A 115,343-nucleotide genomic window follows, 5' to 3' on the forward strand; every position below is an offset into this window, starting at 1 on the left:
GTCTCGGGGCTGGTGTGTGTGGGTGTTGGGGGGGTCGTCGCGGCGGTGCGGGGCGTCGCGCTGGTGCGGCTGGTCCGGGCCGCCGCCCCCGCCCCCCCCCCCCCCCTCCTGTGATGTCGACGGGTTAGCGCGTCGCCGTCTGCTGATTGGCCTGCTGCCCGGCGAGGCGCCGGGCTTGGCGGGCGAGGAAGAGGCGCTTGCGTCGCTGGTAGTGGACGATGATCGCGGCGATGCCGGAGCAGAACGCGATCCCGAAGGCCCACTGGCTGGCGGTACCGCCTTCCCCTGCGCCGGGGAAGTGCCCGATGAACAGGTAGCCGGGCAGGGTGATGGCGCCGAGGATGGCGCCGCGGCGGTAGCGGTGGGCGAGTTTCGGCTTGATGCGGTTGCGGCTGAGGTAGGCGATGACGCACCCGAGGAGCGCACCGAACACCACGGCGCCGGGGAGGGCGAGCAGGCCGGCGGGGTCGGTGAAGGGTGTGACGAGGAGTCCGATGTAGCCGAAGGGCTGGATGCCGAGGTAGAAGCCGGTGCCTCCGGCGAGGACGAGCCCGGGGATCGTGACGCCGTAAGGATTGCTCATGTTCCGAGCGTAAGGCGATTCTCCTACCCCAAAGGGTGATTTTTGGGCCAGGGCGCGCAGTGTCCGCTCGCGCGCGACCCGGCGTTTCGCCGGCGTGTCGGATCGGGTGGCGGGCGTGGTGGTGTCGGTGGTGGGCATGGTGGCCTCCGGGGTGCGGTGTTGTGGCATGGGAAAGGCCGGGGCCAGCCGTCAGGCTGGCCCCGGCCTTGAGGGTGGTGCCCGGCCGGAGGGGAAGGTCCGGCCGGACACCGGGTCTCATCAGAACGGCGGCTCGTCGCTGAAGCCGCCGGCGGTCGCGCCGACCAAGTCGCGCCCGGCGTCCGCGGTCCACGGGTCCTCGGCCGGTGCGGCCGCGGTGCTGGTGGCCAGGTCCGGGTTCACCTTCGATGCCGCGTTCTTCGCGTTCTTGGTGACCTTCGCGGTGGCGTAGCGCAGCGAGGGGCCGATCTCGTCGACGGTCAGCTCGATCACGGTGCGCTTCTCGCCTTCCTTGGTCTGGAACGAGCGCTGCTGGAGGCGCCCCTGGACGACGACGCGCGCGCCGCGAGTCAGGGACTCGGCGACGTTCTCCGCCGCCTGGCGCCAGATGGTGCAGCGCATGAACAGTGCCTCGCCGTCTTCCCAATCGCCGGTGGCGCGGTTGAAGGTGCGCGGGGTGGAGGCGACGGTGAAGTTCGCGACCGGCGCTCCGGTGGCGGTGAAGCGGAGTTCGGGGTCGGCGGTGAGGTTGCCGATGGTGGTGATGGTGGTGTCGCCGGCCATGGTGGTCTCCCTGGTGCTCGTTGGGGTGTGGAACGCGGCGCAGCCTGAGCACGCGGCGGCCGGGGGGCGCCGTGAGGCGACGTCCCCGGCCTGGCTCATCCGCCCGGCGTGAACCAGCCGGCGGCTCGACCGGCATCGGAGCTCGGCAGGGTGAGGGGGCTGGTTCACCCGGGCGGATGGGGCCGGGCTTCGGGGACGCACTGCCCCCGGCCGGGGTGTGCTTACCTTCGGGCGATCCACGACCCGGCGAGCCGGGTGAGGCCACCGCCGGTGACACGGCCTCACCCGTCACGCCAGCGCCCACGACGACTCCGCACCGTGTGGTGGGCCGGTGGCTGCCGGGCGATGCCCTTGCGCTGACCGCACGGCCGCTCGGAGCAAACAGTGAGCAGGGGTGGGTCTCACGCCTGGTCGGTCGGGGGCTCGCTCAGTAGCGTGCGGCGGGCATCGGCGCTGGCGTTCTGGATCACGCTGTGGATCTTCGATGGCGGGACAGCGTGGGTGAGCATGGTCGAGAGCAGTCCCGCCAGGGGCTGTTCGGGGTCGGCGTGCTCGAGCGCGATCCGCGCGACGGTTCCGTCGCCGCGGAGGTAGGCGTACACCGCGATGACGGTGGCGAGCGGGCCGGCGATGGGGTCGCAGCTGTGGCGCCACAGGTGCAGGACCAGGTTCTCGGCGGCGAGGCGCGCCGTGTTGTCGGGTAGGGCGAGCAGGGCGTCGCGGAACGCGGACACGGCGAAGGTCGCAGCGAGATCGATGACGTCGGCCTCGTCGGTGGGCAGCTCACCGTGGCCGGCGGCGCGGATCGCGGCGTCGGCGCGATCCAGCCGGACGTGCGCGGCCAGATGCCAGGATTCGTCGATGGCAGCGGATTCGACGGCGTGGTCGATAAGGGGCTGCAGTCGGGCGCGGACGGGCTCGCGGAGCGGGGTGAACCGCGCCGCGAGGTCGTCGCGGCGGGCGGCAATGGTGTATCCGGCGGCCACGGCGGCGGCCGCGGCCGCGGTGGCCGCGGGGTCGGGCAGGACGCCAGTGCGGTCGGTGTCGCGGTAGGAGCGCCAGCGCGCGCCTTCGGCGATAGCCGGCACGTGCACGAGGTCGACGTCGGTGAATCCGTGGTCGACCAGTGCCGTGATGACGGTGTCGACGTCGGCGCGCAGCGGCAGCACGCCGTCGCCGGTGGTGTCCTCGTCGTCGGTGCGGACGACGATGCCGGTCACGCAGGACACAGGCAGGTCGCTGCATTGCCGGTTGAAGTGCCGCACACAGTAGCCGACGTGGCCGGTGAGGCGGGTGAGGTCGATCCGGGCAAGCGGGCCGGTGGTGACCGAGCCGTCGTCATTGGCGAGTGCGGTGATCAGCACCAGGGAGTCGTCGGGGATGAAGCCGAGCAGCGCCGGGAGGCTGGCGACGAGGGTCGTGGTGCTGGTGAGAGTGAGAGACATGAACGTCCTTCCCGAGTAGAAGGGAGCGAGGGCCGTCGGCGGGACCGGGTCGTGGTTCAGCGGCCGAGTTCGGTGCGCAGCGTCTGTGCGGCGGGGTGGGCGATCCATGGCGGCGACGGTCGCCGGACGTCCCGGCCGGAGGCCGGGATGAATCCGTTGACCGCGACGCTCCAGAAGTCCGGCCAGGGTGCGGCGTCGGTGCGTTCGCTGTGGTAGATGACGATCACTGGCTGGCCGTCGCGGCGGCGGGCGCGGCCGGTGACGCGGATCGCTATCCGCGTCCAGTCGCGGAGTTGCACGGCTGTCGTAGAGCAGCGAGACCGGTGTCGCGGGCAGCGCCCGGCATCGGTCAGACCTCCACCGTCGTGTCGGCGACGACAAGGTGCGGCTGGCGCGCGCGTACCTCGGAGCGACCATCGGGTTCTGCGGGGTCGGAGACGAGCCGGCGACCGCCGAGTTCGGTTTCGATCAGCCAGCAGGCCAGCTCGTAGGCGAAATCGCGGGGGTCACTGGCGTTGTGGACGGTGGATGCGGTCACGAGGGACCTCCGTGTTGGGTGCGGATGACCGCGCCCGACCGGCACACCCGGGGTCCCCCGGCGCTCGGCAGGTCGGCGCGGCCGGGCTGCACGAGGTCGGCGCCGGGGGCCCGGGTGTGCTTTCCTGGCCGCGAGCGTCCGCGCCGAATACCATGTGCTTGGACGGTCTCGCTGCGGTTGGCGGCCGGCTGGGGCGTGAGGGCCTACTGCGGTCGGGATGTCGCGGCCGGATGGCGTGTGGTGTGATCGTGGATGACATGGATGTTGTGGTCGTGCAGGACCTCGGCGTGGTGGCCGTTGTCGGGCACGTACACGAACGCGGCGGGGCGTCGAGGTTCTCGGTGGTGTAGCACAGCATGTAGTGCGGGCCGGCGGTGCGGGGGTCGCTGCAGATCTTCTTGGCATCAGCGACGCTGACGCGCCACAGAACTCGTCGGCGGGTCGGGGTGGTGTGTTTGCTGGCGATGAACACTTGCGCTTCGGCAGTCGACACGGAGCGTCCTTTCACGACTGCGAGATGATCACGAATTGTGGTGCGGCGCGGTGTTGATGGGTCGGATGCGCAGTGGCGGGGAGAGCAGGTAGCAGGCCGCGGGGTGTCCGTGGAGGGTGACGACGTCGTAGCGGGTGAGCCAGACGGCGTGCCAGGCTTCGGCCGGGGCGCCGAGCCGGTGATCGATGTCCGCGCCGTGGACGGCGTCGGCGTCGATCTTGTGGGCGCTGGTGCGGTAGTGGCTCAGCCGCCCGGCGACCATGGGACAGGCCGCGGTGGTGTAGGCGGCGCAGTGCGGATCTATCTCGACGCCTTGATCGCACGATGTCGCACGTCAGCGACGAACGGATCGGCCGGCAAGCGCTGCGGTCGCTCGACCGCCGATGGCCGCGCTGCTGGCTCGCAACCCAGTCCGTTTACTCTAACATCTTGACTACGTACGGTAACGAATGGTGGGGTTGGAGTCGATAAAGTTGCGACCGCAATGTAGTGGGCCTAGGAGCATGGATGGCAGAGCTGATCGATCCACTCGAATTCGGTGTGCTTCAGGGGCATCCGAACTTGATCTCATATGATGCTCCCGTCGTACGTGCACTTGAGGGCGTTGGATTGGACGGACTCGACGAGAAGTTCCGCCGGGCGTTGTGGGTGGCGTTGGTTGATCCGACCTATCTCTACGAAAACCAAAGCGTCCTGCCCGACCTGACCAAGTGGCACCTCGAAGCCCTGAGCCGTCTTGGGGCAACCTACCTCCGCCGCATCGCGATGATCGAGGCGTACCAGGATCCCGCAGCGACCGCCGCATCGATGAGCATTCACGTCAGTCGTTGCGCTGATGGCTTCGCAGCGTGGGCCGCGAAACGCACCTGGTTAGCCAGTTCCGCCACGGTCGGGCGCACGTTCGCCACGGCAGCGACGCTGCCGCGGAAGGTGATTGCCGACCTCGGCAAACGGCTAATTGGTTTTCTGTGTCTCGCAGGGAAGGAAGGTGTCGCCGCCCGGCTGGTCGCTGACCTGACTTCGCTTACAAATGCTGCTACAACAGTGGTCGATCCCAAGACTACCCTCGCCCGCGAGCTGGCGCCCGACGTACCGTCGTACGAAATCATTCGCGAGGGGCCTGATCACGAGCCCGTCTTCCACACAACAGTGGTCGATGCTCGCGGACGATGCGGAGAGGGAACTGGGACGAACAAAAAGGTATCGTCGAACGCCGCAGCACAAGACTTCCTCCAGAGGCATTGCCCTCCTCCGAAATTATCTAGTCCAGCAAGAACCGCACCTACCTCGCCGCCCGTACCCATCCCACGGCCTTTGTCGCACGTGCGAGCGGTGGGACAGCTTCGGGAACTGTTCTCACTACCGCAGAAGGCCGAAGCTGTGCTCTCCCAGGCGCTCATTCACTCGTCATGGGCATACGAGAACAAGCCACTCGTGGCGTCGTGCGGACAGCAAGATAATTCGGCGTTGGGGTTCGTGGGATCCGAGACTTTAGGGTACGAGCATGCGCTCGCGGTCACCCGCAAGATCGTTAATACGCGGCCGGACGAGTTCATGTTCCTCAGTGTCCAGAATGAGGTCTACGAGCGCGCTTTCAGGCAGAGTGATTTAGTCTCGGGGCTATTGCTAGGAAAGGGGCAAGAGCAGCTGGGAACGACGACAGAGATCGGTGCCACCGCGTTCCAAGCGCTGATCGGTGCTGTCGCCGTCGCCAAAGGATTCCCGTCTTCACTGGAGAAGGTCTGGCCTCCCCAGTGGCATTCGATCTGGTCCGCCATCGCATCGGACCGCACCCGAGCGGCTGATCCAACGACACAGCTGAGCATGGTGGCAGCGATCGTCCCCTTTGAGGTTGGATACGAGGTCGAGAGATCAGGCCCCGATCACGCCTCGGACTTCGAAGCCGTCGCCTCGATCCAGTCACCCGCGCTCAACATCAGCACAACAGTGCGCGAAGGAACAGGCTCCAACAAGGCCAGGGCGAAACACCGCGTCTCAGTGAAGATACTCGCTGTTTTGGACAAACTGTCTGACGGGCACGGAATGCGCTCCTTATTGGAGCCGAACGCAGAAGACGTCCGGGCACTGGCACGTTTCCTGCTTGCCGCGCTCGTGGCGGCAGTACCAACTGCAAGCAACCATCTCAAAAAGTGGTCTATTGCAGATCTTTGTGGTCTGCATCTCGCCGGCGATCCTCTCCGACTAGCCGAGTGGGCGCGTGAAGCAGACCGCCTACTCGGCGATCGACTCGGTCGCCGGGTGGTTCCTTTGGACAGGCTAGCCAATGCGTTCCGCGCCATGAGCGGGATCGACGATTTCGACGCGGTCGACCGGGAACTGTCGACGATGCTCGGCGCGATCGAACGGATAGACGACCCACAGAAGCTGACCCAGGATTACGTCGATCACGTGGTTCAACTGTGTGATGTCTACCGATGCATAGGCTCCGATGAGCCAGAGGGCGATATTTCGACACTCGAGGAAGAGTGGCGAATACGATACCGAAATCGGCTCGTGATCAAAGGCGACCTACCGTCAATTACGCTGAGTGGACACGAACGTGCGGCCTTGGCCGCCGTCGCGGCCGCCCTGCTCGCGTCGCAACCCGCTGGTACGGTCGAAGTGCTGCCAGGGGCCGCCGTGCAATTGGCATTCCGCACTGAAGGAGTATCTGATCGTTCTCGCTTTGAGCTGGTGAGCCTACTGTGGAACACAACGGTGCACACACTCAGAATGACCGGGCGAGACAAGGGGATAGACGTCAGCTTTACGAGGTCTGGGAGCGTCGCAGCATCGGGAGCCATCTCCCGAGCTGCGAAGGAAGCCATGACGCCGAAGGCTGATCAGTATCGGTCATCGTTGGCGGACCTGCTGCACGATCTCAAGAACCAACTGGTTGCCGCACGTGTAGCGACTGCAGGCGCTTCCGAGGGGGAGACGCTGACCGTGGAGCTCCGACGGAAATTGACCGCGAGTACACATCTCGATGAGGCCCGAGCAATCGCACTCCGGCTGAAGGCGACTACCTCGGTTCTTGGCTCCACGACTTCCGGAAACATTGACCTTGGGATGTTTCTGCGGGACTATGCAAGTCGTGTGCTGTCCCGATTACCTCATTCGATTTCGCTTTCAATCCCCGCCGCCGAGCGCTCCGTGCAAGTCGAGATCGGCGCACCTGCGCTGTTAGCTGTGCTGGATAATCTGGTCACGAACGCCGTCGAGGCTATGAGTGAAGGTGGCTCAATTAGCATCGAGTGGACAGCAGACATTTACGAGGCAGCCGTGGAGATCGCGGACAACGGACCAGGGCTACCCGATGAGGTTGCACTCGCATGGGCTCACCGGAAGCGGATCCACAGTACGAAAGTCGGCGGAAACGGTCTTGGTCTGTGGGGTGCCCAAGCTCTGGTGTCACGTGCTGGTGGCGGACTGGCACTGCAGCCGACCGACCGTGGAACCTCGTGGTTACTCACGCTGCCGCTCGCAACTGATGCCGGGGTTGAATAACAATGATGAAGCAACTGGCCGGTATGTCCATACTCGTCGCCGATGATCAGATGGATGTAGTGCGTACGCTGTGCGAATCCTTACGTAAGGCCGGCGCGGATCTGCATTTCGTGCCAGATGGCCATGCGGCGTTGGATCATGTCTCAAGGTGGCCCATCGACCTATTGATCGTTGATCTCAAGATGGCACCGGGCGAATGGGGTGGCCTGTGGTTGTTGGAACAATTGCAGAGTCGAGAACAGCATGTCCCAGTTTTTGTACTTTCCGGCGAGGGGTGGGGAGTACGTGAAGCTTTCCGCCTCGGCGCGGTAGATTATATCGAGAAAACTGAGGCTGCGCAGGACCTACTCACCCGCTGCGTCGAGACACTAGAGAAACTTCAGGACGAAGCGCTCGACAAGGCGGGAAAGGAACTTCCCACGCCGCTGGCTTACCGATTTGCAAGGTACGAGTCGACGGTAGATTCTGACAAGAAAACCCTGGAAGGACTTCTTGTAGTCGAAGAAATCTTGCGGTTCTGTGCAATACTTGGATTAAGTGCGATGGAACCGACCCCGCTTCGCGGGATCAGTCGTCAGCAAATTGCCTCACTCAGCATGGGAACCTGGCTCGATCTGTGCATCGCGTTGGCGAACATCCCAGCCGCGGACATCAATTTCACGGAGGTTTGGTCATGGCTAGTGTTCAAGAAGTCGGACCAGGAATCGGTTAGGAGTCTTGTCCGATTGCGCAACGACATAGCACATGGTCGCCCGTCGGACCACACCAAGAGCACGTTGCTGGAGCACTTTCTGCGGCGGTTCGCCCATCGAGCACTTGGCCTCTGGCGAGCAGAACTTGCCGTCCCTCAATCGATGTCCTACGACGGTGAGTCTTTCGAGACGACCTACATCAGCATCACGGGCCTGGGACCACCTAAATACGGGACGATCCGCACCGCGGCTCCCCTCACTACCGGGAACCCCGTTCTCCTCGGCGCCGCCAGGCAACCACTCTCGCTGACGCCATGGTTAGTCGCTCACGGAGACGACGCCACGGGGTCGGTCCGATGCCTGCAGTTCGACGGCACAGTGCGTAGGCCTGGTTCCGATAGCACGGTGCCGTTGCGCTATGCCCCAACTGACGGGTTCCGCGGCGAGATTCCAACGGGCCTCCCGGGCGGTGGTTGTTGGGGTGACCTGCAGGCTTGGGCTGCCGATGGCGGTTAGACGCCGTCGTTTGGCGGCGAGCGGACGGTCATGCGTCGGATTCTCGACCAAGGTCTTCCAACAGTTGACTCAGACGATTGGCGGTGACGCCGTGTCGCTCGGCTTCGCGGGGCCATCCGCGTTGGAGCGCGTCCTCGGCGAGCGCGCAAGAAGGGCTCCCATACTCGAAGACCGACCATGATCGCCTGGACGAGCCGGTGACCCTCACGGGCTCCGAGATTGTCGAGATAACGGGATGCAAGGGGCGTGAAGCCCGGCGGGCTCGTCCGGCCGGTGTGAACCGGCGGTTGTGCGGGTGAGCGGGCATGCGATACGGCGGCGCCGGTTCACCCGCGCCGGATGTGGCCGGTCGCCGGGTTCAGGCGCCCCGCGCGTGTGGGTGCTGTGCTCCCGACACCCGCGCGCCACAAGCCCCGGGGGCCGGTCCCTCGTGTTCCGCCGGTGTGTCAGCTGTCGGCGGAGTCGGTCAGTGTTGCTCGCAATTGCGTTGCGACGTCCGCGATGTCGGTGTGCAGAGCGGCGAAGTCGACACTTTCGCGCATCCATCGGTGTACCAGCCGGGTGAGCTTCGTGGGGCGCGGACCGCGTTCGATGATGAGCCCGGCGACGGCGCCGTCCTTGCGCAGGAATGCGGTGACGGCGGTCAGCGCGGTCATGGTGGGCGCGTAGCGGTCGGAGGCGTGTCGCCACAGGTGCAGCCACAGCGACTGGGCCGCCCCGCACCGCTGCTCGGTGTCCTGGATGAGATGGATGTCGCGCAGGAGAAAGCTGGACAGCGCGGCGATCAGTTCCGCGATCTCGTGCTGGTCGGTGGGGAGCCGGCCATGGGTGGCGGCGGTGACCGCATCGTCGATCAGCTGCAGGCGCCGTCGCAGCCGCGGGAAGTCACCGGCGAGTTCTTCGGTCTGGACGTCCTCGGCGATCGGGTCGGCCAGGGTGGCGATGCTGTCGCGGATGTCGGTGGGCGCGGGAACGAATTGGGCGAGGAAGGCGTCGCGGTTGCCGTAGACGCGGTCGCCGTGGAGTACGCGTTCGGTGGTGGCCGGGGAGATGGCGGGGTCGGGCAGGGTGCCGGTGTGGTCGGCGTCGCCGTAGCACGACCAGACAGCGCCGGCGGTGAACGCCGGCACGTGCAGGAGCTCGACGTTGGTGAAGCCAGCCTCGTGCAGCCGGTGGGTGAGTTCGTGCAGCTGAGCCCGGTAGGGCAGATCGTTGGTGGCACTGCTGTTGTCGTGGACGACCGCGCCGGTGAGGCGCCGGACCGGCTGGCCGCCCAGCGCGCGGCTGAGAGTGGTGACAACCATACCGGGGAGCCGCATCGCCAGGTCGAGGTCGAATCGACTGATTCGGCCCGCGCGGACAGTGCCGTCGGCATGCACGACTGCGGCGACGATCACGAGGGAGTCGGTGGGGACGAACCCGATCAGGGCGGGGATGGCGGCCAGGAGACCCTCGTCGGTCAAGGAAATCGGTTCGGGCATCAGGGAACCTCGCTGACTACAGTGGACGAATGGTGCCGTTGGGAGGGGAGGAGGCGGGCGCGGACGACTGGAGACCGGAGGTCACCGGCCGAGCTCGGTCCGCAGCGTGTGCGCGGCGGTGTGGGCGATCCACGGCGGTGACGGCCGCCGTACGTCCCGGCCGGAGGCGGGGATCAATCCGTTGACCGCGACGCTCCAGAACTCCGGCCAGGGTTCGGCGTCAGTACGTTCGCTGCGGTAGATCACGCGCACGTCCTGCCCGTCGGCACGCCGGGCGTGCGCGGTGATCCGGATCGCGTTACGCATCCAGTCATGGCGCAGCACGGGCTCGTCGTAGAGCAACGAGACCGGTGTCGCGGGCAGCGCGCGGCACAGCTCGACGAGGACACCGCGTGCGACGTTCCACGCGCCGTAGCCGTCGAGGCTGCCGCGGTGGGGGATGTTGCAGGCGACCGACTCCGGCAGCACGTAGGAGCGGCTCCAGTCGTAGGGCGTGAACCACAACCGGTCTTCAGGCATGGTCGGCCACCGCCGTGTTCGCCTCGACGAGCGCGCGGGTCACGCGGTCGTCGGTGAGGCGGCGGCGCTCGTTCTGCACCTTCTTGGGCCAGGTGTGCGCGTCGGGTTCAAGGATGTTCCAGGCGGCGGTGAGTGCGGCGTCGGTGCTGAACCCGTGGGGATCGAGGTAGGGGTACATCGCTTTGACGACCCGGTGGGCTTCCAAACGACTGGAGAGGCAGCAGTGGAACTCGATCGCGTTGAAGAGCGCGATCTTGTGCCGCCGGGTGCGAGTGAGGTCGTCAAGCCCGGTTCGGGGCTCCGGCGCGAGTCGGCGGCCGCCGAGTTCGGTTTCGATCAACCGGCACGCCCGGGCGTAGGCGGCTTCGGTGGAGTCGGGCGGTGTGCTTTGGGCGGTGGTCGCGGTCATGGCGTGCCTCCGGGTCGGGTGCGGGTGAACCCGTCCTCGTTGAGCACACCCGTGGTCCTCGGGCGCCCGTCAGCTCACGTGACGTGGCGGAGGAGTCGGCGCCCGAGGGCTCGGGTGTGCTGTGCTGGCGGCGGTCGCCCGCACCGGCCAGAGTGCCTGATCGCGGCTACGGTCAGTCGGCGGGCGGCGGGGAGGTGAGGTCCCCCTCTTCTTCCAGAGCCTGCTGGGTCCGGCGCACGAAGTCGAGCAGTTCGGCCGGGGTGCCCTCGACGGTGACCACCGTGACGTTGCGGTCATCGGTCAGGACGAGGGCGAAGTCGCCGTCGTCGAGCAGTTGGGCGCCGGCCTCGTCGCCCGGGCACGCCAGCGTGACGTCGCATCCTGCGGGGATACCGGCGTAGTCGCTACTCACCGTGGGTCTCCTCGAACTCGGTGGCGGCGGCTGGTGCTGTGGGCGAACCCGTGAGCGTCCGGTGCCGGGCGCGGATGTCCCGTAGCGTGTGCGGATCCGCTGCGGGATAGGTGTTCTCGGCTACGTAACGGGTCACGGTGTCGATGTGGAGCGGCTCGTCGGTCGCCAGGACGGCCAGCGCGGCGCGCGCAGTGTCGTCGAGGCGTTCGGTGGCGGCGTCGCGCACGTGCCACAGCCAGGTCGGGAAGACGTACCGGCCGTCAGCGTCGGGCCGGAGGCGTTCGACGGCGAGACCGCTTGTCGGATCGGTGTCGTCATGGACTGCGTCGTCGTCGTTGACGATCAGGTCGTCGCCGTCCCAGCGGAAGCGCAGATGGTCGGAGGTGGCTTCGACGGTGATGGCGACCCACTCGGTGACGACACGACGAAACCGCGGTGTCACCGTGTAGTAGCGGCGGCCGGCTTCCTCGTGGGCCGCGAACGTCGGCTCGCCCAGTTGCGCGGGGAAGTAGGGCTGGTCGTCACCGCGCACCAGTCCTTCGTCGACGCGGAGAACGTCGGCGGGGAGGCCGTGCGGCTGTATGTTGTCGGGCATCGGGTCACCTGCCTGTGTCTGAAGTGGACGTGACGGTGTCGGTTTCGCGGGTGTCAGGTGCAGTCCAGGCCGCATCGGCGGCACAGCAGCACGACACCCTCAGGCGCGGTGCGGTCTGCCGGGTTCGGTTGCGGGGTGCCGGTGGCGTCGAACCAGAGCCCGGTGGAGGTCTGGTCGTCGCAGTCCTCCGGGCGCCCGATCGGCCAGGGCCGGTTCGGTACCTCGATCACGGTGCGGCCCGGGTGGACGTACTCGCGTGCCGTTTCGTCGCGTCCGTGCCAGCGGACCGGTTTGTCGCGGCGGCGCAGGACACCAAGCCCGCCGCCAGCTGTAGGGTCCGCGGGCCAGCGAGAGGAAGCGGCCCCGGCGCGGCCGACAACTTCGGGTAGAAATTGTGCGGACATCGGGATTTCCTTTCAGTGGGCGCAAATTGCGTGGTGGACGGCGCGGACAAGCGCGAACCGAGAACGGCACCATCGGCAGGAGACCATGGCGGGGTAGCGCAGTTCCGGCGGTGCCGGGGCCGGACCGGGCGAGTGGGCGAGGAAGGATGTGCTGTCGCAGCGGGGATCCCACGGCGAGCGGTGCGTTCCGCGTTCGCCGGTGACGCAGCGGGCGGTGATCGACCAGGTCGGGTCGGTCAGGTCACCGTCGCGGAAGCGGATCTCGATGGACTCGACGAGGTACCAGCGACGCCAGTAGCCGCACCAGTAGGTGCCGCCGACCTGGCGCGGGCCGATCGCGTCGAAGACCTCACGCATCCGCTCCCGGTGACGCCGCAGGCGTGCGTGCGCGGCGTCGAGTGCGCGCAAGACTTCCGGCGGCGGTGACCACAGGCAATCGCAGGGCTGCGGGTACCACGGTTCGGGCTCGTCGCAATCCCACGTCGGGTCGGTGTCGTCGCGGTCGCTGACCAGGTACTCACCGTTGCCGCCGCATACGCGGCAGCCGATGAGGGCCCACAGCCTGCGCAGGTGAGTTTTGCGGTATCCCGCGGGAACGTGAATTGCCGGCTCCGTCATGTGTCCTCCGTGAACGGCGGGTCACCGGCGGACGGGGCCGCCGGAGGTGATCGGAGCCCTGCCGAGCACGGCGCGGCCCGGGCCGACCACCGCCGGACGGTGGGTCGGCAGGGTGGCGGGTCCGGGCCGCGCCGTGCTTTTCTGGTGACCGGTTCCGCCGGGCGGCGTCCGGTCCCAGTCGACTGCCTGCTACTTGTCCTGCGCGGCGGCCAGGATCGGGACGAAGTGGGCGCAGACCACCGGTTGGCGTTGCCCGGCGGCGGAGATCACGACGGCGATGGCGGCGCGCAGGCAGGTGCGCACGGCGTGGTGGCTGGGGCGGCGCGTGGGGTGGGGTGGACGACGGTCAGGTCGAGTCGACGCTGACGCTCGCGGTTGTCGCCGCGCTGGTTGGGTTATTGGATGCTGGAAGTGTGGAGTCGAAACCTGAGGAATCGGTGGCCAGGGCGGAGAGACCTGCGTTTGGAACGAGCGGTCGACGAAGTCTGGCGGAAAATTTCTCCCTTGGCCGTGCCTCAATGGGAACGCATGGCGAAATGTCCGAAATGTTGCCAATGGTTGTTATGGTGTTATGGAGAGTTACTCATGCGACTAGTGGCTGTGCGGTAAATACCCCTCTTGGCCTATTTCCTTGAAGGGGCCGGATCGGCAAGGGTGATCATGGGTTCGTCGGGGGCCCGGCTGTGTGCTGGTTGCTCTTGGCGAGGGGGATCTCGTGCGTTGTCGTGGTGCGCGTTGGCGCGCTTTTTTGCTGTCAGTCGTGATCGGTGCCGGCACCGTGGTCACGGCTACACCGGCTCAGGCCGACACGCCGCCGGCGGTCGTTCCGGACTCGGCGCCGGACGAAGTCACCGCTGCCGCTTATGCCCGTGAGGGGAACAAGTCGGTCGAGGTGACGTCGGAAACCACCGAGACGTCGCAGATCAAAGCCAACCCGGACGGCTCGTGGACGATGACGCAGTACGTCCACCCGGTCCGGGTGAAGCAAGCCGGGGCGTGGACACCGGTCGACACCACACTGGTGCGTCAGACGGACGGGTCGATCGCGCCGAAAGCTGTCGCAGTCGACGTCAAGCTGAACCCCGGTGGGACCAGTTCCGCAGCCAAGCCCATCGTGCAGGCCGGGCAGGACGGCAAGGAAGTCGGCCTGAGGTGGACCAGTGACCTGCCGACCCCAACACTGAACGGTGACACGGCGACGTACGCGGACGTCCTTCCCGACGTCGACCTGACGGTAAAGGCCGTGCCCGAGGGGTTCACGGAGAACCTGGTCATCAAGACACCGGAAGCGGCGAAGAACCCGAAGCTGCGCGACATCCCCTTCGGACTCCACACCCGCAACACCACAGTCACGGTCGCGGAAGGAGAGGGCCGCGGCACGCCGGCACAAGCCACTCCCACCGACGGGCTGGAGGTGAAGGACACTTCCGGCGGGATTGTGTTCTCCGGTGACGCGTCGCGGATGTGGGATTCCTCCGGTGCTGGTTCGCCTGCTGAGCAGCAAGTCGGCGAAGGCGGCGGGCGTCGGGAGGCGGTGATGGACGTCGCTCTCGCGCAGGACACGGTGACCATCACGCCGGACCAGGCGTTCCTCGCCGACCCGGCCACGCGCTACCCGGTCTCGCTGGACCCGGGCTACTGGTGCGACTCGTGCGGGATCCAGGCGCACGTCGTGGTCCAGTCCGGTTACCCGGAGGCGCGGAACTGGAACGCCACGATCGGCGACCTGTCGAACCTGAAAGCCGGCTACGAGAACTACGACAGCGCCGGCACGTCGCGGTCCTACATCCAGATGAACTCCGCACGACTCGGTGGCACGGTGGTGCACAGCGCGACGCTCAACACCACGATTCAGCACAGCGCGAGCTGCACCCCGGCGCCGACCGGGTTGTGGCTGTCGAACCCGGCCAACTCCGACACCCGGTGGAACGCACAACCGGGATGGGTCTACCAGGTATCGACGATGAACACCGCGAACTGCAATGACGCGCCGGGCGTCTCGGGGGTGTTCGACGCGACTCGGGCGGCGAAGGACGCCGCAGCGAATCGCTGGGCGAACACGTGGTTCGCGCTTGCCGCGGCCAATGAGGGCGATGGCGTGGCGGCGTGGCGGCGGTTCGACCTGAACCCGTACTTCGCCGTGAACTACGACTCCTACCCGAACCCGCCGGCGAGCTTGACGATGCAGAACGGCCAGCTTCCCTGCACCTCGGGCGTGAACCGGCCATGGGTCTACACGAAAACGCCGCAAATCGCCGGCCGGGTGTCCGATCCGGACGGTGGCACCGTGTACGGCAAGTTCGCGGTCGCCTACGGCGCACTGGGCCACAACGTCTACACCCACGACAACGGCGCCAACCTGGTACCAGTCGGGACAGCCGGGCCGAACCAGCAGGGGACCGCGCAGCTGGCCGCGCTCCCGACGGGGTGGATCAACGAAGACGGGGTTTACAACTGGTCGATGCAGGCTTACGACGGTGAGCTGTGGTCGAACTGGGTCGGCAACTGCGAGTTCACCGTGGACACCAAGGTGCCGTTGCCACCGGATCTCGCCATGGCGTCGTGGACCGATCCCAAGGTGCAGGGCGACGCAGCCGATTTCAGTGTGTGGACCTACATGGCGACCGACGGCCTGTACGACATCGACCACTTCATCTACACCACCGACGGGTCGGAGCCGCAGCCGCAGGGATCGCCCACCGCGCCGGCGGTCCAGGGTACGGACGCCAACGGCAAGATGGTCGCCACGGCAAGCCTGAAGACCATCGCGGTCAACGGCAACCAGAACCTGATCAAGGTCAAGTCGGTCAACAAGGCCGGGATGCCCAGCCCCAACGCGACCTGCCTGGTCATCCCGGACTCGAACCCGGCGCTGGACGGGCCGTCCTGCTCGTATCACGTCCAGCCGCTCACCCCGGAAAAGGGGCTGGCCGGTGCGTGGGGGACGGACGAACCGTCGGGCACGTCGCTGACGGACACCGCCGCGGCGACTCCGGGCAACGGCGGGCTTGCCGCGCACCCGGCGACGGCGTCCGGTGGCGTGACGCGCGGGCCCGGTTATGACCACGGCAACAGCTGGACCCATCCCGACACGGCTGGCTACAGCGACGGAATAAAAGGCGCGATCGTCTTGGACGGAACCAGCGGCTTCGCGCAGACCGCGGACCGCGTTGTCGACCCGACGAAGTCCTTCACCGTCGCGGCGTGGGCGAAGCTCACCGACACCACCCACAGCCAGACCATCGTCGCGCAGGACGGCACGCAGACTAGCCCGTACGCGTTGCAGTACAACAAGGAAAGCAACACCTGGGCGTTTCGCGTGACCGCGGCTGACCAGGCGTCGCCTGGTGAGATCAAGGTGCTGTCGACCGGTCCGCCCAAGACCGGCGTCTGGACACACCTCGCCGCAACCTACGACGCATCTACCAACGTGGCCTCGCTGTATGTCGACGGCGCCAGGCAGAAGACCGCTGTGGTTCACCCGTGGGCCGCTACCGGCTCGCTCCTGCTCGGCGCAGGCAAAACAGCCGGCGCCCGCGGCGACTACTTCCACGGCTCGGTCGACGATGTCCAAGCCTGGCAGCGGACGCTGTCGGCGGCCGACGTGCACGACCTGGCCGACACCGTGGTCCCGCTGGCCGCGTACGGGCTGGCCGAAGGTTGCGGTCCGGAGCTCACCTCCGCGGCCTCGCGTGTCCCATCCCTGCGAGCTGGCTGGTCCCTGGGCGAAAGCAACGGCAACGTGGCCAAGGACGCCACTCAGCACGGCGGCGACTTCACTTTGACCGGCGGCTACGCGTGGGTTCCCGGCCGCAGCGGTGGGGGGCTCCAGATGGACGGCACCACGGCTTACGGCGCCACCGCGGGACCCGTGATCGACACCGCCTCATCGTTCACGGTGTCCGCGTGGGCCAACCTCGCTGATCTGAACACGAGCCACACTGTCCTTTCTCAGGCGGGGGTCCAGGCGTCGGCATTCGTCCTGCGCTACGACAAGGGCCCCAACCGGTGGGTTTTCGGCATGAACCCGTCCGACAGCACCTCAGCCACGACGAGCTGGGCAGTCGGCACGACAACACCTCAAGCTGGTACCTGGACCTTGCTGACCGGTGTGTTCGATCAGGCGACGATGCGGCTGAGCCTGTACGTCGACGGGCGCCACCAGAGCGACTCGAGCCTCGCGCAGAGCTGGACGGCGGGCAGGCCCCTGTACCTCGGTGCGGAGCAAGGATCGCAGAACTTGTTCAAGGGCATTCTCGACCAAGGCCGTGTCTGGGACCGGGTCCTCACTGATGACCAGATCGCCGCTATGAAGCCGTTCTCCTACTACGACTCGGTCAGCCAGACCGAGGGTGCCGCCTCGGGTGGGGTCTCCCTTGGCATGGAGACCGACGCCGCGGGCAACCCGGCGGCGTGTGCGGCTCAATTCACCATCAACGGTGGCGAGGTCGCGACACCCAGACCCGCCAACCTGCGAACCGACAAGTCGTTCACGGTCGAGGCATGGGTCAGGCACGCCTGGACCGCGGCGGACGCGGCCGCGAACGGGCCCGTTGACTCCTCCCCCCGCGCGGTCGTCGCGGCTGGTGACAGCCAGTACTCGCCCTTCCTGTTGGGCTACCGGCCGTGGGCCGACGCCTCCGGAACGCTGCACGGCAGGTGGAGCTTCCTGATCGCGCCGTACGCCACTTCGGGCGCCGACGGCCGGTTCGCGCTCAGCGACGCCGACGCGGCGGACAACACCTGGACGCACCTGGTCGCGACCTACGACGCTGCCACCGGCTACATGGCTCTCTACGTCAACGGAAAGAAGCAGAACCTCTACGTCAACACCCCGGACGGCGGTGGCGTTGTGGCTCGAGACTCCGGCTCTCCGCTCCTCCTGGGCCACGGTGTGTGGACTGGTGTGCGCAGCGACGTCTGGTACGGCAGCTTGACTGGGGTGCGTGTCTACTCAGGACTGAGGGACGCGCCCGGCGTCCAGCAGGACCGACGCCTCGATGACCCCGGCAACCTCTTCGATGTCGCCCACTAACTCGTTTCAAATCCGGCGCGCCGCGCCGCCTTCAGCAGGGGATAGGTCAGCAATGACTGGCAGACGTGGACTCTTCCGTACCGAGCGCAGCAGACGGTTCGTCGCGCTTGGCGTCGCGGTTGTACTGTTCGGCTCGGGCCAATCCGCCGCGGAGGCTGCGAGCAACGGCTGGCACGGGCTGGGCTGGGACCTTCCACCACTGCAGCAATCGCAGTCGGTCAACGGCGTCGACGGCGGCCTCCGCACACCGCCGGCACCCGCGCAGAGCCGGTTCAGCCCGTCTCCGGTCACGTGGCCGAGCGCAGCGACGGCAGAAGTCGACCTGTCGGCCGAAGGCCCGGCGAAGGCACCGGCTGGGCAGCCTGTAGCGCTATCGCGATCTCACAGCAAAGCAGCCGACGCTGCGCGGCGCTCGGTGGGCAAGGTCCGCCTCACTACCCTGGACCAGGCCGCGACGGCGAAAACGGGCATCAAAGGCGTGCTCGTCAAAGCCGAGCCAGTGCGCGGCGACACCGGAGGACCGGTGTCGATCGACGTCGACTACCACTCGTTCGGCGATGCCTACGGCGGCGACTTCGGCAGCCGCCTGCATTTGGTGGAGTATCCGTCGTGCCTGCTGACCATGCCGGACAAGCCCGCATGTCACATCGGCACACCGCTGAACTCGAGCAACGACACCAAGGCCCGGCACGTCACCGCCGACGTCACGCTTCCCCTCGCCCAAACCGGCACCCAGAACGGTGCGGCGACCGCGATGGTCGTCGCGGCCGAAGCCGACACGAAGGGCGGCGACGGTGACTTCACGGCCACCGACCTCAAACCGGCCGGCGCCTGGACCGCCGGCGGTTCGTCGGCGGACTTCAACTACTCGTACCCGATCAGCACTCCTTCCGCTGTCGGCGGGACCGGCCCGGCGATCAGCCTGAACTACTCCTCGAGCGCGGTCGACGGCCTCACCTCGGCCACCAACAACCAGGCCTCGGGCATCGGCGACGGCTGGAACCTGTCCGGCAGTGGGTACATCGAACGCCGCTACAAAGGCTGCGGCCAGGACCTGGGCGGGAACAACAACCAGACCAAGACCGGCGACCTGTGCTGGTTCAACGACAACGCCACGATCTCCTTCTCCGGCGCCAACGGCGATCTCATATTCGACAAGAACACGAGCACCTGGCATCCGAAGGACGACGACGGCACCCGGGTCGAGCGACTGACCGGCGGCGCGAACGGTGACAAGTTCGGCGAGTACTGGAAGGTCACCACCCCCGACGGCGTCCAGTACTTCTTCGGCCTCAACCACCTGCCGGGCTGGGCATCGGGCAAGGCCGAAACCCAGTCGACGTGGACCGTGCCGGTGTTCGGCAACAACACCGACGAACCCTGCAACGCCGCGACCTACGCCGCGTCCTGGTGCAACCGCGCGTGGCGCTGGAACCTCGACTACGTCGTCGACCCCCGCGGCAACGCGATCGCCTACTACTACCAGCCCGAGACCAACTACTACGGCCTGAACCGCAACGCCTCCACCGCCAATAACCCCGGTACCTCCTACAACCGCGGCGGTTACCTGCAGAAGATCGAATACGGGTTCAACACCAAGTTCGGTGATACCTTCGGCCACGCGCCTGCCCAGGTCGTGTTCGACAACGCCGAGCGGTGCTTCCCCAGCGGAACGGTCACCTGCGATCCGAGCCAGCTGAACTCCGGCACCGCCACCTCGTGGCCGGATGTGCCGTCGGAGACGATCTGCAACCAGGGCGCGGTGTGCACCTACGGTTCGCCGAGCTTCTTTTCCCGCAAGCGGTACACCAAGATCACCACTCAGGTGTCCGATGGCGGGACCGGCTGGAAACCCGTGCGGGAGTGGGCGCTCGGGCAGTCCTTCCCGTCGACCAAGGATGGGAACAAGACCGCGCTGTGGCTGGACTCGATCACCGAAACCGGGAAGATCGCGAGCCCGAACACGGTCGGGACGTCGGTGACGATGCCCCCCACGACGTTCCACCCGCTGGCAATGGCCAACCGCGTCAACGCGAGCCAGTACACGGCACTGACCCGCAACCGGATCGACGCGATCACCAATCCCCAGGGTGGCTTGACCACCATCGCCTACTACGACCCCGAGTGCGTTCCCGGCGTCACCATGCCCGACCCGGCCAACCTCAAGGACAACAAGCTCTCGTGCTACCCGGTGTACTGGACACCGCCGGGTGCGAACGACCCCGTCCTGGACTACTTCAACAAGTTCCGGGTCAAGCTGGTCGAAGAAGACGCACATACCACTCGCCTGGAACAGCACACGGTCACTCAGTACGACTATCTCGCCGGCGGGGCCTGGCACTACGACGACGACCCGTTCACCGACCCGAAGTACCGCACGTGGTCGCAATGGCGCGGCTACGGCGACGTCAAGACCACCACCGGTCTCGGGGGGCTCGCCGGTGACCCGGCCGGTCCACCTGTCGTCACCGAGACGATCTACCTCCGCGGCATGGAGGGCGCGACGGTGACCAGCGACAACTGGCACGAGTCGTTCACCGACCGCAAGGAAGTCGCCGGATTCGTCCGCGAAACCGTCACCTACCGAGACGGCGCCGTGATCGGTGGCACGTTGAGCGAGCCGTGGGTGTCGACACCCACCGGAACCGACGCCTACGGCCGAACCTCGGCTTACCTTGACACCGACACCAGCCGCACCCGCACCTGGCTGAACACCACCCAAACCTGGCGGATCTCGCGGACTCACACCACCTACGGCAAGTACGGCCTCGCTGCCACCGTGCAGACCGAAGGGGACACCGCCGACCCGAAGCAGACCACCTGCGCCACCACTAGCTATTTGGAGAACACCGCGGGGTGGCTGGTCAGCTTCCCCAGCCGCGTACAGAAGATCGCCGGCGTCTGCGACACCATGGCGAACCCGGCCGGACCCGCCAACATCATCAGCGACGTCCGCAACTATTACGACACTCAGGCCTTCGGTGCCGCGCCGACAAAGGGCAGCGTCACCCGGACCGACACGCTCGACGACTGGCCTGCCGCCGGAACCGAAAAGTGGACGAGCCCGGCCACGACCACCGTCTACGACGACTACGGCCGGCCGACCAGCTCGACCGACGCACTCGGCCTGACCACCACCACTACCTACACCCCGGCGAGCGGGGGACCGCTCACCCAGGTCGACACCACGTCACCGCCGATCAGCGCCACCAACACGACACGGCTGACCTCCACCAAGTACATCGACCCGGTCTCGGGCATCTCGATCGCCGGCAAGGACGGCAGCGGCCTGCGCACCGACGCCACGCAAGACGCGCTCGGCCGCATCATCTCCGTGTGGAAACCCGGCCACAGCAAGGCCGCGAACGCCCCGGCAGACGTCATCTTCACCTACAGCGTGAAGAACAGCGGTGGCGTCAGCAACGTCGCCGCCCAGACTCTGCTCGCCAGTGGCCAGTACGCGACCTCATACACGCTCTACGACGGCCTTGGCCGCACGATCCAGACCCAAGCCCCGCGCACTGACGACGGGCCAGGCCGGGTCATCACCGACACCTACTTCGACTCTCAAGGCCGGCCCTACAAGACCCACAACGCCTACTGGAACAGCTCTACCCCGTCGGCGACGCTCTACGTCACCGACGACGCCTCAGTCCCGAACACCACACTGACCACCTACGACAGCGCCGGCGCCGCGACGGCCAGCGCTTACCTGCTCAACTCCGTCGAGCAATGGCGCACGACGACGATCCCCGACGGGGACCGCAGCACCACCATCCCGCCCAACGGCGGCACCGCCACCACCGCGATCACCAACGGGCTCGGCCAGACCGTCCAGCTCCTGCAGTACAAGGACGCCACGAAGTACTCCGCCGGGTCGCCGGCCGACACGACGTCCTACACCTACACCCGCAGCGGCAAGCAGGAGTCGGTCACCGACACCACCGGCAAGAACGTCTGGACCTTCGGTTACGACCTGCACGATCGGAAGATCTCCTCGACTGACCCGGACACCGGCAAGACGACCTTCACCTACGACGCCGGCGACCGTCTCCTCGCCACGACCGACGCCCGCAACCGCCTCATCAGCTACACCTACGACAACCTGGACCGCAAGACCGCGGAGTACGACGGGCCCGCGGCTACCGGCGTCAAACTGGCCGGCTGGGCCTATGACACCTTGCTCCTCGGGCAACCCACCAGTTCCACGCGCTACGTCGGCACCAAGGCCTACACCAAGGAAACCACCGGCTACGACACCGCGGGCCGGCCTACGGGCAGCAAGGTCACCATCCCGGCAGGGGAACAGGGACTCTCCGGCAGCTACAGCTTCGGCACCACCTACGACCCGTACTCCGGTGCCGTCAACCAAGTCAGCAGCCCACGAGCCGGTGGTCTACCCGCTGAGCAGCTGTCGTTCGGGTACTACTCCCAGGGCGCACCGAGGACGCTGATCTCCAGCACGGGCACTCAACTCGTGGCCAAGACCGGCTACAACGAGTTCGGCCAGGTCCTCCGCACTGAGTTCAACAACCCGACGAGCCCGTACCAGGTCGCGGTCACCAACACCTATGAAAACGGCACCAAGAGGCTCGCCACAGTCCAGGCCCAACGGTCGACGACCTCCGACTATTGGATCGCCAACCGCGTGTACAGCTACAACGCGGTCGGCAACATCACCAAGATCGCCGACACCCCGCCCGGCGTCGCCGCGGACACCCAGTGCTTCCGGCAGGACTACCTGCAGAGGCTGACCGAAGCCTGGACCCCCGCCTCCGGCGACTGTGCGGCCCAACCCACCACCTCCGGGATCGGTGGCGCGGCGCCGTACTGGACGTCGTGGACGCTCGATGGCACTGGCAACCGCAAGACCCAGGTCCAGCACACCGCCACCGGCGACATCACCAGTACCTCGACCTACCCCAATCCCGGTGAGAGGCGGCCGCACGCGGTCCAAGCGGTCGCCACTGCCGGCCCGAACGGGACAACGCAGACCAGCTACAGCTACACCGACGCGGGCAGCACCGAAACGCGCGGTCCCACAGGGGCAGCGCAGACGTTCACCTACGACGCCGAAGGCCACGTCGCCACTGCTACGGAAGCCAACGGCGCCGCGAGCAGCTATCTGTACGACGCCGACGGCAACCTGCTGATCACCAAGGACCCGGCAGGTACGACTCTGTCGATCGGTGACACGGAACTGTTCGTGCCGACCGGTGGCCTGTTCGCCTCCGGCACGCGGTTCTACAGCTACAACGGCCAGGTCATCGCGACCCGCACCAGTTCCGGCGGCCTCAGCTGGAAGCTGGCCGATCACCACGGCACCACCTACGCCACGGTAGACGCGGCGAACTTGACGGTCAGCAAGCGGTGGCAGGATCCGTACGGAACCAACCGGGGGACTCCGTCGCCGACCTGGCCGGACAAGCACGGGTTCCTCGGCGGCTACCAGAACACCACCGGCGTGACCCACATCGGCGCCCGCGACTACGACCCGCTGACCGGGCGGTTCATGACCGCCGACCCGGTGCTCGACACGAGCGACCCGCAAGCACTGAACGCCTACAGCTACGGCAACAACAGCCCGGTGTCGTATAGCGACCCGACAGGCATGGTCCTGCAGATTGACGGCCGCCCCGCCTACATCGGCTCGGCCGCGATCGGTTCCATGAGCCCGGCGGCGCGGGACCGCGCGTACCAGTACAACTACGGAGTCGCCAGAAACTGGGCGTACGCAGTCAGCCACCGGACTCGACCGACGTATCCAGCGTTCGTGGGCAAAGAGAACCACTTGATGTCGCCGAAGGAGCGGCGGGCACATTGGGAGACACAGTTCGCCAATTGGTCGTTGCAGCCCCCAGACCATCGTCCGCCGGACTATGACCAGTTCGCGGCTGCGTTTTGCTCCGAGTTCCCCGACGTCCGTTCCTGCGATCCGTCGCCACCCACCCTGGAAGAGACCCTCGAGGTGGCTGCGCTGCTCGCCTCCGGGGGAGCGGTCGGCCTGCTGGCTCGGCTCGGTGGCGAGTTCGTAATCGGTTCGATAGGGGCTATCGAGGGTTCGGTAGGTGCCGGCGGCGCCGTCGCGGTCGGCGCCGGCGCCAGCGCCGGCGCCGGCGCGCTGGGGGACTACGGCGCATCGCTGGTGGCGGCGAAGATCGCCGCTGAGGCCCTCGGCGGTGAAGGTGCGGTGGCCGCGTGTGTTAGGAAGAACAGCTTCACCGGCGACACTCCGGTGCTCATGGCTGACGGCACCAGCAAGCCGATTGCCGATGTGAAGGTCGGCGATGTAGTCAGGAATGCCCTGCCCGACGACAGTTTCACTGAGCGGCATGTCGTGACTGCGCTTCACGTTACCGATGACGACCATGACTTCGTGGACGTCGCGATCGTCGCCTCAGGCGCAGTGGAGACCATCGCCGCCACCGCGCACCACCTGTTCTGGAACTCGACGACCGGTGGCTGGAAAGAGGCCGCCGACCTGCAAGTCGGCGACCAGCTCGCTACACCTCGTGGCGGTCGGATCGTCGTTGGCTCGGTACGCCGTTACGCTGCCTCCCGTCGGACTTACAACCTCACAGTTGACAGCGTTCACACCTACTATGTGCTGGCCGGCGACGTCCCAGTGATGGTCCACAATGGCGGCGGCGACAGTTCGAACCCGTGGAGCAACTCGCAGGAATGGACTCAAGGCCGCGTACCGACAAGCGGCGGTCCGGAGAACGGTGTCCTCTATCGACGAGGAGCCGGCGGCGGTATTGTTGACTGGGGCGTGTACGATGAGGGCGGAAACCTTCGGTATCGAGTAGATCTTTTCGGTGCCGCGCACGGAGGGGTCGAGACGCCTCATTGGCAGCCTTATCGCGTAAATACAAATCCGAACACTGGAAAGGTTTATGTGCAGCAAACTGGTGAAGCTTTTTCGGGTGACGGTCCGGTGGGAGGGCCGCCTTGCGGGTTCTGATGAGTAACCCGTATAGTTTAATTCTCCTGAGTGCGGGAACCCGGCACGGGTCGGAGGTGTGGTGAAAATGGCCGACGTGGATCACCTCTTCCTGCTGGCTGGGTCGCAGTCCTGGCAGGACCGTAGCCGGGCCGGGCAGGGACTTGTTGCTCGCATTGGCGAGTCGACGGTGGATGCAGTTGTTCTCCAATTGCTGTTGGATCCGAAGGATACCGCCGTCACCACTGCTGTTGCCGACGCGCTTTTGGCACGAGGAGATCTCGCGTCTTGGAGAATATTCGCGCACGCATGGGCTATAGCTGCGAAGATGCCGACTGAGACGAATCATATAGATCACCTGGTTAGCTGCTTGAATGGTGCTTTATATATGGCGAGCTTGAATCTCGAGATAGCAGAAAATATAAAGGCGATCGTCGACCAGCTTTCCGTTGATGGAGATGACGCGGTGAGGTCTGCCGCAAAAGAGCTGCGCAATTTGGTATTCGAAGGCCTGTGATGGGAGTGCAGCACGGCGCGGTACCAAACTCGCCGACTGGACCTATGACACCCTGCTCCCCGGCCAGCCCGCCGGCTCCACCTGCTATGTCGGCGCCAAGGCCCACACCAAGGAAACCGTCGGCTGCGATACCGCGGGCCAGCCTACGGGCGCAATGTAAACCATTCCGGCCGGGGAGCAGTGACTCTCGGGAACGCCACCGGTGTCGTCCGCATCGGCGCTAAGGGCTAGGACCCGCTGACCGGGCGGTTCATGACCGCCGACCCGGTGTTCGACACGAGTAACCCGCGGGCGCCGAACGCCTACGGCAACAACAGTCCGGTGTCGTTCAGCGACCCGGCGGCCATGGTCCTGCAGATCGACGGCCGACCTGCCTACATCGGCTCGGCCGTCTACGGGTGAGGGGATGCCTCGCTCCCTTCATTGAGGTTTGGCCAAAATGCCAGGTTATGAAAGGGCTCCGTTAAAGCGACGGAGATCTTCGGTGTGTGATCGGGACATGTGGATGACGTACCACTGCAAAGGGGTTGAAAGGCGTGTCATGGCTCAGTTTCGAAGCGGAGGCGATTGGTGGAGGGCGCATTCTGCGTACGCTTCGTCGACATGATTTGACGCCCGAGATGGATGTGGTGGTGAGGCGAGGGTGGCGCATCATCGATGGCGCCGTTTTATTGTCGAGCTGGTACGACGGATACCGCGGTGACAGGTCAACGTTTGCTCAAGTAATGGACTATGAGGCGGCTGTCAATGGCCGCGGAATACCTGATCTTGATCTGAGTAAGATTCGGAACGAGCGAGTGCCTAAGATGTTGCGGCGGGGAATGGCTTTCGCTTGGCGCGCTCTTCACGTGCAACACCATCAATTCTCTGATGTCGAAATGACTGCACACGTATCGATTTCTCCTACGCTTTGTGATGCTGACTGTTTTACGGGAAATGTTACGTTCTGCACAGTGCGACCTGGTGAAAGAGCGTATGTCGATCGAGAGCTCGTTAAGGACGAGATCGTGGCAGCGTTGTTCACGAGAGACTGCGTGATCGACCTCGATTAGTGTCTCATCAAGAAAACGTAGGCATCGCCCTTTTGTCGTGTGGACATCCAGTTCGGTAATCGCGAGGGCTCGCCGTGGAGGCAGACTGGTTGAAATCCAGAGGGGCGGCCAAGGACAAAGTTTGGCGCTGGCGATTCGGGATCGTGCTGGTCGCCGCCCGTAAGTTCGGGCGGGCTCCTGCCCTGACCAAATCTGGCCGTGTCTCCGCCTGCAAAACCCACCGAGCTGAGGTTGCCGTTCACACCCGGAGTCTGCCCCAAGTGGTCGACTACCTTGCCTAACACACCTGGATAATAGCGAGCACTGAGACTGATCAGGGGTGCCGGGCCCGTGATCGGCAATCTGTCACAGCGCGGGGTGTTCGCGGCCGGCGGCTATGCCGCCGCAAGTGAGGCGGTGGGCGATGGCGGCCCCTGTTCTGCGCAGGCAGTGAGCACCGACGGCCCGGCCGGGGCAACGCAGATCAGCTACAGCTACGCGGACACAAAGGCGCGGCCCACGGGGTCTCGCAAATTGTTCACCTACGACGCCGAAAGCCACGTCGCCACCGCGACGGAAGCCGACGGCGCCGCGGGCAGCTACCGCTACTACGCCGACGGCAACCTGCTCGTCACCGCGGTGATGGCGCAACGGCAGCCAGCCGGCCGGGATCAGGTGGGCGAGGACGAGGGCCTTTCCAGGTCGATGCTGTCCGGTTGGCGCTGCCAGCGCCAGGTGAGGCTCGATGCGGGGTTGGGATCGGGCGATGTGGTGCCGGGCATCAGGGCGTCCCTTCGGTCAGTGGGCACCCAGCTGCGGCCGGTGTCGGGATACAGGGCGGTCGGTGAGGATGCGGGGGTGTTCGCGGCCGGCGGCTACGCCGTCGCGGATAGTGGTGGTCAGTTCGTGCCAGTCGAAATCGGCGACGCCGAGGTGGTGGCGGGCAGCATCGGTGAGGTAGTGGGTGATCGCGGCGGCACTGATCCAGCCGTTGCCGTGCAATTCGCCAAGTGCTGCTGCAGCGGCGTAGACGGTGATGCGGCGGTGGCCTTCTTCGGCGGTGGCGACGTTGCGGCACTCGGCGGCGACGGCGGCCTGGACATAGGCGGTAATGCGTCGGCCGGTTGGCGGGTACGGCGGGACCGCCGCGGGTCGAGGCGGCGGGGGCGGTGGGGTGAGTGCGGTGACCAGCCATCCGGGCAGGACAGCGATCGGCAGATCCCAGGTGATGGCATAGGGCACGGGTACGCCGCGGACGACGGCGAGGGAACCGGGTGCGGTGATGAGCGCGCCGGGGCCGCGGGTGTCGATCTGCCAGCCGAGCCCGCGTCCGCGGGCGCCGACGGTGCTGCGCAGCCGCGACCCGGGCGGCCGGGCGAAGTAGCGGTGCTCGCCGCCGCGTGGGGTCGCGACGGTGAACGTATCCACGGGGTCGGGCTCGCCGGCCTGCTGGGCCAGCACCTTGAGGACGTCCCGGCCGTGGGTGTTGCCTTGGCGGGCCAAGGGGATGGGGATGGGTCCGTGGGCGGCGTCGAGGTCGAGCACGAGCAAGCCCGCAGGGCCGCAGGCGATGCCGACGTTGTGCCTCGGGTGGCGGCGCCACCAGCGGCGGATGCGGTCGGGATCGCAGGTGGCTCGCTGCTGCCAGTCGGGGATGGCGGGCCGTTTGCTGCGCGGGGCGAGCGGGAACACCGGCCATCCGCGCTCGGCGGCGCCTAACGCGGCTGCCAGCAGTCCGTTGGTGGCGGTGATGAGCGTCGGGGCAGTCGTGGTGGTCATGGCACCAGCTCGGCCGCGACCGGGGCCGGGACGGGGTCGATGACCAGGGCGGCAGCGTTGTCGGTGCCGCCGTAGTACCGCGCGGCGAGTGTCAGCCGGTTCGCGCACGCGGGCGGGTCGCTGAAGGTGCGGCACGCGCGGGTCAGGGAGGTGTGCGGGACGGGTTTGTGGACGCCGTCGCTGGTGAGGAGAAGCCGGCGGCGGGGCCCGGTTGTGGTGATGTGGCCGAGGGAGTCGTGGTCGGCGGTGGCCACGGAGCTGGTGACGACGTTGTCCCGCCAGCCGGCCAGCTCCTCGAGGTCCTGCGGCCGGTCCCGGTAATGCTCCGCGAGGCTCTCGCGCAGCCGCTGCCCTTCGGTGTGGTCGACGGTGAGCTGGGTGAGGACGTCGGTGTCCGGGTCGTATTCGTAGGCACGGCAGTCCCCGATCCACGCGATGTCCCACCCGGCGCCGTATTCGGGCGGGCGTGGGGCGGCGACGACCATGACGGTGTCGCCGCCGTTGACGGCGGCGAGGGTGCCGGCCGCGGCGAGCAGCCCGGCGACGGCACCGCGGTCGGCGGCGACGTAGGCGGCGGTCGCGGCCGCGCTGCCCGCGGCGTGCGCGGCGAGCGGGTAGTCGCCGATGCCGTCGGCCAAGGCCCAGCCGTGGCGGGTGCCGGTGGTGGAGACGTGCGTGCCGGTGGCGTCGGCCTGATGGGTGCGGCCACCGATACGCAGGGACGTCCCGGGGAGGTAGGTGGGGTGTTCGGCGGCGTAGCGGCGGTGCTGGCGGGCCAGGACGCGGGCGTCGCTGTGGGATTCGGCGATCTCGGCCCAGCCGCAGCGGCAGGTGACGTGAGTCCACTCCGGACCGGGCGGCAGCGGGGCGTAGGGCCAGACGGGATGGTGCCCGCAGGCGTAGGCGCTGGTGCGGTGGATGGTGTCGAAGACCGGCGGAAGGTGCGGATGCATCGAAGGAACTCCGTTCACGCGCGGGGCCGCCGGCGAGCCGGCGGGAGGCGAGGACGACAGGGCGGACAGGAACGGGGCGGGCCCGGCAGTAGTGCGGGCCCGCCCCTGGTGAGGAACCGGGTGCGGTGACGGTCCGGGCTAGCTCGCGGCGGCGATCAGCTCCGCCTCGGCCTCGATTTCCTGCTCGGCCGGCTCCTGACCGGTGCCGTCGGCGTCGTCATCGGTGTGGTCGGTCACCGTGTCGCTCTGGTCGTCCGCGCCCGCGCCCGCGTCATCGACCTCGTCGACCCCGGCGGTGGGGTCGTCGGCGGGGTCCTCCACCGCGGCGTGGTCGGCGTCGTTCTGGGCCTCGGCACCGTCGGCCTCGTCACCGTCGGCGGTCGGGCCGGCGTCGCTGGTGGGATCGGCGACGAGGTCGCCCAGTGCCGCGGCGATGACCTCCTGCTCGGATTCGGGGGCGACGACCTTCCGCTCGACGTCGGAGGCGGGGTAGCCCCAGCCGATGATCGCGGCCATGTACGCCTGCGCGGAGCCCCACGGGTTGCGCCAGGTGTTGCGGGAGAGGTCCGCCTCGATCGCGCAGAGGGTGATAAACAGGTCGTAGAGGGTGGCCTTCCCCGCGGTGGGGGACTTGGCGACCTTGGCGGTCAGGTCGGCGAGCGTGGCCCCCACCGGCAGGCCGATCAGCTTCATGGCCAGCGGGTGGTTGCGCTCGAACGCACGCCGCAGCTCGTAGCCGCCATGGGCCTTCTGCAGCGCGAGGAACAGCTGCGCGCCCTGCGGCGCGGTCTTGCGCTGCACCAGCCCGGCCAGCCACTCGCGGCGCGGGGTCTGCGAGGCGTCCCAGTCCTTGTTGTTTTGGATCACCCACTTGCGGATGATGCGCGCCTTCTGGCGCTCGAGTTCGGCGGCGGCGTGGGCGGCGCGCGCGGCCGCGACCTCATCGGACTGGCCGGCCGTGTCCTCGTCGTCGGACGATTCGCCGTCGACGGAGGTGCCGGTGCTGGTGGACGTGGTGGTGAAGTCCGCGCGGCCGGCCGGGGCGTGGCTGAGGGCGTGACCGCGTGTGAGGAAGTCGGCGCAGCCGTAGACGGCCACCGGGATCTGGTTGCCCTGCTCGTCGTGGTGGTCGGTCTCGATCCAGGCGCCGTGTCCCGGGCAGGACGCGTGGTCCTCGGCGGTCAGCTCGGTGTGGGGCTCGTGTTCGGGGGTGGGGCGCAGCCGGTCCAGCGAGCGTGCGTCCCCGTAGCTGTCGGGCAGGTTCTGGTCGAAGATCGTGACGCCCGCGGTGGTCAGTTCTTCGGTGAGGTCCTCGGTCAGGGCTGCGAGCCGCTGCTTGTCCAGGCGTTCGGTGCGCTTGCGCTCGGCGAGCTGGGCGAAGTTGTTCGGCGCCGTACGCGCGGTGAGGATGAGTTTCTTGGCCGTGTCGGTGTCGCCGGCTTCGTCGAATTCGGCGATGACCGCGGCCTGCAGCAGGTCGAGGTCGTAGCGTTCGGTGGCCTTGAGGGCCAGTTCGCTCTTCCCGGCCTGCAGGACGTTCTCGACGTAGGTCTTGCCCTGCTTGCCCAGCGCGAGCTTGCGGGCGATCCCGGCGGGCTTGAGGTTGAACGCGGCGAGCTGTTTGAGGGCGCGGGCGGTGTCGGCCAGGGTCAGGGACCTGCGCAGGGCGGGGTCGTTCTCGATGAACTGGTTGACGATCCGCTCGATGGTGGCCTTGCGCTCGTCGGCCGGCGGCGGGGTCTTCATCCACACCGGCACCGTGCAGCCGGCTTCGCGGGAGTTGAGGACGCGGCGCTGGCCTTCGGTGACCACGATGGCGCCGGTGTCGTAGTCCCGGTAGCCGTTGACCGCGGTCTTGACGCCGTGGGTCTTGAAGTTCGCCGTGGTGTCCTCGTCGGCTTCGGCGTTGTCGGTGCGCACGTTCTCGGCGAGCAGCACGGTGTGCGGGTCGGCCCGGACGACGGTGTCGATCTCGGCGTCCCACTGCGCGTGCAGCGCGGCGCGGTCCTCATCGGACAGTTCGTCGAGCGGAGTCTCCTCAACGTCGGTCGCGGTCGTGTCGCTGTCGGAGGCGGTGTCCTCGGCGGCGGCACCGCCCAGGTCGTCGGTGGGGAGGCTGGTCGTGGGGAGGTCGGTGTCCGGTGTGGCCGTCGGGTTGTCGGTGTCGCGCTGGGTCGGCAGATCCATCGTGCTGGTCACGAAGGTGCTCCTTCACACGGGCCGGCCGGTCACCGGAAACGATTCCGATGACCGGCCACGAACCCCGCACCACCTGCTTTCTCCATCACCGCGTCGCGGTGGAGAAGGAGCGGAAGGCGGGTGTCCCGGTCGGGACGCACTCGCCCAAGCGGGGCCGCCCGCGTCGGCGGCAAGCCCGCCCCATCTCTGCCCATCCGCCGCCGACGTCGTGATCGGGCGGGCTTCCGCTGACGCCAGGGTCCGCTAGAGTGCGTCGGCCCGACCGGAACACCCGCATTCGCTATCTTTGTGCGGCAACGATTTCCTCATCTTTCCTCCGAGTTCCGCTGCGGCGGGCTTATTCCGCCATCGGGCTCGTGGCCACACGCACCTCTTGTTGCAGCTCACCGCGGAGCCGGATTCCGTAGCAGGCCCAGCATTCCGCTGCGGTGCGAGAGCGTCAGCCAGATGTCGGCGATGTCCGGGTACAGTCGGCCGTCCAGGTCGGCTCGTGTCCAGGCCAGCCGCAGGCACCGCGCAGCGGTCCGGGGAGTGATCCGGCCCTGCCGGATCGCGTCATCCACCTGTTCCACAGCGTTGGAGGGAAGGCCGGTGACGGCTTGTGTGTAGTCGGTCTCGGCGCCGGGTTCCGGTGCGGCACCCCACCGGTGGCGCGCGCGTTCCCGAGCTCGGACGACACCCTCCCGCACCGACTCCAGGGACGGCAGCGACGGATCGGGCTTGGCGACGGTAACCGCTCGGACAAACAGGTCGACGCGGTCGAGCAGCCACAGCGGGATCCAGGCGAAGTAGCGCGCCCGCTGCGCCGGGGTGCAGCGGCAGTCCTCGGCCCGTGCGCTACCGCAGAGGCAGTCCCGGGCGGTGAACACCATGCGCGCCCCGGCCGGGCGCGACCCCGCGCCAGCTGCGTCCGCGATGGACAGCGTGCCGTTCTCCATCGCCGGACGCAGGACCTCGAGAGTCGCGGCGGAGAAGTCGGGGAGGTCTTCGACGGTCAGCACGCCGCGGTGGGCGAGGGTGAGAAGTCCGGGCCGGGTGAACGAGCCGACGATCGAGGCGATCGTGTCAGTGGGGTGCAGAGACGCGGCGGGCGGGCGGGTGTGGCCCCCGTTGTCGGGCAGTGGCTCGCCGGCCAGGGAGTGCAGCCTGTTGACCTCGAGGGTCTCGGTGTCGGAGAGGTCGGCCATCAGCGTCCGGATCAGCCGCGGCAGCAGGAGTACCGGGTCGCCAGGACCCGCGACGTGGAGGGTGTGGTGTCCGCCCGCGGCCGCGACGGCGGCGGCTCGGACCGCCGTGGGCGACAGCTGGGCCCAGGCTTCGGGAGCCCACGACGGGGCTGACTGTCCCCGTACGGCTGATCCGGGAGGTAGGGCCGGGGTGGGATTGCTGCGTAGCCAGCTGATGAGGTCGTCCAGGCCAGCGACGGGGACGATGGTGAGGCCGGGGACGGCGCGTGCGTCGGCGGCATTGGCCGCAGGCACGACCAAGTACGTGAAACCGGCGTCGGCGGCGGCGACGGCGCGGAGCAGGATGTCGGGGACCGGCCGGACGGTGCCGTCGAGGCCGAGTTCGCCGATAAGCGCGGTCGCGGTCAACCGCCGGACCGGCACCGCTCCGGTGACCAGCAGCGCTGCGGCCGCGGCGGCGAGATCGACGTCGGAGCGCGGGTGTGCGGTGGAGGCGGTGAGGTGCACGACCCCGTGGGGCCAGGACAGGCCGCTGTTGCGGATCGCTGCGCGTACCCGGTCGCGGGTCTCGCGCGAGACCGTCGGGTTGAGGCCGTGTACGCGCAGCGCGGCGTCGCCGACGCCGAGGTCGGCGCGGACGTCGATGATCCGGGCCTGGGAATCGTCGAGCGTGACCACACGGGTTAGGGCTTCCATGACATTGTCCTTTCAGGGGAGGAGAAAGGAGCTCCGGCGGCCGCCGGAGTCGGGGGTGTTCGACGGCTGCGTGACAGGGGCGCCGAGCGTCAGTGGCTGGTGTCGGGGTCGGCGTGCGCGGTGTGGTCGGCGGTGATGCGTTCACCGACGAGCGCGGCCAGGGCGAGAGCGTTCTCGACGGTGGCGTCGATGCTGAACCGCACCCGCCGTTGGCGGTCGCGCCAGATCGGCTGCAGCACCTGCGCGGTCGCGAACAGCGGCTGACCGTAGGCCCCGACCGACACGGTGTTCGCCCCGGCTGCCGGGGTGGTGCCGAAGCCCGCGCCGATCGCGGCCAGGACGTTGGAGAGGTCGGCGGCGTCGCAGGCGCGCCGGTGGGCGAGATCCCGGGCGGCGTCGATCAGCTCGACCACGGCGGGGATCAGTCGCCGGGCGAGGTCTTTGCCGACCGCGGCTGCGGGGCGGGCACGGGCCACGGTCACCGATGGCCGGGCCATTCCGGTGGGCTGATGGGGGCTGAGTGCGGAGTCCAGCCAGGCTTCCAGTACCAGGCGGTCGCCCGTGCCGGAGGAGACGGTCACGCTGATCCATCCGCCGTCGGGGCCGATGAGCGCGGCGTCCTCACCGACGCAGCGGGGGGTGGCAGCGCGCCACGGGGCGCCGAGCACGTCGGCGACCGCGTGCAGGTACGGCATCAACTCGTTCGACATCTGCTGTCTCCCTTTTGATCGTGAGGTGTGTCGATCCGGTTCCCGATGCCGCGGTTGCGGCGGGTCGGCGTCCGGGGTGGCACGTCGTGGAGCTGGTGACAGCGCGGACCGGGGCCGCGGCGGCTCCTGCACCTAGGCGGCATTGGCCAGTAGCGGGTGGCCGCCGTGGTCCCGGGCGGCGCTACCGTGGGACTCCGGACGTGCCCGGCCGGTCGTCGCCGGCCGCTGTGGTCGGCGGGGTGCCGGTGCGGCGAGCGGCACGCGCGGCGTCGACGCCAGCCTGCCAGCGGCTCCACCGGCGCCCGGCTTGGCGGGCCTTGAAGTGCGCGATGTTGTTCGCCGGGATCCCGACCGGTGCCGGTCCGAGTACGGCCACCAGGTCGGATTCTTCCTGGGAGTGCCAGCCGGCAGCGGTGATGGACTCTTCGTCGGGGAAGACACCGGCGACCCGATCCGTGTTCGGGTCCAATGTGGAGTCTTGCGTGCCGCCGTAGGAGTAGACCCACCAGAAGTTCCGCGGCGGGTTCGGCTCGACCAGGTCCCGGAACGCGGCGACTTCCTTGGTGTAGGCATAGAATCGAGTTCGTAGACGGGCGCGCATGATCTCCAGCCACGCCGTGAGGTAGGCGCGGGAGTAGAAATCACCGCTGTCGTGGATCCGCACCCACGCGTCGATGAACCGCTTGTGCGACAACTCCTCCAGCATGGCGTGCTGCCAGCCGGACAGGTCGTCCATGGTCCAGCGCAGGTTGTCCTGGTGGCGTGCTTTCACCTGAGGAAACAGGTAGGTGCCGTTGCGGGCGTAGCAGGCCTGCGCGCACACCCCGGCTGAAGGGCAGGCGTTGTAAGAACGGTGCGGTGTACCAATAGCCCGAGGGTGGCAGCTCCTCGGCGGGCGGCAGATGCTCGATCATGCTGTCGGTGGCCGACAGCAGCCGCAGTGCCTCGGCGCGCTCGTCGAGGCGGGCGAGGATTTCAGCGCGTTGAAAGGCCGCCGTGCCCTCCTCAGCGGTGACGCGGGCGAGGCAGCAACGCGAACGCGCTTTCCGCGATCGAGGTCAGGCGGGCAGGACTGTGGCCGTATGCGCCTACGACGTCGGTTCCGCGGATGATGGTCAGCAGGAGGTAGGCGAGGTCCTCGGCATCCGCGTCGGGGTCGATGTCGCCGTTGCGCTGTGCCGCTCGTACACACTCGGCCACCGCCGTCACGAGCACGGAGAAGCAGTCTTTGGCCAGGCGTTTCACCTCGGGGTCGGAGGCACCGATCTCCAGGGCCATTTTGGCGGCGAAGCAGGTTGCTGCCGCGCGGTCGGGGGCGGGGGGTACGTCGTCGGCGAGTGGCACCCCGTGGACGGCGCGGAGCAGGTAGCTGTGCAGTCGTTCCAGGGCGTCCTCGTCCGGTCCGGCGAGCGCCTGCGGCGCAAACTGCGCCATCCGGGCGAAGTATCCGGTCATCGCCTGCAGCAGCACGCCGTGCTTGCCGTCGAATGCGGCATAGAGGCTGCCGCGGCCCATGCCGGTGGCGGCGCTGATGTCGTCGACGCTCGAGCCGTTGTAGCCCGAGGTGCGGAACTGCCGCTCGGCGGCGTGGAGGACGTGGTCGCGGTCGAAGGTTCGTGGTCTTGCCATACCTAGAAGGTAGCGCCGACCTGTCGTAGTTGACAACTCAGTACAGAACCGCCTACGTTTATGACAGTTCGGTACATAACCGCTCTGAGCTTGCCTGATCCGCTTGATCCGAGCTTGCACGACCGTGGCGTCGCGAAGGCGGCTGGGACGTTGAACCCATGACGTTCAGGGCGTAGCACGCAGCTCGGCGCAAGAACGAGCAGTCGATGAAGGCTGCTTCAGAACCAATACTTCGGAGGACCTCATGGCCGCGGTCAGTACGGATAACACCGCACCGGAAGGCTCGATACCCCGTGATTGCTGCTGACGAGACGTTCGACGGCACGTGGCCGTATCCCGCCCGTTTCAGCGAGGCTGCCGGCTTCCGTCAGCATTATGTCGACGAGGGCCCCGAGCGGCCCAGTCAGACGATCGTCATGCTGCACGGCGAGCCCACGTGGGGCTACGAGTGGCGCCACCTGATCGGGCCGCTGTCACGTCACCACCGGGTGGTCGTTCCCTACCACATGGGCTTCGGCAAGAGCGAGACGCCCCAGGTCCGCACGTACGACGCGAGCGAACACATCCTGAACCTCGAATCGTTGCTCGTCGACACGCTCGACCTCACGGCCATCACCCTGGTGGTCCGTGACTGGGGCGGCCCCATCGGCACCGGGTTCGCATTGCGCAATCCCAGCCGGATCTCCCGGATCTTCGCGGTGAACACCGTGCTGCCTCTCGCTGAGAGCATCGACGATCTGATGAAGGCCAACGGCGCGGAGAGCCGGTGGTTCCAATGGGCACAGTCGGCGCTCGCGGACGGTTCGTTCGAGCAGATCCTCGGACAGGCGGGTCACACCATCGCCCAGCTGATGATCGACCTGCAACATGTCGCCCGACCGGAGATCGCCACGCCGACCTGGATCCGCGCGTACTCCAGCCCCTTCCCGACCCCGGCGCAGTGCCGCGGTGTCATCGCGTTCCCCAGGCAGGTCCTGGAGGGCCCGCAGGGCCCGCCGCCCGGCCCGCCGCCCATGGAAGCTGTCGCCGCGGTGCGAGGCCTGCCGGCGATGCTGGCGGTCGGGATGCGCGACACCGCACTGCTGCCCAAGTACGTGATCCCGGCGTTCAAGCTCAGCTACCCCGACGCACCTGTGGTCGAGATCCCGGGCGCCGGCCACTTCCCGACCGAGGACGCTCCCGAGACGCTGCTGGCACTGCTCGAACTGTTCCTGCAGACGTCCACACACACCTGAAGGCCGAACGGTCGTGGCCTTCTCCGGCATGTCAGTACAGAACCGCCTCGATTTCTGACTGTTCAGGCCACAACCATCCTTGGCGACCCCCGCACTGGGCACGACGGCGTCATGCCCACAACCGAAGGAATCACCATGCAGACAGTTCCCCGAGTGGCCCTTGTGACGGGTGCGTCCTCCGGGATCGGGCGGGCGGCAGCGCTTGCCCTCGTGAACGCCGGTTTCGCGGTGGTCGGCACGAGCCGCAACGCGGCGAACGCCGAGCCGCTCGCCGGGGTGACGTTCCTCAATCTCGACGTGGCCAGCGACGAGTCGGTCCGCTCCCTGGTCGAGGAGGTGATCGAGCGGTTCAGCCGGATCGACGTCCTGGTCAACAACGCAGGCGTGGGCGCGGTCGGCGCCGGCGAGGAGAGCTCGATCGACCAGGCCAAGGAGGTCTTCGACGTCAACTTCTTCGGCGTGATTCGGATGTCAAACGCTGTGTTGCCTCACATGCGCGCCCAGGGCAGTGGCCGCGTGGTCAACGTCTCATCGATGATGGGCCGGGTCCCAGCGCCCTTCATGGCCGTCTATGCCGCCACCAAGCATGCGGTCGAGGGCTACTCCGAGTCCGTCGACCATGAGCTTCGCGAGCACGGTGTCCGGATGCTGCTGGTCGAGCCGGCCTACACAAGCACGAGTTTCGAGGCGAGCAGCATGGGACCCGACTCGCCCATGCCGGTCTACGCCGAGCAGCGGGAGGCCTCCCGAGACGTGCTGGCCACGGCCCTGCGCACCGCCGATGACCCGGCCACTGTCGCAAAGGTGATCGTCACGGCCGCCACCGACTCCAAGCCCAAGCTCCGCTACCCCGCCGGATCGATGGCCAAACGCGTCAGCCTCCTGCGCCGAATCGTGCCCTCGCGCACCTTCGACACACAGATCCGCAAGCTCAACCGACTGGCCAGCTGACCCGCAGTACACCCGGCGCCCGAGGAGACGCACATGTCCACCACCAGAGACACCGAAGCCAGCATCAGCATCCCTAGTCCGACCGCTCTCGGAGAAGAGCTGACAAACATGAAGTTCGAACACGTCACCTTCGACCTGCCACACGGCACCTTTCACGCGCTGCAGGGTGGTGATCCCGATGGTCGCCCGACGCTCGTCCTGCACGGCTTCCCGGACCATCCGCCGACCGCGATGCCCTTCCTCGCCGAGCTCGGCCGCCGCGGACGTCGCGTCGTCGCGCCCTGGCTTCGCGGTTACGCGCCGTCCCCGACCGCGGGGCCGTTCGACTTCGCATCCCTCACCAGCGACGTGCTCGCGCTGATCGACCGCTGGTCTCCCGGGCGAGCCGTGGAGTTGATCGGCCACGACTGGGGCGCCCTGATCACCTACGATGCCTGCGTCACCGCGCCGGAGCGGATCGAACGCGCGGTCACGCTCGCCATCCCCCATCCCATCACGTTCCTGACCCGGCCGCGCCCCGCTCAGCTGCGCCGCAGCTGGTACATGGGGCTCTTTCAACTGCCGGGAAGCGGCTGGATGGCCACCGCCCGCGATCTCGCCCTCATCGACCGCCTCTGGCGTCAGTGGTCACCCGGCCTCTCGCTCGATCCAGCTCTCCAGGCGGAGCTGCACGAGCACCTGCGGGCCAGCATGCCCGCGCCCATCAAGTACTACCGGGAGATGCTGCGACCCGGCATGCTCGGGGCGATACGCCGCCTGTCTCAGCCGATCACCGTACCCATGCTGCAACTGCACGGTGCTGACGACGGTTGCTTCCTCCCCCCGCAGGCCGACGACCGGCATCGGTTCGCCGCCCCGCACGCGCGGGAGGTCATCCCCGACGTCGGTCATTTTCTGCACATCGAAGCCCCCGAGACGATCGCGGAGCGGATCGCGGCCTGGGCCAGTAGCGCTCCGGTTACCTCCGCCGGACCCGGGGCGAGCTGACCCGGCATCGCAGCTGTTCCACCACGGCGCGAATCAGAACGACCTTCTAGGCGTGGACTGCGGAGATGACCACGGATCCCTCGCCGACGCCCGACGCCACGCGCGGTCGTCGTCTCCGGCCAGTACCAGACCACCCTCGCCAGTCCTGCTCAGGAATCGCCGCCGGGCATCCAAAGCGGACAGCAGGACATCGCTCAGCTCCCCGAATTTCCACCAGCCGGCGCAGTTCCTCCCCTCCGAACCACAGGATCGTGGTGCCTTCCATGGCCGCGCCCTGGAAGACGGCGCATTGCCCCATCAACATGCCCAGCTCGCCGACGAAGTCACCGGGCTCGATCACAAAGACGACCTGCTCCTCGCGGCGGTCCACGAGGAGCACGCCACCTGCCAGCACGAGGTGCAAGTCGGTGGGTTCACCGGCCTCCCACCGAAACTCGCCGAGCGCGGCGTGCAGTTCCTCGCCGGTTGGCCGCGACAGGTCCAGGGCGTGTTGGCTCAGCACCGGCCATGCCGCCTCTTCGATCTCGTCCAGCCGACGGGACGAGTGGGCCAGCTCCTCCGGCACGGGGAGGGTGCTCTTTCTTCCTTGTCTGGCAGGCGAATCGCTCCGGTCTGCGAGCGTCCTTCTTGGACCCGACCAGCCTGATCGTTGATTTGCGGGAACGACCAGTGGCCCGATGTGCCGATGGCATGGCCGATCGATCGTACTTGACAAATCAGTACAGAACCGCATAGATTTCTGACAGTTCAGTACACAACTGTCCTGGGCTCGTCGGACCGGCTTGGTCCGGGCTTGCGGGACCGTGATGCCGCGAAGCGGCTTGGAGAGTGAACTCATGACACAGGTGACCCAGCGACTGCCCTTCGGCGAGGGCTTCGCGAGCGACGCGCCGGACGAGGGGACCGTCGACGCGGTGGTGATCGGCGGGGGCGCCGCCGGGCTGAACGGTGCGCTGATCCTCGCCCGCTCCCGCCGCTCGGTCGTCGTGATCGACAGCGGCTCCCCGCGCAACGCACCCGCGGAAGCCGTGCACGGCTTCATCGTCTTCGACGGCACCCCGCCGGCCGAGATCCTTCGACGGGGCCGGGAGCAGGTGCGCCAGTACGGCGGACGCGTCGTGCAGGGCGAGGTCGTCTCGGCCGAGCCCGCCGTACCGGCGGCGGACGGGGACCTGCGGTTCACCGTCACCCTGGCCGACGGCCGCAGCATCACCGCTCGCCGCATTCTCGTGGCCACCGGCCTCACGGATGTGCTGCCGGACGTGCCCGGGCTCGCCCAGCACTGGGGGCACAGCGTGGTGCACTGCCCGTACTGCCACGGCTGGGAAGTGCGCGATGAACCCATCGGTGTCCTCGCCACCGGCCCGGCCTCCGTCGGCCACGCATTGCTGTTCCGTCAGCTGACCGAGGACCTGACCTACTTCACCCACGGCACCGATCTGGACGAAGACAGCCGTGCCCGCTTCGCCGCCCGCGGGATCCGCGTCGTCGACACCCCGGTCGCCGAGGTCGTCGACGACGAGGACGGTGCCCTCGCCGGGGTGCGCCTGGCCGACGGCCAGGTCGTGCCCCGCCGCGTGCTCGCGGTCGGCCCGCAGATGCAGGCCCGGACCCGGGGTCTGGAGGGTCTGGGCCTGCCGGTACGGGACCTGCCGAATCCCAACGTGGGCCGTGGTTTCGTCTCCGGCCTGGCCGGGATCACAGAGGTACCGGGGGTGTGGGTGGCCGGTAACGCCACCGATCCGGCCGCCCAGGTCGGAGCCTCAGCGGCGGCCGGTGCGCTGGCCGGCGCCGACATCAACAAGATGCTGGCCATCGCCGACGCCGACGCGGCCCTCCAGGGGACCGCCGAGGTAAGCGTCGGCTAGGGAGGAAGCCGATCTGTTTCCAGCCGGTTTCCGGCCATGCCCGGCAAGCAGGCGGCAGGAGCGTCGCGCCGAGGTCAACGCCGCACTCCTCGGCTTCCTGAACTGCCGACCCACCCCAACCTGATGAAGGACATGACAATGACGGAGCGCAATCCCATTCTGATCACCGGCGCCGGCGGCCAAGTCGGTGGCGTGAGCAGGGTGATGGTCGACATGCTGCTCGAACAGGGCCACCCGGTGCGCGCGTTCGTGCGGCGGGACGACGAACGCGCGCAGTCGCTGCGCGAGGCCGGGGCCGAGGTCTTCGTCGGCGACCTGCTCAAACTCGCGGACGTGACCGCCGCACTGAAGGGTGTCAAGCGTATCTACTTCAGCATGACCCCGCAGCCGTACTACGCCGATGCCCTCACCTTGATGGCCGCGGCGGCGCGAGCCCAGGGCGACATCGAGGCATTCGTGCACCTGTCCAACTACGAGCAGTCGTACATGACGCTCGAGAAGATGACCGCACCGGAGGAGGAGCTGCGTTCCTGGCTCGGTGGACTGGTCACGGACTGGTCACCGCAGCAGCGGGCGCACTGGGTCTGCGAGCGGGTGCTGGACTGGTCCGGCATCCCGACCGTCAACGTGCGTGCGACCCTGTTCGCCGAGAACCCCCATCTGACCTGGATGCTTCTGGGTCCGCTGAGCAACGGTGAACTGCGCCTGCCCTTCGGCAACCAGCGGCTCGCGCCCATCGCCGTTCACGACGTGGCAGAGGTGTGCGTGAAGATTCTGGCCGACCCCGCACCGCACATCTCGAAGTCCTACGAGCTCACCGGCCCGGAGCTGAAGGACATGCACGGGTTCGCTGAGGACTACGCAGCCGTGCTGGGACGCCAGGTCACCTACATCCCCGAGGACGTGGAGGCCTGGAACGAGGCTGTCATCGACGAGACCGTCCTGCAGGAAACGCTGGGCGACCCGGCTGCGGCCCGGCACGTGGCGGCGCACCTGAAGACCCAGACCAGGCTGATCGCCAGCGGGCGGTACGACGTCCTCTCCGACCAACTGGCAACCCTGCTCGGACGCCCGCCGCGGACCATGCGATGGGCGCTGCAGAACAACACGCGCCTGCGCGAACTGGTAGGGGAAAAATGAGTTCCAGCGTCGACCACGGGGCGCCCGCCTCCGGACAGGCTCGGACCTTCGTGGCTCACATGCCGTGCGCTGGTCGTGCTGGTCATGGTCATGCTCGATGCGACCGTCGTGAACATCGCGCGGCCCGAGGCGCAGCGGGACCTCGGTTTCAGCGCCGGCAGCTGGCAGTGGGTCATCATGGGCTACGCGCTGGCGTTCGGCAGCCTGCTGCTGCTCGGCAGCCGGCTCGGTGACCTGCTGGCCCGACGTTCCCTCTTCGTGATCGGCTTGGCCGGTTTCGAGGCCGTCGCGGCCAGCCTCGGCTACTCGCCGATCAAGACCGGTCTGGCGTTCCTGCCGATGGTCGCGGCCGGCGTCGTTTCGTCGGCCACGATATTTTTGCTGGTCCTGCCCAAGCTCGGCCCAAGATCGTCGTCAGCGTCGGCTTCCTGGTCGCGGCAACCGGGATGGCCCTGCTGACCCGGCTCGAGCTGGACAGCACCTACGACACGCACATCATGCCCGGCCTGATCCTGCTGGGCCCCGGCATCGGCGCGGTGATGACCACTGCGATCCAGGGGCGACCTCAGCATCCATCACGAGGACTCGGGCGTCGCCTCGGCGCTGATCAACACCGGACAGTAAATCTGCGACTCCACCAGCACAGCGCTCCTAATCCACCATTGCCTCCTCGGCCACGGCCGACACGTGACTTCGCACAAGCCTGGCGCGCCGGCCGCGGCGCAGGCCGGGGTCGAGGGCTACACGGCCACCCTGCCGTGGGCTCCGGGTTCTTCATGGCCGGTGCGCTGATCGCGGCGTTCCTGAATCCGAATCGGGCCCTGGAGCCGTCCGAGGGCGAGCCCGTGATGGCCCACTGAACCTGGATCCACCGGCTACCTGCTCGGAGAAACCGATCGATTTACCTCGGCTTCCGGCCGTGCTCACCCTGGAGGACAACGATGCGACGCAGCGACTCTCCCGACACGACTTACGCGAACACTTGGACCAACGGCCGCGGCGAGGTGCGGTTCTTCACCCGCTCCGACGGCTCGCGGTTGCGCTACTACACGGTCGGCACCGGGCCGGCCCTCGTCCTGATGCACTCCGTCCGCGGCGAACTGGACTACTTCCAGCGAGTTGTCCCGCAGCTGTGGGACCACTACACGATCTACGCACTGGATCTGCCCGGGATGGGCTGGTCCGACATCGTCCCCGGCGCCCAGTACGAGGATCCGCAGCGGCGCGCCGCGGTGGTCGAATTCGTCCGCGGACTGGACCTGCACGACGTCACCCTGTCCGGCGAATCACTCGGCGGCGCCCTGTCCCTGTCAGCCTCCATCGACCTGAAAGACCGGGTCACCCGGGTCGTGGTGTTGGACAGCTACGACTACCCCAGGGCGGGGAGCGGGGAAACTGGATCTCCCGCGTCATCAGCTCCGGCGTGCGGATGCCCCGTGCAAGGCCCCGTCTTCGCCCCCTAGAGCTGCTGCTCATCTTTCGGGCGATTCTGCGGGGCGGCTACGTCGACAAGACCAAGCTGCCCGATGACTTCATCACCGAGCTACGGGGGAGTGCCCGCAGCACGGGCTACGCCAAGGTGTCCCGCGGGATCTTCCGCAGCCTCAAGGGATTCGACCGGGCCCGCGAGCGTTACCCGCGAGTGTCGGCGCCGGTCACCCTCGTCTACAGCAAGAACGACTGGTCCCGGCCCGCCGAACGCGACCGGGTCGCACTGGCACTGGCCGACGTTCACCGCATCACCGCGCCCCGCACCGGCCACTTCTCCGCGCTGGAGCGCCCCGACACCATGGCTCGGATCCTGCTCGACGCGGCCTCCAACTGACCCGCGACGATCGCCGACAACCACCACCGAAACCCTGCAGGGGGAGTGACATGACCCAGACCGTCGCGCACGTCGTCAACCGCCTCGTCATCGACACCGGGAACACCTTCGACGACGTCCGTCAACGCTACGAATCGCTGGTCCCCAGCATCGATTTCGCCGAACTCGTCGCAGTGATCCAAACCGGTGACCTCAAGCGACTACAGGCCTACACCGCCGAACACACGCCGCATTCGTTTGCCATCTACGCGACGCTGGACCCGATGCCAGTGATGGGTCTGTCGGGACATCAGCGGCGCGCCATCACCTACCTGATGGGCAACAACGTCATCGCGGAAACCATGTTCCGACACGACCCCGGCATCATCCTGTACGCCCCGCTGCGCACCGCGATCTACGAAGCCACCCCCAGCCACGCGCAGTTCAGCATCGACCAGCCGTCGACCAGGTTCACCAGCTTCGACGAGCCCCGCATCGCCGAGGTCGGAGCACAACTCGACGCCAAGCTCGCGGAACTGCTCCGTCTCATGTCGCTACCGGTACCGCCGGAGCTGATCACGGTTTAGACCGGCGACGCCGGCGCCTACTTTGCCACGCCGGCACCCCAGGACACCACGAGGAACGGACGGCTTCCGCGCTGGTTCTCGAGCGAGAACAGTGCCGGCTCGGTCATCGCGGCCCTCGCCTGTGGCGGACGCCGTTACGAGCAAGTGCGGTCGCCGCCCGGCCCGGTTGCCCGGGTTCGCACCTTGCGCGGCCCGGCGGCGACACCAGCCGCGGTATCGCCTGCGTCGTCGGCAAATGCGGTAGCGGGCACCGGAGGATGGCGGTGTTGTAGGCGATGGCGACGGCGTGCGCGCGGTTGCGGGCCTTCAGCTTGGCGAGGATGTTCTTCACGTGGGTACGGATGGTCTCGTGTGACCGGAACTGCTTGAGCGCGATCTGGATGTTGCTCAGGCCGCGTGCGACGTCGTCGAGGACTTCCCGTTCGGTAGCGGTCAGTGTGGCTGGCTGGGGCATGCTCGGACATCCGATGGCAGGTGGTTTGGCGAGGCGAGGGGGCTGGCCGGGCAGCGCGGCGCGTGCGCTGACCCGGCCAGCCCCGAACCGGGAGCCGGCTCGCCCGGGGGAAGGCGTGCCGCTCGGGGATTCCCGGTTCATTCAGGTGGCCTCGCGTGGGGTGGTGTGCGGACGACGCCGGTCACCCAGGTCCCGCCGTGGCGCCGGTCAAGGCCCCGCGCCTGCGGCCGGGTCGTCGATTCGTCGAGGTGTGGCCTTGACCGGTGTCGCGGGACCTGGTCGCGTGATCGAGGCCGCACGACACCGCGAGGTCACGCGTGGCCGGGAGCCACGGCATCGGGCGCGGGCTCGCGATCGCGATCGGCCGTCCATGCGATGAGGGCGGCGGCGTGGACGGAGTCGTAGCGGGGCTGCTCGTCGTCGGGCAGGTCGGGACGGAGCACAGATCCGCTGAGGGTGTGGGGTTCGTGGTAGTCGAGGACGCCGGCGGTGACGCGGCGGACGGTCTCGACGGCGTGGCCGTCGACACGCACCGTCCAGGTGTGATCGAACCGGTACGCCGCGCGGGCCAGCGCGGTGCGCGGGTGGTGCTCGGGGTAGCGGTAGGCGGCCCACCAGTTGGTAACGGAGCAGTCGATGACGTGGTCGCCGGCGTTGACGATCGCGGTGACCGTGTCACGGGCCAGCGCCGGGCCGACGAGGTCGGCCAGCATCGTGAACGCATCCCGCGCCTGCCTGATCGCGGCCAACACCGGTGCGGCCTGCTCCCGCAGCGCCGTCGCGTTCATGTGCCCGAGTTCGGTGTTGCTGTCGGCGTAGGCACGCTCGTCGGTGAACCCGCGGATCCAGCGAGGGGCGAGCGCGTCCAGGAAGGCGATGCAGTCGTGGCAGCGGTAGATGCTCGGGCGCGACACGGCGATCGAGATTCCGTGACCGGTGTTCGTGCAGCCGTCGGTGCCGCACGCTATCGGCGGGATGGTGCTGGTGCTCATGGCACAAGTCCGTTCGTGAGCCGGAACAGCGAGCGAGGGCGGGGACCGGGGGGCGCTCAGACGGCGGCGAGGACCTTGTGCAGGGTCGCGGCGGCGGTGCGGTCGTGCTTGCCCAGTTCGCCGGTCATCACCCGGATCATGTTCCGTTCGGCGCGGGTGGCGCCGCGGATGACGGCCTCGTGGTGCAGGTGTGTGTTGACGGCCTGCACGACACCCCACCCGGTGTTCTTCCACGGGCTGACCCGGCTGTCGCTGGTCCACAACCGGGTCAGCGCCGAGCGCTTCTTGGTGGCGTTGGTGCGCCCCCGGCCCGGTTGCTCGGGGATCGGGGTGTGGGCGTCGAGGAAGGCTTTCCAGGCCCGGTCGGTGACGGTGGTCTGGCACAGTTTCTTGACTTCGGCGGCGAAGTCGTCGGCGACGGTGTGTACGATCTGCAGGGCTTCGCGGGCGGAGAGCAGCTGTAGGGCGCTGTTGCGCTTGTGGACGATGGCGACTTCTTGGCCGTCTTCGCGCAGCCCGATGTTCATGGTGTTGTCGCACACGACGTTGGTGACGACGCGCTTGTATCGGGTCTTGAGGCTGGCGTCGTGGCTGGAGCAGGCGAGCAGGTTGGGCCGGAACTCCACTCCTTCGGGGGTGGTGATGTTGTCGGGGACTTCGACGCTGACCCAGGCTTGCCTGCGGTCGCGCAGCAGGCCAGCGGAGCCGATGGTGAGGCCGTCGTCGAGCAGGGCGGCGACGTTGTCCAGCAGCCAGGTGCAGTACTGGTGGATGCCGTACTCGTCGGTGTGGATGGCGAGGATGTCGCCGGTGTCGGAAGTGGTAACGCCGAGGTGGTGCGGGGCGAGGCGGAGCCCGAACCGGTCCTCGACCAGGACCCGAGCCGGTTCGGCGGTCCAGCCGAACAGGCGACGTTTGACCTCGGTGATGGGGATCGGTCCGGGGTAGTGGTTCGGCTCGGTGCCTTGGTCTTCGGCGCGGTAGTGCCAGGCGTGGCCGCGTTGGTCGGTGAATCCGATGAGGACGTTGGTGTTGAGCCAGGTGCTGGTTTCCCTCGACACGGTCAGGGTCCTTTCTTCGTGGCCGCTGCTTGGCCCGCAGTTCGGGGCGGCGGGCTCGCGGGTGGACGGCCACGGCTCACCAGGCCGAGCGCCGGCGGTGCACAAGGCCCCGAGCCGCGGAGCGAGCCGGTGTTGTGGACTGGTGGCTGTGCACCGCCGGCGCGAGCCTGGTTCCCTCGGTCCGGCCACACCGCGATGGCCGAGCGCCCGGCACCCCGGAACCACTGATCTATAGGGATGGTGAAGAGCGTGCCGGGACGTCACCTGGCCCGATCTGCTGCCGTTGCCGGGCGGCCTACCTGGAGACGGCGTCGACGGTCTTCGGGTCGTTCGCCGAGTGCGAGCAGGCGCAGGACGTGTTCGATGCCCGGCTCGGTGAGGGCCGATGCGACCGCGCAGCCGGTGTGCAGGTCGCGCAGCGGCAGCGGGTGGGGCTGGCCGTCTCGACGGTGTTTGAGGATCGCCACGTCGCCGTGGGTGGCGCGGCATATTGACTGGACTATGAGGCGACACGCCCACCTGATGGTTCCAGTTGTCGAGGTGTGGTCGGTAGACGTCGCACACAGAGCCCCTCGCGCGCCTCGTGGACGTCGATGGCGGCCGGGACGATGCCGAGAACTCCTACTGCGAGGCTTTCGCTGACCCGGACTTCGTTCGAGTCGAGACCCCACAGCGCCGGTTTCGCGGCCAGTATCTCCGACGGCTGCGACGCCTGGCAGCGCGGCATGACCACCGACACGGGGCGTTTCGGGCAAAGGGCGAAAAGTGTATTAGAAGCCGGAAAACGTAGAGTTGGTGAATTGCCGGACATCACTCGAACGGGTGATGTCCGAACCTTTTTCCCGGGTTAAATTCCTCTCGCCCGATCCCCGATTCCGGGGCGGCTGCGGATTGTCACGGCGTCGCGAGAGCCGTGCTCAGGGGGAGGTTCGTGCCGTGCCGGGTGCGAGATGGCGTGTGCGCTCTGACGTCTTCGGTCCGAAATGGGAAATGCGCCGCTTTGCGCGCTTCCTTATCATTCTGCTGACGGTGATAGGTGTCGCCTCAGGCTCGGTGACCGACGCGTCCGCTGTTCCTCTCGCTCCTGCCCAGGTACCGGCGAGGCTCGCGAAATCGCCGAAACCCGGTGATTTCGGTCCGGCCGCGGCGAAGTCTGCCGACGTCGCACTTGATGGCTGGGGTGACGCTCAGGGCTATCACCTTCAACTGGGCCGCGAGAACGCCGGTTTCGCCTGGCACGAGGTCGCGCTGATCCACCCAGCCGGGCTGGACGACTCCTCGTGGACCGGCTATCAGTGTCTCTCCGGCGATGGGCGCTACGCCGCCGTGGCCATCCTGCCCATCTCCGTGGTGACGAAGCAACCCGCACGCGATCACGGCGCCTTCGCCTACGCCGTCGACCTGGCCTCCGGCGCGGTCCGCCCGCTGGCCACCGGTGTCGGCCTGAAGTACTTCTCGCCCGGCTGCGGCACCGGCGACGAGGCCGTCTTCACCCTCTACGTCGGCAGCAACGACCAGAACACGCAGCTGCTGAGCGCGAACCTGGCCACCGGCAAGATCGACAGTTCGGTCACCGCGCCGGGTCAGATCACCTCCGGCGTGCCGACCGCGTCGGGCATTATCGGCGCGGCCGGTTCACAGCTGGTTTCCGTGCCCGCCAAGGGAAAGCCGGTCACTGTCGCGACGGTCGCCGGGGACGCCTACGACCTGCGGCCGGCGGCCGACGGCGGCGTCAGCTTCCTGCGGCACAAGGCCGGCGAGAAGACCGCGACCGCCGCACACGAGCACGACGGCAAGGTGACCACGCTCGGCTCCGGTGAGCTGACGCGCGTCCAGTTGTTCCAGGGCCGCGCGGGGCACGCCGTGCTCTCCGGCGTCAGCCAGGCCGACCCGGCCGCCCTGACCGCGGCCGCGGTGACCGGCGTCAAGGACACCCCGTTCGCGCACGGCGCGACAGCGTCCTCATTGGACGGCGACGCTCTCTTCGGCGCCAACGACGACACCGGTAAGACCGCGCCGAAGGTGTTGTCCACCAAGACCGGCAACGTCCTCGCCCGCGACGTCGCGGCAAGCAACGCCAAGCCGGTCACGGCGATCCCGTCGTACCGGGCGGCCACCGTCACGGCCGCCCCGAAGGTCAGCGCCGGCAAGCTCGCGCCGAGCGCCGACGCGGCTCCGGCCACCACGTCGGCGCCCCAGAGCACCACCACGACCCAGACCCCGACCTGCGCGGTCGCCCCGCTGGACACCGCAAAGCAGGTCATGCAGCCGAGCCCGGCGCAGGTCGATTGGGCCGTGCAGTTGGCCGAGCAGGGTCTGCTCACCGGCAGCGCGTACACGCGACCGGCCGGCTTCGACAACCTCGGCCTGGCCGCGTACGCGCCGAACAGCGACTTCCCGCTGATCCCGCTCTCGCACCCGTCCGGAGCGTCGAACACCGTGCCGCGGTCGATCTTCGAGGGCATCATGGCCCAGGAGTCGAACTGGTCGCAGGCCTCCTGGCACGCGCCGGCCGGCACGGCGGGCGACCCGCTGATCGCGTCCTACTACGGCGCCGGCGGCGACATCCGGTCGATTAACTACGCCGCTTCCGACTGCGGCTACGGGATCAGCCAGGTCACCGACGGCATGCACGTGGGGGACCACTCGCTGTCGGCACACGGCCAGATCAAGGTCGCCGTCGACTACCAGGAAAACATCGCCGCCGGCCTGCAGATCCTGGAGACCACCTGGAACTCCCTCTACAGCGACGGGATCATCGCCAACAACGGCGACCCGGCCGACCTGGAGAACTGGTACTTCGCCGCGTGGGCGTACAACTCCGGCATCCAGCCGAACGCCGCCAACGGCAACACCACCGGCTGCACACCCGGCCCGTCGTGTACCGGCCCGGACGGCACCTGGGGCCTGGGCTGGACCAACAACCCCGCGAACCTGGACTACCCGCCCAACCGCGACCCGTATCTGCAGGACACCTACGCCGACGCGGCGCACCCGGCGAGCTGGCCCTACCAGGAGCGTGTGCTCGGCTGGACCGCGAGCCCGCTGCTGCGCTACGGCAGCAAGGCCTACGCCAAACCGACGTACCACGGCGGCAACACCTGGGTGCAGCCTGCGCCGTTCACCGCGATGTGCGACCTCGCGGACAACCACTGCGACCCGAACAACACCAACCAGAGCAACCCCGGTGCCAGCCACTGCATGCTCAACGACTTCGAGTGCTGGTGGCACCAATCGGTCACGTGGCTCCCGAACTGCGCCACGACCTGCGCAACCAGCCCCTACCTCGTCTCCGGCGGCGGCGAACCGGCCAACCCGAGCAAGAACCCACCGACGTGCACGCAGGACACTTCGAAGGTCCCGGCGGGCTCGATCGTCGTCGACGACGAGCCGTCGCCGCCGCTGAACCTGCAGGGCTGCGGCGCCGCGAACTGGTCGTCCAACGGCACGTTCGCCTATAGCTACGGCAAGAACGCCAACGGTGACCCGATCGGCGCGATCGACACCCACCAGCTCGGCACCGGCCTGGGCGGGCACATCCTGTTCACTCACACCGAGGACGGCTCCGAGCCCGACCTCATCAACACCGGAACCTGGACACCGAACCTGCCGTCGCTGCAGTACTACAAGATCAAGCTGCACATCCCCGGTCTGGGTGCCGAAGCGACCAACGTCGTCTACACGATCAACCCCGGCGGCGGGGTGTCGCCCTGGAAGATCCGGGTCAACCAGGCGTGGAACTCCGAGCAGTGGGTCACCATCGGCACGTTCGCCATGCAGAACGGCGGCAATGTCGTGCTGACCAACAACGGCAGCTCGCTCAACATGGGCGGCGAGGGTTACTCGGACTTCGACGTCGCCTTCGACGCGATCGCGTTCGTGCCGATGGGCGGCACGCCCGGCCAGCCGATCGGCGGGCCACCGGGGATCCAGGACGCACCGAAGGGCTCGAACCCTGCGTTCATTGCCTGCGGTTGCGCGCGCCGGACCGCCGGCGACCCGGTCGACACCAGCACCGGCTACTTCGGTCAGTCTTTCACCGACCTGGCGACGCCGGGGCGCGGTCTGCCGCTGAACTTCACCCGCAGCTACGCCGAAGGTATCGCCGATCCCAGCGGTCCTCACGGCTCCCTGGCGGCGGACGGCCCGTTCGGCTGGGGCTGGACGTTCTCCTACAACCTGAGTGCGACCACCGATGCGAACACCGGGAACGTCACCGTCCACCAGGAGGACGGTTCGCAGGTCACGTTCATCGACTCCTCGGGCAGCTACGCGCCTTCGGCCCCGCGCTACGACGCGGCCCTGGTCAAGTCCGGCTCGAACTACGTCTTCACCCGCCGCGGCCGTGACGTCTTCACCTTCGATGCGGCGAGTGGGCGACTGAACGCCGAAACCGATCTGGCCGGGACGAAGGCGTCGCCGCCCTACCAGACCAGCCTGGCCTACGACGGCAGCGGCCATTTGAGCACGGTCACCGACCCGGCGGGCCGCGCGTACACCCTGACCTGGACCGGCAACCACATCACGGGACTCGCCGACCAGTCCGGGCGCACGGTGTCCTACGCCTATGACGCCTCCGACGACCTCAGCGAAGTGATCGACGTCGGCGGCGGCCACACGCTGTACGGCTACAACGCGGCGCACCTGATGACGTCGATGCGCTCGCCGAAGAACTACGGCGGCGCGAGCGCGGCCGTGACGGCGATGGCCTACGACACCGCCGAGCGCGTGACGTCGCAAACCGACCCGGACGGCCACTCCACGACCTTCACCTACGCTCCCGACGGTGGGCTGAGCGCCGGCCAGGTGCTGGTCACCGACCCGGCCGGGCACAAGACGCTCGACACGTACCAGAACGGCCTGCTGACCTCGGAAACCAAGGGATACGGCACGCCCGACGCCGGGACATCGTCCTACACCTACGACCCGGTCACGCTCGGCGTTTCCACGCAGACCGACCCGGACGGCAACCTCGAGACGTTCACCTACGACGACCACGGCAACAAGACGTCCGAGTCGAACGCTCTGGGATCCACCAAGAATTATTCGTACGACGCTTCCGGAAACCTCCTCGAGACGATCGACCCCGACGGCGTCGCGACGGTCGGCCAGTACGACCAGGCCGGTCAGATCCCCTCGGGCGCCGCGGGCGTACTGGACCTGACGTCCACGACCGTGACGCGCGCGAACAACGTCGTCGAATCGACCACGGGCAACTTCGGCCCGGCACCGACGCGCACGACCAACTACTTCTACGACGACGCCGCGCACCCGGCGGACCGGACGCGGAGCACCGACCCGAACGGCAAAACCACGACGACGGTCTACGACGCCTTCGGCGACAAGAGCTCGGTCACCGATCCGCTCGGGCACAAAACGACGTACGGCTACAACACCGCCACCGGACTGCTGACGTCCACAGTGGATGCCAACGGCAAGACCACCAGCGATACGCACGACGTCTACGGCAACGTCACGGCCACCACGGACCCGCTGGGGCACAAGACTTCTGCGACGTTCGACGCCGACGGCGAGAAGACATCTGTCACCGACGCCAACAACCGCACGACCACCTCCACGTTCGACGCGGCCGGGCTGCTGACGAAGATCACGCGGGCGGACAACTCGGCGCAGACCACTGACTACAACGCCGACGGCACGGTCGCGGACACCGTCGACGCCCTCAATGCCAAGACGTCCTACGGCTATGACGGCCAAGGTCGGCAGAACTCGCGCACCGACGCGGACAACCGCACCACGGCGGCCCATCTCGACGCCGCGGGCCGCATGCTGACCACCACCGACCCCGCGGGCCGCACCACCACGTTCGGCTACGACGCGGCGGGCCGGACCACATCGGTGACCTACTCGGACGGCGTCACGCCTGCAGCCTCCTACGGCTACGACGCGGCAGGCCACCGGGTGACCATGACCGACGGCACGGGCACCTCCACCTGGACGTTCGACGTCTTCGGCGAAGTCACCGCGCAGACCCAGGGGTCAGGCGCGTCGGTGAGCTACGGCTACGACGCCGACGGCCACCAGACAACCATCGCCTACCCGGGCCAGACAACCCCGGTCAACCGCACCTTCGACGACGCCGGCCGCCTCACGACGGTGACCGACTTCTCCGGCAACGCCACGACATTCGGCTACGACCCCGACGGGCACCTGACGACGACCAGCTACCCGAACGGCACCACCGTCACCGACGCCTTTGACGACGCGGGCGGCCGCACGGCGACTACCGCGGTCACCGGTGGCACCACGGTGCTGGCCGCGACCTACGCCCGTGACGCGGCCGGTCAGCTGGCCTCGCAGACGGTCGGCGGGGTTTCGGAAAACATCGGCTACACCCCGCGTGAGCAGGTCGCGAGCGCCGGCACCGAGTCGTTCGCCTACGACACTGCGGGCCACCCGACAACGGTCGGCGCCACGACACAGACGTTCGACGCCGCCGGCCAGGTGACGAACGCAGGCTTCGGGTTCGACACCCTGGGCGAACGGACCTCCGGCGCCGGCAACACCTACGGCTACGACCAGGCCGGGCACCTGACCAGCGCGACGACGGCCGCCGGGACGTCGAGCTACGCCTACGACGGAGCCGGCCGGCGGACGGCCAAGACAGTGGCCGGAACGACGTCGACGTTCGTCTGGGGCACCGGCGCCGAGCTGCTCTCCGACGGCGCGACGAACTACCTGTACGGACCCGCCGGCCTGCCGATCGAGCAGATCGGAGCCGGTGGCGCAGCCTGGTTCGTGCACGACCAGATTGGGTCGACGATCGGGCTGCTGAGCAACACCGGCACGCTGGTCGGCAGCTACCGCTACACCGCCTACGGCGCATCGACCTTCACTGGCACAGTCACCACCCTGCTGCGGTTCACCGGCCAGTACACCGATGCCGAGACCGGCCTGACGTTCCTGCGCTCGCGCTACTACGACCCGCTGACGGCCCAGTTCCTGACCGTCGACCCGAAGGTCAACTCCACCCAGGACGCCTACGGCTACGCGGCGCAGAACCCGTTCAACCTGGCCGATCCGGACGGCGAAGACTGGATCGACTGGGTGGTGGACACGGTGACGGTCGTGGTCGATGTGGCCGCCGAGGTGGCCACGGACGGCGCGGACACCCCATTCCTGCCCGAGGAGGACGCGCTCCTGCAGGCGGCGCTGCGCGGCATGCTCAACGGTGCCCGCGACATCCTGACCAACAAGGCCGTCGGCGACGCGGCGAGTATCTACCTGCAGCAGCAGACCAACAGTGACCAGCGGGAATACGATCCGAACGGCGACGGCAAGCGTCGCTACGACGTCTATAACAGCAACACCGGCACCGGATACGAGTCCAAGGTCGGCCGCACCGGCTCGACCCGGCGGACACGAGCGGAAATCGCCCAGGACACCCGCAATCTGCGCGAAGCGGGCAACGGTATCGACAGCGTCGAATGGCACTTCTTCCGCAGTCCGACCACCGGGTCGATCGGCTGCACGGAGGGCCTGGCGAAGCGCCTGATGGCCGCCGGCATCACGGCGATCACACACCTGTGAGCGAGACGTAGGATCAGACCATGATGGAACTCGGTCACTGGTTTCCGTACATCCCAGTACACCCCGGGCCGCTTCGGGACATGGAACGGCCGAAGGCGCGCGAATGCTACGACGACATGCTGCGGATGAAGGACGACCGCATCAAGGAGCTGTTCGGGCTCCTCGAATTCAACGGTATCGAGTTGACGTTCGACGAGGACGGCGTCCGGACGGTCATGGAGTGGATCAAGGCGGAAGTCGAACCGGATCCGGAGAACCCGAAAAAGCCGCGGCCGTATTGGACCGCGATCACGTTCGATCTGTTCTGGTTTACCGGCGAGGTCCTCCGGAAGATCAATCCGGACTTGAAGTGGGGTTTCTACACCGGTCGAAAGACGAGCCTGGTCTACCAGTGTCCGACACTCATCAACCTCGTCCGCACCGAACAGGCCGGCCCGCTCGCGTTGTTCGTATTCCTGCAGGGGTTCACCGGAGCCCACGCGCAAGGCATCGGCTACAACGAGAACAACATCTGGTACGCGTTCGAGCGCGCCCGCGAACTGAAGACGCCGAGCTGATCCGGCGCGCCGGCTCGAGGTCGCGTTCTGAGCAGAAGGCAACGACGCCGTCGGAGGCATGGTCCAGCGACAAAATCATCGCGGCAGGGCACGCCGAAGCGGCTAGATCACGAGCGAGTCTGCCTAGGCACCGGCACGGGCACCGAACCCGGTCAGCAGATCCATCCAGATCCGCTGACCGACACACTCACAGATCACGTGATGCACGATGTTGCGTTCCGTGAATGTGGGCAGCAGAGGCCCGGAGCGCGCAACAACACCCGGGACACTGCGGCCGACCGGCTGCTGGGGTCGGGGGCTACCAGCGCTTCGGGCTGCTCCAGGGCATGGCGCCGACCCTGCCGGCGAGCACGTCGAGTTCGTTCTCGACGACCTCAGGACCGGCGTGCTGCTGGAACAGCACGCCGATCGCAGCGGCGCCCGGTGCGCCGTGCGCGTGGACCAGAGCGCAGGCGGTGAGGGGCCGGTCGCCTCGGCGCAGCGCGCTGGCCGCGATGAGGGTGGCCAGCCGGGCACGGGCCGCAGGGTCGCGGCTGCCGCGGTAGAGGGCCATCCACAGCTGCTCGACCCGCTGTGGGTCGACCTCGTTCGGCGGCAGGAGCATCGGCCCGTAGACGGCGTTGTCGGCCAGCGCGGTCGTGACGGCAAAGGCGGCGATGTCGTCGACGAGTTCGCCGCGGCCGGCCTGGATGGTGGCGTGGGCGACGATCCGGTTGACTTGGTCCCCGCGGCGCACCAGCAGCGGCACGATCCGGCGGGCGAACCGGCCGAGGTGGGCCGGCAGAGTTTCGCCGGCGTCGGTGAAGGGCAGGCCCCACGTCGGTGTCGGGGCGTCACCGCCAAGCTGGATGGGTGCGGCGAAGTCGAGGTCGGCGCGTGGGGCAATGACGGTGCCGAGGTGGGTGGGGCGGCGGTAGTCGCGCCAGGGGGCGCCGGGGCGGGTGTGCGGGGCCCAGTAGCGGCCGAGGATCGTGTGTCCAGCGGGGCGCAGGTCGGCCTCGAGCGCGGCGATCGCGGTCCGCAACGGCGGCATGTTCCAGGGACGTTCGTCGCTGATCACGACGACGACGAGATCGCAGCTACGGTCGGTCGGCAGGGCGTTGCGGACGTGGTCGGCCAGCTCTCGGGAGGTCATGCCGCGAACCCGGGTGGCGGGGAAACGCGCGCCGACCGGCGAGGTCAGCCGCCCCGCCGATGTGCTGTCCGAGGTTCGGGGCAGCGCGATGACGTGCAGGGTGTCGGCCTGGGTGTCGGGCAGGGATCCGATGAGTTCACCGGGGGTCAGGTACTGAGTCACGTGTCGGCGCTCCTCGGCTCGGCCTCCCCAGTCAATGAGCCTGGGGAGGCGGTGGCGGCCCACGAAGGTGTGAGCCGCCACCGCCTGAGCGCGCGTCCGACGGCGGCCCTGGCGCTGCCCGAGGTCACCAGGTCAGCGCGAGGTGCGGGCCGCCGTCGGGGCGTGCGCTAGCGTCGATCGGCCTCGTCCGCCGGGCCGTGCAGCTCCGGTTCGGTGGCCGCCTCCTTCGACTCGTCGATCACCGCGATGACGTCATCGGCCGAGGTGACCAGATGGGCCGTACCGTCCTGGATCAGCCGGTGGCAGCCAGCGGACGCGGCGGAGGAAACCGGACCCGGGACGGCGAGGACGGGCCGGCCGAGCCTGTCGGCCAGGCGTGCGGCGTGGCGGGCGCCGCCGCGCTGGCCGGCCTCGATCACGACCGTCGCGCGGGTGAACGCGGCGAGAAGCCGGTGGCGCTGCAGAAACCGGTGCCGCGCGGGCGGTATGCCGGGCGGGTATTCGGAGACGACCGCGCCGGAGGTGGCGATCCGCTTGAGCAGGCCCACGTGTCCGGCCGGGTAGCCGTAGTCGATTCCGCATGCCAGGACGGCGACGGTGCAGGCTCGGCGATCGGTGGCCAGCGCTCCGCGGTGGGCGGCGCCGTCGATGCCGTAGGCGGCGCCGCTCCACACCGTGACATTCCGAGACGCCAGCGTGTAGGCGAAGTCTGCGGCGTGGTGCTCGCCGTACTCAGTGGCGGCTCGTGCTCCCACAACCGCGACGGACCGCGGGGACGCCAGGTCATCCAGCCGCGCGTCCCCGTGGACCCACAGGCCCTGCGGTGGCCCGCCGAGGATGTCGTCGTCGGCAGCCAGGGTGCGCAGGCCGTCGACGACGCCGGCGGGCCACTCGTCGTCTTCGGGGATGACGAAGCGGGCGCCGAGCTCGGCGGCGGTGCGCAGGGCGGCGTCGGCGCGCTCCCAGTCAGTGTTGCGGCGGGTTTCGGCGAGGACGTGGGCGGGTGCGGTGCGTTCGCTGACGTGGTAGGCGGCATCGACGGGCCCGACCTTGGCGACGTAGCGGGCGAGGACCGGGTTGGTGGGTTCGGCGGCGTGCTGGAGGAACGCGCGGGCACGCCGCGCGTCGGTGGAACTGGACATGAACGCTCCTTCAGGCGATCTGCTGAGCGTGTGGGGTGGCAGGTCAGAGGCGTTCAGGTCTGGTCGGGGAAACGTCGCACGCAGATCTCGTCGCCGCGGCGCTCGACGACGATGCCGACCGGCCAGCAGGCGGCGAGCAGCAGCAGATGCACCGCGTCGTTGGTGGCGCTGGCGTGCAACGCGGGCGTGTCTTTGAAGCCGAGGGCAATCTGCTTGGCGTGGAATCCGCGGATGTACTCCACGGGCGTCATGTCGGACTCGGCGACCTCGGCGGTCGTCGTGGCCTGGCCGCTGATGAATCCGACGAAGCTGCGCGCGCACGCGCAGTAGGTGTCGTCGGGGTCCTCATGGGACTTGCCGGGAATGTCGACGAGCTCGGTGCCCGGGACGGTGTTGGAGTCGTTGTCCCGTTCGCCTTGTGTGCGGTGGGTGGAGACGAAGTACTTGAGCATGGATTCCTCCTCGGCGGTCACAGCCGTGCTGGGAGTGGACGCGGCCGCCGCCAGCGGGCCCCGCGGGTCCGGGGCAAGCCGGCCACCGGGCGCCGCGTGTGATCCTGAGGGTGTGGGCTTGTCCCGGACCGCGGGTCTGCTGCACTGTGCTGCAGCCACGCCCAGCTGAGACCGGGCGCAGGGGAGAAATTTCGCCAGGCGCTGCGTTTCGCGCAGGGCCCGGCACTGAAAGTTACCGCAAAAAAATGGCCACAGTTGTGGCCAATTGATGTTTTCTGGGGCACTCTGGTCTCAGAAGGTGATCCACGGTGGTCCACAGGGAGCGACCACAATGGACCCTTCCGGGGACCCGGACCGCTCTCAACCCCCAGGCGGCAGGAGGGTTCCCGGCTCGGGAGGGGGCACTGGGGAGGGCACCTCTCCCGAGCCGAAAACTTAGACCGACGAAGCACCAGCCGCTTTCGACGGGTGGTGAGGGTTCCAGGCCGAGGCAAGGTCCTGGGCCGAGCGTCGGTTTCCGCGCGTGTGTTGACGATTCGCTGCCCTCGCGCTCGAAGGAAGTCTTCTTCTGAGCGGTCGTGACGCGCCAAAGTCGACGGGAGTCTTTTCATGACAACGAGTCTTCTGTGCGCAAAGCGCATCGCCGCGTCGCTGCTGACGTTCGGTGCTCTCGCGAGCGCGGCGATGGCAGCGGCGACGTCGGCCGACGCAGCCGACACTCGGCCTGCCGCCGATGTGGTGTCCGATCAACCGGACGTAGGCGCGCTGGGCGAGGGCAAGGCCAACACGGGTACGCCGGCGGTCGCACCCGACGGCACCCTCGTGTGGTCCACCTCGACCTCGCCGCACGCGCGCCCGATGTCGGCCGCGACCGCGCAGGGCTGGATCGCGGTCATCGCGACCGCGGACGGGGCGCGCATCCGGTCGCGGCCCGTGGACGGTCGGGTGCTGGGCACGATCGGCTATGGCGCCGGGTTCTGGGTGTCGTGCACACGCGGGGCGTCCGATGGGCATGCGTGGGGTTGGTCCTACCGGGCCGGCACCTACGGCTGGGTCCGCGGGGATCTGTGGGAGGTCGAGCAGCACACCGGTCCCGGCGGCGGCGGTACCCCGCAGGTGCCACCGTGTACGTGAGGCTGTCGTCCTGGCGGTGGACACTGACCGGATTGACGGGTCGGACCTCGCTCTTGGCCAGATCGGGTGAGTCGCGAGAGAGAGGCCCGCTCACCAGTGTGGGCGAGGCGACGCCGATACTTCACTGGCCTCCGACGGCGCCGCACGTCGCCACGGCTGGGCAGGACACTTTCAGCTCATTCCCCGGCTCCGCGATCACTGCGCGGAGCCGGGGTGCCTGGAGTCATGCTGAGGGCACATGCGCCGGTTTTCGCAACGGCCGTGGTTCCGTTGAAGGCTCCGGGAAGCCATATCCGAATGGCGTGCCGAATTCGGTTTCCCACGCTTCGTCGAGGTTGTTGCCGGCGGCCAAGGGCAGCACCTCAAGGTTGTTGAGACCGTGTCTTCGCGGGCGTCCAGCCTCGGCCTGCTCGTGGGCGAGGGCGAGCAGTGTCTTGCGGGAGACGTCGGGAAAGAAATCGTCCTTCAGTACCCTCGCGTGGCGGCGGGCGAGGTGGGCGAGCTGACCGGACAGATCGCGGACACGGTCGCGAAGTTGGGTATTCTCGGCGACCAGTTCGCCGAGTTGCACGTCCCGCCGTCGCCGAGCGAGTTCATCGGTGAGCCGCTGCACCTCGAGGTCGAGCACACGGACGCCGCGGTTGAGGTAGGTCTGCATTTCCCGGTACCGGTCGCGTTCGGCGGTCATTTCGGCCAGCCGAGCCTCGGTGTCAGCGAGCTTGGCACGAATCTGCGCGAGCTCGTCGAGCAGGGCGAGCGTCGTCGGGTCGAGTTGGCCGTGGATAGCGCCGGTCTGCTCGTCTGCGGCCGTCGTGGCGTCGGTTTCGCTGGGGCTGGCGAGCAGGTCCTGAATCATCGTGGTTGTGACCACAGAGTCCTCGGTCCAGACCGGCTCGATGATTTCTCCCTCATACTCGCCGTCCGGCCGGTCCAGCCCGGCGGCCCGGCAGTAGAGCCCAGCGACGTGGGCGAGAATTGCAGGTAGCTCGTCGGCCGGCACCTGGGCGCGCAACGCGTCGATGATCATGTCCCAGCGGGGGCGGTACTTCGCGGATTTGCCCAGGTACTTGCTGCAGCCGCTCTGCATCTGTTCGACAGACTTGCCGTAGAGCCAATGTCCGCGTTCGCCGGCGTGGCGGGTGATCAGCCGCTCGTACATGCGGGTCAGGCAGCCGTCGTCGCGGGTGAGCACGACGACGAGGAACAGCACGAGCTGCCGGTTGGCGGGGCTGAGCCGCGCGTTGGTGAAGTCGTCGGTGGAGGACAGGCCGCGTCCGACGGATCGTCCCCTCCGGCGCGGTGCTTCCGTTCCGCGGAACGCGGAAACACACGCGATTGCTCCAGTCTTCACTGGAATTGTCCCTCTCCCTCGGTGCGCCCGTGCGCACACCCGATCGCTGTGGGCATTACTCCCTCGGCAACTCCCCTTGTTGCCCGCGCCCGACCCGCGATGAAGGGAGACCTCGACAAAACACACTCTCAGTACCACTTCTGCTGGGGTGTCGCATTCACCGCCAGATGCTCACACGTTATCCAGTTTTGCGGTGGTTGCCCACGAATGCCGCCCCTTCGTGTCACGTGATCTCTCTGCGTGACGCAGGGGCGTCGTTGAGCTGCGGCAACGTCGTCGGCCTGGCTGCATGCACTCACCAGTGGGTCACTCTACCGGGTCCGTTGTGTAACACTGCGCGATATCCCATGTGACACGGAGTTCGTGTCGCGGAGTCTGCCGGTGCTCTAGGGACACCGGTGGGTGACGCGTTGCGAGAGCGCGGCCGGGTGCAGCGTGCGACAGCGCAATGGCAGGACTGACCGACGTGCGGAAGCAGGCGATAGCCCCGAAACGATGGGGCAAGGTGTCGAGGCCCAGGCGGCTCCGTTGCAGCAGAACCGCCCGGGCGCTCGACTGACTCGAACTCCACCCCGCCTCAGGGTGCGCCGAGAAACCGGGGCCCAGGGAAGTGTCGCGACCAGGTGGGCTGTGCGTCACGCTCAGCCGTTGGATCAAGTCGAATCAAATCACCAATCGTGACCTGTGGCCAGAGGCTTCGCATCACATCCGGACAAGCCCCGGACATCGTTCCGGGGCACATGCACGTGCCATACGCCCCCTGCCTGCGGCAACGCGAATAGGCTTGATCCAGGCGAGAAACGGGGTATGTAATCCAGATCACAGTCGAGTTTCTGTGTGGGTTACTCGGCGGACAAAGCCGGACAGGGCGAGAAGTACTCCCCGCTTGTGGGCAGGTGATCTTTTCGTGTTCGATCAAAATGGGTTCAAGCCGGTGCCAGCGGGAAGTGAGGATGGTTGCAGCCATCGCCGCCGGCGCCGGGCAGTCCCGAACCCGCTCCCTGCCCCGCCTCACGGAAAACGACACAATGCACAACCCTTTCTTGTTGCCGTTCCCCTTGACCGCGGCGCGACCGCGGATCCGCCCCGCACTGCGCCGGGGACGCGACCTGACGGTCACCAGCTCGGTGTGCTGCGTGGTCCTCGTCGAGCGCAGCCGGGACGCCACCGTCACCACGGCCGGCATCGTCGGCGCCCGGCTGCTGACTCGTACGCTGAGCGCCGCCCACGGTCACGCTGCCGGCGGCCGCGGATGAACGCCCGGCCTGACAGCCAGCTGGCTGCGGCAATCGGTCAGCTGCACCGCCGCGTGGCACTGCTGCCGGTGGGCAACCATCGATGGCAGATCAAAGCCGAGCTGCCCGACGTCCCCGACCGGGTCCTCGAGGCCGCCTGGGATCCAACCGCGACGGTGCTGCTGTCGATGGACATCTACATCGGGGTTGTGCGCGGTTGCTGCGGCACCGAGGACGACCTGTCCTCGGTGCTGGACCTCTACTTCGCTGCCCACCTCCTCCAGGACCAACGCCACATTCCCGAGTCCCGTGCCATGACGACCAGCACGGCATCTGGTGTCGTCGAGGATTCGGACCGCCTCCCGGTGCCACGACATCCCGACACGCTGATGGAACAGCCCACCGTTCCGCGGATCCGGCTGCCGCTCGCCGCGGCCGTATCGGCGCCGCGGATCCCACCCGAGCTGCGCACGATTACCACCCAGGCGGCGTTTGTCGACTACCTCAAACAGCTCGTCACCCGATCCGGTTACGCGTTGCGCAAGATCGAGCAGAAGACCAAGGAACACTTCCCGGACGCGCCGGTACTCAAAAGTACACTTCATGACGCCCTGCAGCGCACTACAGTGCCGACCAACGAAGCTTCCCTGCGCAGTGTCCTGACGGTGCTGTACATGCGAATCACCGATCGTGATCACGCCGACCCGAACGTCGCCCGTCGCGTCGAGGAGGCACTCGACGTCTGGCGGCGTGTTCAGCTGCCGCCGCCGACGGATACCCCGCTTCTGATCGCGGGGGCAGGAGCTTGCTCACCAGGCTCGCCGACCTGCTACCCGTTACTCGACGCGGTTTTGAAGGCTTTGGATCGCGCCGAGAAGACGGCACGTCGGATCGGCAGTGCCGACGCCCCCGGCCTTGCTCACGCTCAGCGCATCGTGCGCGAACTGGCGACCTGACACGCGTCGGCGCAACCCATTCACTCGGCGTACCAGCGCCGGGGCAGCCGCTTCATCTGGGAGAGCGACCGGAACGCGCGCTGCCCAGGGCATGGTTCACCCGGCCCTGCGCTGATCGCTTGTGCCTGCCTCAGGGGTTGCACACCCGCGTCACCGGTTCACGCCGATCCGAACACGTTGATCTCGTCGTCGCCGCCGTGGCGGCGGGCGAGATCGCAGACGCGGGCGTCAACCATCGCGGTCAGCTGTCTCGGCTCCGCGACGGCGCCGCCGCGCCCCGTGCCAGCGAATACCTGCCATACCACCTGAACCACCGTGCATCTGCTCCCGGCGTGTCACACGTTCGGGGCTCTCGCGCCAATGGCGAGAGCACACGGGCCACGCAAGGCGGCCCCAATGTTGAAGGAGAAATATGGGAAAACACCGGAAGAATGAGGGAATGGGCAGCAGGGGCGGCTGCGCAGTGATCATCATGTTCACCGTGCCGCTGCTCATCCTGCTGACCACCCTCGCCGACCAGGCTCGTTCCCTGATCGGCTGAAACGGAACCCCGGCTAGATAACCGAGTCACCGCGGGGTCGGCACCACGCACCGGGCCGGCCCCGCGCCGCTCGTGAAGGATACTCGTTACCTGCGGGCAGCCAGCACCCGCGCGTGCCGGCATACTCACTCAGTTCGGCAGGCTCTTCGGCACGACCGAGTATGCCGAGCTGCTCGTCGACTGCCTGACAACGCCGGACCTGTTCGGGGGTCCCGCCAGCTCGACGTCCTTGATGCGCTGCTGGACGTGCAACCGGCCCGGGGAAGGGGCACACCGCGGGTAGCCTCGCGCGACATGGACAGGATCGCCATCATCGGCTGCGGCGGTTCCGGCAACACTCACCTGGCCAACCAGCTGGCCTCGCTGCTCGACCTGCCGCTGACCCACCTCGACGCCGTCTACTACGACGCCGACTGGAACGCACTCCCACAGGACGAGTTCGCCGAGCTGCAGCGCACGCTCGTGGCCGGGCCACGGTGGCTGCTGGAAGGCAACTACGCTGGCACCCTCCCCATCTGGCTCGCGGCAGCCGACACCGTCATCTTCCTCGACCTGCCCGCCCTCACCTGCCTGACCGGGATCCCGCAACGCCGACGGCGCTACCGCGGCGGACAGCACGCCAACGTCGGCGTCTACGATCGCATCACCTGGAACTTCGTCCGCTACATCTGGGGCTACCGCACGACCATGCGCCCCAAAGTGCGCCAACTCCTGGCCGAGCACGGACCCCACGTGCGGTTGATCACCTTGACCAGCCGACGCCAGGCCGCGCGCTTCATCGCCCACGTTCGTGCGGAGACCTCAGCTCTGATCTGAACGACCCATTCGGGGCGGTTCGTCGCGCGATTTGCGAGTGCGGATGCCGGATATCGCTCGGGCTACGAGTGCGTGGCGGGAGACGTGGAGGGCGTCGGCGAGCTGGACAGCGTGCGAGAGTTTGGCAGGCATTTCGTCTGCCTCGAGTTGGCGGTAGACGCGGCGCAGGATGCCGGCTCGCCAGGCGAGTGTTGTCGTTGTCAGATCCCGCGCTTCTCGTTCGGCTCGCAGCCAGCCCGCGGGCTGGTCGAGGTCCGGGTCAGGCGTGAGATCCATGAGTGGTTCTGTCGGGGGCGGCCCGTGGCGGCGGCTGTAGTCGCCCACGGCCAGGCCGGCGAAATCGGTGCGCGAGACGCCGAGGGCGTCGGCCAGGGCCGCGATCTCGGCGAGACCGAACGCGATGTGGATACCGCGTTCCAGCCGGCAGAGTGTGGCTTCCGATATGTCGGTCACTGCGGCGAGTTCGGGGAGGTCGAGCTCGCGTGCCGTCCGCAGACGTGTGACGTGCGGTCCGAGCATCGAGGGGGCGGCCACGTCGTGTGGCGGACGGGGCGGGCGCGCCGGCGGTGGCGGGGTGGGTGAGGCCATCGTGGCCAGGCGCGGCGTCGGTTCGCTCGGCGCGGGGTGTTCGTGGAGGGGTGGCGTGGCTGTTTGTCGATTCTGCGCTTGAGAGGTCTCGATCGTGCTGGCGGTTTTGCGTAGCCAGGTGGCGGTCGCGCAGTACCGAGTGAGCGCGTCACGGTCGGTGAGGTAGGTGGTGGCGTGACCATGGTGGGTGGCGACCGCGATGGCGGCGGAGTTGATGCTGAAGAGGATGAACGGCGCGATCAGTCCAGGCGGGCAGGCTTGGTGGGACAGCAGGAGGATGGTGATGTTTGGGCGCGTGGCCTGGGTGGCGAGGTGGTCGAGCTGGTCGGTGCGTAGGTGTTCGGGGCAGGACTGCAGCGCGGTGTCGCCGATGAGGATGGTGTAGCGGCGGCGGGGATCGGCGAGGTCGGCGCGGCGTTGGGGCATCGCGTCGGCGTGTGCGTCGACGTGGTCGTGGTTGACCAGCGGGTGGTTGAGTAGGCCGAGGTCAAGTGCGGGGATGCGGAGCAGGTCCGGGATCAGGGTCGGTGCCCAGATGGTGGTGTGGTCGGCGAGATGTTCGTAGTGCCAGGCGATGGCGGCGTGCTCGCGGTGGTCGGTGTCGACCAGATTGTTGAGCGCGGCCTGGCGGGCGTGGTCGATGATTCGTTGCGCGGTGGTGTGGTGGGCCCCGAGTGTGCCGGCGATGAAGGCCGCGTCGGCGGGGTCGGGGATGCGGCCGTGTTCCCAGCTGAACACCTGCTGTGGGTAGCTGCCGATTTTGTGGGAGAGAGCGCGCATGCTGAGGCCGCGGGCTATGCGGAGCTGGCTGAGGGTGAGGCCGAATCCGAGGGCGGCGGGCTTGTGTTCGGCGCTGCCGCGTTGCGGCACGTAGGTGGTGTGGCGTCGTTTCATGGGGTTCCGGGCTCGGGTGCGAATGGGGTTTGTGGGGTCGGCATTCGGCGACGCCGCTTGTGCGCAGTGCTGTATGGCCTCGCTGACACACGCGTCGTTCGTCGCCTGTGTCGGCTAAGGGACTTGCTTATGGGTTGAGTTCGGATATGTCGACCCGCAGGCGGAGCTGGTGTCGCGGCGTCGCCGATGTCGGCGTCGGGGTCAGTACTCGGGTGGAGTGATGTTGAAGAACGCGGCGGTCAGGCTGGCGTCGGCGCCGAGGAAGTCGCGGATGTGGTGCCAGGTGTGCACGCACCGGATCCAGTACTCGCGTTCGGCGATGAGTTCGGTGAGTGTGGCGCCGGAGAGGTGGTTTTCGGTGCGGTAGTCGGGCCAGCTCAGCCGGCCGTCGTGGGCGTCGCGGGCGAGCAGGAATACCGCCCAGTCCCAGTCGAGTGCGCCGGTTCCGGTGTTCCAGTCGTGGAGCCAGGTCATCGTGTGCGCGGTGCCGGTGGTGTCGTGGCGTTCCATCCGCAGTGTCCACTGCTGACGCAGGTGCGGGCCGTTGTGGACGGTGCCGAGATCCCATGAGGTGCAGGTGATCCGGTGGTGGCGGATGAAGTCGCCACCGAGGCAGCCGTCGTGGACGTCACCGCACGCGTCGGCCGCGGCAATGCGGGCGCCATTGCTGGAGGTGGTCATGCTGATGCCGCCTGACCGGCCTTGGCGGGGACGGCCGCGTCGAGGGTGGTGGCGAGAGGGAAGCGGTGCAGCATGGTGGAGTCGTAGCGGCATCGGTGGGGGACCTGGATGGTTTCGACGAGGTCGACGGCTGCGACGGTGAGGGTGGCGTGTCCGGGGCGGACGTCGTGGCGGAACTGGCGTTGCAGGTCATCGCTGGAGCCGTGGCCCCCGGCGTAGCAGAGCGCCAGGTGCGCGGGTCGGCTGTCGTAGACGATCGCGTCGGGGCCGCACACCTCGGCGATGACGGGGCGGGCGCGGTCGAGCAGCCGGTTGAAGCCGTCGTCGTGGTGGGTGTCGGCGACGACCCCGCGGTGATAGACCAGTGCCGACCCGAGCAGCAGCTCGAACGCCGGCACCGTGGCCAGTTCGCGCTCGAGCGCGGCGACGAGCCGCGCTCGGGTGTCGGCGTCGACGCGGTCGCGGCCGGGGAAGCCGATCGGCTGGACGGTCAGGTGCAGGCTCTCGTCGGGCACCGGCTCGGTGGTCGCCGGGTGCTCGGCCATGACGGTGCGGCACTGGGCGACGAAGTCGGCGAAGCGGGGATTGGCGCCGAGGTCGGGGATGATCATGAGCTGGAGCTGTCGGTGCCCGGTGGGCCAGAGGCGGTCGGGCTGGAAGAACGGTTCCATCGTGTGGGTCCTCGGAGTCGTTTCTGCGGTCGGGATTGTTGGGGTCAGAGCAGGGCGCGGAGCTCGCGGGCGGCGCGCAGGTCAGCAGCTGCGCCGGGGCCGGCGTGAGTGAGCTGGGTGGTGACGGTGTCGGTGAGGCGGCGGGCGATGCCGGTGTCGCCGAGGTCGTAGGCGGTGCGGGCGGGTGGCCAGGTCGAGCGCGGCGAGGTAGCGGACGGCGGCGGTGGCGCCGATGCGGGTCCGCGCGTCACTCAGCTCGGCCATCGCCGAGCTGGGGTGACCGGCTGCGAGCACAGCGTCGGCGAGCGGGACCGCGGTGCGGGCCGCCCCGAGCGGGTGGCCGGCGCGGGTCATTTCTTCGCGTGAGGTGCGCAGGTGACGGAGGGCATCCTGGACGCGGCCGAGGGCGAGGTGGGCTTGGCCGATCCGGCGGTGCAGGACGGCGTGGCCGTGCGTGTCGCGGGCGACGCGGCGTTGGGCGCGCAGCGCGGTGTGCAGGTCGTGGGCTGCCGGGTCGGTGTGGCCGGCGGCGAGCTGGACGCGTCCGCTGAGGGAGTACACCGCGGCCACCAGGCGTGGGTCGCCGCTGTCGGCGACGGCTGCGGCCGCCTCGGCGGCGGCGGTCAGGGCGTTGTCGTGGTGGCCGAGGTCGGACAGGGCGGCGGCTTCGCGGGCGCGGAAGACGGCGGCGATGGCCGGGTGGCTGCGCTGGGCGGCGGTGTGCCCGACGTGCTGGACGGCGGCGAGGTCGTCGTGGTGGTAGGTCGGGCGGGCCAGGTGCCAGACCGCTTCGGCCAGCTCGACCACAAGGTCGTCCCAGCCCCACCCGGCCGCGGTGGTGGCGACGTGGCGCAGGATCTGGTGCTCCCAGCCGAACCAGGCCCGGGCCTCGCGTTCGTCGGCGTGAGCGGGCGGAGTGATCTCGTGGGCGGCAGACGGGCTGAATCGGTGGGCGTCGGGGGCGATGAGCGGGACGGCTGCGGCCGCGGTGGCGGCGTGGAAGTCGATCAGGCGGCCGCGTTGGCGGGTGCCGATGGAGTGGCGTTCCCTCTCGAGTAGGCGGGTGGCGTGGGGCCGGGCCTGCTCGGCCAGTCGGTAGCGGTCGCCGGGCCACCGGCCGACCAGCCTGGCGGTGTGCAGCATGGCCAGCGCGTCGGTGACGGCATGCTCGGACAGTTCCAGGGCGGCGGCCAGCGGTGCGGCGGTGGTGTCGGGGCCGGGATGGTCGGCCAGCAGTGCGTAGACCCGTTGCGCGGCATCGGACAGGTGCCCGTGGACGAGGCCGGTCACGCGGAGAATTCCGTCGGCTTGGGTCGCCGCCGTAGCCGGGTCACCCCGGACTGGGTGCAGCGCGCGAGCGGTGGGATGACCTCGACGGCGGGCCACAACAGCACGAGGAGCGCGGCGTAGAGCCAGGCGTGCAGGGCAAGCGGTCGACGGCGCCCCGGCGTGCCGGCATGGCGACGGCGGGCTTCGCGCAGGACGGTGCGCGCGGTGTGCACGCCGATGGCCGGGTACGGCGCGCACAGCAGCAGGGTGAAGAGAAGATCCATTGAGATGAGTCGTTTCGTGTGAAGTGGACAGTGGACGGGGTGGGTTCACGGTGTGACCGTCGGGCGGCCGGGGTGTCACGCGTGCGGGTGTCAGCACCGCGGTGTTGTGGCGAGTTGTTGGGGGCCCGGACGCCCGGGTAGCGGGCAGAGGTCTAGGCGCGCGGGGTCGCTCGGGAGGCTTCTGGGGTGCGCGCAAGAACGGGGGCCGGGGCACCTCATTGCCTGCGGTGGCCGGGTACGGGTGGTCAGGGAGCGAGGCTTGCCGGGTGGTTGCTCTCTGCCGCACATGGCGGGAGTTTCAGGCGTAGCCACAACATGCGGTCGGCTGCGGTCTCCTCCCGACTGCCGCTTCTGATGGCGTCACGGTGGTCGGCGATGGCCTGTGTCAGCGTCCGTAGGGCGGTCGCCGTCAGGTCGAGGGTGTCGTGCTGGTTGATGCGGCATACCCGGTCCTCCAGCTCGCTGCGGCGTGCGCGGGCGCAGTTGGCGAAGTGGACGGTCCGCGATTTCCACTCTTGATACGCGGCTGCCGCCTGGTGGTACTCCGAGCGGGAACCCTGAAAGGCGCGTAGGTCCGCTCTACGTTTGATGAACGCGACCTCCACCTGCTTGATCAGCTGGCCGAGAGCCCGATAGGTCTGGCGGAGACGATCGTCGCCGGTGGTCATCGCCCGCCACCGCGCCGGGTCCGGGCGGTTGATCTCTGCTCCTACTGCCTCGATGGCAGCGTGGTCGTCGTCGACGGAGTACGAGAGTGCCATACTGCGCTCAGCTCAGCTGGATACCGCAGGAGTCGTTGGCGCACCACGTTGTTCCGTTCGCCTTGTCGTACTCGGTCTGGGCGTGAGAGCAGTTCGCTTGTTCTCGTGCGAGAACCTCTCCGCCTTTTGTGACCAGCTCGTCGTAGGTGATCTTCCCTTTCTCGAACTGCTTCTCCAGTTTGATGTACTGCTTGACGTCGTTACTTCGGCCGAACATGAAACCACATACCCCTTGCCGCAATGGTCGATGTTGTGTCGGTTGCTGATGTCTGATGTGGACAGTTGTTGCCAACGGGTGCGCCGCGAGCAGCGAGCGCCGGGCTCGGGTGGGTGTGAGCGGTGGACCGGCGGCACGGTGACACGGCTGCGGGACGGCGCCGTCGGCCGTGGGTGAAGCTGGAACGCACCGACTGCCGGCTCGCGACCTCCCGCCTGGACGTGTGGACTCCGACCTCAGGGGGCCTCCTGTCGCCAAGGGGGTTCCGGGAGGTCGTCGTCGGGTCCTGGCTTCTGGGTGAGGACGGCGGCGGTGAAGTTCCCGCTGACCGGCGGGTTGGTGGGTGGCCCGTCGGGATACCAGGTGAAGGCGGGGACGATCCCGGGCGGCAGCAGCGTCGTGCTGCGGAGCATCGCCTCGATCTGGGTCTCGGTGGCCAGACTTCCCGTACCGGCGACGGTGGACTGCAGCGCGGCTTCGAACTTGCGGGCCTGGGCGGCGAGGTCGGGGTGCTCGGGCAGGAACAGGTGGGTCATGGCCAGAAATGCGCCGATGGGAAGCCGTCCGAGGTGGGCCTGCACGACGTCGGCGACGTCGGCGCGGCTGCCGCCGTGGAAGGACATCACCCCGCCCAGCAGGAGCCCGATGCGGTCGTGCTCGGGGGAGACCAGGCCCGGGTTGGCGCTGCCGGTGTTGTAGAGGGTGTCCCACATCGCGGTGGGGTTCCACGGGTCGGCGTCGACGACGTGGACGCCGCTGTCGGCGTGGGCGAGGGGGCGCAGCTGGGCGAGGACCAGGGGGTCGCGGTCGACGTAGATGACGTTCGCGCGGTCGGTGGACTGCTCGCCGTTGTGGGTGGCCGCTTCGCGAATGCGGACGATCGAGTGCAGGTCGCGTTTACCGATGATGTTGGGTAGGCCTGCGCCGGCGACCACGAGGCTGGTGACGCCTTGGCGGACGGAGAGGTAGGCGGCTGCGCGGTCGAGAAAATCCCGCTCGGAGCGGAACACGAATCCCGCGTCCGGCATTGACGCCGTGAGGTTGCGGGCGGCCTCGCGTTCCCGGGCGTGGGCGAACTTGACGCACGGCGTGAACCGGCCGTCGCTGTTTTTCGCCTCGCGGAAGGCGTCGTAGAGGTAGGCGAGGTTGACCCGGTGCTGATCGACCCCGCAGGGCCGCCACCACCACGGCGCACGATCGGCTTCGGCGTGGGCGGTCGGGGTCTGGCGTGTCGTTTCTGTTGATGTCATGGGCGCACCGGCGCTTCGGTGGAGAGCAGGATGGTCAGGCGCGCGATGCTCAGGCGGCAGCTGTCTGCCATCGCCGCGAGGGTGTCGGTGTTCAGGCCGCGAATTGGTGAGCCCCCGGCGTCGAGGTGGTCTTGCGCCCACCGGGCTACGGGGTGGAGGGCGTGGTGCTGGGTGGTGGCCAGGGCGCTGAGGTCTACGGCGAGGTCGGGGTCCCAGCCGATGCGCCGCTCAGCGCGGGCCAGCAGCCCGGAGGGGCGGAGCTGGTAGAGCGTGGCGGCTGTGCCGAGCTGGCGCAGGGACATCGAGCGGGTGGCTTTCTCCCACGTGATCAGCGTTCGTGTCGTGATCTGGCCGTCGGACCACGTGGCGAGCGCAGGGCGGGACCAGCCGCGGGTTTCCCGTTGCTGCTGCAGTTCTGCGCCTACGGCGTGGGCTAGTTCGCCGGTGTCGGTCGTGGTCATCGGGATCGTCCAAGGCTTGTTGCAGGGGGTGGATGCAGTGGGGTGAGTCGGGGTCGCGGGTGGGCCAGTGCCGTATCCGGGCAGTGGGGGTGCGGGAGTCGAGGTAGTCGTGCAGCGGCCGGGGACGGGCGGTGCTCCACCAGTAGGTCTGGGGGCGGGCGCCGTCGGTCACTGGCATGCGGACTCCGGGGCGCCGCGGTCGTCGTTGCCTGTGTCGGTGCCGGCGCTGTGGTCGCTGCATTGGGGTTTTTCGCAGGTCACGTCGGCGGAGGTGACGCGGTACTGGGGGTTGCGGGACTGTGCCGCGGCGATCACGTCGCGGCGGGAGTCGGCGGAACCGCAGGCGGGTGCGCATACGCCGGTGGTGTCGAACGTGGCGCTGTGGAGGGCGTGGATGCGGGGGTGGTTGGTGGAGGGGGAGCGCAGGACGGTCGAGGTCGGCCGGCTGGGTGAGGGAGCCGTTCGCCCGGCGCGGGGGTACTGCTGTTGGGCCTGCTCGTGGCGTGCGTTGGTCATCGGGGTTCACCGTCCGGATGCCGGGCGCCGTCCGCGGCGTCGGTGACGGTGTTGTGGTCGGGGCCGAGCGGGGTGATGTCGGCGATCGCTGCCGGGGACAGCTCGGCGGAGATGCGGTACAGCTGCGCGGCGGTGTGGGCGCAGTCCTCGGCGAACGCTTCGACTTCCCGGGCGACGGAGTCCGCGCTCACCGGGTTGGCCGCGACCTGCTCGGCGAGGCGCAGTGTGGTCCGCAGCTCCCGGACTGCTTCCGCGGCGGCGGCGCGCGGGTCGTCGGTGGCCGGCTCGCGACGGGCGTAGGCGTGCATGATGACCCGTGCTCCGACGCCGACCAGGTCGTGGCCGAGCTTGCGGTAGGCGCTCCAGTCGTGCCGGTCACGTTCGGCGTAGGCCAGTCGCATCAGCGCGTCGGTGTAGGCGGCGGTGATCAGGGCGAGCAGTATGATCGGCGGGGTGCCTGGCTGGTCGGGCACGGGTGGTCGCTGTTGGGCGTCAGTCATCGGTGTGTTCCAGCGAGGTGGTTGGCGGGTTGTCAGGGTCAGGCGGCGTCTCGGCGTGCCCGTCTGGTGCCAGCCGGAGCGAAGCTGCGTGCATGGCGGTGACCAGGCGCTGGTACATCGAGGCTGCGTGGGTTGCGGGGATGAGGTTCGGGTGTCCCCAGCCCTGCAGCCACGCGGTCATCCACGCCTGGGCGTACTTCAGCGCCCGCGCCTCTTCCGAGCTTGCGCGGACCGCTCCCAGCGCACCGTCGACGGCTGCTGCGACGTCGTGGAGCTTTTGGTGAGCCTTCTCCTCGGACTCCGGGTTGTGCCAGTCGATGTCAGGCAGGTCGGCCAGCGCCTGCCGTGCGCGGACGATGGCGAGCTGCTGTCGCGCGCGTCGTCGCGCCCACGGGGACTTCACGGCGTCCACATCCGCGGAGCGGAGCCGATCACGAGGCGGGGCGCGAGCGGGGAACTGGGGGCGGGCAGGTCGACGAGCTGCTGCAGGACGTCGAGGGCACCCCCGTCGCGTTCCCAGGCCTTCCCGCCGGCGTGGTCCACGCGGATGGCGGCGGCATCGGTCTCGCTCTTGACGCACAATGCGTCGACGAAGCCGTCCACCTGCCAGGGGAACGAGCCTGTGAACCGCTCGAGGAGGCCGTCGGCGTCAAAGGTGGGGAGGTACTCCCAGCGGCGTCGCAGCAAGGACGTGAACGGCTCGATGGCCGGCTCGTCCCAGAGGGACGCGAACGGGCGTGTCATGGGCGTGGTCATCGGTGATCAGGTCCCGAGCCGTCGAGCTGTGCTGGTCATGTTGTAAGAGTCGATCAACTGACACGTTGCCAAGAGGGCACCCTGGGGGGCATTTTGCGACACTCGGGGGGCAGACTAGGACTTGTTCCCGCTGGTCATCCGGGTACAGTTGAGTCTGGGCATCAGAGAGGACGTCAGGGTGGGCTTGCCGAACGAGAAGCTACGCGCCAAGCGCGAAGTGACGCCGTCGCGTGCGAAACCCGGCGAAGCAATGTCCCGATCTGAGCTCGCTGAAGCCGTCAACGACTACCTATGGGAAGCAAAAGGGCGGCATTACAGCTTAGACGCCCACGCCATCAAACGGTACGAGAGCGGCAAGGTACGTTGGCCAGGAGACGCGTATCGCGAGGGTCTTCGTGCAGTACTTGCGGCGGCAACTGATTCAGAGCTGGGGTTTCGTCCCACCCCTCGGGGAAGTACCCACGGTGGCCTGAAGAACACGGCGTCGACCGACGTGAACCCGGACCTGCTGGGCATGGTCGACCTGGGCCTGGGGCCCGCAGACTATCTCGCTCGAGTGTCGGTAGAGACCCCAGTCCCGGATCGGATCGGCTGGACGGACGTTGCCCACGTGCGGTCTACCACTCGCGCGCTGGCGATGTCGGAAAACCTCTTCGGAGGCGGCTTGTCGTGCGAAGCCGCGATCGCACAACTTCGGTGGGCCGCTCGTCTGCTCGAGGCTCAAGCTTCTGATGACGTTCGCTGTGCAATCTTCGAATCAGTGGGGAATCTCAGCGGAGTCGTAGCATATTCTGCTTTCGATATCGCGAAGTTTGATGCTGCTGACAAATATTTCCAATTTGCACTCTGGTGTGCCGGTCAGGGAAAATCCTGGGCTCTGCGGGCGAATACCCTCGCAGAGATGGCACGTAAGGCGGCATACGTTGGCGATCTAGACGGCGCTTTGTCGCTTATTGAGTTCGCGCAGGTCAGATCGGATCGCATCTCTGCAACTGCTAGGGCCATGCTGTGGGCGATCCGGGCACGGCTACTCGCCCTGACCAATCGGACTGACGAAGCCATCTCCGAGGTGCATTGCGCCGATGCATTCTTCGCTGACCGTGACCCCTCCTCTGACCCGCCCTGGTTGTGCTACTACGACGAAGCGGAGCATCAAGGAAGCACTGGTAAAGCGCTAATGTCAGTGGCGCGTGCGCGGAAAAAAGTCGAACTCGCCGCCCCGCGCCTTGAAGCTGCGGTCCGTCTGCAGGGCTCGGAGTATCGACGATCACGCACATTCTCGCGGACGCGACTTGCGGCACTCATGATGTCCGCTGGCGATCCACGTGAAGGAGTGACGATCGGACGGCAAGCGGTCGTTGACGCAGCGTCATTGCGATCCAAGCGAATCGCCGAGGAGCTCAATAGCCTCGCGCGAGCATCGAAGCGGCACGTTCGTATTGGAGACGTCGCGGAGCTGCGACGGGATATCGCCTCGCTTGCTCAGGCTGGCACGTGAGAAGATCGGCGCCGTGACGACGAATCGGATGGCTGTCGACGATGCTCTGACGGGTGCAGCCAGTGCTGCTGGCTTCGACATCGCTGGGGCAGAGTTGATTCGTGACGGCTCTAACGTCATGTTCCGACTCAGGGAAGGAATAGTTGCGAGGATTGGCCGACCTGGAACACGGGACGTTGCCCAACGTGAAGTGGAAGTCTCGCAATGGTTGACCGAGTGTGGACTAACGGTTGTGCGGGCTATCGACGCTGTGACTCAACCTGTCGTTGTAAATGAACGACCGGTCACCTGGTGGAAACTGCTACCGGAGCATCGGCCCGCCACGCCTGCAGAGTTGGGTGCTGTTCTTCGTGCATTGCACGCGCTACCCGCTCCGGAGACCCCAAAACTTCCCCGGCATGACCCGTTCACCCACCTCGATCAGCGCATCGCGGATGCTTCCAAACTGGACGACGATGACCGGTCCTGGCTGCTTGACCACCTAGCCCAGTTGCGTCGACGCTACCGTGAAATCGCGATCGAACCTGGTGGCGTGATCCACGGCGACGCGTGGCAGGGAAACATCGCTGTGCCCGACTCGGGTGCGCCGATCCTGCTGGACTTGGAGGCGGTCTCACTTGGTCGTCGTGAATGGGATTTGATCCAAATTGCAGTGGACTACACCGACTTCGCCCGGATCAACTCTCAGGAATACTGCTCGTTTGTCGCTGCATACGGCGGCAATGATGTCACCAACACGCGAGACTACCGTACCTTCGCGGACATCCAAGAGTTGCGATGGGTCTGCTTCGCATTAAGTAAGGCCGAAGACGACAGTGGTCTTGCCGAGCAGACGAGGCACCGTATCGCTTGCATCCGCGGTGATGTACCTCGTCCGTGGTCGTGGGCGGCAATTTAGCCGGCGCAGTGTTGAGCAGTCGGGGTCGAGCGCTGCCATGAACTCGACGGCACCACGTAGTGCGACGCGCCAGCTGGCTCCCGCTGGCTGACTGATAGCACATCACTGGCTGAACACGGAGAACCTCGGACAGCTGCGTCGTGTATGGCATACTGCCGGACCGCGTCTGATGGTGTACCTCGGACCTTTGTGCTGTGGGACATCGATCACACGCTCATCGAGACGAGGGGCGTCGGGCGAGTGATCTGCGACCGGCGTTTCCGGCGGCGACTGGGAAGCCTCTCGCCAAGCTAACGACGATCGCGGGCCGGTCCGAAGCGATAGAACGCGAGGACGTGAAGTAGCGCGACCTGCGACGCCGCTCCGACGATTTCGCCTTTAAGAATACGGTCGCGAATCGTGTCGAGAGAGATCCACTCGATCCGCTCGGCCTCGTTGATATCGTCCGGCTCACCGACGTACTCGGACCGCCGCGCCACGTACAACAGGTTCTCGGCGTCGGCGCTACCGACAATGGGCTGCAACGAGCCCAGTGGCTCGACGTCGAGCGGCCGCCAGCCGGTCTCCTCCTCGACCTCGCGTGTAGCGGTCACCGCTGGATCCTCGTCCGGGTCGACGTAGCCGCCAGGCAACTCCCACACCCACCGATCGATGATGAATCGGTGCCTCCACAGCATAAGCACGCGGTCTCGATCGTCGAGGACAGCCATAATCGCGGCCTTGCGGATGCGGAACACCCACTGCTCGAAGGTTACGCCGTCGGGCAGCTCGACCGAGGCGATACTCACGCGATCACGACGCGTGTCATCAACTAGTCGTTCGCCGTGGATTATCCAGCGCGTTGGTTCCTGTCCGTTGGGTCTCGTCGCCACACGGTAGATGGTACGGACAGATATGAGCCGTGGCCTGGTGGCGGTCCATGCCGGCCGTCAGCGAGGCGCTGACCCGGCTGGGCGCCTAAGCCTCGGCGCTCGTTGACTCCTCGACCCATTGGACGATCAGGAGAGGAACGCGTGACGACCGCCTGCGTGACGACCCACATCGCACTGAGCGACATGGTCCCGTCGCTGCTGACCTCCGTTGAGCCGCACGTCGTCGTGCTGTTCCGGCGCCACGGGCGACCTCTCCCAGCGCAAGCTGCTGCCCGGCCTGCTGCACCTGTCACTGGCGGACGTCCTGCAGCCTCACTTCGTATCTTCGAACGCGAATAGGTTGAACGATTCCAGTGTTGGAACGTCCTTGGTGCGGCCAAGCGAAGTCGGGCCTGCATCGAGGAGATCCTGGGCGGTCTGTGTAGCCCAGGCGGCAAGGCGTTTGCCGTCCTGGGGGAGGAGATCGTAGGAGGTTTGGGCGAGGCGGCGGAATGCAGGCAGAGTGGCGTCGACGTCTTTGCGGTTGCCGGCGCGGATCGCTTTTCTGCAGTCTTCCCACGCGGCGCGGAGTTCGGCGATGGAGGCCCAGTCTGATCGCTGTCGGGAAGCGGCGATGGTGAATACGAGGTGCGGCTCTTCAACTGGGAGTCCCGATGGCCAGCGGAGGCGTCCCGCTTTGTAGGTGACCTTGTTCGTGCCGGAGACGGCCTCGCTCTTGACGAGGGCCCAGGTGCCGGCCAGGGGTTCGCCGAAAGTCCCCGCGGCGCCGACTTGGAGGGTAGCGTTATCGCCGCCGAAGAGGAGTTCGATGCCCGCGTCGACGACCGGTACGATCGGGCCTGCTGACGTCAGCAGAGATACGCCGGCTGCGTCCGAGATCTTGGTGAGCAGTTTGATGAACGGTGCGGCGAGATCGGCCTCCGGCTGGGCGAACAGGCCGATCTCGTAGGCGATCTCGCCACCGATGAACGGCCGAGGGCCCAGCACCCGCACGTCGGACTGGACCACCTGGTCGAGGTTCGAACCGTCGACTTTAGCCAGCCAGTCCGGGCTGTGGACGCCGGTGAATCGTGACACACCCGCGGCTAGGCTGTCGAGCTCGAAGCTCGTGCCCACGACGCCGTAGTACTTCTTTGTACCACGCCTTGAAAACTCGAGGTGGACTGTATTCAGATGGACGTTGACGTACGTCTCGCCGGCGAGAACCGCCGATGATTCAGGCGCATCCGCGATGCGGCCGAGATACCACGTATGACTCGGTGAGGTCAGTAGCGATTTCCACATACTCATCGGGCTCTTCCGTTCAATCGATGGTGTTGCAGAACTTGTTTAGCCCAGATCCAGATCGAGTAGGATGGCACCTCGCCATACTTTGTCCGATAGGCGGCGAAGCCAACCATTCTTTCACTTGTGTCGTACAGTGCTGCGCCGGAATCCCCAGGGACGGTGTCGTTATCGGTGTATACTTTGTTGCCAAATCCCATCGACTCGAATGCGATACTCGGATCGGAGGTTCGAATGAACGTCTCGGTCAATTCGGAGATTGCGCCGTCAAAAAGTGCGGGTTCGTTGGGCCTTGGTCCCAGTTCTTGAATGCCGTGCCTGCGTAGCCGGGCAGCCTTGTCGTACAGGTGGCATGGGGCCTTGTCGTCCAGACGTAGAATGCAGCTGTCCGTGACCAGGTCTCGAGCGACGACTGTGGCGGGCATGTCGGCGACCGTGACGGTGTCGTCTTCCTTTATGGCGTGGTTAGCCGTGGAGAGAAGAAGGTGGCCGTCGTGGTTCACGAACATGAGGCCCGCTGTGGCTGTCTCGCCGGCGCTCGTACGTACGACTGACGCCGGGGAGAAGCAGCTTGTCGGTTCGATCTCTGGGCGGCGGGCCAGGACCACGCCACTGTCCTCGGCTCGTGCTAGCTCTATCATCGCCCGCCGACACAAATCAAAAAGATATCGACTGAGGTTCCGGTGATATCTGCCGGGGCGCTGGCGGGAATTCGCGGAGATCAAGGTACTCACGAGATCTTCCAAAATTCGCTGTGCCAAAAATGATGCGCGGGAGAAGACGGCTGTGCGTGACCTTCGGTCAGACAATGCTTCCTCGATGATCCGCGACGCGGTTCCGGACGGGATCTTGACGGAGAGGAAATCGGAGCTTTCGTACTGGGGGTCCAGCACTAGTAGGCTGTATCTTGCTGGATTTCCGTGTGTGATTACGAGAGCTTGTAGATTGAAGTTCGGTGACGCCAGGCCGTCGAACATCGCGGAAACATCCAGGGGCAGCCTACCGACGCGCCGCAAACGGAGAACAGGTTCCGGTGCGAGAATCGACCAGTACGTCGTTGCGAGGAGGGGCTCGATGACTTCAGGCGGCTGGGCCACGAAATCCGCGATCTGGCCAGCTAGCCAGGTGAACTCCCGGCCTCGCCTGCTTCCGTAATCGCCCAGTTGGGAAATGACCACTTCCGTGAGGTTCATGGCGCCTCTGATCCTATTCGCCGCGTTCGTTGCAGGAATCGAGGAGGTGGCACACCTTGTTACGAATGGCGAGAGACATTGCACTGAACGGGTGACGGCGTCAGGCGTGTGTGGACTGACCGCCTGGATCCCGGGGTCGACACCGAAGAGGGGGCGACGGCGTACCAGATCATGCTGGCGTCGGCTACCTGCTGGCCGCGTTCCTCGGCGCTGGTTCGTAGTAGGTGCTCGGCTTCGCAGTCGAGGGTCTCATGACCTTGCTGTCGCGCGGGGCGGGGCAACGATGCCGCCTCACATCGACGGTATCCCGTTCACGATGGCCATCATGAGCCGGTCGCTGCAGACGACCGGTTGGCACCCGGGACGCGCGACGACCGAACTCGCAGAGACGCTGGGGCAAGGCCGGCCGGCTGGCCGGTGGGAGGACCCACTTGGCCGCGGCAATACCGGTCTGTGTCTCCACCTCCCTCTCTTCCTCCGCCCCTTCCTCCCGCTCTTCCTCCACGTGCTCCTCCTAGAGGAGAAGTCCCCTCAGTTGCTCCTGTCGCAGGCCAGGGCTCTGGTTTGTCTTCCTTTGTGCCCCCCGACTTCCGGTGCCGGCAGGAGTGTGAACACGCCGACGACAAGCGGACGATCCACGTTCACAGGAACCTCTGGTACGTCGTCGCAGTCCTAGACCCGATCGTGACCGCGTGGGGTGATGCCGACATCCCCTTTGCTGACGGGCTGTCGTTGGAGGCGACGATGCGCCGTGTCGGACGTTGGTTGGAGAAACGCCGCGACATTGTGACCGACCGGTTGAGAGAGTATCGCCAGACCGCCCCCGCCTGACCAGCCCTCCTTGCAGAATGCGCCTGACAGCTCTGCCTTGAAGTGGTGCCTGCTACGGCGGACACTCGGAGCATGGATGTGACGAAGCTCGCCCTTGACGGGTTGCCCGACCAACCCGTCTTCGTGGGGCGGGACGCCGAGCTGCGGCGGCTCGCGGAGGCTCTCCAGCCGGGCGGGCGTCCCGTCGTGACGACGATCGAGGGACTGGGCGGAGTCGGGAAGACGGCGCTCGCTCTCAAAGCCGCGACTACCGCCGCCCGCGCGGGGTGGTTTCCCGGCGGAGTGGTCATGGCCGACATCCAGGCCTACGAACAGGCCGGCGAGGATACGGTGGCGTCCGCGGTGGTGGCCGGTCTGCTGGACGCGACCGGAACGGCTGCCGAGCACATCCCGCCCGGGCTTGAGGACCGGACGCGGCGCTGGCGGTCGGTGCTAGCCAAGCGCGCCGCCATGCTGATCATCGTCGACAACGCTGCCGGCCCTGAGCAGGTTCGCCCGGTGCTGCCGGGCGCGTCCAGCCAAGGGCGGCACCGGGTGCTGGTGACCTCGCGCCACTCGTTAGCCGCGTTGCAGGGTACCCAGTGTATGAAGCTCGGGGTGCTGACGGTGGACGAGGCGGTCGCGTTGCTCGAGGTCGATCTTGAGGCGGCGTGTGCGGAGCACGGGCGTGTGCGGGCGTTCCCGGAAGCGGCGCGGCAGGTCGCGGAGCTGTGCGGTCACCTGCCACTGGCGCTTGAGATCGGTTCTGCCATGCTGCGGCAAGATCCACACCTGTCGCTGGTTGAACTGGCGGAGCTGCTGCGCTGTGAGACCGATCGGCTCGATGAGCTGAACTTCGGCGGCGCGCCGGCCGTCCGGGCGACATTCGACGTGTCCTACCGGAAGCTGGCGGCCGAGGAGGCCCGCGGCTTCCGGCTTCTGTCAATCAACCCAGGGCCGGTCGTTGGCACGGAAGCTTTTGCGGCGCTGGCAGACCTTCCTGTACGGACAGCGGGGCGGGTCCTGCGTGAACTTGCGCGGGCGCACCTGGTCAGCTCGGTGGGCGCGAGCCGGTGGCGCATGCACGACCTCGTTCGGTTGTACGCCGCTGAACTAACGCAGCCCAAGGAGACGGAAGCCGGTGGCGAACGTCTCGTCCGCCACTACCTACGCATTGCCAGAGCGGCCGAGAGGCATCTCGATCTGCAGGGGAAAGCGGCGCCCGACAAGACGTTCAGTGACCGCAGGACGGCGCTGGCCTGGCTGGACGCCGAACGAGCGAACCTGGTCGGCGCGACGACGCTCGCCGACAATGCGGACGCGGTAGATCTGGCTGCGACGCTGCACAGCTACCTGGAGCTGCGCCACCACTGGCAGGACGGGATCACGACAGCGAAGGCAGCACTCAGCGGTGCTCGCCGGCTCCGCGACCGGCAGGCGGAGTGGATCGCGTTGTCCCACCTTGGACACGCCCACCGCGACGGCCACAACTACGACCAGGCGTTCGAATGCCACCTACAGGCCCTCGAAATCTGCCGCAAGACCGGCAACCGGGGAGCCGAGGCATACAACCTGAGCGCGCTGGGCAATGCGTGCGCCGCCCTCGGTCGCATCGAAGAAGCCATTGCTCACAACGAGGAATCCCTGCGTATCCGCCGTGCACTCGGCGACCGTTACGGCCAGCGCCTCACCCTCAATCACCTGGGCAACGCCTACCGGCTGGCCGGCCGTGGCCAGGACGCGATCGACTGTTACCTGGAGTCTCTCCGCCTCTGGAGCGAGATGGGCGATCCCTTGGGGAACGGGCGGACGTTGACGAACCTGGGAGCGGCCTACCACGACCAAGGCCGGCTCACTGAAGCGATCGACTGCTACGTGCAGGATCTCGATATCGCCCAGAAGCTCGAGGACCGCCCCGCCGAGGCATTCACCCTCACGAAGTTGGGTCATGTCCACCGCGAGTCCGGCCAGCACGACCAGGCACGCGACTGCTACCAGCGCGCACTGGAGATCAGTGAGGAACTGGTGGATACACGAGCGACGCTCAACCTTCTTCTGGAGCTTGATCGGCTCGATGGGACCATTTCCCGGCTGGTCTGGGGCGAAGGGGTGACCCGGGGGGCCGCACGCTTCTCAGCAGGTGCCGACTGCGGACCCCCCTGCTACGAAGTCGTGCGCGACTATCACGACGACTGACATCGGCGTCCGGTGGATGCGGCCGCCGTTCGGGTAAACCCTTCAGGTAGCCGGCGGAGCCGCGCACAAGCTCGACGGCTGTCACCTCGGGTTTGTCCCGTGGGTGCTGCTCGATGATGTGCGCTTCGAGTTCGGCATAGCGAGCGTCGGTGGTCTTGAACGTCACGTTCCACTCCTCGCCCTCGCCTTGCTCGCCGAGATGCCAGAAGAACGACGCCACAGGTTCGGTGACTTGCGCGGTTGCTGCCAGGTGCGCGGCCACCGCCGATACGGCGATCTTCGCGCCGGACGCGCGGTCGGGGTTAGTTGTGGTAACAACTAGGTGATCAGCCATACGACCAGCCTAGATAGGGATCGCGTGACAGGCACGCGCCATGATCGGACAATGGCGCCGAGCCGCCCGACGAATTAGCGAGGATTCGCGCTCGATTGCTCAATTCGTTCAAATATGTCCGAGTCTGTCTCCTGCTGCCAATCCGGCAGCTGGTCCCAGTCGGCGACATAGGCTGGTTTCGGATCGGGTATGTGCTTGTAGATTTGGCCGGTCCAGCACAGGCTGACGAACCGGCCCTTCTGTTCGCGGGTGAGCTTGGTTGCGGCGCCGCTGGTCACTTCGATGAAGGCTGCCACCTGTTCGTAGACCGCGGTGGCGCTCTGGCGTTCCCAATCGGGAGTCTCGTCCCAAGGCGTGACGTAGCTGGGTTTCGGTTCGCCGGGGTAGTACTTGGTGACGCCGGCAATCCAGGCTTCGCGGAAGATGCGGCCGTGCTCTTCGGACAACGAGGACTCCATCTCAAGCGTGGACGGTCTTGAGCCGGCTGATTTCCTGCTCAAGGTGGCGGACGTGGGTGTCGGCACGAAATGGTGCCAGTTGTGGACGGAGGGCAGCCAGTTTGCGCCCGACGTACCCGGCCGAGCCGGTCTGCCGTGCGACGTCGAGCGCGGCGTTGCCGTAGGTGACGAGCTGGTGGGTGTCGCGTCGCTGTACGCCGATCGTCGCCAGGTCCGTCAGGACGCTGCCTCGACGCCGAGGCGAAATTTCCTGGTGGAGGGCGCTGGTCAAGGTGGCTTCGGCCAGGTCCGGGCGTCCAAGCTCGACGTAGCAGGCGCCGCGTTCCTCGGCGAGGCGGGAGCCTTCGAAGCGCAGCCAGCCGCCGGTGTGTACGGGCCCGTCGAGGTTCGTGACCTCTTCCGCCTTGGCGAGGGCTTGCTCGCAGGCGGTGAGGTCGCCGAGGCCGGCGTGGGTTTGAGCCTGGACGGCGGCGACCCAGTGTCGCGTGGACAGACGTGAGTTCCCGCGACGGGCCAGGGTAGCGGCTCCTTCAAGAAGCGGTGCGGCTTGCTCGAATTGGCGCTCGTAGACCCCGATGAAGGCGTGCCGCGTCATAGCGCAGGCCCACAGGTCGTAGGCGCCGGCCTCTTTGCTGGCGCTGGCGGCGAGGGCGTAGCACTGCGCTGCATCGGTGTACTGGTCGCCGTCGAAGAAGATCTCGCCGCTGAGCTGGAACAGGTCAGCGGTTGCCGTGCACAGCTTGCGGTGTACTGCCGAGGTCTGCGGATGCTGGAGTGCTGCCCGGAGCGCGCCGAGCTGCTTGCGCACGACTGGCAGGGCAGCTTGCTTGGTCTGGGAGCGGGAGAAGACCTGCCACAGTTGAGCATTCAGCCGTTCGTGTTCGGCGGCCGTCGCGAGATCGATCCGTCCGGCGGTGACGGCGTGCTCGAGGCGATCCAGGTCGACCTGCTCGTCGAGCCCGGGAACCGCGAGGAGGGCTCCGGTCATGGATATCAGCCGCAGGAGCTCACGGCGGTTCATGGCGTCCACCTGTCGTGACGGCTCCACGGCAGTGGTCGACGCCCGCCCGGTGTCGTGACCTTGCGGGGGAGAACCCGGAACGGAGAACCACAGCAGAGCAGTGGGGATTCGGAGAACACGCGCCCACTGTATGAGCTTTGCCAGATCTTGGGTCGGTGCGCCGGTCTCGATGCGGCTCAGCTGCGTCTGCGTGAGGCCGACCCAGCCGGCGACCAGCGTCTGCGGCAGCGGCTGCCGGTGCCAGGGATTGCGCCGATAGGCGTGGATGACCCGGCCCATGTGCCGAGCGGCCAACGCGTCCCGCAGCTGTTCTGTGTCCCAGAAGCTCGGCGGCACCTCTGGCGCGCTGACCAGGGTGTTCAGCGACCTCCGGCCGCATGGACCGCACGTCGACGCGGGATTGTCCTGAGCCAGGCGCGCGCCACAGCGGCAGTAGCGGGCGGTGCGGGAAACGCTCATCTCGCAGGACCTCGGCGCTGGTCGACTGACTGTCGGTATGACAGTGATCACTGTATGCGCTCTATGGCGTAGTGGCTATGCGTCGGACGCATACCCGTCACGCAGGTCTCGTCATGATCTTCTCTCGCGCCGTGACCCAGGCTGGTACCAGGCACCCCGGCGGTCGGTCGCACCGCTGCACCTGGCGACGCCGGACGTCATCCACCGCGGCGCGGTCCCGCTTCGCCCGTGTTCGACGTGGTCCCGGCCGCCGGGTGCCTCCAGGACCCACGAGGAAACGAGGTATGACATGACCGGTCGCCTTAACCACGACACCCGGCGGATGTCGGCGGCGCGCGTGGACAGGTGGTCGCGGTGACCGAGTTCATCGTCGTCTACGCGGTGGCTGTCGCAGCCACGATGGCGGTCTTGGCGGTCGCGACACTGGTCGGACGGGCCACGCGCGCAAACGTCACGCGATCGACGTTCCTACCTTGTCGCCGTCGTGCGTTGTCCGCCGTCACGGAGTCGGCGGTGGAGGTCGAGCGGCGCGTCGTCAACAGCACCAGGTCAGTCCACCGTCACCGCGCAACCGCCGTCGGCGCACGCCGATGAGACGCACCTTGGCCGAGAGGGAGCGTTCACCTCCCGTGAGAATGCCAGGACACCAGCGAGAAAGGCCGAACGTGGCGTATCCGACCATGATGCTCGACCACCCCGGATGGCTCCGTGGACCCGATGGCCGTGCACGGCGCGTCCTCCGCTCGGCCAACGCAGTGTGGTCGGTGATCTGCTCGCCCGCGCCCGAGGGCGGCCACACCGTCGACATGGTTCCCCTGGTCGGCAGCACCGACCGCGCACCCCTCGTGGACACGATCGACCCGGAGAACCTGACCGGCGACCCGACCGTGTGCGCTCCGCTGCAGGCCGATGGCCCCATCGCGCGGGTACGGACCGCAGACGTGTGGGAAGCGCTCGGCACCGCGATCACCCGGCAGGTGATCAAGGCCGCGACGGCGCGAGACAACTACCGCCGCTTCTGCGAGGCCCATGGCCAGCGGTACGACACCGCGGCCGGCCCGGCGTGGTCGTTTCCAGCGCCCGAGGTGGTCCTCGACTTGCCGGACGAGGCGTTCGATGCGCTGCGGATGAAGTTCTTCCGCGACGGTCTGCGCGCCGCCGCTGACGCAGCACTCACCGCGGCCAGCAACTGGGCCAGCATGACCGGCGACCAGCTCCTGGACGCGGTGCAGAGCGTGCGCCGGATCGGCCCGTGGACGGCCGGCGCCACGGTCGCCGACGTCACCAACGACTACAGCCTCTATCCCTTCGCCGACCTCGCCGTGCGCACGTGGGCGGGCAAGCTCGCCCCCTCGGTCGACTGGCCGAAACCCGAACCTGAGTTCGGGCGGTTGTGGCAAGCGATGGCCGGCGCGCAGCTGTCCGAGTGGACGCTGCTCACTCTCGCTTGGGGAGTTCGACATGCCACAGGAGTTGCTCTCTGACCTGATCGCCGGCGCCGACCTGACACGTGAAATCGACGCCCTGTTCGTCAACGCGCCGCTGCGCGACTACGACGAGCGCCCGCGGTTGAACGACTTCACGCTGCCGGTGCTCGGCATGGCCTACATCGCCACCCACGCAGCCGCGCGGGGCTTCAACGTCGGCGTGCTCGACGCCGAGGCCCACGGGCTCGGCGTCGAACAGACCGCCCGCCTGATCAACGCGGCCGCGCCGCGGTGGGCCGGGTTCAACCTGCTGGCCCCGACCTACGAGATCAGTGCCCGGATCGCCGAGCGGCTCGACCCCAGCATCATGCTCATGCTCGGCGGGCACCAGGCGAAAGCCATGCCGACCGAGATCCTGCTCGACCAGCGAATGAGCCAGTGCGAAGCCCTGGTGATCGGCGAAGGCGAAACGCGCGTCGCGGCCCTGCTCGACGACCACCGAGGACGGACCGAGCTGCCCGGGGTGATGTGGCTCGACCCGATCATGCACACCCCGGTCACAGGCGGAATCGGCATCAAGAACGGGCACTACCTCGCACCGGACATCAACGGCTTGCCGTTCGTCGACCGCGGCTACCTGGCGCAGGACCCGCACCACGACGGCGGCCGGCTCGAGGCGAACCTGGTCGGCGCCCGCGGCTGCCCCTACGACTGCTCGTTCTGCGGCGCCGCGGTGTCGGCGAACCCCGATATCAGCATCCGTACGCGGGAGCCGCACAACATCCTCGACGAAATGCACCAACTTCGCGACGCGGGTGTGAGCGCCTTCCGGTTCGTCGACGACCTGTTCCTCGGCGTCCCGCGCGTCATCAAGACGATGATGACCGCGTTCACCGCAGACCAGGTCGGCGACTGGGCGCAGTGGGACGCCACCGGCCGCATCAACGTGCTGAACCGGACGAGCGACGACATGCTCGACACCCTCGTCGCGAACGGCCTGCGCGAGGTCGCGCTCGGCGTCGAGTCCGGCAACGCGCGGATGCTCGAGCGGATCGACAAGCGCATCACCGCGGACATGGCGCGGTCGGTGGTGCGCCGGCTCGCCGAGCGGGGGATCAACGTGAAGGGGTATTTCATCGTCGGGTTTCCGACGGAGACGTGCGCCGAGATCGACGACACCGTGCGGCTCGTGCACGACCTATGGGACATCACCGACGGCCTCCCCGGCCGGTTCCGTGCCTCGGCCTTCGAGTACCGCCCGTACCCGGGGACGCCCGACTGGGGTGAGCTGATGAAGTCCGGCCGGTACACCGCCGAGCAGCTGCTCAACTACAGTGCCGTTGACCTCACCTCCGGCGGTGTCGACGAGTCGATGCGCGAGCGCGACGAGTTCAATTTCTCCGTCAACCTCCAGTTGAGCGAGGCACCGATCGACTACGTCCGGCGCAGCCTGGTCACGGTGACTCGCGCGCAGTTCGACCGGAGGGCGGCCGCGTGAGGCGATGGAACCGCGGGCTGTTCGTCACCATCGACGGCCCGGCCGGCGTCGGCAAGACCACGACAACCCGACTGCTGCACGAGCACCTCGGTCGGCGCGGGTATCAGGTGTACGCCACGACTCAGCCGTCCCACGGCGTGCTCGGCGAGACGGCCCGGCACAACAGCGACACCTACCGCGGACACACGCTCGCGTGCCTGGTCGCCGCCGACCGGTACCACCACCTCGAGCAGGAGGTGCGGCCGCAGCTCGCCGCGGGGGCCATCGTCGTCTGCGACCGCTACGTCGCCTCGTCCTACGTGCTGCAATGCATGGACGGCGTACCGCTGCCGTTCGTCGAGGCGATCAACGCGGCGGCCGACGTCCCCGACCTCGCTGTCATCTTGCAGGCGCCGCCGGATGTGGCGGCGGCGCGGGTAGCCGGTCGTGGTGCGCACGACCGGTTTCACACCGGCGAGGATAGCAGCCGCCGGGAGTGCGGGCTGTACGAGAAGGCCGCCGTGCGGCTCGCGCGGTGGCGGTATCCCGTGCTCGCTGTGGACACCGCCGGCGCCTCACCGGCGACGGTCGCGAGCTACCTCACGGAGCGAATCGCCGAGTTAGTGGAGGGTCCCGCCGCAGAGGTGGCCACGGCGTAGCCTGCCCTGCGAGTCCGCCGGCGCGGGTGGGCTCGCAGGTTCAGCACCCCGCCACCCGTGAGGATCTCGCCGGATGCCCAACGGCCAGCACACCGTCATCGACGTCCACGTTCTGCTCGTCCGCGGCACTCATCTGCTGCTTACACAGCGGCGCGGCGGCTACGGCGAGGGGAAGTGGCACCTTCCCTCAGGCAAGCTCGACGCCAACGAGTCCCTGCCGGCCGGCGCGGCACGCGAAGCCGCCGAAGAGGTCGGCGTACACATCGACCCGGCCGAGCTGCGACACGCGCACACCGTTCACGTCGCGGGCTCTGGGCCAGTGCCGCGGCTCGGCGTGTTCTTCGAGGCTCGTCGCTGGTCCGGGGAGCCGTACAACCGCGAGCCCCAGAAGTGCTCGGCCGTCGAATGGTTCCCGCTCGACGACCTGCCCGACGACGTGATCCCGTACCCCCTTGCCGGCATCCGGGGCTATCTCGACAGCCAGACCTTCGGCGTGCTCGGATGGGCCGACGAACGAAGTAAGGCCCTGACCTGAGCCGGGCCACGTCGGGGGAAATCGGTCCACAACCAGTTCGTCCGCGTCGGTCGGCGACCACGCTCGATACAGCGGGTTTGGCGTGGCGCGTCGCGCCGTCTGGCTGAGCCAGTGTGCCGACCAGGTTGAGGCCGTCCGGTGCGCGAAGAGTTGTCGGAGCCGACCTCCTCCGGGCGTAGACATCACTGATTTTTCCCGTGAGTTTTGACCGCACTTGTTCGTGGATTCTGACCGCACATGTCGATCACCTGTCATGATCAATGTCGCTGGGTTTCAACCGCACCATCGAGTTTCTCGCGATCAAGTCGGGCCGCTACCCGACGCCCCTCCAGGTCGTTCGTCCTCCGCTTCGGGCTGGGCGCTCCAGGTGTCGCTTGCCCTGTTGCGGGACCATGACGTCGCCAACAGCGGGCCCCGACGGCAGAGCAGAAGTGGAACAGGTTGTCGCGCTATCGATTTACCAAGGCTGCGTTCCTGACCGACCGATAGGCGGCATGAGCGGACGTTGGCGATGCGGGCGGTTTCGGTGTGGCGTGTAGCAGGCTGCTCGGTTCGGTCGATACTGGTGGCTGACAGTCCGGCGTCGAGGCGAGGGGGATTGGTGTGATCGAGTCGGTGGAGCTGGTAGTGGCGGCGCTGGCGGCTGGTGCGAAAGAGACGGCATCGACGGCAGTCAAGGACGCGTACGCCGGGGTGAAGTCGCTGACGGTGCGCACGCTGCGCCGCGCGGAGCCGGCGCCGGCCGAGGTCGTGGAGCGGGTGGAAGCCGACGCGGTCGCGTCGGCCGGGGACGAGAGCGGCGCCGCGGGGCGTCGTAAGCTCACCGCCGCCCTGACCGCGGCGGACGCCGGAGCCGATGAGGAGCTGGTGGCGGCGGCGCTGAAGGTGCTGGAGCTGACCGACCCCGACGGGACCCAGGCGGCCAAGTACCGGGTCCTGTTGCACGGCAACAAGGGTGTGCAGATCGGTGACCACAACACCCAGACCAACACCTTCCACTGACCCGGCCCTCGATGCCCGCCGACCCGACGTCGCCACGGCCGGAACCTTCCGGCTCCGCTGGCTCGCCGCCGCCAGCGCATACGGTGCACAACAGCCATGGGGTCCAGACCGGTAGCCACAACACGCAGAACAACTACAACACGGTGACGCAGGCTCCGCTGCCTGCGATCGAGTCGGTGCCGGCGGTGCCGGGCCTGTCCCGGATTCCTCTCGACACGGCGCTGTTCGTGGGCCGCTCCGACGAGCTGAACCAGCTCGAGGAGGTGTTGAGCGGGTCCGGGCGGGCGGCGGTGGTCGCGGTACACGGTCTGGGCGGGGTGGGTAAGAGCACGCTGGCGGCCCGGTTCGCGCACCAGCACGCCGACCGGTTCGAGTTCCGGTGGTGGATCACCGCCGACTCCGCGCCCGCCCTCGACACCGGCCTGGCCGACCTCGCCGAAACGCTCCAGCCCGCCACCGCGGACCTGCCTGCCGAGCAGCGCGCTGCTCTGGGTGTGCGGTGGCTGGCCACCCACGATGACTGGCTGCTGGTGCTGGACAACGCGACCAGCCCACAGGACGTGGCGGGTTTGTTGAGCCGGGTGCGGACCGGCACGGTGGTGATCACCAGCCGTCAGCGCTCCGGGTGGCGGGCTGGGGAGACGGTGGCTCTGGACGTGCTCGCCGCCGGCGAGGCGGCGGCGTTACTGGCCCGGATCGTGCGGTCGGAGTGGCCGGACGCGGACCTGGCCGGCGCGGACCGACTGTGCAGCGAGCTTGGGTGGCTGCCGCTGGCAGTCGAGCAAGCAGGCGCTTACCTGGCCCAGACCCGCACCAGCCCGGCCGCCTATCTCGAGCTGCTGGCGCGGTTTCCGGCACGGATGTTCACCGCGACAGCAGAGGGCGGTGACGCGCAGCGGACGATGGCGAGGGTCTGGCACGTCACCCTCGACCGCCTAACCGACACCCCGGCCGCGGGACAGGTGCTGCGGCAACTGGCCTGGTTCGCCCCCGACGGCATCCCCCGCGACCTGCTGGCCCGTGAAGTAGCGGAGCCGGAGCTGTCCGAGGCGCTGGGCCGCCTTGCTGCCTACAGCATGATCACCTTGACCGTGAACACGGTGGCGGTGCACCGCCTCGTTCAAGCGGTCACCCGCACACCCGACCTGACCGACCCGCATCGTCAGCCCGCCGACATCGCCACCGCCCGCGACACCACCGCGACCTGTCTGGCCGCCGCCCTCTCCGGTCTGGATCCGGACACTCCCGCGGGCTGGCCTGCCTACCGGACCGTTCTGCCCCATGCGCGAGCGCTGCTGGAACACACCACACCCGACACCGACACCACGCACACCAGCCTCCTGCTCAACCAGTTGGGCCTCTACCTCAAAGGGCAGGGCGATCTCGGCACCGCCATCGCTTACTTCACTCGCGCGTGCGGCAGCAACCAACGCCTCAACGGCCCCGACCACCCGAACACGCTGACCTCGCGGAACAACCTGGCCTACGCCTACCGTTCGGCGGGTGATCTGGGGCGGGCGATCCCGTTGTATGAGGTGACCCTCGCCGATCGGGAGCGAGTGCTGGGCGCAGATCATCCGCATACGCTGAGCGCGCGGAACAACCTGGCCTACGCCTACCAGTCGGCGGGTGATCTAGGCCGGGCGATCCCGCTGTACGAGGCCACCCTCGCCGATCGGGAGCGAGTGCTGGGCGCCGATCATCCGAGCACGCTGCTCTCGCGGAACAATCTGGCCTCCGCCTACCGGTCGGCGGGTGATCTGGAGCGGGCGATCCCGCTGTTCGAGGCGACCCTCGCCGATCGGGAGCGAGTGCTGGGCGCCGATCACCCGGACACGCTGTCCTCGCGGAACAATCTGGCCTCCGCCTACCGGTCGGCGGGTGACCTGGGGCGGGCGATCCCGCTGTTCGAGGCGACCCTCGCCGATCTGGAGCGCGTGCTCGGCGCCGATCACCCGGACACGCTGTCCTCGCGGAACAACCTGGCCATCGCCTACCAGGCGGCGGGTGACCTGGAGCGAGCGATCCCGCTGTACGAGGCCACCCTCGCCGACAGCGAGCGAGTGCTAGGACCCGGCCATCCCACCACCCGGATCATCCGCTCAAACCTCGATAGGGTGCGACCGACCTAAGGCTGCCACCGTCCGGTCGTTACGGTACCGGCCCACGGTGGCACCGAATATTCGATCATCGGCATTTCCGGACGTTCCAGTCGTCATCGCCAAGATCGATCCGGACGGCAGATCTGGAACACGTTCTCCCGGCGAATCACCTGCCGTTGGTGGTCCACTGACTAGCAACGTGATGATTCCGCATCGGATGGCCGACGACAGCGCGTGGACTTGCGTCGTCGAGACGGCCACGGTCGACAAGGATTAAGGAAAAGCGAGCGTGCCCGCCGCACGAGCCGGGCATCGGGTGCGGTCGAACCTCACGAACACACACTCCTTGCCGAACCGGGCGCGGTCGGTTGTCACGGATAAACGCGGTCGCATCCGACCGAGAGAACCACATCACCGAGCGGGCCGCCGTGGTAACCGACTTTGCCGTGAAGCAACCGCGCCACTTCTTGCAGTACGCGCTCGGATTCCAGGCCGACGACGGACGCCACCCGCGCCACGCGCACCGACACGGCCGCGCGGACATCGGATGGAAGGACACCACCAGCTCATGACGGAATGGACAAGCCTCAGCTACGTCGTTGTCGATGTCGAAGGCAACGGCCACCAGCCGCCCGACTTGGTGGAGCTGGCTGCGGTGTCGATCGTCGCCGGCGTCGTCGGGGTGCCGAGAAGCTGGCTGGTGAAGCCCGATCAGCCGATCAGTCAGTTCGCCCGCCGGATTCACGGCATCACCAACGAGCAGGTTGCCGACGCTCCGGTGTTCGGCGACAGGGGAGACGCCCACCCGGCTCTGGTGTGCCTCGTTGTCGCGACCGTCGTTATGACGTCGCTGATCGCCACGGTCGCCGTCGGGGCGACGTTCGCTCGTCGCAGCTCGACGCGGGCCGCTGCAGCGCATACGCTCGAAGCACTCCTGCACCTCATCCCGTGGTATCGGCGAGATTGACAGCCGGTCGCATCGGATGGTCGTGCCGCGCCGCCAAAAGGAGTTGTACGGCAAGCTATCCTCAACGGGAACCGCCATACCCGGCGCCACCGACTAGGAAACACTGAACGCTATGCGTCTTGACGGACATTCCAACGTTCAAGACAACGAGCCCATGGCCGCAATGAGTCGAGTCCCGCGCCCTGTACCGGAAGGAATGTGCGCCTTGTTTTATTCGGGCTCCGCAGCAATTCTCTGGGCAAGTTCGATCATGCCCCAGGCGGCCAGCGTTTGCAAGAATCGTTGGGTGAGCCGTCTGATCTCCGCGTCTTCGCTGCGATTCAAGGACCGCAGGATCGGCTCAGCCTTCCCTGCGGCGTAGTACCGTTGCTGATCACTGCCCGCGTGGTGCAGAATTATCTCGATTGTCTCCAGTGCTTCCTTTTCATGTCCTGCGAATTTCTTAACCATGTCCTGAATGATCATCGCTGGAGTTTCAATGCGCGGTGATATTTTCAAGACGGCGAGTAGTTCGTCGAACTCCCAGTCTTCCCCGAGTTTGCTTGCGTGCCACCATCGAGGGAAGCCAGCGACCATGCGCGCAGCTCCAGTAGGGTCTCCGGTTCGTCGCTCGGCTCGTCGCCGCCACCATGTCCAGAGCCTGCGCAGACCGTCCGCGGTGCTCTCATCGACAGACGTCGAGTGCTGGAGGGCGAAGCCGAGTTGCGTGAATGCGTCGCCCGCCCACTGTGAGCGGAAGACGGGCTTCAGGCGCGGGTCCTCGACGTTCAGGATGCCCCACACGACGAACAGCAGGATGTGATCCAGCAGCCTCTGCCGGGTGTCGCGTGGACTCCCTTGCCGCCCTCTCGGCGGCTTCGATAATGCATGAAGCGCAGACTCGTAGTGGGGCTGCAGCAAGCCCCATGTACTGGAGTACGGGCCGTCGGACAAGAGGTAGCTGTCGAACGCGACCTGACCAAGCCGCCGGTCGAGCGTGAGTGCAGCGTCTTGCGTCGGTTGCCGATGGTCGGTCCGCGGCGTAGCCGCAGCTTCTGTGGGGCCGAAGATCTCGTTGATGTGCGCGCGTGTCCACGTCGGCATCTGGTGGTGCAGCTGCGGGATGTGTTGCCCGTAGACCGATCGGATCGCCGGTGAGGGATCGAGGCTGACGTCCAGGTGACGATTCAGCAACGTGGTGACCTGCGTCGGGAGAGACGTTTCTGTGCCACCTTGCCGGTGCCACCACCCGATGAACGCCATGATCGCGTTCATTGCTATCCCTCGCACCGAGTTGATTGATCGGAACGTGGGATCGGAGGTAGCGGCGTCGTCGGCCTCATCGGCGTGTGTGGGATCGGGGCTGCCGAGAAGTTGCGTGAGGATCGCGAGGATACCATCGGCGTGATCAAGTGTGAGCCCGGAGGCGGTTGCGGTGAGGCTTGTGTCGATCAGGTAGGCCAGGCTCCGGTGTAGCCATCGTGGCGAGTCGGGCGCGTGCTGCGCATCAGGCTCGCCGGTGTCCGGGAGATTCGCGATGATCGTGCTGGCGTCCAGCAGGTTGGACCACACAAGGCCCAACGATGGTGGTTCGTCGTCCGTGCGGTTCGCACCGGAGGTGTGAATGGCGGAGTCGAGTCCAGTGAGCAGCTTGGAGACATAGAGCGGCGCCAAGGTCGCGAACGGTGACGCGTAGGCGGTGTACTCGGCGGGTCGCAATCGAACGTCCGCCGCGAGCTGGTCGGCGAGGGACGATTCGGGACTGTCGAACCACGACCGCTGCGACGGTGGATGATCGGCGAGCCAGGTAACGAGGTGCTCAACCGGCATGCTCGCCACCTCGTCAGCTGACAGGGGGGACTGCGATGTAGGCCAGGGGGACGTCACGTGGCTTAGCCCCGGATACTGCGGCCTTTCAATGCCTCGTGCTGTGAGCTCGTCCGCGATCTGCCGAAGCGGTACCGGAAGGTTGTCGGGGCCGAACAAGGCAAGCCGCTCCGAGCGCCACCGGTCGGCGAACGCGTCAACCACGTCGTCACTCGAGCCGCCCTCGAAGGCAATCAAGCGTTGTACTTCGTCGTCGCTCAGTTCCGGACCCGCGCGCACCCAATCGGCCAGCGTCGCCAGGTCGGCAGCAGAGAGGTGCGGCAGCATCGTCTGTGCTAGCAGGCCGTACTCCAGCAGGGTGGACGAGTCAGCCAATGCGGCAGCGCTCATCACGCAGTCTCGACCACGAGCACGCAGTGCCACCAAGGAATCGGCCAAGCCCTGATCGGGTTGCGGGCCGAGTCCGCCCAACTCGCTGATCATGACTGTGGCGACATGGTAGGCGACCCGCCGGTAAATCGCGTCGGGTCGGTTCAACAACTCATCAATGACGTCCGGTTGGCCGGTTCTGCGCGTGTACTCCAAGGCAGAGTCACGCAGCCCATCGATCAGCGAATCCGTGTCACCATCGAGGTGCTGATTTTCTCGGCGTGCTCCAATCGACACCCGGCCAAAGTTGACCCGATCCAGGTGATGTTGGGCATCCGCGCGCTGGTCGAGCGCGTCGGCGAAGACGCCGACGCCGGCGGGGCCGGCCTCTGCGAGTGGCCGGCTGAGCGCCTGGGCCATTTCGCCAAGGACATACTCGTCGTGTACGGCGTTCAGCAAGGCCAACGTGATAACCACTCCGGCGTCCGTGTCGCCAAGCTGCAGAAATGCCGTCGTCAGGCTCGTCAGAGCACGTTCATCAAGCCAAGCGGCGTACGGACCGCGTATCCACGACACCACGGCGCCGTCAAAAGTGGCGGCCCTTTGCGGCGGCAAGGCCAGCAGAGCCGTCACGAGATGCCGCTGAACGAGCGGGTTGGTGGTGCCCTCAATCGTCTCGATGATGCCCTCGGCCGTCTCCGGCACACTCCCGGCCACCCGAGCCAGGTACGCGGCCGGAGGCCAATCGCTGATCTGAGCGGTTCCAGCGTCGTCGACGGCAGGCTCGGGTATGCGCTCCGCGTCGAACCACCCGCGAGCGGCCAGCGGAGCCAGCCAGAGCGGATTGTCCAGCCTCTCAAGAAAATACAGCAGCCGCCGCGGGTGCCGTACCAGGCTCTCCGCCCGATCCAGCTGTTCCGGGGTCGGTACGGGCCAAACAACGTCCCGCTGCTCAGCCATTGTTGCCGCCATCCAGGCTGGCTGCACCCTCGCCGTCACCGGCGGCCGTTCCTGCACCGCCACCATCCGGGTCCTCTGCCGCCGAGGATGCCGGCCGCGTTTGCGCGAGCAGGTCATCCAGGTCTGCCACGACGTCCAACGGTGCGAGCACTCCCCGCATCACCTCTTCCAAGAAGACGAAGTCCTCAACTAGCTGAGCTTCCGTGATGGGCGGAGGTTTCTTGTCGAAGGCGTGCACCCAGGAAAGCTGCCGGTCAATGATCTTTACCCAGCGAACCACTGTCGGGTCATTTTCCGCCGCGGTCTGTCCGTCGGGGGCATGCGGGTCCACGATCATCAACGCAGCGCGGCGACGATTGTTTCCTCGTATCCGGGTGGATACCACGAGATCCGCTGCAGCGACGACGACCGAACGCGGGACGTGGCGCGCGTCAGAGGTGCTGCCAGGTGTGGAACATCTGGGAAGGTCGGCCACGTCATCGGGCAGGCCGGCCTTGTCCCACGCAGCTGCCAGGGCCGGGATCTTGTTCTCCGTGTTGCTGCGGTCCAACCGGGCCACGTTCACAGCGTCTGGCATGTGGTTGCACAATTCACGGATGGCGTGACCCAGATGAGACATCCGAGCGGGCGCACTCGGTGTATACAAGAAGTAGATGGCCGACTCGTAGTAATCAGCCAGGAGCTGTATGCGCTCGGCGAGCAGCGCATGAAGCTTCCGGCGCTGGTCCGTCCACCCTGCGCCGTTAGGCCGCTGCACCCGAGACATAACTCAACAGGATCGCATGTTCGGCCGCCATCCCATCAACGACAGGCCGGTCAGACCGTGCCAATGCACGAGGCTGTGGCCACGCGTGTCAGCTGGCCACAGGTCGCTCCCGCGGTCGTCGTGGGCGCGAGTTCGAGGTCGGGTGCCGCAGGATCATCCGGCGGCGGCGCCGCGGAGGTCGCGCTGGTCGGCATCAACGTCGTCAGAGCGAGGTGGACAGCCTGCTCATGCCACGAGCCCACAACCGACGCCGTCAGGCACCGTCAGCTTTGCGCGCCAAGGTTAGGTTGCCGGCCCCGGGTGACCTGCCCGCAGCCGGGCACCTGGTCGAGGCGTCCAAGACTGAGCCGGACAAGAAGACCTACCTGGTGCTGCACGGCCAGCGCGGCGCCGACCCGCACTACGACTACGGAACGCACTTCGTCTTCCAGGGCCACGAAGCGGGCGCAACCGGCTACATCACGCGCGTCAACCTCGACGCCGACGCCGACGCCGCCCACCGGGTCACCCTGGTGTCCACCGCGACCACCGACGGCAAGCCGCTGCCGGACTTCGATGGCTCGACGTGGGACCCGTGGGCGCGGCGGCTGCTGTTCACCGCCGAACTCGGCGCCAGCGGCGGGGTCTGGCAGTCCACATTGGACGGAACCCGGACCGAGGACGTCTCCGGCGCGCTCGGGCGCGGCGGCTATGAGGGCATCCAGAACGACTCCGCGGGCAACCTGTGGGTCGTCGAGGACTCCGGCGGCGCCACCGTACCGGGGACCAACGCCAAGCTGCCCAACAGCTTCGTCTACCGGTTCGTACCCAGAGGACAAGGGCGACCTCATGCACGGCAAGCTGCAGGCCCTGCAGGTGCGCTCGCGGCCCACCGGGTCCCCGATCGCGTTCCAGCCGATCGACGCCGCGCACCCGCAGGGCAACGCCTTCAGCGACGACACCAGGGACCTGCACACCTACGGGATGTCGTTCGACACGAAGTGGGTCACCATCCACGACACCGCCACCGACCCGGCCTCGGCCGGGTTCGACGCGAACGCGCTGGCCAAGGCGGCCGGGGCCACGCCGTTCAAGCGGCCGGAGAACGGGCAGTTCCGGCCGGGCACCGGCTTCCGCGAGTTCTACTTCGACGAGACCGGCGACACCAACGCGACGAGTACAGCCAACGACGGCTTCGGCGGCTGGGGCGCGGTGCTCAAGCTCAGCCAGGCCGACCCGAAGGCCGACACCGGCACGCTGTCGCTGGTCTACAACGGCAATAAGGAGCACACCGGCTTGGACAACGTGACGTTCGTCGACGCCGACCACGTCGCGTTCGTCGAGGACGCGGGGGACACCCTGCACACCCAGCGCGGGCTGCTCGACTCGGCGTACCTGTTCGACCTGCTCGCCGACTACGCCCACGGAGCCCAGCCACTGCGGTTCCTCGCCGAGGGCCGCGACCCGTCGGCGACGCTGGACTCGGCGTTGTCCGGCCGGACCGGGTTCCAGAACGACGGCGACAACGAGATCACCGGCATCCACGCGTCCAACGGCGACCCGTCCCCGCAGGGCATCCTCGGTGCCCAGCGCCCGACACCGTTCGCAGATGGCTGGCGGCTGTTTTGGACCCAGCAGCACGGCGACAACGTGCTCTGGGAGATCACCCGGCGCTGAGCCGGCGGGGCGCGGCGGGCTCGGGGCCCGCCGCGCTGCCGCAGTCCGGCCGCGACGATCGTAGGTGGAGAAGGGCGAAAGCGCTGCGAAGCCGGGCTTGAGTGCAGACATCACCCTCAAGCCCGGCTTCGGAATCAGGAGTCCGCTTCGACGATCTGAGCCCCTGCGGCGGCTCGCTGTACGGCTTCGCAGCCTGCCCGGGCGCCTGACTTGCTCTCGTAGGCCTCGCCGACAGCAACGACTTCGCCATTGCCGGCCTTGAGGCGAAAGCGGTGCTTGCCCGCCTTGTCCTGGTAAATCTCGAACTTTCCGGCCACGGTGACCTCCTTGTCCCGCGAGCGTTCAGTGTCACTCGACGTTAACTCCGAGAGCCCGACCATGCTGGCCGCAGCGCGATGCGTCCCTCGGAGGAGTGAGAACCCTGGCCCTGACGCGGCAGGCAGATGCGCCTATCGGTCGCTGGCTCGGTCTCGGTGCCTCATGACTGCGTGGTCAGTCACCGGGGGAGCCGCTGGCGGGCGGTGCTCAAGTCCGCGAGCAGATCGCCGTGGCGGGTGACACGACCGGAACCGTCAGGCGTCCGAGTTCACGGTTCCGGCGTCAGCGAGGTGCGGGCCGGAGGTGGACGGGCAGGCTGGTGTGCCCGTTGGACAGGAACGTGGGGAGGGTGGTCAGTTCCTCCGGCGACACGGCGAGGGTCAGGTCCGGGAAGCGGGCGAACAGCGCCGGGAGCGCTACCTCGGCTTCGAGCCGGGCCAGCGGCGCGCCCGGGCAGTGGTGGACGCCGTAGCCGAAGGTGAGGTGCGGTGCGGCCGCGCGGGTGATGTCGAACTCGTCGGCGGTGTCGCCGTGCTGGGCGGGGTCGCGCCCGGCTGCGCCGAAGGCGACCAGGATCGCGTCGCCGCGGCGGATCATCGTGCCGTCCACCTCGATGTCCTCGACTGCGTACCGCAGTGGCGTGTACGGGATCGGCGCCTGCCAGCGCAGCGTCTCCTCCACCACGGCGGTCCAGGACCGTCGCCCGGACCGGACCAGGGCGAGCTGATCGGGGTGGGTCAGCAGCGCGGTGACGGCGTGGTCGAGCAGGTTGACCGTGGTCTCGTGGCCGGCGGTCATCATCAGCATCATCGTGTCGACGAGCTCGGTTTCGGTCAGTGCGCCGTCCCGGTCGTCGCGCGCGGCGATCAGCGCGCTGGTCAGGTCGTCGGCGGGTGCCGCGCGCTTCTGCGCGATCAGTTCGGTGAACAGGGCGTACGCCGCCGCCACGTTCGCCTGCGCCTGTTCCTCGGTGATCGCGCTGTCGAAGAAACCGTCCACTACTTGGCGGATCCCGGCCCGTTTGTCTGCTGGGACGCCGAACAGCCGGCAGATGACCTCGATCGGCAGCGGGTAGGCGTATCGCGCCCGCAGGTCGACGGGTGCGTCACCGGAATCCGCCTCGATGGCGTCGAGCAGGTCCCGGGTGATTTCTTCGACTTTCGGGCGGAGCGCCTCGGTGCGGCGGGCCGTGAAGGCGGCGGCCATCAGGGAACGCAGCCGCCGGTGGTCAGCACCGTAGGCGGTGAACATGTTCCGGATCGAAACCCAGATCCGCAGCGGCCAGTCATCGGCGATCTCTCCGTTGGTGAACGCGGGCCAGTGCTGCACCGCGTCCTTGGACACCCGAGGGTCGGCCAGCAGGCGACGCAGGACATTGTTCCCGGTAGCGGCCCAGGCCGGAACGCCACCGGGCAGTTCGATCCGGGTGACCGGCCCCCGGTCCCGCAGGCGGGCGCCTTCGGCGTGCACGTCGGAGGCGTTGACGTCGAGCGTGATCGGCTGTTCCATTCTCATTCCCCCCCTGCCGGTTCTCGCACGGACCCCGGCTGAACTCGGATACGGAATGCCGGCTGCGGTTCAGCGCGCGTCCAGGATGCAGATCACGGTCGCCCCCTGCGAACCGGTATTTCCGGCGCTGTCGCGGACCGTGACCGTCACGACCGTGCCGCAGCCGACGCACGGGCTGCTGCAGATCGGCGGCGGTGAAAGAGTCACTGTTGTTTCAGGACTCGATTCAAGGCGCGATCCCACCGGTGGGATTCGCCGAACAGAAGTACATTGTGAAGCCCGCACTGCAGGAGAGGTGCACCACAATGGTGACCGCAGCCGAGTGGACCGTCGCCGCCTGAGCTGGACCGGCGACTACGTTCAGCCTGGTGACCACGCCTGCGGCAGTGACCCAGCACGTAGCCTTCCGGTTTCCCGTTATGGTTTCACCCCCCAAGGATCACCCGGTCGACAGCATTGATAATTGTGCCACCGCGAGGATGTGCCTCGCGTGCCCTCAACGAGTGAAATGACGCGTGACCAGCGCTAATCCGCCATCCTGGTGAAGTCACCCGCGTGGGGGGTGTTGGCGCCCGGATCAGGTGAACGATGGGTGATCAATGCGGTTTCTTGGCGGGACAGTCCGAGTTTTCATCCGCCCCGGCTACTGCGCGGAGCAAGCTGCAGGGAAATCTCTCAGTGCTGGGCGTTCACGCTGTCGGATCCCTTCGCTCAAGCGTGGTGTCGACGTCAGGTTCGCGCTCTTCCCGATCGGCGCGAGCGAGTCCGCGGGCAGTTCCGCCGCACCCTCGCCTGGTTCATCGCCCGCCGTCCGGGCGGCTCCATCGCCGGCGCAATCCAGTACCGCCATCTGAGCATTCACATGTTCGAGGGCTACGCCGGCACCTCCGACTCCGGATTCCGCGCCGAGGTCGAAGCCGAACAGGCCCTCACTCGCGGCGAAGCACTGCTGGCCATGGCCACCGAGCACGACCATCCCGGCCTGACAGGACCAGCCGCTGCCGAGGGCACGCGGCGCCTCGACACGTTCGCCGCCGCGTTCGCAGGGGCGGTCGTCACCGATCCTCGGCGGCTCGAGCGGGTTCTTCGCCGCGCCGATCCCGCCATCTACCCGGGCAAGTACGTCACCTGCGTGTTCAACCCCGACACCGCCCTCTGCCTCAGCAACCGCGCCACCGGATTACGACCCGTCCTGGCAGCGTGCCGACCACTGAACTGTGCGAACGTCGCGCTCGACAGCGCGAACCACGCCGCGCTGCGCGACGAGGTGTCCCACATCGAGCACGAACTCGCCAAGATCCCTACGCTCCCGCCGCTGCTGCGGCACCGGCTCACCGAGCGACGCGACCGCATCACCGCGTTCCTGCGCCGTCACGCCCCGGAGACGCCATGACCCGCCGCGCCAGCCTACCCGCCGAGGACGATGTCCGAGCGGCCCTCGACGCGCTCCGCAACGAGACAGTAGGGACCACCGGACGACCGCCGACCGTCCTTGCCCTCGCACAGCGTGTCGGGCTGGCCAACAGTACCTTCCGCCGCAACTTTCCCGCTATCGTCGCCGAAATCATCCGAAGTCCGGACAGCAGCCGGAAGCCTGACATCAGCCGGCGCGACGGTACGGCGGTGGAACGGCTCACTGAACAGAACACGCGGCTTCGGCTCACCAATCGCGAACTCACCGACCAGGTGGCCCTCGCGATGGCCGCCATCCAACGCCTCAGTCTTGACAACCGTCAGCTGCGCGCCGAACTCGAAGCTGTCTGCAACGTCAGCCGTATCAGCACCCGCCCACCCTGCCGGTGATGCGGCCAGCGACTACAATCCACAGCCGCGACTCCGCCAACCCGCAACCACGCGACTTCACCATCTGGATCAACCGCTATGCGCCAGCGCACGACCGCGCCGACGGCATCTCCGATGTCAACGGCCACCCAAGTCTGGGCATCTAAAACTCGGCGTCGATTCTTGTAGGCAGATCTTAGGGATACTAGAAGCCAACACGCCAGAGCCTGCGTTCGCCAAAAGGGGGCATCTGACGGCTTCGGACTCCGGCTTGATCACGGAAGACGCCTTTTCACATTGACGGACAAGTACGGTCGCAATGGCATCGAAATCAAGCTTCCTTTCGGAACAGTATTCACTGTCCGGCGCGACATTAACCTGCTGACTGTGGCATTCCATGTCTTTGATCTTCTTTAATGCGGCGGAGGTCTCCGGGTCTTCGCACGGATCCCTCTGGCCCAGGCATGCCGTGAGGCGCGCTATCGCGCGCATGCAAGAATTAGGTGCGGGTTCGGCATCCGGCCCCGGCTTTTGAGAGCCATCGGCCGACGAGGGTGGGGCTGGCGGTTGGGAAGTTCCTGGGGTGTGTGCCGGACTGCTTCCTGGAGCGCTTCCTGTTGCGCTTGCTAGACTGCCTCCTGGGCCACTTTGTGAAATAGGACCACTGTTGCTGCTAGGCAAATTAGTTCCGGATGTGGAATTGGAATTTTTATTTAGCTCGTAAATTCCCGTCCCCGTCCAGGTTATCCCCTTCGTCAATGTGGCCTCTGCAACGGTTAACAGAGCAGGTGCCGCTGCCGGAAAACCTGCCGCAACGGCTGCCAGTGTCGGCGTAACTACGAATAACAGAGCCGTGCCAGCTGCAATTTTCTGTTCCGGGGTCATCTTTTGGCCGTAGTCGATTAAGTCTGAGGCAATACCTATGCCTACACCCAGTCCGGCACTGATGGTCTCAGGGCCTCGAACCGGTAGAGGCTGCTGCGTTTGTGGAGGTGCCAGCAGATCTCGAGTGCACTCCTCAAATGCGTGTGCGGCAGCTCGTGACCCAGGAGATGGGAGTATGCCTACTTTGCCGCTCGATTTGGAAATCCCAATCTTCGGTAGGGTCCCGCAGATTTGGTCGCCGCGTACACTGGCAGGATTCTGAAATGTTTCGGAATCAACTAGTCCAAGAGTTGTTACTGGTCCACTGGCTGATGTCATGCATCCAACGATTGCCCATGATTCTGGAATGTTGCCTCCCTTTCCGAGGCTTAGTGGTAGCGGCGAAAACTGCACCTGCACGGGCCGTATCAGTTTTGTGCATACGTTCACGAAGGTATCATCGGCAGGCGTTCCCGTTGGTTCGCCAGCATCCGCGCTGATCCGAATGGCGCACATCGATGAAATCGTAGTGGGCGATACCTCCGCAGGCGTGGCGCTTGGAGGTGCGGATCCTTTGCAGCTGGAGACGACGGTCAGGAGTATGCCGAGGATCAGGCACCCAATGATCTTGCCTGCAGGTGTTGTCAGTGATCGCATTCCGCCCTCCAAGTGCAGTGCTGAGCTGACGCATCGTCCGAGCGTCTGGCAGCCGATTTGCTTCATTCTGCGTCGAATCCAATGGTGGTGATGCCGCCTCCCAGTGATGCGATAAGGGTTCGTGTCCCGATCGTGAACATCCTCTCGTCATCTTCTAACTTGCGGCGGTCGAGGTAGTCTTTTTTTCGAATGACTATTGTCCGAAATTTTTGCGCCGACAGTACATGGTGGTCACTGTCTGCGACAACGCCTTTGAAGAGGTCGGACAACAACAAGCGACCGGCTGGTTGCATTGGTCGGTCCCGGACCCGTTGTGGACTCCGCGCAGGTCCTGGGGAACACGTCCGCGTCAGGGCTCGGCCAAGGCTGACACGAGCTGCGATTGTGCGCTGCCGGTCATGATCGGACCCGCCGGCACCCCACCTGCGGTGGTTTGCAACATCCTGGTGGGCCGCGGCGACTTAGGTGAACATGACCGACCACGCCACGCGGACGCCTTCGCGTACTCGCGTTTCAACTCAGCAGAGCGCCGCTGCGGCGCCGCGGTTGCGGTTAAGGGAGCTGTCGCCTAAGACGATGTGGCTGACCGCGGCCGTGATCGCGTTGCTGACCGCAGGAGCGGTGTTGGTGCTGTGGTGGCCAGCGACTGCCGGGCTCAACGGCGCCGTACTGGTGACCGCCCGGCTAGACGCCCTCAAGATCGGATTGAGTATCGGGGTAGGCAGCGGCGGTGTCGTCGCGCTGTACCTGGCCTGGAGACGACAGGACTCCACCGAACGCACCCTCGCCCACCAGCAGGATGTTCACGCGGCCACGATGGCCCTCCAGGAACGGGTCGCCAAGGCCACCGAGGACGACGCTGCCCAGCGACGACTGAATGAGTTGTACTTCAAGGCCGTCGAGCAATTCGGGTCCCCGCTGGCCACGGTCAGCCACAGTGGCCTTTACGCCCTCGAACGGATCGCGCAGGGCAATCCCGATCAGCGACAGATCGTGGTCAACGTGATTTGTTCCTACCTCCGCAGCCCATACACCCTGCCACCGGCGACCGGCGGACTCCGCCCGCTAGGTATACGGCGCCCGCTGCTGCGATCAACCACGATTCGTCGCCCGCTAGTACCACGCCCCGACATCCATACGGGAGAAGCCCGGCTGCAAGAACGTGAAATGCGCGTAACCACACAGGACATTCTGCGACACCATCTGCAGCCCGGCGAGGACCCAGCCAACCCTCAGGCCAGCTTCTGGCCTGATATCGACATCGACCTCACGGGCGCCACCCTCGTCAACTTCTCCCTCGCCGAGTGCAAAATCGGAGCGGCCAGCTTCCGAGGCGCAACCTTCACCGGCACCGCCCGGTTCGGCAGGGCGACGTTCACCGGCGACGCCTGGTTCGACGGGGCGAGGTTCGGCGACGGCAGGTTCGGCGGCGGCGCCGGGTTCGCCTTCGCGACGTTCACCGGCCTCACTCGATTCGACGGCGCGAGCTTCGCCGACGGCGTCTGGTTCGACGGGGCGACGTTCACCGGCGACGCCTGGTTTCACGAGGCGAGGTTCGTCGGCGGCGCCTGGTTCAACCGGGCGAAGTTCACCGACGAGACCCGATTCGAACGAGCGGCGTTCACTGGCAACGCCTCGTTCGACGATGCGACCTTCACCAGTGATACCAACTTCAGCGGGGTGACCTTCGCCGGCCCAACCAAATTCGCGAACGCGTCTTTCGCTGGTCAGGTGTGGTTCACCGAGGCGGTTTTCACCAGCGACGCCGATTTCGAAGGAGCGACCGATCGCGGGCGCGCCTTCGATCCCGCAAAGAACAATGCGCAGTCGCCTGATGAGGAAATTGCAATCGAGGGTGAGGTTGGGGACGGCGGTGAAGGCGGCGACTGACAGCACGGGTGTGCCTCATCGGAGTGACAGCCACGCCCGCCCAAGTTCGGTTCACGGCGCCGAGCGTCTGTCACCGAACGCTGCCGAGGTCGGATTACGGGATGTCGAAGGTGGCGACGACGGGGCTGTGGTCAGAGCCGGACTTGGTGTCGCCCGCGGTGGGGGTGTCGGTGATGGAGGGCAGGTCGTGGTTGTGGACGGTGCGGACCTGAGGAAGCGGTTTGAGGAGGGCGTGGCTGGCGAAGATGTGGTCGATCAGTTCGCGCCGGCCCCGGTAGACGCGGGAGTAGCGCTCGTCGGCCGGGATGCAGGGGGGCGAGGTTCCAGAGTCGCTGGGGGTCGCCGCCGTCGGGGTGGTCGAATCCTCGGGTGCCGATTTCGGAGCCGGTGGGGCCCTGCAGGATCTGGGTGGTGGCGGCGGGTTCGTCGTTGAGGTCACCGAGCACGACGACCCGCTGGTCGTCGCCGGCGGCGAGCGCGGCGGTGGCGAGCTCGCGGACGGCGACGGCCTCGGCGGTTCGGCGGTAGAGGGCGTAGGCGCCGTAGCGGGCGCGTTCATCCTCGTCGTCGGTGCCGAACCGACCACCGGGGACGGTGAGGAGCTTGGACTTCAGGTGGCAGGTGATCAGGGTGAGCACGACCCCGGCCGCCGGCTCGACCGTGACGGTGAGGGCGCTGCGGCCGAGTTGATAGCTCAGTTCAGTCGGCAGGTCGGCGACCTGGATGGGCGCCAGGTCGTCGGGCAGCGTGATGGTGTCGTCGACGACGGTCAGGGGATGGCGGCTGAGGAATCCGACCCGGATTCCGCGGGCGTCGTGGAGCTGGGAGAGCGTGGGGCGCAAATTTCCGTCGAGGGCCTTGGCGAGGTCGGTGAGGGCTTCGGGGTCGCCGACCTCCTGGACGGCGAGGACGTCGGGGTTGATGCCGGTGATAGTGGCGCGCAGGGCCTCGATCTTCGCGTCGTAGTCCGCGGGGGTTCTCGGCCCGTCACCGCCGGGGCGGAACAGGTTCTCCAGATTCCAGGTACCGATAGTGATCACGACTGGCCCACTCGACCGCGAGCGGTTCGATTACGGCATCCGGCTCGCTTCAAATCCCGCATTGACAGACTCGCCATTCCGCCTTCCGGAGTTACATCCCTCACCCGAATGCCGTACCCCGCGCGCTTGTCCCGAGGCCGCAGGATCCGTCGTTCGTGAGCAACTTGGTGGCGGATGCGCCCCGGCTGACGGAGGGCCAAGGCACAGCCGCGCTCAGCCGCGGTGGGAGGTCGGTCGTGCTCGCCAGATTGTATGGTCGAGCTCCCAGGGGGTGCGGTGCAGCGTCCTGGCGGTGTCGGTGATGAGGTGGCGCGCGGTGCGGACGTCGACGTCGCGGCCGAGGTGGTGGCGTATCCAGCGCAGCAACATGCGGTCGGGCTTCACGTGCCCGGCGTCGCCGACCAGTTGGTTGTCGAGAGGAAAGGCTACGCCTGATCTATCGGGCTGGTGTGGACTCGGCCGAGTTGGGCTTGGTTTTCTTCGCCGCTTCCTTCAGCGATGGTGAGGATAAGCTGGTCGTCTTCGCCGGGAGTCAGAATTCCCCCGCCGGTGTCATCCGTGGGGGTCCAGTGCTGGGCTTTGCAGGTCTGGTGAATGTAGCCGAGGTTCCACTCGGCACCGTCAATCTCGACCGTCAGGTGCCAGGTCACACGGACCCAGCACGGCAAGGAAAGTGGTCTGTCGGTGTCCTGACTGACGCTGAGCGCGGACCAGGATGTGACAACGTGGTGGCCCTCGACCAGTGCCGCAGCATGAAGCCATCCGACCGCTTGGCCTTGCTCGACTGTGGATAGTTCTGGGACGCGCAACTGTTGCGGGATCTTGGTTTGCAAGGTGCGTAGCGCCAGGCAGATAGACAGTTGGGATAGGTAGTCGGGTTCGGCATCGCCGCTAACGAGGTCTTCCGGCAGCTGGGCCAGCGACAGGGCTGGCGGACCGCCGGGCACGCCGACCTTGATTCGGCATCCGGCTTTGAGCGCGTGAAGTGCGGCTAAGGATTCTGCTGCTAGCGTGGGATTCGCGCCGGAGATATCCGGCAAGGTCACTCCAAAGGTCACGGTGTGGTCTCTCAAGTCGATGCGGAACTCCACGGTGACGATGTCGGCGAGGTCGCGCCCGGTCCAAGCGAGTCGTTCGGTGCCGTCGCGGGCTTCGGTGGGTCGCTGCATGGCCAGCGACAGTGTCGCGACCAGGTTGCCGTCGTGGTCGAATCCACGAAGCTCGAAGGGTCTGGTTTCGTCGTTGGCTAGAACGGAGACAGAGATCCGCTCCATGTCGGCGAAGCTGAACCCACCGGGAAGCTCGGCGGTGACAACACTTGCAGGGACATCGGTGAAAGGGATGCCGTAGCCGAGGAAGTCGCGCATCTGCTGGCGGACGTCATCGGATTCGGCAGTGATCGTGACCTGCAGATCCACCGGTAAGGGGCGATCGAGGTGCGCTTCGTCGTAGTGCGCGATGATGTCCAGCTGGGCCATGGTGCCGTCCTCGATGACGACAGCTGAGAACGCCGCTCCGGGTGCAGGTGTCATGACTGGTTGGCTGTCTTGCGGAGCGAGCTGCGCGGACAAGCGGTACTTGTAGTGGGGGTCGGTCTTGTTGAGCGCTGAGACGATGCTGCGGATGCTGGCTAAGGCGGCGACCGGTTGAAGGACTGTGCTGGGTTCGGTCGCGCCGGTGACGCCAAGGGTTTGCACGAGGGTTCGCGCGGTGTCGAGGACGTACTGCTGGCCGTTGTTGAAGTAGTAGTCGACGATCTGGGGGTAGTCGGCTGCCCAGTTGTCGACTGTGGTCAGGCCGATCCAGTCGCTGGGAATGCCCGAGTCCGCGGTGAGTTCGGAGAGCCATTCACGATCTTCCCGTGTGGGGTCGATCGGGCGTACCACGTGCCACGCGGTGACGCGGATGTTCTTTTCCTTGGTGTAGGCGAGGAGGCTGTTCCACGACTTGGTGATCTGGCGTTCCTGGGAGCGGTCGCGCGTAGTGGTGAACTTCTTGATCTGGAAGACCTCCCACCGGTGCGACGCGTGCGGAACGAGGACGTCGATTCCGCCGTCGCCGCGGGAGGGTCGGATGCGTTGGCCGCGCGGATGTTCGCGCAGAAGCATCATTGCGATGACGGCTTCGATTTCGTCTCCGCTGTAGCGTTCCCACGGCACTCGACCCGGCATGCTGTTCTTCTTTCTCGATCGGACGTTCGCGCGGCGAGAGTTGTTCTCAGCCTGTTGTGACCGGCTGGGTTTTCGTGGAGTCGAAGAGCATGTCGAACACGTTTAGGGTCATGCGGATGGGACAGATGCTGTCGTCAGCGCCGAGCAGGTGCAACGCGTAGAGGCTGACTCGGTGGTCGTACGGCATGTCGACGCAGCGGGCGAGAAGGGTCTGGCCGTAGAGCGGATGATGCTCGTTGGCCGGCCGGAAGGGATGCGCCATGGAGGCCTCAACCTTGGTGTACCCAGGGGCAAGGTCCGGTTCTCCATGCCAGTGGCCGGCCTCGTCACGCAGGGAGACGACGACGAGGCCGTGTCTGTCTGCGGTGTTGGCGATTTGCTGCACGCGGGTCTTGGTAACGCCGAGGCGGCCGGCGATCGTGCCGTAGCCCGTGGTGCGGTCACGCAGCTCGTTGATGGCGGCTTTCTTGACCATGGTGACGGCGCTGCGGGCGGCGACAAGGGCCTCGTCGAGCTCTTCGGCTTTGCTGAGCCGATGGTACGGGTCGGCGACCGCGCGAAGCCGGTCGAGGACTTGGTCAAGTAAGTCAGGCATGGCTACCTCCAAGGGGTACAGGTGTAACTGTACCCCTTGGATGGTGGAGGGTCCACTCTGCTTTGAGGAAGGGCAGCGGCCGGCCGGTTCACGCCGTGTTCCCCAGGCGTGGGTGATCTTGTGCTCATACGCGCACTCCGGGCGATGCTTACACATCGCCGCCGTTCGCGAGCTTCATGTGAGAGCGATAGAACGGGCTGCTCAGCTCCACGCCATCCGGCCAACACAGTGCCGCACAAAACGCCCGTGCAGACACCGACTCACTGATTGCGGTCGTCGACCATCGATAGCCCGCCGCTCGTGCCAGCGCCGCCGCGACGAGAACCCTGCCGAACCCGTGACGCCGATAGGACGAATCGACCTGAACCGGACCGATCACGCCCTCCGGTCAATCCCACACAACCACAAGTTGAGGCTGCCGATCTGCTGACTGCGCAGCTGCAGGACGATTTGCCCCACACCGGCCCTCCTCGTCGGCGGCCTCGCGGCCAGCACAAGCTCGGTGCCCGTCGGCGGCGTCTCGTGCGCGAACCGCAGATCAATCTCAAACCAAGTCGGCCTGGGCAAACCAAGCGCCTGGCAGAGGTTGCAACTCGCCGTCGGCACATACACCGAATGGTCGTAGCCCATGGTCCGCCCCGCGACATCGAGAACATGTCCGTTGAAACAGCGCCGGTGATGCACCGCCGGTCGCGCCGGTAGACCACTGTCTGACCCCGGACTGCAGCCCGCCAGCCCGCCGGTCAACGGTCACGCTCCAACCAGGTCCACAAGCAGAGGGTGCCGTGCAGGCGGTACCGGTGGCTGTAGGTCTGGGTCATGCCGAGGTGGGTGAGGTACTCCCCGCGCAGGCACTGGACAGGGACGCCTGCGGAGGGCCGGATCGGCAGGAGATCGCCGTACTCGCCGCGGGCGCCGGAGCGCGGGCCGCCGACTGTAGGTTCTCACTGTGCTTGACATGTCGATCTTGTATGACCTGGTGTTTCTCAGTTGTCTCACTGCGGCGTCATCAAGATCAGTCTCATACTCATGGCATTTCCTCAGCGGTTGGCACCGCGCAGTGGAGCTGGAGACGATGCTTCGATCACTTGCATTGGGCTTTCGGAAACGCCGCGACCTACCGGACGATGCTCGATCAGGGGCGCTCCGACGTGTGGCCGATGACCCGCGCCGGACATGGCGGCGGTGTTCGACGGATTCACGCTGATCGAGCCCGGCATCGTGCCGGCCGGCGAGTGGTGGCCGGCCGCGGGCACCGAGATTCCCGACCCGAAGTCGGTCGGCCTCTATGCCGGGGTGGCCCGCAAGACTGACTGACCGCACGATCCGCGGCCCCGATTTCCATCGGAGGTCGTAAGGCCGAGTTCCGGCCTGCGACGGATGTGCCGGACCACGGGTGGACGGAAGGGTTCAAGCCACGGCGCCGGTCGTCCGGCCGGCGCCATCGGCAGCACGAGGGAGTTCACCATGGTCGAGCACGCGAATTCGCAACGAAGGCGCCAGCGTAAAACGCTGTCGGTCCTCGCCGGGGCGGCCGTGGCCGTGGTCGCCGCCGCACTGGCGGTCGGTTCGGTGCCGTTCGCACGGGCCGAGGCATCGCTCGTGCCGGCGACGTCGGACGGCTGGGCCGGGATCGTCCGGGACGAGGTCACCATCCCGATGGACGGCGGGTGGGTGTCGAAGGGCGAGCTCACCTATCCGCGCGGCGCCGAGGGCCCGCTACCCACCGTGGTACTGCTGCACGGCAGCGGCAAGAACGACCTGAACGAGACCGTCGACACCGGCGCGACCCCGCTCGAGCAGGTCGCCCAGACGGCGAACCACCAGGGCTTCGCCGTGCTGCGCTTCAACAAGCGGGGCGTCGTCGACGTCGGCCCGAAGCTGAGCGATAATCCGGCCTTCCTCTATCCGGCCAAGCCCTATGAGCAGGTGGTGCGGGACGCGGCCGCGGCCGTACGATTCGCCGCGAAGTCGTCGCGGGTCGACACCGGGCGGCTGTTCCTGTTCGGCCACAGCGAAGGGACCCAGGTGGCGAGCAACCTGGCCGCCGCCCCACGGACCTACGGCATCCCCGGTCCGGCCGGCGTCGTCGAAATGGGCGTGGTCAGCGGTACGCCCCGCGAGGTGGTGTATTACCAGGCGGTCGGAGCGGGTCTGGGACAGTTGCACGACGAGTTCGACTTCGACGGCGACGGCCTGCTGACCGCCGACGAGATCACCAAGGGTCTGCTGGGTCAACCGGCCGGCACGGCGCAGCAGTTGCGCCCGCTGCTGCTCGACGGCGCGCACGACGACAAGGTCAACAGCCGGCTCGACGCGAACGGCGACGGCAAGCTGGCCATCGACGCCGAGGTGCGCCCGGCCGTGGAGGCCGCCGCTGGTTTCGCCGAGTACCCGAATCTCACGAACGCCCCGAAGGGCTTCGCCGACTACCTCGTTGACATCGCCCGGTTCCCGACCCCCGCCCAGGACCTGGTCCACTACCACGGCTCGGTGCTGCTGCTGAACGGCCAGACCGACATCCAGACCCGGGTGCGCGGTGCGATCGTCACCGACGTCGCGCTCACCACGGCCGGCAACCGCGACCACGAGCTCATCACCTACCCGGGCATGGGTCACTTCCTGAACGTGACTCCCCAGTACAACCCGGCCGAGGCCAACCCCGACCCGGTCGTGCTGGCCGACATCGGCAAGTGGCTCGCCCGGCACCGCTGACCATTCGCGGGTGCGGCCGCGACCCGGCCGCACCCGCACCGACCCCCCGAATCCGGACAGGCCATGACCGATTCCGTACGGCCGTGGGACGCACTCGGCCTGACCTCGCCGTTCCGCCGCGACTGTGCTCTCGCGGCGCTGGTGGCGCTCCTGTCGGCGACCGTGCTGTGGTTTCCCGACCCGACCGTGACCGCCACCGGCTTCGTCGTGCTGACCCTGCTGGCCGCGCAGGCGATCGCGCTGTGCCTGCGCCGGGTGCGGCCGCTGGTGTGCATCGCACTGGTGCTCGTCCTGCAGACCGTGCTCTCCGCCGTCGTACCCACCGGGCAGGGGGTGCGCGGGCCGGCCGTCGCCATCGCGGTCTACACCTGCGGCACGCTTCTGACCGTACGTCGTTCGTTCGCCCTGGCCGCCGCGGCGGCCGGCACCGAGATAGCCGGCTATGTCTTGTTCAGCGCGGTGCCGGCCACCTTCGGACCCGCCCCCGTGATGCAGCCGTCCGCCGTGGTCGCCCGCGCCGCCGGGCAACTTCTCGTGGCCCTGGCCGCCTACGGCGGCGCGGCCCTCATCGGCCAGAACGTCGCCATGCGCCGCCGCTACGCCGAACTCGTCGAGCTCCGGGCCGCCGAGGCCGCCCGGGCCCAGGCCGCCCGGGTCGAGTCGGCGCTGGCCGCCGAACGCACCCGGATGGCCCGCGAACTGCACGACGTCGCCGCCCATCATCTGACCTCGGTGATCGTGCAGGCCGCCCTGGTGGAACGCCTGGTGGAACGCGACCCTGCGGCCGCGCGCACCGGCGCGATCACCGTCCGCGAGGAGGGCCGCAAGGCGCTGAGCAACCTCCGCTTCATCGTCGGCGCCCTGCGGGAGGACGGCACCAACGGTGCCCCGGCGGCCGGCCTGGCCGGGATCGCCGAGCTGGCGTCCGGCCAGGGCGCCTCGCTGACCGTCACCGGGGAACCGCGCGACGTCCCGCCGGCCGCCGACATGGCCTTCTACCGGGTCGCGCAGGAGGCGTTGTCCAACGCCCGTGATCACGCACCGGGCGCCCCGGTTACGATCACCATCCGGCACCGCCGCGACGGCACCACCCTGCTGGTACGCAACGACCCACCCGCGGTCGTCGCACCACCCGCCAACGGCGACCGCCGCGGCTTCGGGCTGATCGGCATGCGGGAACGCGCCAAGCTCATCGGCGCGACGCTGACCGCCGGCCCGGCCGCCGACGGGGGCTGGCAGGTCGAACTCACCGTGCCGCGAGCAGAAGGGGAACCACCTCCGTGATCACGGTGCTCCTCGTCGACGACCAGCAGTTGCTGCGGGCCGGCTTCCGTTCCCTGATCGAACTCGCCGACGACATCCGCGTGGTCGGCGAGGCGTCCAACGGCCCCGAAGCCGTACGCCTCACCCGCCTGCTGCGCCCCGACGTGGTCTGCATGGACGTCCGCATGCCGAACGGCAACGGCCTCGACGCCACCCGCGAGATCGTCCACGAGATCGAACCGGCCCCCGCGGTTCTGGTCCTGACGACCTTCGAGCTGGATGAGTACGTGTTCGGCGCGCTCGAGGCGGGCGCCAGCGGCTTCCTGCTCAAGGACACCGAACCCGACGACCTGGTCGACGCCATCCGGCGGGTCGCCGCCGGCCAGGGCCTGGTCGACCAGTCGGTCACCCGTCGCGTGATCCGCGAGTTCGCCCGCCGCCGCCCCGCCGCCGCGTCCGCCCCACGCCCGGCCGCCGGCACCGCCGACGCGCTGACCGCCCGCGAGGCCGAGATCGTCAAACTGCTGGCCCAGGGCATGTCCAACGCCGAGATCGCCGCCGCCCTGGTCGTCGAGGTAAGCACCGTGAAGAGCCACCTCAGCCGAGCCATGTCCAAGATCGGCGCCCGCGACCGCGTACAGACCGTCATCTGGGCCTACCGCAACGGCCTCATGCCAGCAGACCCGGACTGACCCTCGACACCTGCGGCAGACATCCCATGTTTTCAAAGTCAGGTCTGGGGTTGAAGGTGGGCCCAGGCGGTGGCCTCGTCGTAGGTGTCAACGCTTGGGTGACCTGGCACTGGTTCGGCGGCATCTACCCGGCGTCGACGTCGGCTCGGACTAGGTCCTCAAGGAGCGCGATGTCTGAGCCTGCGGCTGGACCCCGGAGCCCGGGAGCGGTTGGCGGAGATCATCGCGAATCTGAGGGATCGGATCCAGAAGGCCAAGCTCAACGGTTGGCCGAGCGAAGTCGCCGGGCTGGAAACGAGCATGCAGGCCGCATCCCAGAAGCTGGTGAGCCTCGACCGGCATCGCGGATTTGGGTATGCCCGCGCTCAAGAATCCGTCTTGATTGGCTCATCCAGTCCGTCGACTCACCGGTCAGAGCAACGCGAACCCGCCTCACCAAGAAGGCAAGATGAACAGATGTCTTTGACCACGGCCGAGGCCACCTGGATCGGCGTCGGCATCGGCGGTGCGATAAGCGGCCTCACCTCCTGGCTCGTGCTGATCGGGACCCGACGGAAAGACCACCAGCACCGGATCTGGGATCGCACCACCGATCTCTACGAACACATTCTGTCCGAGGCGGCCAGCCAGGCGGCCACCCGAGACCTGAGGCGCGGCCGTTGTCGCAGGTCCGGCAGAGGGTGGCGCAGGCGACGTCGAAGCCGCCGGGCTTGCTGAACGCGGAGGTGACCGCGCGCAGGCCATCGGCTCCGCCGCAGCCGGCGCACGTGTCGACGATCGGGCAGCCGCTGGTGTCCAGCAGCATCTCGTCCGGCCCGGCGAACATCGCGTCGTCGAGCTCGTCGAAGTCGTCGTCGGGGCCCATGACGTGCGCACAAGATCAAACCCGCGGCCCCTGCTGCACCCGACCGAGCGACACCATCACGCCAGACTTCACGCGCCCGTGTCACCAACGACGCGTCACCGCTGACACAACGAAGGGCGCGGCCTCCCGGCCACGCCCACAGCTTCTCCGCGGCTCGCCGCGCGCTACTGACACTCGATGACGCCTACCGACTGACATCCCGTGACGTATCCCGGGTCAGCGAGCTGGCGCCTCGCATCGTTCGCCATCTTTTCTGAGCCGTCGCCACCTTCAGCGAGCCGGGACACCGGTGTCCTGGCTCGCTGAATCTGACGCCTGCGGCCTCTCTCGACCTGCGCGGACTCAGTTCCATTAAGACCTTTCCTGCTGGTCTGTCTCATCGAATGTGGTGCCAACGGAAGCAGACACCGAGGCCTCGTTGCCCGGTGCCGGTCATCGCCGACAGGAAACGTCCGCAGCGCGCCCCCGCCTGCGGCGCTGCGGCCTCGTGCAGCGCGAGGTCGGCGACGGCGGCGGTGCGCAAGGTCGGCGATCGTGCCGCCGTCGACGGCGTTGGGCGGGGGTGGGGCGACGACTTCTGCAGCTCGAAGTGCCAGCGCTGCGGACCCGGCGCGCGCCGGGGCCAGACGCTCCTTCCGGCGGGTTCGCGCTCCAGGCGTAGCCGGTGCCGGGGCTCGACGTGCAACACGGCACTGGGCCCCGATGCCCGAAGACACCGGGGCCCAGCTCGTTGCGTTGCACCGGGGAGGGCTAGCCGATGAGGCCGTTCAGAACGGCGATCGCCGCACCCGCGGTCCCAAGGCCGGCCAGCACCGCCCCTGCCACGTTTCGGTAGGCCAGGAACGTCAGGAACCCGGAGACCACCCCGAACACGAACCCGACCAGCAAGATCAGCAGCGTGCGCAGGCTCATGAAGGGCGGCTCACCCGGCCCCCCGGCTGCGGGAGGAACACTCGGTGGCGTGGTCATGCCAACTCCCTGTTGAAACGATCCACGGACTCCACCGCCAGGAAGTGGTTGACCTCTAACAGCCGATCGATGGCGTCTCGCCCTACGTACAGCGCGATAAGAAACTCCTCCAGCAGCTCCCGCTTCGGCAGCGTCTTACCGCTGAGCAGCCGGGTGATCGTCGAGCGCGACGTCGACATCATGCCGCGCTTGTTGATCCTCGCCACCACCGTCTCCACTGGGGTCCCCAGCATGTGGCCGCGCAGGATCTTGGCAAGCTCGGCTGGAGTACTCGCTGTGGGGGTCTGCAGCTCAGAGATGGGCAGACCAAGGCGTTCGAGTGCGGCCGCCTGCCAGAGGCTGCCCGCCGTCTCGAGGACGCGGGTGCTGCCCGACACCCCGACGACGATGGCCTTCGTCAGCTGCCAGGTCGGCAAACTAGTTCCGCTGACCGCTTTCGACAGCGATGCCGCGGAGTACATGCTCTCGTACGCTACTGAGCGCAACGTGCGATTACCAAGGCAGCGACGCAGGAAATGCTTGAGCGAGAGCATCGCAGAATCGGACCGCCCGGGGAGAACCGTGAATCGCCGACCGAGTTTCGCGGGTGGATCTTTCACGTTGGAAGCGCTATTGCGCTCCGGCGACAAGCATGCGGACATGAGCGTCCAGG

Annotated in this window: 101 protein-coding genes and 1 pseudogene; 44 read left to right on the forward strand and 58 right to left on the reverse strand. The window is 67.4% G+C overall.

Annotated elements, in window-relative coordinates; genetic code table 11:
* Window positions 1–124 precede the first annotated feature (124 nt).
* The 6 genes from ACIRSS_RS23290 to ACIRSS_RS23315 all read right to left on the reverse strand — a co-directional run bounded on the left by ACIRSS_RS23290 (window position 125) and on the right by ACIRSS_RS23315 (window position 4,083).
* A complete protein-coding gene (locus ACIRSS_RS23290; protein WP_400898187.1) occupies window positions 125–583 on the reverse strand; it encodes a hypothetical protein in 459 nt (152 codons plus the stop codon).
* A 258-nt stretch (window positions 584–841) separates the two neighbouring features.
* Window positions 842–1,345, reverse strand: coding sequence for a single-stranded DNA-binding protein (locus tag ACIRSS_RS23295; RefSeq protein WP_400898189.1), 504 nt, complete (start codon window positions 1,343–1,345; stop codon window positions 842–844).
* Window positions 1,346–1,746: 401 nt separating this feature from the next.
* Complete coding sequence (locus ACIRSS_RS23300; protein ID WP_400898191.1) at window positions 1,747–2,790, reverse strand: DUF4192 domain-containing protein; 1,044 nt, start codon at window positions 2,788–2,790, stop codon at window positions 1,747–1,749.
* A 56-nt stretch (window positions 2,791–2,846) separates the two neighbouring features.
* Complete coding sequence (locus ACIRSS_RS23305; RefSeq protein ID WP_400898193.1) at window positions 2,847–3,089, reverse strand: hypothetical protein; 243 nt, start codon at window positions 3,087–3,089, stop codon at window positions 2,847–2,849.
* Window positions 3,090–3,139: 50 nt separating this feature from the next.
* Window positions 3,140–3,328, reverse strand: a complete 189-nt coding sequence (locus tag ACIRSS_RS23310; RefSeq protein WP_400898195.1) for a hypothetical protein — start codon at window positions 3,326–3,328, stop codon at window positions 3,140–3,142.
* Window positions 3,329–3,849: 521 nt separating this feature from the next.
* Window positions 3,850–4,083, reverse strand: coding sequence for a hypothetical protein (locus tag ACIRSS_RS23315; RefSeq protein WP_400898197.1), 234 nt, complete (start codon window positions 4,081–4,083; stop codon window positions 3,850–3,852).
* A 245-nt stretch (window positions 4,084–4,328) separates the two neighbouring features.
* Between ACIRSS_RS23315 and ACIRSS_RS23320 the strand changes: the two genes are divergently transcribed.
* Both ACIRSS_RS23320 and ACIRSS_RS23325 read left to right on the forward strand, forming a co-directional pair.
* Window positions 4,329–7,328, forward strand: coding sequence for a putative dsRNA-binding protein (locus ACIRSS_RS23320; RefSeq protein WP_400898199.1), 3,000 nt, complete (start codon window positions 4,329–4,331; stop codon window positions 7,326–7,328).
* A gap of 5 nt (window positions 7,329–7,333) precedes the next feature.
* Window positions 7,334–8,536 carry a PleD family two-component system response regulator gene (locus ACIRSS_RS23325; protein ID WP_400898201.1) on the forward strand — a complete coding sequence of 401 codons (1,203 nt, stop codon included), beginning with the start codon at window positions 7,334–7,336 and terminating at the stop codon, window positions 8,534–8,536.
* Window positions 8,537–8,982: 446 nt separating this feature from the next.
* On the opposite strand, the gene ACIRSS_RS23330 is transcribed toward ACIRSS_RS23325, so the two are convergent.
* The 6 genes from ACIRSS_RS23330 to ACIRSS_RS23355 form a co-directional block, all read right to left on the reverse strand.
* On the reverse strand, window positions 8,983–9,999 hold the full coding sequence (locus ACIRSS_RS23330) for a DUF4192 domain-containing protein (RefSeq protein ID WP_400898203.1): 1,017 nt from the start codon (window positions 9,997–9,999) through the stop codon (window positions 8,983–8,985).
* 99 nt (window positions 10,000–10,098) lie between these two features.
* Window positions 10,099–10,536 (reverse strand): hypothetical protein, encoded by a 438-nt coding sequence (locus ACIRSS_RS23335; RefSeq protein ID WP_400898205.1) that lies wholly within the window; start codon window positions 10,534–10,536, stop codon window positions 10,099–10,101.
* A complete protein-coding gene (locus tag ACIRSS_RS23340; protein WP_400898207.1) occupies window positions 10,529–10,945 on the reverse strand; it encodes a hypothetical protein in 417 nt (138 codons plus the stop codon). Before ACIRSS_RS23340 ends, ACIRSS_RS23335 begins: the two co-directional genes overlap by 8 nt.
* A 172-nt stretch (window positions 10,946–11,117) precedes the next feature.
* Window positions 11,118–11,357: a hypothetical protein gene (locus ACIRSS_RS23345; RefSeq protein ID WP_400898209.1), complete on the reverse strand. Its 240-nt coding sequence runs from the start codon at window positions 11,355–11,357 to the stop codon at window positions 11,118–11,120.
* Window positions 11,350–11,952 (reverse strand): hypothetical protein, encoded by a 603-nt coding sequence (locus ACIRSS_RS23350; RefSeq protein WP_400898211.1) that lies wholly within the window; start codon window positions 11,950–11,952, stop codon window positions 11,350–11,352. Before ACIRSS_RS23350 ends, ACIRSS_RS23345 begins: the two co-directional genes overlap by 8 nt.
* Before the next feature lie 416 nt (window positions 11,953–12,368).
* On the reverse strand, window positions 12,369–12,974 hold the full coding sequence (locus ACIRSS_RS23355; RefSeq protein ID WP_400898213.1) for a hypothetical protein: 606 nt from the start codon (window positions 12,972–12,974) through the stop codon (window positions 12,369–12,371).
* 760 nt (window positions 12,975–13,734) lie between these two features.
* Between ACIRSS_RS23355 and ACIRSS_RS23360 the strand changes: the two genes are divergently transcribed.
* The 4 genes from ACIRSS_RS23360 to ACIRSS_RS23375 all read left to right on the forward strand — a co-directional run bounded on the left by ACIRSS_RS23360 (window position 13,735) and on the right by ACIRSS_RS23375 (window position 25,871).
* Entirely contained in the window at window positions 13,735–18,009 is a 4,275-nt protein-coding gene (locus ACIRSS_RS23360; protein WP_400898215.1) for a LamG domain-containing protein, read from the forward strand.
* A gap of 52 nt (window positions 18,010–18,061) precedes the next feature.
* Window positions 18,062–24,973 (forward strand): polymorphic toxin type 24 domain-containing protein, encoded by a 6,912-nt coding sequence (locus ACIRSS_RS23365; RefSeq protein ID WP_400898217.1) that lies wholly within the window; start codon window positions 18,062–18,064, stop codon window positions 24,971–24,973.
* Window positions 24,974–25,040: 67 nt separating this feature from the next.
* Entirely contained in the window at window positions 25,041–25,469 is a 429-nt protein-coding gene (locus ACIRSS_RS23370; RefSeq protein WP_400898219.1) for a hypothetical protein, read from the forward strand.
* A 252-nt stretch (window positions 25,470–25,721) separates the two neighbouring features.
* The gene (locus ACIRSS_RS23375) at window positions 25,722–25,871 is read left to right on the forward strand and encodes a hypothetical protein (protein WP_400898221.1); all 150 of its coding nucleotides are present in this window, start codon (window positions 25,722–25,724) and stop codon (window positions 25,869–25,871) included.
* A 1,427-nt stretch (window positions 25,872–27,298) separates the two neighbouring features.
* Here the strand turns inward: ACIRSS_RS23375 and ACIRSS_RS23380 are convergent.
* The 7 genes from ACIRSS_RS23380 to ACIRSS_RS23410 all read right to left on the reverse strand — a co-directional run bounded on the left by ACIRSS_RS23380 (window position 27,299) and on the right by ACIRSS_RS23410 (window position 35,653).
* Entirely contained in the window at window positions 27,299–28,279 is a 981-nt protein-coding gene (locus tag ACIRSS_RS23380; protein WP_400898223.1) for a bifunctional DNA primase/polymerase, read from the reverse strand.
* A complete protein-coding gene (locus ACIRSS_RS23385) occupies window positions 28,276–29,232 on the reverse strand; it encodes a PP2C family protein-serine/threonine phosphatase (RefSeq protein ID WP_400898225.1) in 957 nt (318 codons plus the stop codon). Before ACIRSS_RS23385 ends, ACIRSS_RS23380 begins: the two co-directional genes overlap by 4 nt.
* A gap of 138 nt (window positions 29,233–29,370) precedes the next feature.
* Window positions 29,371–31,431 (reverse strand): hypothetical protein, encoded by a 2,061-nt coding sequence (locus ACIRSS_RS23390; RefSeq protein ID WP_400898227.1) that lies wholly within the window; start codon window positions 31,429–31,431, stop codon window positions 29,371–29,373.
* A 383-nt stretch (window positions 31,432–31,814) separates the two neighbouring features.
* Window positions 31,815–33,314 carry an ATP-binding protein gene (locus ACIRSS_RS23395; protein WP_400898229.1) on the reverse strand — a complete coding sequence of 500 codons (1,500 nt, stop codon included), beginning with the start codon at window positions 33,312–33,314 and terminating at the stop codon, window positions 31,815–31,817.
* 89 nt (window positions 33,315–33,403) lie between these two features.
* A complete protein-coding gene (locus ACIRSS_RS23400) occupies window positions 33,404–34,024 on the reverse strand; it encodes a hypothetical protein (protein ID WP_400898231.1) in 621 nt (206 codons plus the stop codon).
* 181 nt (window positions 34,025–34,205) lie between these two features.
* Window positions 34,206–34,847, reverse strand: a complete 642-nt coding sequence (locus ACIRSS_RS23405) for a hypothetical protein (RefSeq protein WP_400898233.1) — start codon at window positions 34,845–34,847, stop codon at window positions 34,206–34,208.
* 182 nt (window positions 34,848–35,029) lie between these two features.
* Complete coding sequence (locus tag ACIRSS_RS23410) at window positions 35,030–35,653, reverse strand: TetR/AcrR family transcriptional regulator (protein WP_400898235.1); 624 nt, start codon at window positions 35,651–35,653, stop codon at window positions 35,030–35,032.
* A 293-nt stretch (window positions 35,654–35,946) separates the two neighbouring features.
* Between ACIRSS_RS23410 and ACIRSS_RS23415 the strand changes: the two genes are divergently transcribed.
* The 3 genes from ACIRSS_RS23415 (at window position 35,947) to ACIRSS_RS23425 (ending at window position 38,826) form a co-directional block, all read left to right on the forward strand.
* Window positions 35,947–36,888: an alpha/beta fold hydrolase gene (locus ACIRSS_RS23415; protein WP_400898237.1), complete on the forward strand. Its 942-nt coding sequence runs from the start codon at window positions 35,947–35,949 to the stop codon at window positions 36,886–36,888.
* A gap of 153 nt (window positions 36,889–37,041) precedes the next feature.
* Entirely contained in the window at window positions 37,042–37,839 is a 798-nt protein-coding gene (locus ACIRSS_RS23420) for an oxidoreductase (RefSeq protein WP_400898239.1), read from the forward strand.
* A 33-nt stretch (window positions 37,840–37,872) separates the two neighbouring features.
* Window positions 37,873–38,826 (forward strand): alpha/beta fold hydrolase, encoded by a 954-nt coding sequence (locus tag ACIRSS_RS23425; protein ID WP_400898241.1) that lies wholly within the window; start codon window positions 37,873–37,875, stop codon window positions 38,824–38,826.
* A 46-nt stretch (window positions 38,827–38,872) separates the two neighbouring features.
* On the opposite strand, the gene ACIRSS_RS23430 is transcribed toward ACIRSS_RS23425, so the two are convergent.
* Window positions 38,873–39,391: a cyclic nucleotide-binding domain-containing protein gene (locus ACIRSS_RS23430; RefSeq protein ID WP_400898243.1), complete on the reverse strand. Its 519-nt coding sequence runs from the start codon at window positions 39,389–39,391 to the stop codon at window positions 38,873–38,875.
* A gap of 271 nt (window positions 39,392–39,662) precedes the next feature.
* On the opposite strand from ACIRSS_RS23430, the gene ACIRSS_RS23435 reads away from it, so the two are divergent.
* The 6 genes from ACIRSS_RS23435 to ACIRSS_RS23460 all read left to right on the forward strand — a co-directional run bounded on the left by ACIRSS_RS23435 (window position 39,663) and on the right by ACIRSS_RS23460 (window position 44,225).
* Window positions 39,663–40,694 carry an NAD(P)/FAD-dependent oxidoreductase gene (locus ACIRSS_RS23435; protein ID WP_400898245.1) on the forward strand — a complete coding sequence of 344 codons (1,032 nt, stop codon included), beginning with the start codon at window positions 39,663–39,665 and terminating at the stop codon, window positions 40,692–40,694.
* A 36-nt stretch (window positions 40,695–40,730) separates the two neighbouring features.
* Window positions 40,731–41,834 (forward strand): NAD(P)H-binding protein, encoded by a 1,104-nt coding sequence (locus ACIRSS_RS23440; protein ID WP_400898247.1) that lies wholly within the window; start codon window positions 40,731–40,733, stop codon window positions 41,832–41,834.
* Between the two features lie 84 nt (window positions 41,835–41,918).
* A complete protein-coding gene (locus ACIRSS_RS23445; protein WP_400898249.1) occupies window positions 41,919–42,293 on the forward strand; it encodes a hypothetical protein in 375 nt (124 codons plus the stop codon).
* A gap of 482 nt (window positions 42,294–42,775) precedes the next feature.
* Window positions 42,776–43,297: an alpha/beta fold hydrolase gene (locus ACIRSS_RS23450; protein ID WP_400898250.1), complete on the forward strand. Its 522-nt coding sequence runs from the start codon at window positions 42,776–42,778 to the stop codon at window positions 43,295–43,297.
* The gene (locus ACIRSS_RS23455; RefSeq protein ID WP_400898253.1) at window positions 43,258–43,659 is read left to right on the forward strand and encodes an alpha/beta fold hydrolase; all 402 of its coding nucleotides are present in this window, start codon (window positions 43,258–43,260) and stop codon (window positions 43,657–43,659) included. Before ACIRSS_RS23450 ends, ACIRSS_RS23455 begins: the two co-directional genes overlap by 40 nt.
* A gap of 50 nt (window positions 43,660–43,709) precedes the next feature.
* Window positions 43,710–44,225 carry a hypothetical protein gene (locus ACIRSS_RS23460; RefSeq protein ID WP_400898255.1) on the forward strand — a complete coding sequence of 172 codons (516 nt, stop codon included), beginning with the start codon at window positions 43,710–43,712 and terminating at the stop codon, window positions 44,223–44,225.
* A gap of 103 nt (window positions 44,226–44,328) precedes the next feature.
* On the opposite strand, the gene ACIRSS_RS23465 is transcribed toward ACIRSS_RS23460, so the two are convergent.
* From ACIRSS_RS23465 to ACIRSS_RS23475, 3 genes are all read right to left on the reverse strand, one after another.
* Window positions 44,329–44,679, reverse strand: coding sequence for a helix-turn-helix transcriptional regulator (locus ACIRSS_RS23465; protein WP_400898257.1), 351 nt, complete (start codon window positions 44,677–44,679; stop codon window positions 44,329–44,331).
* A 311-nt stretch (window positions 44,680–44,990) separates the two neighbouring features.
* Window positions 44,991–45,671: a hypothetical protein gene (locus ACIRSS_RS23470; RefSeq protein ID WP_400898259.1), complete on the reverse strand. Its 681-nt coding sequence runs from the start codon at window positions 45,669–45,671 to the stop codon at window positions 44,991–44,993.
* A gap of 56 nt (window positions 45,672–45,727) precedes the next feature.
* Window positions 45,728–46,732, reverse strand: coding sequence for a DUF932 domain-containing protein (locus tag ACIRSS_RS23475; protein WP_400898261.1), 1,005 nt, complete (start codon window positions 46,730–46,732; stop codon window positions 45,728–45,730).
* A gap of 134 nt (window positions 46,733–46,866) precedes the next feature.
* Here ACIRSS_RS23475 and ACIRSS_RS23480 point away from each other — a divergent pair, with 134 nt between their 5' ends.
* The 3 genes from ACIRSS_RS23480 (at window position 46,867) to ACIRSS_RS23490 (ending at window position 54,840) form a co-directional block, all read left to right on the forward strand.
* On the forward strand, window positions 46,867–47,226 hold the full coding sequence (locus ACIRSS_RS23480) for a hypothetical protein (protein ID WP_400898263.1): 360 nt from the start codon (window positions 46,867–46,869) through the stop codon (window positions 47,224–47,226).
* 856 nt (window positions 47,227–48,082) lie between these two features.
* Entirely contained in the window at window positions 48,083–54,283 is a 6,201-nt protein-coding gene (locus tag ACIRSS_RS23485) for an RHS repeat-associated core domain-containing protein (RefSeq protein WP_400898265.1), read from the forward strand.
* Window positions 54,284–54,303: 20 nt separating this feature from the next.
* Window positions 54,304–54,840, forward strand: a complete 537-nt coding sequence (locus tag ACIRSS_RS23490) for a hypothetical protein (protein WP_400898267.1) — start codon at window positions 54,304–54,306, stop codon at window positions 54,838–54,840.
* Window positions 54,841–55,138: 298 nt separating this feature from the next.
* Here the strand turns inward: ACIRSS_RS23490 and ACIRSS_RS23495 are convergent, their stop codons facing one another.
* From ACIRSS_RS23495 to ACIRSS_RS23505, 3 genes are all read right to left on the reverse strand, one after another.
* Window positions 55,139–56,137 carry a DUF4192 family protein gene (locus ACIRSS_RS23495; protein WP_400898269.1) on the reverse strand — a complete coding sequence of 333 codons (999 nt, stop codon included), beginning with the start codon at window positions 56,135–56,137 and terminating at the stop codon, window positions 55,139–55,141.
* 167 nt (window positions 56,138–56,304) lie between these two features.
* Window positions 56,305–57,279: a DNA-processing protein DprA gene (gene dprA / locus ACIRSS_RS23500; RefSeq protein ID WP_400898271.1), complete on the reverse strand. Its 975-nt coding sequence runs from the start codon at window positions 57,277–57,279 to the stop codon at window positions 56,305–56,307.
* 53 nt (window positions 57,280–57,332) lie between these two features.
* A complete protein-coding gene (locus ACIRSS_RS23505; RefSeq protein WP_400898273.1) occupies window positions 57,333–57,731 on the reverse strand; it encodes a hypothetical protein in 399 nt (132 codons plus the stop codon).
* 609 nt (window positions 57,732–58,340) lie between these two features.
* Between ACIRSS_RS23505 and ACIRSS_RS23510 the strand changes: the two genes are divergently transcribed.
* Window positions 58,341–58,865 (forward strand): hypothetical protein, encoded by a 525-nt coding sequence (locus ACIRSS_RS23510; RefSeq protein ID WP_400898275.1) that lies wholly within the window; start codon window positions 58,341–58,343, stop codon window positions 58,863–58,865.
* A gap of 223 nt (window positions 58,866–59,088) precedes the next feature.
* On the opposite strand, the gene ACIRSS_RS23515 is transcribed toward ACIRSS_RS23510, so the two are convergent.
* Window positions 59,089–60,216, reverse strand: coding sequence for a hypothetical protein (locus tag ACIRSS_RS23515; protein ID WP_400898277.1), 1,128 nt, complete (start codon window positions 60,214–60,216; stop codon window positions 59,089–59,091).
* A 1,028-nt stretch (window positions 60,217–61,244) separates the two neighbouring features.
* Between ACIRSS_RS23515 and ACIRSS_RS23520 the strand changes: the two genes are divergently transcribed.
* Together ACIRSS_RS23520 and ACIRSS_RS23525 are read left to right on the forward strand one after the other, a co-directional pair.
* Window positions 61,245–61,472, forward strand: coding sequence for a hypothetical protein (locus ACIRSS_RS23520; RefSeq protein WP_400898279.1), 228 nt, complete (start codon window positions 61,245–61,247; stop codon window positions 61,470–61,472).
* A 53-nt stretch (window positions 61,473–61,525) separates the two neighbouring features.
* On the forward strand, window positions 61,526–62,407 hold the full coding sequence (locus tag ACIRSS_RS23525) for a hypothetical protein (RefSeq protein WP_400898281.1): 882 nt from the start codon (window positions 61,526–61,528) through the stop codon (window positions 62,405–62,407).
* A 158-nt stretch (window positions 62,408–62,565) separates the two neighbouring features.
* Here the strand turns inward: ACIRSS_RS23525 and ACIRSS_RS23530 are convergent, their stop codons facing one another.
* Window positions 62,566–62,721: a hypothetical protein gene (locus ACIRSS_RS23530; RefSeq protein ID WP_400898283.1), complete on the reverse strand. Its 156-nt coding sequence runs from the start codon at window positions 62,719–62,721 to the stop codon at window positions 62,566–62,568.
* 521 nt (window positions 62,722–63,242) lie between these two features.
* Between ACIRSS_RS23530 and ACIRSS_RS23535 the strand changes: the two genes are divergently transcribed.
* Window positions 63,243–63,764, forward strand: coding sequence for a DNA topology modulation protein FlaR (locus ACIRSS_RS23535; protein WP_400898285.1), 522 nt, complete (start codon window positions 63,243–63,245; stop codon window positions 63,762–63,764).
* On the opposite strand, the gene ACIRSS_RS23540 is transcribed toward ACIRSS_RS23535, so the two are convergent.
* The 13 genes from ACIRSS_RS23540 to ACIRSS_RS23600 all read right to left on the reverse strand — a co-directional run bounded on the left by ACIRSS_RS23540 (window position 63,750) and on the right by ACIRSS_RS23600 (window position 72,600).
* On the reverse strand, window positions 63,750–65,246 hold the full coding sequence (locus ACIRSS_RS23540; RefSeq protein WP_400898287.1) for a Scr1 family TA system antitoxin-like transcriptional regulator: 1,497 nt from the start codon (window positions 65,244–65,246) through the stop codon (window positions 63,750–63,752). The genes ACIRSS_RS23535 and ACIRSS_RS23540 overlap by 15 nt on opposite strands.
* A 201-nt stretch (window positions 65,247–65,447) precedes the next feature.
* On the reverse strand, window positions 65,448–65,927 hold the full coding sequence (locus ACIRSS_RS23545; protein WP_400898289.1) for a hypothetical protein: 480 nt from the start codon (window positions 65,925–65,927) through the stop codon (window positions 65,448–65,450).
* On the reverse strand, window positions 65,924–66,598 hold the full coding sequence (locus ACIRSS_RS23550; protein ID WP_400898291.1) for a 2'-5' RNA ligase family protein: 675 nt from the start codon (window positions 66,596–66,598) through the stop codon (window positions 65,924–65,926). The genes ACIRSS_RS23545 and ACIRSS_RS23550 overlap by 4 nt, the downstream gene beginning before the upstream one ends.
* 81 nt (window positions 66,599–66,679) lie before the next feature.
* Window positions 66,680–67,888 (reverse strand): hypothetical protein, encoded by a 1,209-nt coding sequence (locus ACIRSS_RS23555; RefSeq protein WP_400898293.1) that lies wholly within the window; start codon window positions 67,886–67,888, stop codon window positions 66,680–66,682.
* On the reverse strand, window positions 67,885–68,151 hold the full coding sequence (locus ACIRSS_RS23560) for a hypothetical protein (protein ID WP_400898295.1): 267 nt from the start codon (window positions 68,149–68,151) through the stop codon (window positions 67,885–67,887). The genes ACIRSS_RS23555 and ACIRSS_RS23560 overlap by 4 nt, the downstream gene beginning before the upstream one ends.
* A gap of 245 nt (window positions 68,152–68,396) precedes the next feature.
* Window positions 68,397–68,819, reverse strand: a complete 423-nt coding sequence (locus tag ACIRSS_RS23565) for a hypothetical protein (protein WP_400898297.1) — start codon at window positions 68,817–68,819, stop codon at window positions 68,397–68,399.
* A 100-nt stretch (window positions 68,820–68,919) separates the two neighbouring features.
* A complete protein-coding gene (locus ACIRSS_RS23570; protein ID WP_400898299.1) occupies window positions 68,920–69,129 on the reverse strand; it encodes a hypothetical protein in 210 nt (69 codons plus the stop codon).
* Between the two features lie 236 nt (window positions 69,130–69,365).
* Window positions 69,366–70,379, reverse strand: coding sequence for an SAM-dependent methyltransferase (locus ACIRSS_RS23575; RefSeq protein ID WP_400898301.1), 1,014 nt, complete (start codon window positions 70,377–70,379; stop codon window positions 69,366–69,368).
* A complete protein-coding gene (locus tag ACIRSS_RS23580) occupies window positions 70,376–70,840 on the reverse strand; it encodes a hypothetical protein (protein ID WP_400898303.1) in 465 nt (154 codons plus the stop codon). The genes ACIRSS_RS23575 and ACIRSS_RS23580 overlap by 4 nt, the downstream gene beginning before the upstream one ends.
* A gap of 168 nt (window positions 70,841–71,008) precedes the next feature.
* Window positions 71,009–71,356, reverse strand: coding sequence for a hypothetical protein (locus tag ACIRSS_RS23585; RefSeq protein WP_400898305.1), 348 nt, complete (start codon window positions 71,354–71,356; stop codon window positions 71,009–71,011).
* Window positions 71,353–71,829, reverse strand: coding sequence for a hypothetical protein (locus tag ACIRSS_RS23590; RefSeq protein WP_400898307.1), 477 nt, complete (start codon window positions 71,827–71,829; stop codon window positions 71,353–71,355). Before ACIRSS_RS23590 ends, ACIRSS_RS23585 begins: the two co-directional genes overlap by 4 nt.
* A 19-nt stretch (window positions 71,830–71,848) precedes the next feature.
* Window positions 71,849–72,259 carry a hypothetical protein gene (locus ACIRSS_RS23595; RefSeq protein ID WP_400898309.1) on the reverse strand — a complete coding sequence of 137 codons (411 nt, stop codon included), beginning with the start codon at window positions 72,257–72,259 and terminating at the stop codon, window positions 71,849–71,851.
* Window positions 72,256–72,600, reverse strand: a complete 345-nt coding sequence (locus ACIRSS_RS23600; protein WP_400898311.1) for a hypothetical protein — start codon at window positions 72,598–72,600, stop codon at window positions 72,256–72,258. Before ACIRSS_RS23600 ends, ACIRSS_RS23595 begins: the two co-directional genes overlap by 4 nt.
* Window positions 72,601–72,790: 190 nt before the next feature.
* Here ACIRSS_RS23600 and ACIRSS_RS23605 point away from each other — a divergent pair, with 190 nt between their 5' ends.
* Complete coding sequence (locus ACIRSS_RS23605; protein WP_400898313.1) at window positions 72,791–74,110, forward strand: XRE family transcriptional regulator; 1,320 nt, start codon at window positions 72,791–72,793, stop codon at window positions 74,108–74,110.
* Between the two features lie 13 nt (window positions 74,111–74,123).
* Window positions 74,124–75,008 (forward strand): phosphotransferase family protein, encoded by an 885-nt coding sequence (locus ACIRSS_RS23610; protein WP_400898315.1) that lies wholly within the window; start codon window positions 74,124–74,126, stop codon window positions 75,006–75,008.
* A gap of 290 nt (window positions 75,009–75,298) precedes the next feature.
* On the opposite strand, the gene ACIRSS_RS23615 is transcribed toward ACIRSS_RS23610, so the two are convergent.
* The 3 genes from ACIRSS_RS23615 to ACIRSS_RS23625 all read right to left on the reverse strand — a co-directional run bounded on the left by ACIRSS_RS23615 (window position 75,299) and on the right by ACIRSS_RS23625 (window position 78,357).
* Window positions 75,299–75,796: an NUDIX hydrolase gene (locus tag ACIRSS_RS23615; RefSeq protein WP_400898317.1), complete on the reverse strand. Its 498-nt coding sequence runs from the start codon at window positions 75,794–75,796 to the stop codon at window positions 75,299–75,301.
* Window positions 75,797–76,192: 396 nt separating this feature from the next.
* Window positions 76,193–77,170, reverse strand: coding sequence for a hypothetical protein (locus tag ACIRSS_RS23620; RefSeq protein ID WP_400898319.1), 978 nt, complete (start codon window positions 77,168–77,170; stop codon window positions 76,193–76,195).
* Window positions 77,167–78,357, reverse strand: coding sequence for a serine protease (locus tag ACIRSS_RS23625; protein WP_400898321.1), 1,191 nt, complete (start codon window positions 78,355–78,357; stop codon window positions 77,167–77,169). Before ACIRSS_RS23625 ends, ACIRSS_RS23620 begins: the two co-directional genes overlap by 4 nt.
* Before the next feature lie 576 nt (window positions 78,358–78,933).
* On the opposite strand from ACIRSS_RS23625, the gene ACIRSS_RS23630 reads away from it, so the two are divergent.
* Both ACIRSS_RS23630 and ACIRSS_RS23635 read left to right on the forward strand, forming a co-directional pair.
* Window positions 78,934–79,188: a hypothetical protein gene (locus tag ACIRSS_RS23630; RefSeq protein ID WP_400898323.1), complete on the forward strand. Its 255-nt coding sequence runs from the start codon at window positions 78,934–78,936 to the stop codon at window positions 79,186–79,188.
* A 72-nt stretch (window positions 79,189–79,260) separates the two neighbouring features.
* Entirely contained in the window at window positions 79,261–81,363 is a 2,103-nt protein-coding gene (locus tag ACIRSS_RS23635; protein WP_400898325.1) for a tetratricopeptide repeat protein, read from the forward strand.
* A gap of 52 nt (window positions 81,364–81,415) precedes the next feature.
* Here the strand turns inward: ACIRSS_RS23635 and cutA are convergent.
* The 3 genes and pseudogenes from cutA to ACIRSS_RS23650 form a co-directional block, all read right to left on the reverse strand.
* Window positions 81,416–81,697: pseudogene (gene cutA / locus ACIRSS_RS23640) on the reverse strand (divalent cation tolerance protein CutA); the annotation flags it as partial.
* Window positions 81,698–81,771: 74 nt separating this feature from the next.
* A complete protein-coding gene (locus ACIRSS_RS23645) occupies window positions 81,772–82,155 on the reverse strand; it encodes a hypothetical protein (RefSeq protein ID WP_400898327.1) in 384 nt (127 codons plus the stop codon).
* Window position 82,156: 1 nt separating this feature from the next.
* Window positions 82,157–83,635, reverse strand: a complete 1,479-nt coding sequence (locus tag ACIRSS_RS23650; RefSeq protein WP_400898329.1) for a transcriptional regulator — start codon at window positions 83,633–83,635, stop codon at window positions 82,157–82,159.
* Window positions 83,636–83,989: 354 nt separating this feature from the next.
* Here ACIRSS_RS23650 and ACIRSS_RS23655 point away from each other — a divergent pair, with 354 nt between their 5' ends.
* The 8 genes from ACIRSS_RS23655 (at window position 83,990) to ACIRSS_RS23690 (ending at window position 91,804) form a co-directional block, all read left to right on the forward strand.
* Window positions 83,990–84,229 (forward strand): hypothetical protein, encoded by a 240-nt coding sequence (locus ACIRSS_RS23655; protein WP_400898331.1) that lies wholly within the window; start codon window positions 83,990–83,992, stop codon window positions 84,227–84,229.
* A gap of 86 nt (window positions 84,230–84,315) precedes the next feature.
* Complete coding sequence (locus ACIRSS_RS23660) at window positions 84,316–85,119, forward strand: hypothetical protein (RefSeq protein ID WP_400898333.1); 804 nt, start codon at window positions 84,316–84,318, stop codon at window positions 85,117–85,119.
* Entirely contained in the window at window positions 85,097–86,560 is a 1,464-nt protein-coding gene (locus ACIRSS_RS23665; RefSeq protein WP_400898335.1) for a B12-binding domain-containing radical SAM protein, read from the forward strand. Before ACIRSS_RS23660 ends, ACIRSS_RS23665 begins: the two co-directional genes overlap by 23 nt.
* Window positions 86,557–87,198 (forward strand): dTMP kinase, encoded by a 642-nt coding sequence (tmk, locus tag ACIRSS_RS23670; RefSeq protein ID WP_400898337.1) that lies wholly within the window; start codon window positions 86,557–86,559, stop codon window positions 87,196–87,198. Before ACIRSS_RS23665 ends, tmk begins: the two co-directional genes overlap by 4 nt.
* A gap of 73 nt (window positions 87,199–87,271) precedes the next feature.
* On the forward strand, window positions 87,272–87,733 hold the full coding sequence (locus ACIRSS_RS23675; RefSeq protein WP_400898339.1) for an NUDIX domain-containing protein: 462 nt from the start codon (window positions 87,272–87,274) through the stop codon (window positions 87,731–87,733).
* Between the two features lie 603 nt (window positions 87,734–88,336).
* Entirely contained in the window at window positions 88,337–88,735 is a 399-nt protein-coding gene (locus ACIRSS_RS23680) for a hypothetical protein (RefSeq protein WP_400898341.1), read from the forward strand.
* A gap of 11 nt (window positions 88,736–88,746) precedes the next feature.
* Window positions 88,747–90,867 carry a tetratricopeptide repeat protein gene (locus ACIRSS_RS23685; protein WP_400898343.1) on the forward strand — a complete coding sequence of 707 codons (2,121 nt, stop codon included), beginning with the start codon at window positions 88,747–88,749 and terminating at the stop codon, window positions 90,865–90,867.
* Window positions 90,868–91,405: 538 nt separating this feature from the next.
* Complete coding sequence (locus ACIRSS_RS23690; RefSeq protein ID WP_400898345.1) at window positions 91,406–91,804, forward strand: exonuclease domain-containing protein; 399 nt, start codon at window positions 91,406–91,408, stop codon at window positions 91,802–91,804.
* Between the two features lie 210 nt (window positions 91,805–92,014).
* On the opposite strand, the gene ACIRSS_RS23695 is transcribed toward ACIRSS_RS23690, so the two are convergent.
* The 3 genes from ACIRSS_RS23695 to ACIRSS_RS23705 form a co-directional block, all read right to left on the reverse strand.
* Complete coding sequence (locus ACIRSS_RS23695) at window positions 92,015–95,002, reverse strand: hypothetical protein (protein WP_400898347.1); 2,988 nt, start codon at window positions 95,000–95,002, stop codon at window positions 92,015–92,017.
* Window positions 94,932–95,498, reverse strand: a complete 567-nt coding sequence (locus ACIRSS_RS23700; RefSeq protein WP_400898349.1) for a hypothetical protein — start codon at window positions 95,496–95,498, stop codon at window positions 94,932–94,934. Before ACIRSS_RS23700 ends, ACIRSS_RS23695 begins: the two co-directional genes overlap by 71 nt.
* 470 nt (window positions 95,499–95,968) lie before the next feature.
* Window positions 95,969–96,205, reverse strand: coding sequence for a hypothetical protein (locus tag ACIRSS_RS23705; RefSeq protein WP_400898351.1), 237 nt, complete (start codon window positions 96,203–96,205; stop codon window positions 95,969–95,971).
* Between the two features lie 328 nt (window positions 96,206–96,533).
* Between ACIRSS_RS23705 and ACIRSS_RS23710 the strand changes: the two genes are divergently transcribed.
* Entirely contained in the window at window positions 96,534–97,361 is an 828-nt protein-coding gene (locus tag ACIRSS_RS23710) for a hypothetical protein (protein WP_400898353.1), read from the forward strand.
* A gap of 134 nt (window positions 97,362–97,495) precedes the next feature.
* On the opposite strand, the gene ACIRSS_RS23715 is transcribed toward ACIRSS_RS23710, so the two are convergent.
* Both ACIRSS_RS23715 and ACIRSS_RS23720 read right to left on the reverse strand, forming a co-directional pair.
* Window positions 97,496–97,678 (reverse strand): YegP family protein, encoded by a 183-nt coding sequence (locus tag ACIRSS_RS23715; protein WP_400898355.1) that lies wholly within the window; start codon window positions 97,676–97,678, stop codon window positions 97,496–97,498.
* A 283-nt stretch (window positions 97,679–97,961) separates the two neighbouring features.
* Window positions 97,962–99,188, reverse strand: coding sequence for a cytochrome P450 (locus tag ACIRSS_RS23720; RefSeq protein ID WP_400898357.1), 1,227 nt, complete (start codon window positions 99,186–99,188; stop codon window positions 97,962–97,964).
* A 592-nt stretch (window positions 99,189–99,780) separates the two neighbouring features.
* Here ACIRSS_RS23720 and ACIRSS_RS23725 point away from each other — a divergent pair.
* The 3 genes from ACIRSS_RS23725 (at window position 99,781) to ACIRSS_RS23735 (ending at window position 104,381) form a co-directional block, all read left to right on the forward strand.
* Complete coding sequence (locus ACIRSS_RS23725; protein ID WP_400898359.1) at window positions 99,781–100,581, forward strand: hypothetical protein; 801 nt, start codon at window positions 99,781–99,783, stop codon at window positions 100,579–100,581.
* Window positions 100,578–100,991 (forward strand): hypothetical protein, encoded by a 414-nt coding sequence (locus tag ACIRSS_RS23730; RefSeq protein ID WP_400898361.1) that lies wholly within the window; start codon window positions 100,578–100,580, stop codon window positions 100,989–100,991. The genes ACIRSS_RS23725 and ACIRSS_RS23730 overlap by 4 nt, the downstream gene beginning before the upstream one ends.
* Before the next feature lie 2,076 nt (window positions 100,992–103,067).
* On the forward strand, window positions 103,068–104,381 hold the full coding sequence (locus ACIRSS_RS23735) for a pentapeptide repeat-containing protein (RefSeq protein WP_400898363.1): 1,314 nt from the start codon (window positions 103,068–103,070) through the stop codon (window positions 104,379–104,381).
* 131 nt (window positions 104,382–104,512) lie between these two features.
* Here the strand turns inward: ACIRSS_RS23735 and ACIRSS_RS23740 are convergent, their stop codons facing one another.
* On the reverse strand, window positions 104,513–105,421 hold the full coding sequence (locus ACIRSS_RS23740) for an endonuclease/exonuclease/phosphatase family protein (protein WP_400898365.1): 909 nt from the start codon (window positions 105,419–105,421) through the stop codon (window positions 104,513–104,515).
* Between the two features lie 276 nt (window positions 105,422–105,697).
* On the opposite strand from ACIRSS_RS23740, the gene ACIRSS_RS23745 reads away from it, so the two are divergent.
* The gene (locus ACIRSS_RS23745; protein WP_400898367.1) at window positions 105,698–105,856 is read left to right on the forward strand and encodes a hypothetical protein; all 159 of its coding nucleotides are present in this window, start codon (window positions 105,698–105,700) and stop codon (window positions 105,854–105,856) included.
* On the opposite strand, the gene ACIRSS_RS23750 is transcribed toward ACIRSS_RS23745, so the two are convergent.
* The 3 genes from ACIRSS_RS23750 to ACIRSS_RS23760 all read right to left on the reverse strand — a co-directional run bounded on the left by ACIRSS_RS23750 (window position 105,847) and on the right by ACIRSS_RS23760 (window position 108,566).
* Window positions 105,847–107,592, reverse strand: coding sequence for a hypothetical protein (locus ACIRSS_RS23750; protein WP_400898368.1), 1,746 nt, complete (start codon window positions 107,590–107,592; stop codon window positions 105,847–105,849). The two genes, ACIRSS_RS23745 and ACIRSS_RS23750, sit on opposite strands and share 10 nt — an antisense overlap.
* A 46-nt stretch (window positions 107,593–107,638) precedes the next feature.
* The gene (locus ACIRSS_RS23755; protein ID WP_400898369.1) at window positions 107,639–108,187 is read right to left on the reverse strand and encodes a hypothetical protein; all 549 of its coding nucleotides are present in this window, start codon (window positions 108,185–108,187) and stop codon (window positions 107,639–107,641) included.
* Between the two features lie 148 nt (window positions 108,188–108,335).
* Window positions 108,336–108,566 carry a hypothetical protein gene (locus tag ACIRSS_RS23760; RefSeq protein WP_400898370.1) on the reverse strand — a complete coding sequence of 77 codons (231 nt, stop codon included), beginning with the start codon at window positions 108,564–108,566 and terminating at the stop codon, window positions 108,336–108,338.
* Window positions 108,567–109,363: 797 nt separating this feature from the next.
* Between ACIRSS_RS23760 and ACIRSS_RS23765 the strand changes: the two genes are divergently transcribed.
* From ACIRSS_RS23765 to ACIRSS_RS23785, 5 genes are all read left to right on the forward strand, one after another.
* Window positions 109,364–109,504 carry an SAM-dependent methyltransferase gene (locus ACIRSS_RS23765; protein ID WP_400898371.1) on the forward strand — a complete coding sequence of 47 codons (141 nt, stop codon included), beginning with the start codon at window positions 109,364–109,366 and terminating at the stop codon, window positions 109,502–109,504.
* Between the two features lie 150 nt (window positions 109,505–109,654).
* A complete protein-coding gene (locus ACIRSS_RS23770; RefSeq protein ID WP_400898372.1) occupies window positions 109,655–110,902 on the forward strand; it encodes a hypothetical protein in 1,248 nt (415 codons plus the stop codon).
* 63 nt (window positions 110,903–110,965) lie between these two features.
* Window positions 110,966–112,186 carry a sensor histidine kinase gene (locus ACIRSS_RS23775; RefSeq protein WP_400898373.1) on the forward strand — a complete coding sequence of 407 codons (1,221 nt, stop codon included), beginning with the start codon at window positions 110,966–110,968 and terminating at the stop codon, window positions 112,184–112,186.
* Window positions 112,183–112,857: a response regulator gene (locus ACIRSS_RS23780; RefSeq protein ID WP_400898375.1), complete on the forward strand. Its 675-nt coding sequence runs from the start codon at window positions 112,183–112,185 to the stop codon at window positions 112,855–112,857. Before ACIRSS_RS23775 ends, ACIRSS_RS23780 begins: the two co-directional genes overlap by 4 nt.
* A gap of 210 nt (window positions 112,858–113,067) precedes the next feature.
* A complete protein-coding gene (locus tag ACIRSS_RS23785; RefSeq protein WP_400898377.1) occupies window positions 113,068–113,574 on the forward strand; it encodes a hypothetical protein in 507 nt (168 codons plus the stop codon).
* Window positions 113,575–114,472: 898 nt separating this feature from the next.
* Here the strand turns inward: ACIRSS_RS23785 and ACIRSS_RS23790 are convergent.
* Together ACIRSS_RS23790 and ACIRSS_RS23795 are read right to left on the reverse strand one after the other, a co-directional pair.
* On the reverse strand, window positions 114,473–114,691 hold the full coding sequence (locus ACIRSS_RS23790; protein ID WP_400898379.1) for a hypothetical protein: 219 nt from the start codon (window positions 114,689–114,691) through the stop codon (window positions 114,473–114,475).
* Window positions 114,688–115,224, reverse strand: a complete 537-nt coding sequence (locus ACIRSS_RS23795; protein WP_400898381.1) for a hypothetical protein — start codon at window positions 115,222–115,224, stop codon at window positions 114,688–114,690. Before ACIRSS_RS23795 ends, ACIRSS_RS23790 begins: the two co-directional genes overlap by 4 nt.
* Between the last annotated feature and the right edge of the window lie 119 nt (window positions 115,225–115,343).

Source organism: Amycolatopsis sp. NPDC101161, from assembly GCF_044768185.1.
Lineage (GTDB): Bacteria > Actinomycetota > Actinomycetes > Mycobacteriales > Pseudonocardiaceae > Amycolatopsis.

Excerpts from the sequence above, each read along its gene's own strand:
- ACIRSS_RS23290 (WP_400898187.1), bottom strand. The coding sequence starts at position 583 with ATGAGCAATCCTTACGGCGTCACGATCCCCGGGCTCGTCCTCGCCGGA.
- ACIRSS_RS23295 (WP_400898189.1), bottom strand. The coding sequence starts at position 1,345 with ATGGCCGGCGACACCACCATCACCACCATCGGCAACCTCACCGCCGAC.
- ACIRSS_RS23300 (WP_400898191.1), bottom strand. The coding sequence starts at position 2,790 with ATGTCTCTCACTCTCACCAGCACCACGACCCTCGTCGCCAGCCTCCCG.
- ACIRSS_RS23315 (WP_400898197.1), bottom strand. The coding sequence starts at position 4,083 with ATGGTCGCCGGGCGGCTGAGCCACTACCGCACCAGCGCCCACAAGATC.
- ACIRSS_RS23320 (WP_400898199.1), top strand. The coding sequence starts at position 4,329 with ATGGCAGAGCTGATCGATCCACTCGAATTCGGTGTGCTTCAGGGGCAT.
- ACIRSS_RS23325 (WP_400898201.1), top strand. The coding sequence starts at position 7,334 with ATGAAGCAACTGGCCGGTATGTCCATACTCGTCGCCGATGATCAGATG.
- ACIRSS_RS23335 (WP_400898205.1), bottom strand. The coding sequence starts at position 10,536 with ATGCCTGAAGACCGGTTGTGGTTCACGCCCTACGACTGGAGCCGCTCC.
- ACIRSS_RS23340 (WP_400898207.1), bottom strand. The coding sequence starts at position 10,945 with ATGACCGCGACCACCGCCCAAAGCACACCGCCCGACTCCACCGAAGCC.
- ACIRSS_RS23350 (WP_400898211.1), bottom strand. The coding sequence starts at position 11,952 with ATGCCCGACAACATACAGCCGCACGGCCTCCCCGCCGACGTTCTCCGC.
- ACIRSS_RS23355 (WP_400898213.1), bottom strand. The coding sequence starts at position 12,974 with ATGACGGAGCCGGCAATTCACGTTCCCGCGGGATACCGCAAAACTCAC.
- ACIRSS_RS23365 (WP_400898217.1), top strand. The coding sequence starts at position 18,062 with ATGACTGGCAGACGTGGACTCTTCCGTACCGAGCGCAGCAGACGGTTC.
- ACIRSS_RS23370 (WP_400898219.1), top strand. The coding sequence starts at position 25,041 with ATGGCCGACGTGGATCACCTCTTCCTGCTGGCTGGGTCGCAGTCCTGG.
- ACIRSS_RS23375 (WP_400898221.1), top strand. The coding sequence starts at position 25,722 with ATGACCGCCGACCCGGTGTTCGACACGAGTAACCCGCGGGCGCCGAAC.
- ACIRSS_RS23380 (WP_400898223.1), bottom strand. The coding sequence starts at position 28,279 with ATGACCACCACGACTGCCCCGACGCTCATCACCGCCACCAACGGACTG.
- ACIRSS_RS23385 (WP_400898225.1), bottom strand. The coding sequence starts at position 29,232 with ATGCATCCGCACCTTCCGCCGGTCTTCGACACCATCCACCGCACCAGC.
- ACIRSS_RS23395 (WP_400898229.1), bottom strand. The coding sequence starts at position 33,314 with ATGGAAGCCCTAACCCGTGTGGTCACGCTCGACGATTCCCAGGCCCGG.
- ACIRSS_RS23400 (WP_400898231.1), bottom strand. The coding sequence starts at position 34,024 with ATGTCGAACGAGTTGATGCCGTACCTGCACGCGGTCGCCGACGTGCTC.
- ACIRSS_RS23410 (WP_400898235.1), bottom strand. The coding sequence starts at position 35,653 with ATGGCAAGACCACGAACCTTCGACCGCGACCACGTCCTCCACGCCGCC.
- ACIRSS_RS23425 (WP_400898241.1), top strand. The coding sequence starts at position 37,873 with ATGTCCACCACCAGAGACACCGAAGCCAGCATCAGCATCCCTAGTCCG.
- ACIRSS_RS23435 (WP_400898245.1), top strand. The coding sequence starts at position 39,663 with ATGACACAGGTGACCCAGCGACTGCCCTTCGGCGAGGGCTTCGCGAGC.
- ACIRSS_RS23440 (WP_400898247.1), top strand. The coding sequence starts at position 40,731 with ATGCCCGGCAAGCAGGCGGCAGGAGCGTCGCGCCGAGGTCAACGCCGC.
- ACIRSS_RS23445 (WP_400898249.1), top strand. The coding sequence starts at position 41,919 with ATGGTCATGCTCGATGCGACCGTCGTGAACATCGCGCGGCCCGAGGCG.
- ACIRSS_RS23450 (WP_400898250.1), top strand. The coding sequence starts at position 42,776 with ATGCGACGCAGCGACTCTCCCGACACGACTTACGCGAACACTTGGACC.
- ACIRSS_RS23460 (WP_400898255.1), top strand. The coding sequence starts at position 43,710 with ATGACCCAGACCGTCGCGCACGTCGTCAACCGCCTCGTCATCGACACC.
- ACIRSS_RS23465 (WP_400898257.1), bottom strand. The coding sequence starts at position 44,679 with ATGCCCCAGCCAGCCACACTGACCGCTACCGAACGGGAAGTCCTCGAC.
- ACIRSS_RS23470 (WP_400898259.1), bottom strand. The coding sequence starts at position 45,671 with ATGAGCACCAGCACCATCCCGCCGATAGCGTGCGGCACCGACGGCTGC.
- ACIRSS_RS23490 (WP_400898267.1), top strand. The coding sequence starts at position 54,304 with ATGATGGAACTCGGTCACTGGTTTCCGTACATCCCAGTACACCCCGGG.
- dprA (WP_400898271.1), bottom strand. The coding sequence starts at position 57,279 with ATGTCCAGTTCCACCGACGCGCGGCGTGCCCGCGCGTTCCTCCAGCAC.
- ACIRSS_RS23505 (WP_400898273.1), bottom strand. The coding sequence starts at position 57,731 with ATGCTCAAGTACTTCGTCTCCACCCACCGCACACAAGGCGAACGGGAC.
- ACIRSS_RS23510 (WP_400898275.1), top strand. The coding sequence starts at position 58,341 with ATGACAACGAGTCTTCTGTGCGCAAAGCGCATCGCCGCGTCGCTGCTG.
- ACIRSS_RS23520 (WP_400898279.1), top strand. The coding sequence starts at position 61,245 with ATGCACAACCCTTTCTTGTTGCCGTTCCCCTTGACCGCGGCGCGACCG.
- ACIRSS_RS23535 (WP_400898285.1), top strand. The coding sequence starts at position 63,243 with ATGGACAGGATCGCCATCATCGGCTGCGGCGGTTCCGGCAACACTCAC.
- ACIRSS_RS23540 (WP_400898287.1), bottom strand. The coding sequence starts at position 65,246 with ATGAAACGACGCCACACCACCTACGTGCCGCAACGCGGCAGCGCCGAA.
- ACIRSS_RS23545 (WP_400898289.1), bottom strand. The coding sequence starts at position 65,927 with ATGACCACCTCCAGCAATGGCGCCCGCATTGCCGCGGCCGACGCGTGC.
- ACIRSS_RS23550 (WP_400898291.1), bottom strand. The coding sequence starts at position 66,598 with ATGGAACCGTTCTTCCAGCCCGACCGCCTCTGGCCCACCGGGCACCGA.
- ACIRSS_RS23560 (WP_400898295.1), bottom strand. The coding sequence starts at position 68,151 with ATGGATCTTCTCTTCACCCTGCTGCTGTGCGCGCCGTACCCGGCCATC.
- ACIRSS_RS23565 (WP_400898297.1), bottom strand. The coding sequence starts at position 68,819 with ATGACCACCGGCGACGATCGTCTCCGCCAGACCTATCGGGCTCTCGGC.
- ACIRSS_RS23570 (WP_400898299.1), bottom strand. The coding sequence starts at position 69,129 with ATGTTCGGCCGAAGTAACGACGTCAAGCAGTACATCAAACTGGAGAAG.
- ACIRSS_RS23575 (WP_400898301.1), bottom strand. The coding sequence starts at position 70,379 with ATGACATCAACAGAAACGACACGCCAGACCCCGACCGCCCACGCCGAA.
- ACIRSS_RS23580 (WP_400898303.1), bottom strand. The coding sequence starts at position 70,840 with ATGACCACGACCGACACCGGCGAACTAGCCCACGCCGTAGGCGCAGAA.
- ACIRSS_RS23585 (WP_400898305.1), bottom strand. The coding sequence starts at position 71,356 with ATGACCAACGCACGCCACGAGCAGGCCCAACAGCAGTACCCCCGCGCC.
- ACIRSS_RS23600 (WP_400898311.1), bottom strand. The coding sequence starts at position 72,600 with ATGACACGCCCGTTCGCGTCCCTCTGGGACGAGCCGGCCATCGAGCCG.
- ACIRSS_RS23620 (WP_400898319.1), bottom strand. The coding sequence starts at position 77,170 with ATGAGTATGTGGAAATCGCTACTGACCTCACCGAGTCATACGTGGTAT.
- ACIRSS_RS23625 (WP_400898321.1), bottom strand. The coding sequence starts at position 78,357 with ATGAACCTCACGGAAGTGGTCATTTCCCAACTGGGCGATTACGGAAGC.
- ACIRSS_RS23635 (WP_400898325.1), top strand. The coding sequence starts at position 79,261 with ATGGATGTGACGAAGCTCGCCCTTGACGGGTTGCCCGACCAACCCGTC.
- ACIRSS_RS23645 (WP_400898327.1), bottom strand. The coding sequence starts at position 82,155 with ATGGAGTCCTCGTTGTCCGAAGAGCACGGCCGCATCTTCCGCGAAGCC.
- ACIRSS_RS23650 (WP_400898329.1), bottom strand. The coding sequence starts at position 83,635 with ATGAGCGTTTCCCGCACCGCCCGCTACTGCCGCTGTGGCGCGCGCCTG.
- ACIRSS_RS23660 (WP_400898333.1), top strand. The coding sequence starts at position 84,316 with ATGATGCTCGACCACCCCGGATGGCTCCGTGGACCCGATGGCCGTGCA.
- ACIRSS_RS23665 (WP_400898335.1), top strand. The coding sequence starts at position 85,097 with ATGCCACAGGAGTTGCTCTCTGACCTGATCGCCGGCGCCGACCTGACA.
- ACIRSS_RS23675 (WP_400898339.1), top strand. The coding sequence starts at position 87,272 with ATGCCCAACGGCCAGCACACCGTCATCGACGTCCACGTTCTGCTCGTC.
- ACIRSS_RS23685 (WP_400898343.1), top strand. The coding sequence starts at position 88,747 with ATGCCCGCCGACCCGACGTCGCCACGGCCGGAACCTTCCGGCTCCGCT.
- ACIRSS_RS23690 (WP_400898345.1), top strand. The coding sequence starts at position 91,406 with ATGACGGAATGGACAAGCCTCAGCTACGTCGTTGTCGATGTCGAAGGC.
- ACIRSS_RS23710 (WP_400898353.1), top strand. The coding sequence starts at position 96,534 with ATGCACGGCAAGCTGCAGGCCCTGCAGGTGCGCTCGCGGCCCACCGGG.
- ACIRSS_RS23720 (WP_400898357.1), bottom strand. The coding sequence starts at position 99,188 with ATGGAACAGCCGATCACGCTCGACGTCAACGCCTCCGACGTGCACGCC.
- ACIRSS_RS23730 (WP_400898361.1), top strand. The coding sequence starts at position 100,578 with ATGACCCGCCGCGCCAGCCTACCCGCCGAGGACGATGTCCGAGCGGCC.
- ACIRSS_RS23735 (WP_400898363.1), top strand. The coding sequence starts at position 103,068 with ATGTGGCTGACCGCGGCCGTGATCGCGTTGCTGACCGCAGGAGCGGTG.
- ACIRSS_RS23750 (WP_400898368.1), bottom strand. The coding sequence starts at position 107,592 with ATGCCGGGTCGAGTGCCGTGGGAACGCTACAGCGGAGACGAAATCGAA.
- ACIRSS_RS23755 (WP_400898369.1), bottom strand. The coding sequence starts at position 108,187 with ATGCCTGACTTACTTGACCAAGTCCTCGACCGGCTTCGCGCGGTCGCC.
- ACIRSS_RS23765 (WP_400898371.1), top strand. The coding sequence starts at position 109,364 with ATGGCGGCGGTGTTCGACGGATTCACGCTGATCGAGCCCGGCATCGTG.
- ACIRSS_RS23770 (WP_400898372.1), top strand. The coding sequence starts at position 109,655 with ATGGTCGAGCACGCGAATTCGCAACGAAGGCGCCAGCGTAAAACGCTG.
- ACIRSS_RS23775 (WP_400898373.1), top strand. The coding sequence starts at position 110,966 with ATGACCGATTCCGTACGGCCGTGGGACGCACTCGGCCTGACCTCGCCG.
- ACIRSS_RS23790 (WP_400898379.1), bottom strand. The coding sequence starts at position 114,691 with ATGACCACGCCACCGAGTGTTCCTCCCGCAGCCGGGGGGCCGGGTGAG.
- ACIRSS_RS23795 (WP_400898381.1), bottom strand. The coding sequence starts at position 115,224 with ATGCTCTCGCTCAAGCATTTCCTGCGTCGCTGCCTTGGTAATCGCACG.